The organism is Burkholderia plantarii, assembly GCF_001411805.1.
In the GTDB taxonomy this organism is placed as follows: Bacteria; Pseudomonadota; Gammaproteobacteria; order Burkholderiales; family Burkholderiaceae; genus Burkholderia; species Burkholderia plantarii.
In genome coordinates this window covers 3,310,094-3,422,161 of the sequence record NZ_CP007212.1, presented here as the reverse complement: position 1 = coordinate 3,422,161, position 112,068 = coordinate 3,310,094, and the positions used below count along the sequence as shown (strand labels likewise).

The following is a 112,068-nucleotide window of genomic DNA, read 5'->3' as shown; positions in this document are numbered from 1 at the left end:
GAACACGATGTCGGGGCGGTTCGTGATGTACATCAGCGAGTCGATCGGATATTCGTTCAGAGGCATGGCGGCGAGCTCCAGCGGGTAGCGACGGGAAAAAAGACAATAAAAAAGCCACGGAATGCCGTGGCTTGGTGGTTCGAACTGCTTGGCGTAACGAGGAGGGGGTTACGCGTGCGTCCGTGACGAGCCGGCGGCATCCGTGAGGTGCGGCGAGCGACGTCGGAGGGCGGACAGGAAGCGGTTCATGGCGCAAGCATACGGCATGACGCCGCACCAAGTAAACCGCCCGGTTGCGACAAACGGGTGTCGCCACGCAAATTTCCGCGCCGGGCGGCGCTGCCCGGGTGCCCGGCGGGCGCAACCGGCCGGGCCGCGCGGGGCGCCGCCGGAGCGGGCGCCGACGCGCTCGGACGGCGGGCTCAGACCGCGTGAGCCAGATCGGCCGCGCTGGTGAACGAATCCGCGTAGAACTCGTCCTGGGGCAGCCCGTGGTGCGCCGTGAAATCGCGCTGCGCCGATTCGACCATCACCGGCGCGCCGCACGCGTAGACCTGGAACGGCGACAGATCGGGCAGGTCCTCGGCGACGGCGCGATGCACGAAGCCGGTGCGGCCGGTCCAGGCATCGTCGGCGTCGGGCTCGGAGAGCACCGGCACGAACGTGAAGTTCGGAATCTCGCGCGCCCATTGCTCGGCCAGCTCGAACAGGTAGATGTCCTTGAGCCGGCGCGCGCCCCAGTACAGGCGCATCGGCCGCGTGAAATTGCGGTGGCGCGCGTGTTCGATGATCGCCTTGATCGGGGCGAAGCCGGTGCCCGAGGCGAGCAGCACGATCGGCTTTTCCGAATCCTCGCGCAGGAAGAACGTGCCGAGCGGGCCTTCGAAGCGCAGGATCTCGCGCTCCTTCATGGTGTTGAACACGTGGTCGGTGAACTTGCCGCCCGGCATGTGGCGGATGTGCAGTTCGAGCGGGCCTTCCTCGTGCGGCGCGCTTGCCATCGAATAGCTGCGGCGCGTGCCGTCCTTCAGGATGAACTCGATGTACTGGCCGGCCAGGTACTGCAGGCGCTCGTTGGCCGGCAGCTGCAGCTTCAGCACCGCGACGTCGTCGGCGCGGCGCTCGATCGCGTTGACGCGGCACGGCAGCTTCTTCACCTGCACGCCGTCCACGCCGGCGATCTCGCGCACGTCGATCTCGAGGTCGCATTGCGCCGTGGCGCAGCAGAGCAGCGCGAGGCCGCGCGTGCGTTCGTCGTTCGACAGCGCCGAGGCCGCGTGCGGACGCTGCTCGACCTGCCCCTGCACGACCTGTCCCTTGCACGAGCCGCAGGCGCCGTTCTTGCATCCGTAGGGCAGGTGGACGTTCTGGCGCAGTGCGGCTGCCAGCACGGTTTCGTCGGCCTCGACCTGGAATTGCCGGCCGCTTTGCTTGAGGGTTACGTTGAATGCCATAAGTCGTTGAACAAAAGTGGGGACCGTGCGAATCGGGCACGGCGGCTACAATGATTGCGCTACGAATTCCGCTTACATCCATGATTGCGACACGAATCCTGCGCCGTCCGCGCGTGCTGATCGTCGGCTGCGGCGATGTCGGCATGCGCTGCGTCGAACAGTTGCGCCGGCGGGCGTGCCCGCCGCGCATCATCGCGCTGACGAGCCAGCCGGCCCGGCGCGCCGAACTGCTTGCGGCGGGGGCCGTGCCGATTGTCGGCGACCTGGACCGGCGCGAGACGCTGGCGCGGCTCGGCGGCCTCGCGCGGCTCGTGCTGCATCTCGCGCCGCCGCGTCCGTCGGGCGACGGCGATGCGCGCACGCGCGCGCTGATCGCGGCGCTCGGCGCGCGCCCGGCGGTGCGGCGCGGGCCGGCCCGGCAGGCCACCCAGGCGGTGGGCCGGCTGCGTGCGACGGCCAGTCACTTGCCTGACGGCTTGGCCAATCGGGCAGCGCGTATTGTACCCGAGGGGCTCCGGCGGCCGATGACGCTCGTCTATGCAAGCACGAGCGGTGTCTACGGGGATTGCGGCGGCGCTTACATCGACGAAACGCGGCCGGTGCGGCCGGCCAATGCGCGCGCGGTGCGGCGCGTGTCGGCCGAACGGCAACTGCGGCGCGCCGGCGCGCGCGGGGCGCTCGACGCGCGGATCGTGCGGATTCCCGGCATCTACGCGGCCAACCGGCTGCCGATCGCGCGGCTCGAACGCGGCACGCCGGCGCTGGTCGACGCCGACGACGTCTACACCAATCACATCCACGCCGACGATCTGGCCGGCATCCTGCTCGCGGCGGCGCGGCGCGGCCGCGCCGGACGCGTGGTGCATGCCAGCGACGATACCGAGATGAAGATGGGCGAGTATTTCGAGCGCGTGGCGCGCGCGAGCGGCCGGGCGAGCCCACCGCGCATCACGCGCGAGGAGGCAGAGCAGCGCCTCGAACCGGTGCAACTGTCGTTCATGCGCGAATCGCGCCGGCTCGTCAATACGCGGCTCAAGCGCGAACTGCGCTTCGTGTTGCGCTATCCCAGCGTCGAGGATTTCCTGCGCACCGTGTCCGCCGACAGCGAACTCGGTTCGCTCAGGTGAGCGCCGGTAGCGCCTCGATCAGCAGGAAGCAGAGCAGTGCGCCGATCATCGCGCCGATCAGGTTCGGATGGTAGGTGCGCTTCATATGCATCATGGCCAGCAGCGCGCCGATCAGAACGGCGCCGACGATGGCGAACGTGAGCATTACGGGCGACAGCGCGAACGCGGTGTGGGTCATGATCCTTCCCCTAAACCATACTGACTTTTGACCTTGTTGTGATTCGAGTATAGCGGGGACGCAGCAGAGTTCCATATTGCGCCGCAACGCCGCGTGCGCGGGTGCAACGGCGGGGATTGTGCGGATCGACGCGCGCCCGACGCGGGGGTAACGCGCGTTCAGCGGGCCGGCGCGGCGGCGCGCAGCGAAGCGAGATCGGCCTCGTCGAGCCAGCGCCAGGCACCGGCCGGCAGCGCATCGGGCGGCAGCGCGAAGCTGCCGATCCGCTCGCGATGCAGCCGCTCGCAGCGGTTGCCTGCGGCGGCGATCATCCGCTTCACCTGATGGTATTTCCCTTCCTGCACGGTCATTTCGAGTTGATGCGTGCCGCGCGCCCGTGCGTCGAGCGCGGCGATCGGCTTCGGCTCGCCGTGCAGCAGTACGCCGTCGCGCAGCGCGGCCAGTTGCGTGTCGTCGAGCGGATGCTTGAGCGTGGCGAGGTAAGTCTTCGGGACCTTGCGTTTCGGCGACGTGTAGGCATGCACGAACCGGCCGTCGTCGGACAGCAGCAGCAGGCCGGTGGTGTCCTGGTCGAGCCGGCCCACGCACTGCACGCCGCGCTCGGCGAACTGCGGCGGCAGCAGCGCGAACACGCTCGGGTGGTGCTGCGGGTCGCGCGAGCATTCGTAGCCGGCCGGCTTGTTCAGCGCGAGATAGGCGTGCTCGCGATAGGGCCAGCGCGTGCCGTCCACCTCGAATTCGAGGTTGTCGGCGGGGAAGGACTGGCCGGGATCGTCGCAGATCGCGCCGCCGATCGCGACGCGACCCGCGTCGACCAGCGCGCGACACTGGCGGCGCGAGCCGAAGCCTTGGGAGAAGAGGATGGTTTCGAGGTCCATGGCGCGCGCATTGTAGCAAGGGCGGAAGACATGAAAAAACCCGCGAAGCTTGGCGCTGTCGCGGGTTTCTGAGTTTGGTGCCCAGGGCCGGAATCGAACCGGCACGCCTTGCGGCGGGGGATTTTGAGTCCCCTGCGTCTACCAGTTTCACCACCTGGGCAGAAGATATTGCAGCCCCGCGTGTTCGGTTGCGCGCGGGCGAAACGCGGATTATGTCGGAAAACGCCGGGCCGGGCAAGCCGCCCGTGCAGCGCGGCGGTGGCCAGTAGGTCGCGTCCACGGCAGCCCCTTCTATATTGAAAGGCAGGCACCGCCCTCACAGCTCGTAGGACTCAGCCTCGCCCTTCAGTGCCTGCTCGATCAGCTTGCGGTTCAGCGTCGGCGACAGCAGTTCGACGAGCGTATACACATAGCCGCGCAGGTATGCGCCTTGTTTCAGCGCCACGCGCGTCACGTTGCTGCCGAACAGGTGCCCGACCGGAATCGCGCGCAAGTTGCGGTCGCGCTCCGGATTGAACGCGATGTCGGCCAGGATGCCGACCCCGAGCCCCAGCTCCACGTAGGTCTTGATCACGTCCGCGTCGATCGCCTCCAGCACGATGTCGGGCGACAGCCCGCGCAGCGCGAACGCGTGGTTGATCTTCTTGCGGCCGGCGAACGCGTCGTCGTAGGTGATCAGCGGGTATTGCGCGAGATCGTCGAGCGAGGGCGGGCGCCGTTCCAGCAGCGGATGGTCGGCCGGCACCACGGCCGCGTGATGCCACTGGAAGCACGGCAGCGACACCAGCTCCTTGTAGTCGGCGATCGCCTCGGTCGCGATCGCGAGATCGGCCTGGTCGTGGATCACCATCTCGGCCACCTGGGTCGGGCTGCCCTGCAGGATCGACAGATGCACCTTCGGGAAACGCTTCTTGAACTCGGCGATCGCCGCGGGCAGCGAGTAGCGCGCTTGCGTATGCGTGGCCGCGATGGTCAGATTGCCCTGATCCTGCGCCGCGTAATCCTTCCCGACCCTTTTCAAGCTTTCGACTTCCTGCAGGATCCGCTCGACCGAGGCGAGGATGATCCGGCCAGGCTCGGTCAGCGAGCGCACACGCTTGCCGTGGCGCGTGAAGATCTCCACGCCCAGTTCGTCCTCGAGTTCGATGATCGCCTTCGACACGCCCGGCTGCGATGTAAACAGCGCCTTCGCGGCCTCGGTGAGGTTGAAATTCTGGCGGACGGCCTCGCGCACGAAGCGAAATTGGTGCAGGTTCATATATAACCCTTTCGCATATGGACAGAATTTTTTAGTCGTTTGAAATATAAAGCGAGTTTATTACGATTCACCTTGGTTTTTCAAATATGGATATCTGTTTTCGTCATTAGCAAGTGACGCGGCCGAGGCCCGGCCGGCTCAGCGCGTCGGGCGCGAACGAGGCAGAATTCAGGCTTGGCGTGGCTAGGACGCCAAGCCGTCAACATGAAACCTGGGGTCCCCGAATGTATCAGTACGACCAGTACGACCAGACGATCGTCGACGAACGCGTCGCGCAATACCGCGACCAGGTGCGCCGCCGGCTGTCGGGCGAATTGAGCGAAGAAGAATTCCGTCCGCTGCGCCTGCAGAACGGCCTGTACATGCAGCGCCACGCGTACATGCACCGGATCGCGATTCCCTACGGCAATCTGCGCAGCGACCAGCTCCGCATGCTGGCGCGCATCGCGCGCGAGCACGACCGCGGTTACGGCCATTTCTCGACGCGCTCGAACATCCAGTTCAACTGGATCCAGCTCGAGGAAACGCCGGACCTGCTCGCCAAGCTCGCGTCGGTGCAGATGCACGGCATCCAGACCTCGGGCAACTGCATCCGCAACATCACGGCCGACCAGTTCGCCGGCATCGCGCCCGACGAGGTGGTCGATCCGCGCCCGTGGGCCGAAATCCTGCGCCAGTGGTCGACGTTCCATCCCGAATTCGCCTGGCTGCCGCGCAAGTTCAAGATCGCCGTGTCCGGCTCGAAGGTGGACCGCGCCGCCGTGCAGATGCACGACCTCGGCGTCTACCTGTCGCACAACGCCGACGGCGAGCTCGTCGCGAGCATCCTCGCCGGCGGCGGCCTGGGCCGCACCCCGATCGTCGGCTCGATCATCCGCGAGAACCTGCCGTGGCAGCATTTGCTGACCTATTGCGAGGCGGTGCTGCGCGTCTACAACCGTTTCGGTCGCCGCGACAATCTCTATAAAGCGCGGATCAAGATCCTCGTGAAGGCGCTCTCGCCGGAGAAGTTCTCGCAGCAGGTCGAGGCGGAATGGCAGCACTTGAAGGATGGCCCCTCGACGCTGACGCAGGAAGAAGTCGAGCGCGTCTCGCGCTTCTTCGCGCCGCCGGCCTACGAGAAGCTGGCCGACACCGATGCCTCCTACGAACAGCATCTGCTCGAGAACAAGGCGTTCGCGCGCTGGGTCGAGCGCAACGTCGCGCCGCACAAGGTGTCGGGTTACGCGGCGGTCACGCTGTCGCTGAAGCCGAACGGCGTGGCGCCCGGCGACGCGACCGACGCGCAGATGGAAGCGGTGGCCGACTGGGCCGATGCCTATTCGTTCGGCGAACTGCGCGTGTCGCACGAGCAGAACCTGATCCTCGCGAACGTGAAGAAGCGCGACCTGTTCGCGCTGTGGGAAAAGGCCAGGGCGGTCGGCTTCGCGACGCCGAACATCGGCCTGTTGACCGACATCATCGCGTGCCCGGGCGGCGATTTCTGCTCGCTTGCGAACGCCAAGTCGATCCCGATCGCGCAGGCGATCCAGGAGCGTTTCGACGATCTCGACTATGTCTACGATCTCGGCGAGATGTCGCTGAACATCTCGGGCTGCATGAATTCGTGCGGCCACCACCACGTCGGCAACATCGGCATTCTCGGCGTCGACAAGGATGGTTCGGAGTGGTACCAGGTGTCGCTCGGCGGCGAGCAGGGCACGGGGCAGGACGGCCTGAAGCTGGGCCGCGTGATCGGCCCGTCGTTCTCGGCCGAGGAAGTGCCGGACGTGATCACGAAGCTGGTCGACACCTTCGTCGACACGCGCATCGACGGCGAGCGCTTCATCGACACCTACAACCGCATCGGCATCGCGCCGTTCAAGGAGCGGGTCTACGCGGCGCGCCAGCCGGCCCACGCGTAACCGAACGAGGAATTCAGCAGATGGCTTCGATTATCAAGAACCGCGCAGTGATCGACGACGCATGGCAGGTCGTGCGCGCGGGCGAGGACGGCGCGCTGCCCGAGGTGGGCGCGCTGCCGGCCGGCAAGGTGCTGGTGCCGCTCGCCTACTGGCTGGCCGGGCGCGATGCGCTGGTCGCCGCGAAGACGAAGGACGAGCTCGGCGTGTGGCTCGCGCCCGACAGCGAGCCGGCCGACGTGGTCGCCGACTTCGACGCGCTGACGGTGATCGCGGTCGAGTTCCCGCGCTTCGGCGACGGCCGCGGCTACAGCACCGCCCACCTGCTGCGCAAGCGCCATGGCTGGACCGGCGAGCTGCGCGCGATCGGCGACGTGCTGCGTGACCAGCTGAACTACATGTCGCGTTGCGGCTTCGACGCGTTCGCGGTGCGCGCGGACCGCGATCCGCATGACGCGCTGAACGCGTTCAGCGAATTCTCGGAACGCTACCAGGGCGCGGTGGACGACGCGGTGCCGCTGTTCCGCCGCCGCGCCGCGGCCGGCCAGGCGGGCGCATGAGCGCCCCCCTCACCCCCGAGCTGGCGGCCAAGGTCGAGCGGCTCGATGCGCTGCTCGCCGCGATCGCCGAGCGCCACCCGCGCGTGAAGTTCGCGAGCAGCCTCGCGGCCGAGGACATGCTGGTTACCCACGCGATCCTCTCGAAGCAGCGTGCGATCGGCATCTTCTCGCTGAACACGGGCCGCCTGCACGCGGAGACGCTCGGCATGATCGACCGCGTGCGCGAGCGCTACGGCTACGAGATCGAGCAGTTCCACCCGCGGGCCGACGCGATCGACCGGTACGTGGCCGAGCATGGCCTGAACGCGTTCTACGAAAGCGTCGAGCTGCGCAAGGCGTGCTGTCAGATCCGCAAGGTCGAGCCGCTCGATCGCGCGCTCGCCGAGGTCGACGCCTGGGTCACGGGCCAGCGCCGCGAGCAGTCGGTGACGCGCGCGGAGCTGCACGAGGAAGAGCACGACGAGGCACGCGGCATCGCCAAGTACAACCCGCTCGCCGACTGGACCGAGGCCGAGGTGTGGGCCTACCTGAAGGCGTTCGACGTGCCGGTGAACCCGCTGCACGCGCGCGGCTACCCGAGCATCGGCTGCGAGCCCTGCACGCGCGCGATCCGCCCCGGCGAGGACAGCCGCGCGGGCCGCTGGTGGTGGGAATCGCGCGACACCAAGGAATGCGGCCTGCACATCACGGTCGCGCCGGTGTCGGAACTGCCGAGCCGCGCCAACGCCTGAGGCGCCGCCGCGCGCTTCGACCACGAACGACAGCAATCGCGCTGCCCGCCACGACGGGCGGCGATCAGCAAACCAGCAAGGACTGACACCATGAGCACGACGCTCGAACAATCCGCCTTCGCCCGGCCGGCCGGCACTTCCAGCCGGATGGGCCACCTCGACTGGCTCGAGGCCGAGTCGATCCACATCCTGCGCGAACTCGTGGCCGAGTGCAGCAAGCCCGCGCTGCTGTTCTCGGGCGGCAAGGATTCGGTCGTCGTGCTGCACCTCGCGCTGAAGGCGTTCGGCCTCGGCGCGGGCCGCCAGACCTCGCTGCCGTTCCCGCTGGTCCACATCGATACGGGCCACAACTACGACGAGGTGATCGATTTCCGCGATCGCCGCGCCAAGGAGATCGGCGCCGAGCTGGTGGTCGGCCACGTCGAGGATTCGATCGCGCGCGGCACCGTGGTGCTGCGCCGCGAAACCGATTCGCGCAACGCCGCGCAGGCCGTCACGCTGCTCGAGACGATCGAGCAATACGGCTACACGGCGATGATCGGCGGGGCGCGTCGCGACGAGGAAAAGGCGCGCGCCAAGGAACGCATCTTCTCGTTCCGCGACGAGTTCGGCCAATGGGACCCGAAGGCCCAGCGCCCGGAACTGTGGAGCCTCTACAACGCACGCCTGCACAAGGGCGAGCACCTGCGCGTGTTCCCGATCTCGAACTGGACCGAACTCGACGTCTGGCAATACATCGCGCGCGAGAACCTCGAACTGCCGTCGATCTACTACGCGCACCAGCGCGAGATCGTGCGCCGCAACGGCCTCTTGGTGCCGGTCACGCCGCTCACGCCGATGCGCGAGGGCGAGACGAGCGAGAACGCGCTGGTGCGCTTCCGCACGGTGGGCGACATCAGCTGCACCTGCCCGGTGGAGAGCGACGCCGACGACGTCGAGAAGATCATCGCCGAGACCGCGGTGACCGAGATCACCGAGCGCGGCGCGACGCGGATGGACGACCAGACGTCGGAAGCCGCGATGGAACAGCGCAAGAAGCAGGGTTATTTCTGAAGCACGCGAGGACACAGACATCATGAGCATCATCGAGAACCACGAAGACCTCGGCGTGTTGCGCTTCATCACGGCGGGCAGCGTCGACGACGGCAAGAGCACGCTGATCGGCCGCCTGCTGTACGACAGCAAGGCGGTGCTGTCCGATCAGCTGTCGGCGCTGTCGCGCGCGAAGAACAAGCGCACGGTGGGCGACGAGCTCGACCTCGCGCTCCTGACCGACGGGCTCGAAGCCGAGCGCGAGCAGGGCATCACGATCGACGTGGCGTACCGCTACTTCGCCACCGCCAGGCGCAAGTTCATCATCGCCGACACGCCGGGCCACGAGCAGTACACGCGCAACATGGTGACGGGCGCCTCCACGGCGCACGCCGCGATCATCCTGGTCGACGCGACGCGCGTGACGGTCGAGGGCGGCGTCACGCAGCTGCTGCCGCAGACCAAGCGCCATAGCGCGATCGTCAAGCTGCTCGGTCTGCAGCACGTGATCGTCGCGATCAACAAGATGGATCTGGTCGAGTATTCGGAGACCACCTTCAACCTGATCCGCGACGCCTACGTCACGCTCGCAGAACAGCTCGGTCTGGCCGGCGTGCGCTTCGTGCCGGTGTCGGCGCTCAAGGGCGACAATATCGTCACGCTGTCGGACAGCATGCCGTGGTACTCGGGCGAGCCGCTGCTGGACCTGCTGGAAACGCTGCCGGTGGCGATCGACAGCGGCGACGCGCTGCGCTTCCCGGTGCAGTGGGTGGCGCGCCAGGACGGCAGTTCGGCCGACGACTTCCGCGGCTACATGGGCCGCGTCGAGGCCGGCGAAGTGCGCGTGGGCGACGAGATCGCGGTGCTGCCCTCGGGCCGCACGGCGACGGTGGCCGAGATCATCGCGCCGGTGCCGGGCGGCACGGCCGCGGTAGAATCCGCGTTCGCGGGGCAGACGGTGACGATCCGCCTCGGCGAGGACGTCGACGTCTCGCGCGGCGACGTGTTCGTGCCGAACGCGCAGCGCATCGAGCCGGCCAAAAAGCTCGAAGCGGACCTGTGCTGGTTCGACGAGACGCCGCTGTCGCCGCAACGCAAGTATCTGCTCAAGCAGACCACCAACATGGTGTTCACGAAGATCGGCGCGGTCCGGCAGGTGCTCGACGTGCATACGCTGTCGCAGGCCACCGACCGCCAGGACCTGAAGATGAACGACATTGGCCGGGTGGCGCTGACGCTGCAAAAGCCGATCGTCTGCGATACCTACGATGCGCATGCGGGGACGGGCGCGTTCGTGCTGATCGACGAGGCGACGCACCACACGGTCGCCGCCGGCATGATCCGCGCGTACTCCGCGTGATGCCAGCGCCGTCGGCGGCGCCAGCATTATCGACGGCCGCTGACGGCGACCAACCAACGAAGGGTTTATGGGCAAGGTGTATCTGATTGGCGCGGGGCCGGGCGCGGCGGACCTGATCACGGTGCGCGGCGCGCGGCTGCTCGGCCTGGCCGACGTGGTGCTGCACGACGCGCTGGTGGAGCCCGCGATGCTCGACCATGCGCCGAACGCGCGGCACGTGGCGGTGGGCAAGCGCTGCGGGCAGCGCTCGTCCGCGCAGCAGTTCATCAACAAGCAGATCGTCGACGCCGCGCGCGAGCACGCCGTGGTGGTGCGCCTGAAGGGCGGCGACCCGATGCTGTTCGGCCGCGCCGACGAGGAAATGCGCGCGCTGGAGGCGGCCGGCATCGACTACGAGGTGGTGCCCGGCATCACCGCGGCGCTGGCCGGCGCGGCCACGCTGAAGCGCTCGCTGACGCTGCGCGGCGTCGCGCGCAGCGTCGCGTTCGCCACCCGGAGCCGCGCGCCGGGCAGCGACGAGATCCGCGAGCAGGTCAACGCCGATTCGCTGGTGTTCTACATGGGCCGCGACAGCGCGCCCGGCATCGCGCAGCAACTGATCGACGCGGGGCGCGCGGCCGACACGCCGGTGGCGATCGTCGAGGCCTGCAGCACGCCGCGCGAGCGCACGCTCGAACTGACGCTGGCGCGGATGGCGGCGGGCGAGGCGCAGGCCTGGCTCGATCCCGCGCAGCCGAGCCTGCTGATGATCGGCGCCGCGTTCGGCGAACGCGGGCGGCTCGCGGACGACGGCGCACGAGCCGAAGCCGGAGCGGATGGCGACAGCATGCGCAACGCGGCCTGACGCGACGCGTTCGGCGCCCTCGATGCGGCGCCGTCAATGAAAAACGCCGGCCTTCGGGCCGGCGTTTTTTCGTTTCGGCGACACCGCGGCGGGCGGCATCGCTTCAAACAGGGCTCATGAATGCGCCGATCGGTCAGGCGCTCGCCTGCTGCAGGCAGTAGCGCGCGATCGCGTCGAGCACGGAGTCGTCCTCGCCGATCGCGGTGGCGCAGCGGATCTCGACGCCCGGATGCGCGGCGCGGCACGCTTCGAGGATCTCGGGCAGGTCGCGCCGCACGTGGCCGCCCTGGCCGACGAACACCGGCACGATCGTGATGGTCGCGCAGCCGTGCGTGACGTGCGCGGCCACCGCGTCTTCCAGTTCCGGCGGCATCAGTTCGAGGAACGCGAGCGAGACCGGGCCGCTGGCGTGGGTGGCGCGCACGCGTGCGGCGAGCCGCTCGAACGGCTCCATCCAGCGCGGGTCGCGCGAACCATGTCCGAACAGGATGATCCCGTGCTTGCTCATCGTTCCTCCGTTGTTTGCGGTAGTCGTTGATCAGTGCCGGTCGACCCACTTCAGCGCGAACAGGCCGAGCGCGAGGTAGATCAGGGCGGGGAGCGCCGCCGTGAGCGGCGCGGGCCAGGTGTTGAGCGTGCCGATGTGCGAGAACAGCGTGTTGAAGAGCTGGAAGCTCATGCCGAGCATGATGCCGCCGAACACCTTCACGCCCACCACGCCGGCGCGCGTGTGCAGGTACGCGAACGGCAGCGACAGCACCAGCATCACGAACACCGCGAACGGGTACAGCAGCTTGCGCCACAGCGCGATGTCGTAGGTCTGCGTGTCCTGCTGGTTCTCGCGCAGATGCTGGATGTAGCGGAACAGGTTGAAGATCGACATCCGCTCCGGCGACACCAGCAGCACCGAGAGGATCTGCGGCGTGAGATCCGAGCGCAGCGAATATTGCGGCATCGACACCTGCTCGGAGCGGTAGACCGGATTCAGCGCGTCGGCAGGCGCGTGGGTGTCGGGCGGGATCGGCGTGAGCTGGGTGTCGGTCACGTCGGTCAGCAGCCAGTGGCCGGGCGGCGCGTAGCGGCCCGACTTCGCGATCCGCACGTTCTGCAGCTGGAACTTCGAGTCGAATTCGTAGATCCGCACGTTGCTGATGGTCGAGTCGGGCGACAGCGTGCCGACGTTGACGAAGCGCGTGACCGGTTCGCCGTTGTCGCGCGCGGTCAGCGTGTCCTTGACCCACACGCCCGAGGCGAAGTTCGACGACACCGACGAGCCGAGCGCCTCGAGCCGCACGCGCTCGGAGAGCTGGTCGGTGTAGGGGCCGACGAATTCGCCGATCAGGTAGGTGACGATCACGAGCGGCACGCCGATCTTCAGCAGCGAGCGCAGCGCCTGGTTGGTGGCGAGGCCCGAGACGCGGAAGATCGTGAATTCCGAGTTCGCCGCCATCTGCGCGAACACGTAGATCGCGCTGATCAGCGTCGCGACCGGGATGATCTCGTAGAAGCGCGAGGGCGTCTGCAGCGCGACGCGCAGTACCGCGTAGCCGAAATTGTAGGTGCCGTGGCCGACCGAGTTCAGCTCGCTGATCAGGTCGAAGAAGAAGAACAGCCCCGAGAACGCGAACAGCACGAAGATGAACGTCAGGTAGATCTGGCGCGCGAAATACTTTTCGTAGAGCCGCATCGGTCAGGCTCCCCGGCGGAACGTGGCCCGCGAGATGAGCGGCCGGTTGCGCACGCGCAGCCAGAACAGGAACGCGACGATGCCGGCCACCACCACGTGCAGCACCACCAGCCCGACGCCGAACGGCAGCTTGCCGCGCTCGATCTGCGATTGCACCACGTTCAGCAGGTTGGAATACGTCAGATAGATCAGCACGGCCATCACGAGGTTCACGGTGCGGCCGCGCCGCGGATTCTGGTAGGCGAGCGGGATCGCCAGGATCATCAGGTTGATCGCGATCAACGGCAGGCCGGCGCGCCAGGCGAATTCGGCCAGGTTTTCCTTGGTTGGATCGCGCAACAGGTCGAGCGTGGGCGTGCTGGTGGTGGTGGGCTGCGTGACCACCTGCTTGCTCTGGATCTTCACGCCGTAGCGCTCGAACTGCATGATCTTGAAGTTCGGCTGGCCGGGCACACCGTCGTAGCGGCGGCCGTTCTCGAGCACGATGAAGCGGTCGCCGTTCTTTTCGGTTTCGGTGCGGCCGGTCTGCGAGACGACGATGTTGACCTTGCCCTGCTCGGTGGTCGTGACGAACACGTTCTGCACCCGGGCCTGGTCCGGCGACATCTTCTCGATGAAGAACACGCGGTTGGTCGAGGTGGATTCGCGGAACTGGCCCGGGGCGAGCAGCGAGACCTCGTCGCGCTGCTGGAAGCGCGCCTTGATCAGCTTGCTCTGCTGGTTCGACCACGGCCAGCCGATGAACGCGAAGAACGCGATGAGCAGCACGATCGGCGTGGAGAACACGCCGATCGGCCGGATCAGGCGCGTGAGGCTCACGCCCGAGGCGAGCCACACCACCATTTCGGAATCGCGATACCAGCGCGTGAGCACGAACAGGATCGACACGAACAGGGTGCCGACCAGGATCATCGCGAGGTAGCCGATCACGGTGAGGCCGATCAGCACGAGCACGTCCTTCGGGCTGACCTGACCGGACGCTGCGTAGCCGACGATACGGATCATCATCGACGTCAGCATGATCGTGAGCAGCACCATGAAGACAGCGCCGGCCGTATACGCAAGCTCGCGCTGGAGGGAGCGTTCAAAGATCATGTTTGATGCGAAGAGGGCGGGAGGGAAGGGGCGCGCGCCGCCACGGGAAAAATAGCGGATAATTGCGGCTTTCACCCATAGCCCAGATTTTATCCGAGGACAAGCGCGATGGACTTTAGCATAAAAGGCTTTGATTGGAGCAAAGGCGCTTCCAAGGGGTTCCTGACCGGAAAATCCGACTGCATCGTGATCGGCGTGTTCGAGTCGCAGACGCTGTCGGGCGCCGCGCTCGACACGGATGAAGCCACCAAGGGGCTGCTGTCGCGAATCATCAAGGCCGGCGACATGGACGGCAAGGCCGGCAAGACGCTCGTCCTGCACGAAGTGTCGGGCATCGGCGCGTCGCGCGTGCTGCTGGTCGGCCTCGGCAAGCAGGACGGATTCGGCCAGAAGGCCTACCAGGAAGCCGCCCGCGCCGCGTGGCGCGCGCTGCTCGGGACCAAGGTCGGGCAGGTCGCGTTCACGCTCACGCAGCTGCCGGTGGCCGAGCGCACGTCCGACTGGTGCGTGCGGGCCGCGATCCTCGCGCTGCGCAACGAAACCTACCGCTTCACGCAGATGAAGAGCAAGGCCGAGCCCGCGCCGGCCGCGCTCAAGCGCGTCGTGTTCAGCGTCGATCCGGCCGACGAGAAGGCCGCCAAGCTGGCCGCGAAGCAGGCTGTGGCGATCGCCAACGGCACCGATTTCGCGCGCGATCTGGGCAACCTGCCCGCCAACGTCTGCACCCCCACCTATCTCGCGAACGCCGCCCGGCAGATGGCCAAGGACTGGAACCTCAAGTCCGAGGTGCTCGGCCTGAAGCAGATCCAGGCGCTGAAGATGGACTCGTTCCTGGCGGTCGCGCGCGGCTCGGTCGAGCCGCCGCAGTTCATCGTGCTGCACTACCAGGGCGGGCCGGCCAAGGCCGCGCCGATCGTGCTGGTCGGCAAGGGCATCACGTTCGACACGGGCGGCATCTCGCTGAAGCCGGGCGAGGGCATGGACGAGATGAAGTACGACATGTGCGGCGCCGGTTCGGTGCTCGGTGCGATGCGCGCCGTGGCCGAGATGGGGCTCAAGCTCAACGTCGTCGCGATCGTGCCGACCTGCGAGAACATGCCGGCGGGCAACGCGCTGAAGCCGGGCGACATCGTCACGACCATGAAGGGTCTGACGGTCGAAGTGCTCAATACCGACGCCGAGGGCCGCCTGATCCTCTGCGACGCGCTCACCTATGCCGAGCGCTTCAAGCCGGCCGCCGTGATCGACGTCGCGACGCTGACGGGCGCCTGCATCATCGCGCTCGGCCACCACAACAGCGGCCTGTTCTCGAAGGACGACGCGCTGGCGGGCGAGCTGCTCGACGCCTCGCGCGAGGCTGGAGATGCGGCCTGGCGCCTGCCGCTCGACGACGAGTATCAGGACCAGCTGAAGTCGAACTTCGCCGACCTGACGAACCTCGGCGGGCGCCCGGCCGGCAGCGTGACGGCCGCGTGCTTCCTGTCGCGCTTCGCCGAGGCTTATCCGTGGGCGCACCTCGACATCGCCGGCACCGCCTGGAAGAGCGGCGCCGCGAAGGGGGCCACCGGCCGTCCGGTGCCGCTCCTGACGCAGTTCCTGATCGACCGCGCCGACGCGTGAGCGGCGCGGCAACGACGCGGCGGCGCGCGCGATGACGCGGATCGATTTCCACTCGAACGTCGGCGATTCGCTGGCGTATGCGTGCCGGCTGTTGCGCAAGGCGTATCTGGCGGGGCAATCCGTCGTCGTCTGCGCGGAGCCGGCACGGCTGCGCGCGCTTGACGAGCGGCTCTGGACCTTCTCGCCGCTCGATTTCATTCCGCACTGCTCGGTCGACAATCCGCTGGCCGGCCAGACGCCGATCGTGCTGACCGCCGATCTTTCCCGCGCGCCGCACGACGGCGTGGTGCTCAATCTCGGCGCCGAGGTGCCCGCGCAGTTCGCGCGGTTCGCGCGGCTGCTCGAGGTGGTCGGCAACGCGCCCGAGGAACTGGCGGCCGGCCGCGATCGCTACCGGTTCTACCGCGATCGCGGCTATGCGCTGAACAACTACAAGCAGGGCGGCTGACCCGCGCCCGGAGGCAACATGCCCGACGCCAACCACGAGTTCGACATTCCTGTTCTGACCGATGTGCTGGTGCCCGGCAAGCTCGTGCCGGCGCGTTCCGTGACGCAGCCGGAGGCGCCTGCGCCGCGTGCCGGCGACGTTCCCGATCTGCCGCCGGAGGTTGCGCCCGAACTGGCCGCTTCCGGGCTGCCGCCGGTCGAGGCGCGCGCGGCGCTGTCGACGGTTTACGACGCGCCGGCCGGCGCGGCCGGGGCCGATGCGCTGCCGGTGTCGAGGCTGGCGACCGGGGCGGAGGAGGCTGGGCGGGCGGAGGTGCCCGCCGCGCCGAGAGAAACGCAGGCGCGGGCGTCGAAGTCCGAGGTTTCTCCGCAGGAGCGCGCGGCGTTGCCGGAAGCCACGTTCGTGGCGCCGGAGTCGGTGCCGGCGCATACGCCCGAAGCGACGACTTCCCGTCAGGTTGAATTGGCTCCGCAGGCTGCGGCAGACGAGCCGCCTTTGCCGGAGTCGGAGGCCGCACCGGCCGGGCCGCATGTGTCGCCAACCGGGGCCCGCGAGGTTGAGCAGGACGTTCCCGATGCGCCGTTCGTCGCGCCGGAGCCGGGGGTGCCGCCGGAGTTGGCTGGCGCGCCGGAGCCGTTGCCGGAACCGCCCGTCGATACGGTGCCGAATGCATCCGAGGCGCGGTTCGTTCCGCCTGAGCCGCTGGCGCCGCAAGAACTCGCCAGGGCGCCCGGGGCGCTGGTTTCGCCTGAACCGTCGGCGCATCAGGAAGTTGCCGCAGTGCCCGAGACGCCTGTTGCTCCGCACGAGCGGGAGGCGGCACCGGCGCCCGTGGCGGACCCCGAGTCGTACATTTCACCGGAGCCGGACGCCGAGGCGCCGCCGCGTGCATTCACCGCCGCGCCCGAGCCTGCCGCAGCACGGGAATCCGTAGTCGAGCCGTCCGAGCCGACCGTCGAGGCCGCACCGAACGCCCCGGAGGCGCATTTCCCCGAACTGGCGGCGGCACGGCAGTTCGGCGTCGAGCCCGATGCGGTTTATCCACAGGAGGCGGCCGCAAAAGTAGAGCCACTCGCGGAGAACCCGCCGTTCGGGTCGGCGGAGCCGCCGGTGCCCCAGGCACTCGCCGCGGCACCCGAGCCCCTCGCTTCGTCCGCACCGCCCGCGCACGTCGAGCCGAGTGCCTCGGAGGCCGTGTTCGTCGCGTCCGAGCCCGCGGTTCCACAGGAGTTCGCGGCAAGCCCGGAACTGCTTTCTCCACTGAAGCCCGACGCGGCATCCGTGACATCGCCGCCGGCTCCCACGCCGCACGAGGCGGTCGAAACGCCGCTCGTTCGCGACGACGAGCACGACGCCCCGGACGACGCCTCGCTTGCCTACGCGCTGACCAATCCGGAGCAGGCCGCCGAGCCAGTCGACGCCGAGCGGGCCGCCGCCGGCAGCAAGCTCGGCACCGCCGATGCGCCTGTCAGCGAAGCCTCGCCGGCCGATAACGAGGTCGTGGCCCGCACCGGCTCGGCGCTGCACGCCATCGAGGCGATGCCGCCCGCCGCGTTCGCCGAACTGACGCCGTTCGCCGCCGACGAGCCGATGCCGGCGCGCTTCGCCGATCACGAAGCGCCGCCCCCCGTCGAACTGCAGCACGGCGGCCCCGAGCCGCTGCCGGCAGTGGCCCCACTCGCGCCGGCGGCGCCAGCCATCGACGCGCAGCGCGTCGCCGAGCGGCTGCACGGCCGCGTTGCCGGCTATCTGGCCGGCGAAGGCCGCGCGCTGATCGACGCGCGCTGTCGCGAGGTGGTCCAGCAGCATGCGGCGGCGCTCGCGGGAGAAGTCTCGCAGCAGGTGCTGCTGGCGCTCGCGCCGGAAATCGAACGTTGGGTGAGCGAGGCGATTGGCGAAGCGCTCGCGGATCGCGAGCCGCCGGCGGCGTGAAGATGTAACCGAGGCGGGGGGCGAGCAATGCCCTCGTGCGCGATAAATCGTGGATCTTTCCGACCGGCGCCGGCATCGGCGGCGCGGCACGCGGATGCGATGCGAGCGCCTACTTCAGCGTCATGATCCAGTGGGCGAGCGTGTGCGCCTCGTCTTCGGTCAGTTGCGTGTTGGCCGGCATCGGCACCGGCCCCCAGACGCCGACGCTGCCTTTCACGATCGATTGCGCGAGATAGTCGACCGCATCGGCGCGCGCGAGATAACGATCGGCGATGGCGTGGAACGACGGCCCCATCAGCGGAGCCGCCACGGCATGGCAGGCCATGCAATTCTTGCGTTGCGCGAGTATCGGGCCGCTCGCGGGTTGCTGGGCATGCGCAAGCGTACATGCGATCAGCAGCGCGGCAGCGGTCGCTCGCAGGAGCGTGATTCTCATACGGGGGTCTCCACCGGCTCGGCGGCCGGTCTGGCTGTCCGCGCATTATAGAAGTAAAGCCCCCGCGAGTTCCTGGCGGCCGTCCATGCGCGGCGCGCGGCCCTGCGTGGATCAATTCACCGCGCGCGGCGCACTTGCCGTTCTGTTCGGCGCGTGAAGGATCACGCAGACATGCGCGCATGATCGAAGCGCCGGTCACCGCCGCGTCATGTCCCGCGCCGGCGCCCGTTGCAACGCACCCCGCTCAGCCCGTCACCGCCCCCTTGTTCGCGGGCAGCGCGAGCGCCGCGTATTTCGCCAGCACGCCGCGCGTGTAGCGCGGCGCCGGCCGCCGCCAGGCGGCGCGCCGGCGCGCCAGCTCGACGTCGTCCACGTTCAGCTGCAGCAGCAGCCGGTGCGCGTCGATGGTGATCGAATCGCCCTCCTGCACGAGCCCGATGGTGCCGCCCGCATACGCTTCGGGCGCGACGTGGCCGACCACCATGCCCCAGGTGCCGCCCGAGAAGCGGCCGTCGGTGATGAGGCCGACCGATTCGCCGAGCCCCTTGCCGATGATGGCCGAGGTCGGCGCGAGCATCTCCGGCATGCCGGGGCCGCCCTGCGGGCCGAGATAGCGCAGCACGACCACGTCGCCGGCGCGAATCCGGTCGGCGAGGATCGCCTCGAGCGCGCTCTGCTCGTCGTCGAACACGCGCGCCGGCCCGGTGATCACGGGGTTCTTCAGGCCGCTGATCTTCGCAACCGCGCCGTCCTCGGCGAGATTGCCCTTCAGGATCGCGAGATGGCCCTCGTTGTAGAGCGCCCGGTCGATCGGGAAGATCACCTGCTGGTCCGCGCGCGGCACGCCCGGCACGTCGGCCAGCGTCTGCGCGATCGTGCGGCCGGTGATCGTGATGCAGTCGCCGTGCAGCAGCCCCGCGTCGAGCAGGATCCGCATCACCTGCGGGATGCCGCCCGCGCGGTGCAGGTCGGTGGCCACGTAGCGGCCCGACGGCTTCAGGTCGCAGATCACCGGCACGCGTTTGCGAATCCGTTCGAAGTCGTCGATCGACCAGTCGATCCCGGCGGCGTGCGCGATCGCCAGATAGTGCAGTACGGCGTTGGTCGAGCCGCCGGTGGCCATGATCACCGACACGGCGTTCTCGATCGAATGCTTCGTGATGATGTCGCGCGGTTTCAGATCGCGCTTGACCGCTTCCACCAGCACGCGCGCGGATTCGGCGGCCGACTCGACCTTCTCCTCGTCGGGGTTGGCCATCGTCGACGAATAGGGCAGCGCCATGCCGAGCGCCTCGAACGACGAACTCATGGTGTTCGCGGTGTACATCCCGCCGCACGATCCGGTGGACGGGCAGGCGTTGCGCTCGATGCCCTCGAAATCCTCCCGCGACATGCGGCCGGCCGTGAACTCGCCGACCGCCTCGAACGACGAGACGATGGTCAGGTCGTGGCCCTTCCAGTTGCCGGGGCGGATCGTGCCGCCGTAGACGTAGATGCCGGGCACGTTGAGCCGCGCGAGCGCGATCATGCCGCCCGGCATGTTCTTGTCGCAGCCGCCCACCACCACCACGCCGTCCATCCACTGGCCCTGCACGCAGGTCTCGATGCAGTCGGCGATCACCTCGCGCGAGACGAGCGAATACTTCATGCCCTCGGTGCCCATCGACATGCCGTCGGAGATGGTCGGCGTGCCGAAGATCTGAGGATTCGCGCCGGCCGCCTTCACGGCGGCCACGGCCGCGTCGGACAGGCGCTGCAGCCCGGCGTTGCAGGGCGTGATGGTGGAATGACCGTTGGCGATGCCGATCATCGGCTTGTCGAAATCGTCCTTCTCGTAGCCGAGCGCGTAGTACATCGAACGATTCGGGGAGCGGGCGACGCCTTGCGTGATGTGCTTCGAACGACGGTTGTAGGACATGGGGGACTCCATCCGGTGGTTCGGGTCACGATGCGACGTGCTGCCGCGGTGGCTTCGAATAATGGAAGGATGGTGCGTCGGCAAACCGCTGTCCAATATATTATTCATCGCTGATTGAGTCGCAGGGGATATCAACGATGGCGGAACCGACCCCGGATCTGCGGCAATGGCGGTATTTCGTGGCGGTGGCCGACGAGCGCCATTTCGGCCGCGCGGCGACGCGGCTCGCGATGACGCAGCCGCCGCTGTCGCAGGCGATCCGCGCGCTGGAGGAGGCGCTCGGCGTCGAGCTGTTCGCGCGCACGCGCCGTTCGGTCGAGTTGACGGCGGTGGGCGCGGCGCTGCTGCCCGAGGTGCGGCGCCTGCTGGCGGCCGCCGACGCGCTGCCGCCGCTGGCCGCGAGCCTCGCGCGCGGCGAGTCGGGCACGCTCGCGCTGGCGTTCGTCTCGACCGCCGACTACGGGCTGCTGCCGCAGTTGCTGCGCGAGTTCGGCACGCGCTATCCACGCGTGCGGCTGAAGCTGACCGAGGCGACCAGCGACGTCCAGCTCGAACTGCTCGCGGCCGGCCGGATCGACGCCGGGCTCGTGATTCCGCCGCTGCCGCCGCGCCACGCGTCAGGTCTCGCCTACCTGGCCGTGGCGCGCGAGCCGCTGGTGGCGGCGATGCCGCAGGAGCTGTCGGATGCGCCCGAAGCGGAGCCGGTGCGGCTTGCCGAACTGGCCGATCTGCCGCTCGTGATCTTCCCGCGCCGTTTGGCGCCCGGCTTTTATGACATCATTACGGGCTGCTACGGCGCGCTCGGCGTGACGCCGCGCATCGGCCAGGAGGCGATCCAGATGCAGACGATCGTCAGCCTCGTGTCGGCGGGCATGGGCGTCGCACTCGTGCCGCAATCGCTGCGTAACCTGCGGCGCACCGGCGTCGTCTATCGGCCGCTGGCGGACGAAGCGCCGATCGTCGAAACGGGCCTCGTCTGGCGCACGCGCGAGGTGAGCCCGGTGCTCGCAGGGTTCATCGAGATCGTGCGACACGCGGCGGCGGCCTGAGCCGCGCCGCGTGCCGAACGCGCGCGGCGAACCACCGTCAAATGGCAGGCGCGGCGCATGGACGTCGCACCGATTCAGCAACCTTCCACACCGACTCATGATCATTCACCCCAATTTCGATCCCGTCGCGATTCATCTCGGACCGCTCGCCGTGCGCTGGTACGGGCTCATGTATCTCGTCGGCTTCATCGCGGCGATCGTCGTCGGCCGGGTGCGGCTCAAGCTGCCGCACGTCGCGGCGCAAGGCTGGACCGCCAAGGACATCGACGACATGATGTTCTACGGCGTGCTCGGCGTGGTGCTGGGCGGCCGGCTCGGCTACGTGCTGTTCTACAAGGCCGGTTATTACTTCGCGCATCCGCTCGACATCTTCCGCGTCTGGGAAGGCGGGATGTCGTTCCACGGCGGCTTCCTAGGGGTGCTGGCCGCGATGGTGCTGTTCGCGTGGCAGCGCAAGCGCACCTGGCTGCAGGTGACCGACTTCATCGCGCCGATGGTGCCGTTGGGCCTGGCGGCCGGGCGCTTCGGCAACTTCATCAACGGCGAGCTGTGGGGCCGCGTGACGAGCCCCGACGCGCCGTGGGCGATGCTGTTCCCGGGCGCCTCGCGCGACGACGCGCTCTGGCTCGCCGCGCACCAGGACCTCGCCGCGAAGTGGCACCTGAACGAGGTGTTCATGCAGTACCAGATGCTGCCGCGCCACCCGTCGCAGCTCTACGAGATCGCGCTCGAGGGGATCACGCTGTTCCTCGTGCTGTTCTTCTTCTCGCGCAAGGCCCGGCCTGTCGGCGCGGTGTCGGCGCTGTTCCTGGTCGGCTACGGGCTCGCGCGCTTCACCGTCGAGTTCGCGCGCGAACCCGACGACTTCCTCGGCCTGCTCGCGCTCGGGCTGTCGATGGGGCAGTGGCTGTCGCTGCCGATGGTGGTGGCCGGCGTGCTGCTGCTGATTTGGGCCTATCGTCGGAAGCGCGCGCCGGAACCGGCGTGAGCTGGCCGACCATCGCGCCGGTGCGTCCATGATGCCGCGGCGCCCGGCATGAAAACAGCCCGGCGGGGTGACCCGGCCGGGCTGTTGGTTTTGGCGCGCCGCGTTCGTGCGCCGGAGCGCGGCGCCGCTTGCCGGTGACGCTTACTTCATCTGCACCGAGCCGTTGACGTTGACCGTGACGGTGGCCTTGCCGCCCTCGACCGCGATCGGCGCGGCGGCCTTCGCGGCCATCGGCGCCGCGTCCATCGCCATCATGCGCGGATACGGCTGCACGCTGCGCCCGCCGCCCACGTTCACCTCGCGGATCGCGAAGCCGCTATAGCCGAACGCCTTCGCGGCCTCGGCCGCGCGATCGCGAAACGACTGGATCGCCTGCGAGGTCAGCTTCTGCTCGGCCGCGCGCTGTGCTTCGGGCGACAGCGAGAACGCGACGTTGCCGACCTGCAGCGAGCTCGACAGGTCGCCGGCCAGCTTCGAGGCGGCCGCGAAGTCGCGCGATTCGAGCACGACCTCGGTGCGGCCGCGCCAGGCCGAGATCTTGCCGTCGCGGTCGGTGCTCGGGTACACCGAGAAGCCGCCGGTGTGGGCGCTCACGCCCGACACGCCGCGGGCACGCGCGAGCGCGGCGTCGGCGCGGCGGTTCAGTTCGGCCGTCAGGCTGCCGGGGTCCTTCGCTTCCTGCTCGTAGAACAGCGTGATGTCGACCACGTCCTGCGGTACGTCGGTGCTGGCCTGGGCCGACAGCGACAGCACGCCGGCGGGCGGCGGCGTGACCTGCGCGCGAGCGGCCGGGGCCACGGAGAGGGCAAGCGTGGACATCGCGAGCGCGAGTGCGGCAGCGGTTTTTTTCATCGTATGAGCTCCGGTTGGTGCGCGGCTGCCGCGAGCGTTCGAGCGTTCGCGGTGCCGTGCGTCGTGTCGAGGCAAACGGGCGGCGATGCGTTGCCGTCCGTGTTCCGCCCGTTTGCGCGAACGTTAGGCCGATGAAAGACGCGCCGAGTTCCGGCGCCGCGCCTGCAATCCGGCCGATCCCGCCAATCCGGGCCGGCGCGGCGGCGCGGGCTTCACTTCATCAGCCGTTCGGTGATGAAGCGCCATTCGGCGCGCGTGACCGGCGTGATCGAAAGCCGGTTGCCCTTGGCGAGCACGCGCATCCCGGCGAGTTCGTCATGCTCGCGCAGCGCGGCGAGCGGCACGAGCGCCGTCTTCTTCACGAAGCGCACGTCCACCAGCGTCCAGCGCGGCGCGTCCGGTTTCGATTTCGGATCGTAGTACGGACTGTCCGCGTCGAACTGGGTCGGATCGGGATACGGCGTGGACGAGACCTCGGCGAGCCCGGCGATGCCCGGCTCGGGGCAGCTCGAGTGGTAGAACAGCACGCCGTCGCCCACCTGCATCGTGTCGCGCATGAAGTTGCGTGCCTGATAGTTGCGCACGCCGGTCCACGGCAGCGTGCGGCGCGGCGCGGCGGCGAGATCGTCGATGCTCGCCTCGTCCGGTTCGGATTTCATCAGCCAGAATTGCATGGATGCTCCGCGGGGACAGAGAGACAGGGAACGGGGGAGAGGCGGGCCGCGCGCCGCGTGAAAGCGGCGGCGCCAATGAAAAACGGCACCGGACAAAGTCCGATGCCGTCGAATAGGTCCCCGCCTTGGCCGCTAGGCCGGCATCCTGAACCTGAGGTTCAGAATTGGTCGCAGTTAGCAGCACTTCGGGTACATCAGACAGAGTGACGCGCGCGCCCGTGCTACAAATTTCCGCAACCGTGCACATGGCATTGGTTCAAGGAATATATGACCTTGGCGAACCAGGCAGGGAAGCTGAGTAAATCGTTCCAGCAAAAACCATCGTACTGCAAAACCGTTCGAGCCGAACCGCCGGTGGCCGCTGCGAGCGCGCTGCTTATCGCGCTTCGTGCTGGGCCAGTACCGCGCCGAGCTGTTCGTTCATGTGGCGCATTGTACGCCGGATTTCCTCGGCGGGAAATGCTTCTCCGTGACGAACGCTCTGTTGCAGGCGAAGCAACTCCGAGGCCAGCGACAGCGCGGCCATCACGGCGATCCGGTCGGTGCCGCGCACCGAGCTGTTGGTGCGGATCTTCGACATCTCGGCGTCCACGCGCGCGACCGCCTCGAGCAGCGCCGCTTCGGTTTCCGGCGAGCACGCGAGGCGATACGCCTGGCCGAGAATCGAGACTTCGATCTGCTTGGTGGTCATGCATGTTCTCCGTGGCTGGCCGCGCCGCTGCCCGCTGCTTCGGCCGGTGCGTCGAGCAGGTCGAGCTGGCTCTCGCCATCGGCGGTCTGCTTCGTGCGCGGCAGCTTTTCGAGGATCGCGTTCAGTTTCACTTGGGCGTCGTCGATCTTCGCGGAGAGCGTGTCGCGTTCGGCCACCAGCGCGTTGCGTTCCTCGCGCAGCTGGTCGAGTTCGACGCGCACGGCTTCGGCCTGCGCACGCAGTTGCGCGACTTGCTCCTCGAGCGCGAGACGTTCCGTATGATGGCGTTGGTTCAGCGCGATCAGGCGGCCAATGTTCTGGGATAGGGTTTCGAGTTCGTTGAGCATCTGCTGCGTCCTCTAAAGACCGGGCATTTTAGCGCGGAAACTCCGGCGTTCCGACTTTTGTAACGTATCCAGACGTAACACCCCCGCTTCTTGCCGCGAAATACGTCGCAAGTGACGCGTGATGCGCGCGAGGCCGGCGGATTGTTCGCGCCGGGGCGCGGATCGACGGCGCGGCGCGCGGCCTGGCGTGTCTGCCGCAAACGCGCGCCGCGCGTTCCTTGACGCTCGCCGGACCCGCTCCTACACTGGCGCCGCTTCGGTGCATGCGTGCGAGATGACGTCGCACGCGGTTAAACGGGAAGCAGGAAGCCGCCGATACGGGCGCGCCAACCTGCGCTGCCCCCGCAACGGTAAGCGACCGCGTCGATCGTGCCTCGGTCATGACGCGAACCGCCCCTCGAGATCGGCCGTCCCCGCTCGCGCGACGACGGATGGCCGCGGCCACTGCGCGTCGTTGCGCGGGAAGGCGGGGCCGGTGGTCGCCAGCCCGGATACCGGCCGGAGCGGGGAAGCGTGTCGCCCGCGTGCGCCGTTTCCGTGAGGCGGAACCTGCGGGGAAGCGGGGGCCGCGCTGCTCCACAGGATGTTTCCAATGCGTACCCGTTTGGTTCGCGCCATGCTCGCCGCGCTCTGCGGCCTGCCCGGCCTCGCGCGGGCGCAGGCCGCCGCGCCTGTCGCCGTATCTGCAGCCCCATCCGCGCCGCTTGCGTCTTCGTCCTCGTCTGCCTCCGCGCCGACTGAGGCACCGGCTGCCGGCACGGCCGCCGCCGTGCCGGTCGCGCTCGACTCCGTCGTCGTGACCGCGAGCCGCGGCCCGCAGAAGCTCGCCGACGCGCTGCCGCAGACCACGCTGTTCACGCGCGAGGACATCGACGGCGGCAGCGCGACCGACCTGCCCGGGCTGCTCGCGCTCGCGCCCGGCGCGCAGATCGTGCGCAACGGCGGCCCCGGTGCCAGCACCGCGCTGTTCCTGCGCGGCGCGCAATCGACCCAGTCGCTGGTGCTGATCGACGGCGTGCGCGTCGATTCCGCGAGCCTGGGCGCCGCGCAGATCAGCCAGCTGCCGCTCGAGCAGATCGATCACGTCGAGGTGGTCAACGGCAACGTCTCGTCGCTGTACGGTTCGGGCGCGATCGGCGGCGTGGTGCAGGTGTTCACGCGCGACGGCGGCGATCATCCGCCGCGCTTCTGGTTCTCGGCCGGCTATGGCAGCTATCACACGCAGTCGCAGGACGCGGGCGTGTCGGGCCGGCTCGATGCCGACGGCCGCACCACGTTCTCGCTCGCGCTCTCGCGCGACAAGACCGACGGCTTCTCCGCGCTGAACCCGGCGCAGCAGCCGGGCGCGAACCCGAACGCGAACGGCAACCTCACCGAGAGCGTTTCGGCCGCGCTCAAGCATCGCTTCGCGAGCGGCTGGACGGCCGGCGTCACCTACTTCCAGTCGAACGGCGAGAACAGCTACGACAATGCGTTCGGCCTGCCCACCGACCTCAACACGCTCTATAGCCGCGTGCAGCAGGCCTCGGTGTTCGCCGACGGCAAGCTGGCCGACTGGTGGACCACGCATTTGCGCGTCTCGACCGGCAACGACCGCAGCCAGTCCTGGTTCAACGGCGCCTACACCGACCACTTCAACACCGACAACCGCCAGTACACCTGGCAGAACGATTTCCGTCCCGCGCGCGACCAGACCATCCAGGCGGGCTACGAGCGGCTCGACCAGGCGTTCGATTCGGACGAGTACTCGGCGCCGCAGCGCCACGTCAATTCGGGCTGGCTCGGCTACACGGGCCGCTTCGGCAACAGCCGGTTCCAGGCCAACGTCCGGCGCGACCAGTATTCGGATTTCGGCGGCGCGAACAGCTACTATCTCGGCTACGGCCTCGACCTGAGCGAGCACTGGACGGTCACGGCGAGCTATTCGGACGCGTTTCGCGCGCCGAGCTTCAACGACCTGTACTTCCCGGGCGCGAGCAATCCCGCGATCCAGCCGGAGCGCAGCCATTCGGTGGAGGCGGCGCTGCAGTACGCCTCGGACGCGCTCGGCGTGATGCGCCTGAGCCTGTTCCAGACGCGCTACACGAACCTGATCCAGTACGTGCCCGACGCCACCGGCTTCGTCTACACCGCGCAGAACGTCGGACGCGCCAAGGTGCAGGGCGTGGAGGGTTCGTGGCAGGGACATCTCGGCAAGACCGACCTGCGCGTGTCGGCGACGCTGCAGAATCCCGTCGACGAGAGCGCGAACCAGGATCTGGTGCGCCGCGCGCGGCACTTCGCGTCGTTCTCGGCGAACCGCGCGTTCGGGGGCTGGCGCGTGGGCGGCGAATGGCTCGCGAGCGGCGCGCGCGACGACAACGGCGAGCCGCTCGGCGGCTACGGCATCGTGAACCTGACGGCGCGCTACGACATCACCAAAGCGTGGTACGTGAGCGCGCATCTCGACAACCTGTTCAACAAGGACTACCAGCTTGCGTATGCGTACAACACGCCGCGCCGCGGCGCCTACGTCACGATCGGCTGGCGGCAGCAGTAGCGCGCCGATCGGGCCGCGCGCGCGGCGCGCATGTCCTTGCACGGCGCCATGACGCCCGGCCGGGCCGCCGCGATCTGGGCCGCGCTCGCGCTCGCGGCGGGGCTCGTGCTGGTCGCGTCGCTGGCGCTCGGCAGCGTGCCGATCGCGCCGTGGCACGCGCTTGGCGCGCTGTTCGCGCCGGGCGGCGACGCGCTCGCGGGCGAGATCGTCACCACGCTGCGCCTGCCGCGCGCGCTGGCCGGCTTCGGCTGCGGCGCGCTGCTGGCGCTGGCCGGGGCGCTGCTGCAGGTGCTGCTGCGCAATCCGCTCGCCGAGCCCTACGTGCTCGGCGTGTCGGGCGGCGCGGCCGGCTTCGCGCTGGCGGCGATGATCGCGGGCGCCGCATGGTGGCTCGTCGATGCGGCCTCGTTCGTCGGGGCGCTGCTGTCGATCGCGCTGGTGCTGGGCCTGACGTGCCGGCCATTGGCGCGCGGTGCGGGGCGCGCCACCGCGGGGGACGCGCGCGACGCGTCGCCGAGGCTGCTGCTGACCGGCGTCGTGATCGCGGCCGGCTGGGGCGCGCTCGTCACGCTGATGCTGTCGATCGCACCCGACAACCGCCTGCGCGGCATCCTGTTCTGGCTCGCGGGCGACCTCGGCAGCGCGGCGCCGCCGTGGTTCGCGCTTGGCGCGCTGGCCTGCGCCGCCGCCGCCGCGCTGCCGGTCGCGCCGCAGCTGAATGTGCTGCTGCGCGGCGACACCGCGGCTGCCGCGCTCGGCGTGCCGGTCGCGCGGCTGCGGCTGCGGATCCTGCTGATCGCCTCGCTGGCCGCCGCGGCAGCGGTCACCACGGCCGGCACCATCGGTTTCGTCGGGCTGGTCGTGCCGCATGCGCTGCGGCTCGCGTTCGGCAACGATCAGCGCATGCTGCTGCCGGCTGCGATGCTGGCCGGCGGCGCCGTCGTGACGGGCGCCGATCTGGTGGCGCGGACCGTGATCGCGCCCGCGCAGCTGCCGGTCGGCGCGATCACGGCGCTGCTCGGCGTGCCGGTGTTCCTGTGGATGCTGCTGCGCAGGCCCGCGCCATGAGCGATCAAGCGAACCTGACGGCCAACCCGGCCAACCCGGCCGATGCCGGCAGCTGGCGCGCCTGCGGGCTGCGGCTCGCGGCCGGCTCGCGCACGCTCGTCGAGGCGCTGTCGCTCGCGTTCGGCCCGGGCGAACTCTGGTGCATCGCCGGCCCGAACGGCGCCGGCAAGACCACGTTGATCTCGGTGCTGGCCGGCCTCGCCGAGCCGGCCGTGGGGCACGTCGAAGCCGACGGTCGGCCGCTCCGCGCATGGCGGCCCGAAGCGCTCGCGCGGCGGCGCGCGCTGATGGCGCAGACGCACCACGACGCGTTCGCGGCCAGCGTGTTCGACACGGTGCTGGCGCACCGCTTCCCGCATCTGGGCGGCTGGGGCTGGGAGCGTGAGGCCGATCGCGCCGCCGCGCGCGAGGCGCTGGCGAGGCTCGATCTGGCGGCGCTCGCGGCGCGCAACGTGCTGACGCTGTCGGGCGGCGAGCGCCAGCGTGTCGCGCTGGCCGGCGTGCTGTGCCAGGATGCGCCGCTGCTGCTGCTCGACGAGCCGCTCGCGCATCTGGACCTGCATCATCAGGCCGGGTGTCTCGACGTGCTCGTGCGCTGGTTGCAGGACGCGCCGCGCAGCGTGATTTTCTCGTGTCACGATCTCAATCTCGCGCGCCGTTTCGCGACCCACGCGCTGCTGCTCGACGGCCGCGGCGGCGCGCTGGCCGGCCCCGCCCGCGAGGTGCTGACGGCCGAGGCCGCGAGTGCCGCGTTCGGCTATCCGCTGCTGCTGATCGAGCGCGACGGCCACGAGGCGCTGGTGCCGGCCTGGCCGGCGCAGCCGCGACGGGGGCGGGCGGCGCCATGACGGCGACCACGCCTCCGACATGCTTACCGAGGCCGGCGCGATCCACGCGCGGGCCGCTATCCGAAACGAATCCGGCATGAACGATACCTACCCGATCCCGAACGTCGACGCGCTCGACGACACGCTGACGGCGACGCTGCAACGCCTGATCGACACCAAGACCAAGCCGCCCGGCAGCCTTGGCAAGCTCGAAGCGCTCGCGCTGCAACTGGGCCGCATCCAGCGCAGCACCGCGCCGCGCGTCGAGCGGCCCGTGACGATCGTGTTCGCGGCCGACCACGGCATCGCGGCCGAGGGCGTGAGTCCGTATCCGCAGGCCGTGACGGCGCAGATGGTGGCGAACTTCCTGGCCGGCGGCGCGGCGATCAACGCGTTCTCGAAGGTCGGCGGCTGCGAGCTGGAGATCGTCGACGCGGGCGTGGCCACGCCGCTGCCGGCGTCGCCCGCGCTGGTGTCGGTCCCGGTCGCGGCCGGCACGCGCAACTTCGCGCGCGAACGCGCGATGAGTGACGCGCAACTGCATACGGCGCTCGCGGCCGGCGCGGCGCGCGTGGCGCACCATGCCGCGCTCGGCACCAACGTGATCGGCTGCGGCGAGATGGGCATCGCCAACACCTCGGCGGCGGCCTGCCTGATGAGCCGCTTCACGGGGCTGCCGCTCGCCGAATGCGTGGGACGCGGCACCGGTCTCGACGATCGCGGGCTGGCGCACAAGCGAGCGGTGCTGGAGGCCGCGCTCGCACGGCACGCCGACGTGCAGACGCCGCTCGAGGTGCTGGCCGCGTTCGGCGGCTTCGAGATCGCGATGATGACGGGCGCGTTCCTCGCGGCCGCGCAGGCGCGCATGACGATCGTGGTGGACGGCTTCATCGCCAGCTCGGCGCTGCTGGCCGCCGTGGCGCTGGCGCCGGCGGTGCGCGACTACTGCGTCTTCTCGCACGTCTCGGACGAGACTGGCCACCGCCGCATGCTCGACCATCTCGGCGCCGCGCCGCTGCTCGCGCTCGACCTGCGGCTCGGCGAGGGCACGGGCGCCGCGCTCGCGCTGCCGCTGCTGCGCGCGGCGGCAGCGTTCGTCAACGAGATGGCCAGCTTCGATGCGGCCGGCGTCGCGAACCGCGACGACGCGTAAGCCGGGACGCACGATGCGCTGGTCCGCCGAATTCCGCTATTTCTTCGTCGCGCTCGGCTATTTCACGCGCGTGCCGGTCCCGCGGCGGATCGGCTACGCGGCCGGCGACCTCGATCATGCGGCGCGCTATTTTCCGCTGGTCGGGGTGGGCGTCGGCGCGCTCGCGGCGGCCGTCTATCTGGCCGCCGCGCGGGTCTGGCCGGCCGGCGTCGCGGTGCTGCTGTCGATGGCGGCCACGCTGGTCGCGACCGGCGCGTTCCACGAGGACGGCCTCGCCGACAGCTGCGACGGCTTCGGCGGCGGCTACACGCGCGACGACGTGCTGCGGATCATGCGCGACTCGCGGATCGGCACGTTCGGCGCGGTCGCGCTCGTGGTCTCGCTCGCGCTGAAGTGGCAGGCGCTCGCGGCGCTGCCGCCCTTGCGCGCGGCCTGGACCCTGCTGGCCGCGCATGCGGCGAGCCGCGTCGGCGCGGTGAGCCTGCTCGTCACGCTCGACTACGTGCGCGAGGAAGGCAAGGCCAGGCCGGTGGCGCGGCGCATGCCGGCGCGCGCGTTCGCGTTCGCCGCGCTGTGCGGGCTGCCGTGGTTGTTTTGCCCGGGCTGGCCGGACTGGCGCCCGGGACTCGTCGCCCTGGCCGTGCTGCTGCTGGCGCGGGCCGGCATCGCGCGTTATCTGCGGCGCCGGCTCGGCGGATACACGGGCGATTGCCTCGGCTTCGCGCAGCAGGTCTGTGAACTCGCGATCTATCTGACGGTGCTCGGATGGACGTCGTCCTGATCCGGCATCCGGCGCCGGCCGTCGCGGCGGGCGTCTGCTACGGCGCGACCGACCTGCCGCTCGCGGGCGACGCGGCGGCTGCCGCGGCCGAGTTGCTCGGGCGCCTGCGCGCCGACGGGCTCGCGGTGCCGGACGAGATCATCACGAGCCCGCTGCGGCGCTGCGCGGCCGTGGCGGAGGCGCTCGGCGCGTCGCTGCGGGTGGCGGTGCGCGGCGAGCCGCGGCTGCGCGAGATCGACTTCGGCGCGTGGGAAATGCGCAGCTGGGACGAGATCGGCCCGGCCGCGCTCGACCGCTGGCAGGCCGACCTGATGGGCGCGCGCGAGCACGGCGGCGAGAGCGCGGCGCAGTTCGTCGCGCGCGTGGTGCCGGCCGCCGCCTCGCTCGAGCGCGGTGCCGGCGCGCCGCCCGTGATCGGCGTCACGCATGCCGGCGTGATTCGCGTGCTTGCCTCGCATTGGCTCGGCGTGCCGCTCGCCAGCTTGCTGATGCGCCCGATCGCTTATGGCGGACGGGTTGGATTCGAGCGCGACGCGCGGGGCTGGCGATTGCGGTGCTGGGACGAGGCGGTGGGATGAGAGGGGATCGCTTCGGCGGTTTGTGCCGGGGCAGGGCAATGTTCACGCCGTCGATCGCGATGCCGAGCGATGGGCGGGTTCGGATCCGCGGGCGCGACCTCGACCGACGACGACCGCAGCCGCATGGCGAACCGTGACGCCCGTATCGAGCGGCGTGACGCTTCGCGCCGCGGCGACGTCGTTCATGTCCCGCTCGCCTCGCCGTCGCGACTCACGGCGCGCGGACGAGGAAGTCGTTCACGCATCCGCGGTCCCGCCTGTCACCGCGCCTCAGGGCCGCCGCGAGCGCGCCGTCTCCAGATCGCGGCACACCTGTTCGGCGCCGAGCGCGAGGCGCGGCGTCGGCCGCGTCAGCAGATCGCCGTCGATCGCGAACAGGTTGCCGCGCGCGACCGCCGTCAGCCGTGGCCAGCGCTGCCAGCGCGCGAGGCTCGGCAGCGCCGCGCCGCTGGCGGTGGCGCCCTGCGCGGTCGCGACGATCGCCTCGGGATTCGCGGCCAGCACCGCTTCGTCGTTCACGGTCGGCGCCGCCGGCTTCAGCGCCGCGAACACGTTGCGCCCGCCGCACAGGCGCAGCACGTCGCTGACGATCTCGGTGCCGTTCAGCGTCATCAGCGGCCGGTCCCAGATCTGCAGGAACACGTCGACGGGCGGCCGCGCGGCATAGCGTGCGCGCAGCGCCGCGATGCGCCGCCGGTAGGCGTCGGCCGCCGCGTCGGCCACCTCGCGCGTGCCGAGCAGCCGGCCGAGCCGGTCGAGCGACACGGCCACGTCGTCGAGCCGCCGCGGCTCGCTGACGTAGACGGGGATGCCGAGCGCCTGCAGCTGCGTGGTCTGGCGCTCGGCGTTGCCGTGGCGCCAGACCACGATCAGGTCGGGCTTCAGCGCCGCGATGCGTTCGAGATCGAGCGAGCGGTTGTCGCCGACGCGCGGCAGCGAGCGCGCGGCGGCGGGATAGTCGCTGTAGGCGACCGCGCCGACCATCGCGCCGCCGCCGCCCGCCGCGTAGAGCAGCTCGGTCGCGTGCGGCGCGACGCTGATCACGCGCCGGGCCGGCGCGGCGAGCATGACGGTGCGGCCTGCGTCGTCGATCACGGAGACGGCCGCCGCTGCCGCTGGCGCGCCGCCGCCGATACACAGCGCGAGGCCAAGCCCGAGGCCGCTCGCGAAGCGCGCCGCGCGACGCGGCCATGCCGCCGGATTCGGTTGCGCGCGCATCGTTCAGCGCGCCGGCCGGCCGCCGGCCGGTTCGGACGATTCGAGCCGTTCGGCCCAGTTTGCCGATGCGGAGGATGCGGATGATTCAGCTGACCCGGCCGCGAAGCCCGCGAGCGCGTCCGCGAGCCGCTGCCATTCGGCTTTCGTGCCGGGCAGGCCGATCCGCACGCTCGGCGCCTGCGCGAAGAAGCGCGTCCAGATGCCCTGCCGCGCGAGCGATTCGTGCAGCGAATGGGCGCGCGCGTCGTCGGTCCAGCAGAACAGCGGCGTGGCGCGCGCCGTCATGCCGAGCGCGCCGAGCAGCGCGGCGAGCCGCGCGCCGTCGTGGGCGAGCCGCACCCGCGTGGCGCGCTGCCATTCGGCATCGGCCAGCGCGGCGCTCGCCGCGTGCTGCGCGGGACCGCCGACGGTCCATGCGCCGAGTTCGGCGCGCAGCCGCGCGAGCAGCGCCGGTTCGGCCAGCACGAAACCGGCGCGCACGCCCGCCAGCCCGAAGAACTTGCCGATCGAGCGCAGCACGACGAGGCCCGGGCGGCCGACCTCGGCGGCGAGCGTCGTGGCCGCCCCGCCGGCATCGACGAACGCCTCGTCGACGATCAGCGTGCCGCCGCGCGCGGCCAGTTGCGCGTGCCAGTCGAGCAATCGCGCGCGATCGACGTGCTCGGCGGTCGGATTGTTCGGATTGCCGACGATGACGTGGCGCAGCGTGGCGGGCAGCACCGCCGTGCCGATCTCGAAGCGTTCGATCGCATGGCCGTGCCGCACGAAGGCCGGCGCGTATTCGCTGTAGGCGAGCGGCGCGACGCCGGCCGTGCCTTGCGCGAGCAGCGCCGGCAGCGCGCGGATCGCCGCCTGGCTGCCGGCCACGGGCAACACGTGCGTGGCATCGGGCGCGCCGTAATGGCGGGCGGCCAGCGCGGCGAGCGGGGCGTCGTCGCCGGGCAGCCGGCGCCACGCGTCGGCCGGCACCGGCGGCACCGGATAGCCGAGCGGGTTGATGCCGGTCGACAGATCGAGCCATTGTTCGGCCGGAATGCCGTAGCGGCGCGCCGCGTCGTGCGGATTGCCGCCGTGCGTGATCGCGGGCGGCGTGAAGACGGATTCGGTCATGAGTCGAGGCGGGCGCTGCCGGATGAAGGGCGATGAAGATGGCGAGACACGGCCGCTGCCGTGGAGGCGCGGGAAACGGTGGAAGGGACGTGGGGCGGCGTGGCGTGAGGGCTTCGGCTTCGTACCGAGGACCCGGCATCGGCGACAGCCCGGCGCCGACGCATCGAACGCGCGCCGGCCGGCAGGCATGGCGTGTCGGCGCCGACAGATGCCGGATCGCACGCTTGTGGCGACGTTGCCGCGCCACTCGGCACGCGCCGCATCTTTCGCCGTGGGATCCCCATGCGACCCGCGTCAACCATGATGCGTCGCCACCGCGAGCGCCCCGCACGCGAGCAGCAGCGCGAGCCACAGAATCGAGGTGCGCGCGACCAGCGACAGCGCGGCGCGCACGTGTTCGGGCGCGGCGGGGCGGCCGGCGCCGAGCGTCGGCCGCGGCTCGACTTCGCCGTGATAGACGGCCGGGCCGCCGAGCACGACGTTGAGGCTGCCCGCGCCGGCGGCCATCACCGGCCCGGCGTTCGGACTGTCCCAGTGGCGCGCCTGGGTGCGCCAGCAGCGCCACGCGCTGGCGGTGTCGCCGAGCAACGCGTAGCTGGCGGCGGTGAGCCGTGCCGGCGCCCAGTTCAGCGCGTCATCGATGCGCGCGGCGGCCCAGCCGAAGCGCAGCAGGCGCGGCGTGCGGTAGCCCCACATCGCGTCGAGCGTGTTGGCGAGCCGGAACATCAGCGCGCCGGGGCCGCCCGCCACGGCGAACCAGAACAGCGCGCCGAAGATCGCGTCGTTGCCGTTCTCGAGCGCCGATTCGACGGCCGCGCGCGACAGCGCCGACGCATCGGCGTCGCGCGTGTCGCGCGAGACGATCCGCGCGGTCAGCACGCGTGCGTCGGCGAGGTCGCCGCGCGTGAGCGCCGCGCCGATCGGCGCGATGTGTTCGGCCAGGCTGCGCGCGCCGAGCGCGAACCAGAGCAGCGCGACGTGCAGCGCGATCGCGAACGGCCAGGGCAGCACGGCGATGCAGAACGCCGCCAGCGCAACGGGCGGCACGACGGCCAGGCACCAGGCGGTCACGCCCACCAGCCGGCCGCGCGCGCCGGTGTTCAGGCGTGCCTCGATCCGCGCGGCGAGCTTGCCGAACCCGACCAGCGGATGGGCGCGGCGCGGCTCTCCGAGCCGCCAGTCGACGAGGAACGCGGCGACGGCGAGGATCGCGACGGCGGGCAGCGACAGCATCAGCATCGCGGGCCCGCCTGCTCGGGCATGGCCGCAGCCGTCTCGCCCGCGCCCTTGACGGCGACCGGCAGGCCGGCCACGACCAGCGTCACGCGCGTGGCCAGCGCGGCGATGCGCTGGTTGAGCCGGCCGAGTTCGTCGACGTAGCGGCGCGTTGCGGCGCCGAGCGGCACCACGCCGAGCCCGATTTCGTTGCTGACCACGATCACGCGCGCGCGCGAAGCGGCGAGCGCTGCTTCGAGCGCGCCGACGCGCGCTTCGAGCGCCGCGTCGCAGACGCTCGTGCCGTCGGGCGGGCAGAGCAGGTTCGCGAGCCACAGCGTCAGGCAGTCGACCAGCACGCAGGCGCGCGGATCGTCGAGCGCGGCGAGCGCCTCGGCGAGCGCCTCGGGCGCCTCGACGAGCGCCCACGACGCGGGCCGGCGCGCGCGATGGTGGGCGATGCGCGCGTCGAATTCCGCGTCGCCGACCCGCGCGGCGGTCGCGACATAGGTGACGGCGCGGCCGCTGTCGGCCGCGAGCCGTTCGGCGAACGCGCTCTTGCCCGAGCGCGCGCCGCCGAGGACGAAGGTGAGGTCGTGCGAAGTCATCGCGTGATTGTAACGGCGCGGGGGATAATGCGGCCTTCGCTTTCCGCCAGTTTCCGCCCGATGACCGCTCCCGATCGCCCGCCCGCCGGTTTGCCCATGCCACGCGGCACGCTGATGATCCAGGGCACCACCTCCGACGCCGGCAAGAGCACGCTGGTGGCCGGCCTGTGCCGGCTCGCGCGCCGCGCGGGCTCCCGCGTCGCGCCGTTCAAGCCGCAGAACATGGCGCTCAACAGCGCGGTCACGGCGGACGGCGGCGAGATCGGCCGCGCCCAGGCGCTGCAGGCGATCGCGGCCGGCATCGACGCCCATACCGACCTGAACCCGGTGCTGCTCAAGCCGACCAGCGACCGCGGCTCGCAGGTGATCATCCACGGCCACGCGCATGCCAACCTCGACGCGCGTGCCTATCATGCCTTCAAGCCGGTCGCGTTCGAGGCGGTGCTGGCGTCCTACGCGCGGCTGCGTGCCGGCTACGACGCGGTGATCGTCGAGGGCGCGGGCAGCCCGGCCGAGATCAACCTGCGCGAGGGCGACATCGCCAACATGGGATTCGCCGAGCACGTCGATTGCCCGGTGGTGTTGGTGGCCGACATCGATCGTGGCGGCGTGTTCGCGCATCTGCTTGGCACGCTCGCCTGCCTGTCCGACAGCGAGCGCGCGCGCGTGCGCGGCTTCGTGATCAACCGATTTCGCGGTGATCCCGCGCTGCTCGAGCCCGGCCTCGACTGGCTCGAGGCGCGCACCGGCAAGCCCGTGCTCGGCGTGGTGCCGTACCTGCACGGCCTCGCGCTCGACGCCGAGGACATGCTGCCGAGCCTCGCCCACACGCGCGCCACCGACCGCGAGGCGAGCGTGCTGCGGGTGGTCGTGCCGGCCGTGCCGCGCATCAGCAACCACACCGACTACGACGCGCTGCGCGCGCATCCGCGCGTCGATTTCTCGTACTGGAAGAGCGGCCCGATCCCGGCCGCCGATCTGGTGATCCTGCCGGGCTCGAAGAACGTGCAGCGCGATCTCGAATGGCTGCGCGCGCATGGCTGGGAAACGGCGCTCAAGCGCCACCTGCGCTATGGCGGCAAGGTGCTCGGGATCTGCGGCGGGATGCAGATGCTGGGCCGCACGCTCGACGATCCGCATGGCCTGGAGGGGCCGGCCGCGTGCATGGCCGGCTTCGGGCTGCTCGATTTCGACACGACGCTGATGCCGGACAAGACGCTCGTCAACGTGAGCGGGCGGCTCGGCTGGGGAGCGGGCGCGGCCGTGGCCGGCTACGAGATCCACATGGGGCAGACGCGCGGCCCGGCGCTCGAGGCGCCCGCGCTGCTGCTCGACGGGCCGCACGGCACGCGCCCCGACGGCGCGCGTTCGGCCGACGGGCAGATCCTCGCGACCTACGTACACGGCGTGTTCGAGCGGCCCGACGCCTGCGCGGCGCTGCTCGAATGGGCGGGGCTCGACGCGGCCGAAGCGGTGGACTGGGCCGCGCTGCGCGAGGCGTCGATCGAGCGGCTCGCCGACACGCTCGGCGCCCATCTCGACCTCGAACGAACCTTCGGCGCATTCGCCTGACGAGGACGGCGGTTCGATTCATTCTCGCTGGGAAGTAATGTAAGCCGGATCGGCGATTTATCGCGGCAACCGGCTTCGAATACAGTTCGCTCCATTCCCTTCCGAACCGGAGTCCACGATGAACCCGAACCGTTCCGCCGAACTGGGCGCCACGCTGCTGCGCGTGGTGCTCGGCCTGCTGTATCTCGTCCACGTCGCCCAGAAGGTATTCGTCTTCACGCTGCCCGGCACCGCGCAGTTCTTCGAATCGATGGGCCTGCCGGGCTGGCTCGCCTATCTGACCACCGCCGTCGAACTGGCCGGCGGGCTCGCGCTGCTGTCGGGCTTCCAGGTCCGGATCGCCGCGCTGGTGCTGCTGCCGTTCATGCTCGGCGCCGCGCATGCGCATTATCCGAACGGCTTCAGCTTCGCGTCGCCGCATGGCGGCTGGGAATATCCGGCGTTCTGGGCGGTCGCGCTGGCGGTGCAGGCGCTGATCGGCGCCGGTGCCTACGCGCTTGGCGGCCGGACCGCGGAGCCGCGGGCCGCGGCGCGCGCCGCGGCGTGACGCGGTTGGTCGGGTTTCCGGCTGCTTTCGAATCGGGCGCGCGGCGGGCGGCGCGCCGCGATTTCGGGTGCTTGCCGGGTCGCATGGGGAACATCGGCGCCCGATTCGACGGCTGACAGGCAACCGGCCGACGACGATTCGAGCGGGATCCGCAAGCGACTGGCGACCGACCGGCAACCGGCCGACGACGGGCCGACGACGGGCCGGCGATCGATCCACGACCGGCCAGCGACCGGCCAGCAACGGACCAATAATGAACCGGTAACCGGCCCCGCGACCGCCCCGAAGCCCCGTCCACCATTGATCCGCAAGGTTCGCCGCCTGCTCCGTTGCTCGGTCATCCTCGCATCACCCGGCGCGCCCCGTTCCGGTGCGATGCGTTTTGCCGATATCATCGCTCCCTGTATCCGTAATCTCGTGGCGCCGGCCGACCGGCGCCGCACGGCTTTCCGGGGGCGTACATGACGGTGATCGTGGTGGCAAATCCGAAGGGCGGCGTCGGCAAGAGCACGCTGTCCACCAATCTGGCGGGCTATTTCGCGGCGCAGGGCGCCTGGGTGGCGCTCGCCGATCTCGACCGGCAGCAATCCTCGCACGGCTGGCTGGGCCTGCGGCCCGACGCGCTGCCGCCGATCGAGGCCTGGGCGCTCGATCCGGGCAATCCCGCCAGGCCGCCGCGCGGCCTCGAATACGCCGTGATCGACACGCCGGCCGGCCTGCACGGCAACCGGCTCGACGTCGCGCTCGATCTGGCCGACAAGGTGATCGTGCCGCTCCAGCCCTCGATGTTCGACATCCTCGCGACCCAGCACTTCCTCGAACGCCTGGCGGGCGAGAGGGCGGTGCGCAAGGGCACGGTGCAGATCGGCATCGTCGGGATGCGGGTGGACGCGCGCACGCGTTCGGCCGAGCAGCTGCAGCGTTTCGTCGAGGGGCTGAAGCTGCCGGTGCTCGGCTACCTGCGCGACACGCAGAACTACGTGCAGGTGGCCGCGCACGGCCTGACGCTCTGGGACGTCGCGAAAAGCCGCGTCGAGAAGGATCTCGAGCAGTGGCAGCCGATCGTCGAGTGGGCGCAGGCGAAGCCCGCGAAAGGCGAGGGCAAGGGCGAAACCGGGCAGGGCTGAGGCCGGCCCGGCGCGCCTTGCCGCGCGGGCACCGCTTCGGCCGTGATCCAGGGCCGCCTTCAGGCGGCTGCTTTCATGGGTGGATCTCAAGGGCCAACGTCACGGCCCGATCCAACGGGCCGCCTTCGCGGCCCGGCCTCACGGCCCGACCACGCCGTCGTCCGTCAAATCCGGCCGGGTGTCGACTCAGGTCCAGCTCTGGGTCGGCACGTGATCGCGGCTGCCCTTCATCTTGTTGTGCTCGTCGACGAACACCAGATCCGGCTTCCAGCCCGCTTTCAGGTCCGCCTCGTCGACCACCGCGAACGCGGCGATGATCACCAGGTCGCCGAGCTGCGCGCGGCGCGCGGCCGAGCCGTTCAGCGAGATCATCCCGCTGCCGCGCTCTCCCTTGATCGCATAGGTCGAAAAGCGCTCGCCGTTGTTGATGTTCCAGATGTCGATCCGTTCGTTCTCGACGATGTTCGACGCTTCGAGCAGATCCTCGTCGATCGCGCAGGAGCCTTCGTAATGAAGCTCGCAGTGCGTGACCGTGGCGCGGTGGATCTTCGATTTCAGCATGTGGCGCTGCATGGTGTTTCCTGGGGCGGGTTGGCGAAAGCGCGGCCGGCGGCCGTCAGATCTCGAGATTGTCGATGAGGCGCGTGGTGCCGAGCCTGGCCGCCGCCAGCACCACCAGCGGCTCGCCGGCTTCGAGCTGTTCGGCGCTCGGCGCGACGAGGTTGGCGCGGCGGCGCACCGAGACGTAGTCGGGCTGCCAGCCGCGCGCGGCCAGCGCCTCGCGCGCGCGCGCCTCGACGGTCGAGAGATTGCGTTCGCCGCCCAGCACGCTCTCGCGCGCGCGCTGCAGCGCGCGCGCGAGCTCCGGCGCCTCGGCGCGTTCGGCCACGCTCAGGAAGCGGTTGCGCGAGGACATCGCGAGGCCGTCGTCGTCGCGCACCGTTTCGGCGGCGACGATCTCGACCGGCAGCGCGAGCTGGTGGCACATGCGGCGCACGATCATCAGCTGCTGGTAATCCTTCTTGCCGAACACGGCCACTTTGGGAGACACGCAGGCCATCAGCTTGGTGACCACGGTGCAGACGCCGGTGAAGAAGCCCGGGCGGAACTCGCCCTCAAGGATGTCGCCGAGGTCGTGCGGCGGCTGCACGCGGTATTCCTGCGGCTCCGGATAGAGGTCGCGCTCGGTGGGCGCGAACAGCACGTAGACGTTTTCCTTCTGCAGCTTTTCGATGTCCTGTTCGAGCGTGCGCGGGTACTTGTCGAAGTCCTCGTTCGGGCCGAACTGCAGCCGGTTCACGAAGATGCTCGCGACGACCGGATCGCCGTGCTGGCGCGCGAGCCGCATCAGCGACAGATGGCCGTCATGCAGGTTGCCCATCGTCGGCACGAAGGCCGTGCGGTTCTGGCCGCGCAACTGGTCGCGCAGCTCCTGGATCGTGCTGATGACTTTCATGATCGGTCAGGCGGTTCCTCGCGCGTCTCGCGCGTTGCCGCCGCGGTTGCGCGGCGTCGTGATCGGAAGTGTCGCTCGCCCGCGAGCCGGGCGCGGAAGGCGGGCAAGCGCGAGCGTCGGCGATTGTAGAGGATTTGCCGCGGTAACGCATCGATAAGCGCACGATCGTTCGCTTTTTATCGGAAGACAAACGGCGCAGGAAAGCGCCATGGGCCGGATGCGGCCGGCCGTCGAAGCGACCGGCGCGGCAAGCACGCCGCCGCCCGATGCGGGCCTCAGGCCGGCAGATAGGCGAGCCGCACGTAGATCGGCGCGAACGGCTCGGGCTGGGTGATCTCGATCAGCGATTCGCGTGCGAGTTCGAGCATCGCGATGAAGTTGACCACCACCACCGGGACGCCGCGCGAGGTGTCGAACAGCTCGGCGAACTCCATGAAGCGCACGTTCTGCAACTGGCGCAGGATCAGGCTCATGTGCTCGCGCACCGACAGCTCCTCGCGCGAGATCCGGTGATGCTGCACCAGCTTCGCGCGCTTGAGCACGTCGGCCCAGGCCGCGCGCAGGTCGTCGGCGTTCACGTCGGGAAAGCGCGGCGAGCTGCTCTGCTCGATATGGATGTCCGCGCGCAGGAAGTCGCGGCCGAGCTGCGGCAGCTGGTCGAGCCGCTGCGCGGCGAGCTTCATCTGCTCGTATTCGAGCAGGCGGCGCACGAGTTCGGCGCGAGGGTCCTCGGCTTCCTCGCCGGTGTCGGCCTTCTTGACCGGCAGCAGCATGCGCGACTTGATCTCGATGAGCATCGCGGCCATCAGCAGATACTCGGCCGCGAGTTCGAGGTTCGACTCGCGGATCTGGTCGACGTAACCGAGATACTGCACGGTCACCTCGGCCATCGGGATGTCGAGCACGTTGAAGTTCTGCTTGCGGATCAGGTACAGCAGCAGGTCGAGCGGCCCTTCGAAGGTCTCGAGGAACACCTCGAGCGCGTCGGGCGGGATGTAGAGATCCTGCGGCAGCTTGAAGAGCGGCTCGCCGTATAGACGAGCGAACGCCGCGACGCCGTCGACCGTGTCGGGCGTCGAATCGGCGCCGGCCGGCGCGGCAAGCGCGTCCTCGGGCTTGGCGGCGGCCTCGTCGGCGGCGCTCACGGGCTCAGAAGTTCTGGTAATAGACGTAGGAGGTCTGCTTCACGCGCGATTGCTGCTGCGCCGAGCGCTCGTCGAGGTCGATCGGCTGCTTGTCCCACAGCAGCGCGCGGCCCTTGCGCTGTTCTTCCTCGAGCGACGGCTTCTGTTGCTTGAGCTGGTTCAGAAATTGCGTGACTTCGGACTGATACGACATGGTCGGTTCCGTGCGAAACGGGCGCGCCGCGTGCCGGCGGGCCGCCCGGGGTGGGGATGGCAGGATTTTACCGCATCGCGGGGAACAGTCGGCGGCCGGCGACGTCGAAGCAGCGCGGCAGGTCGCGAGCGGCGCCGGATTTGATGATCTTTCAAAATTGCGCCGCGGCTGCCGGATGCCGGTGTGGTCAAATGGCGTTTTTCGTTCCGAACATTCTCCGAGGGGGCGGTATTTGACAGGGCTGGCCATTTCAGCAGACGAGCGTCGCGCCCGCAGCGCGGCAACGCACGCTCGCACGGCGGTGCTGCCGTCGCGCCTGTTCCAGTGGCTTGCCTCGCCCGCGTCGCAGCGGGCGCGGCCGCGCCTTGCGGGCATCCTGCTCGGTTGCCTCGCGGCCGGCTTCGCACTGCCGGCTCAGGCGAAATACGAGGTCGACATCGACGCGCCGCGCTCGGTGCGCAGCCTGCTCAAGCAGCATCTCGACCTGTCGCGCTTCGCCAAGCGCGACGACATCTCCGACGACCAGTTCGAGTTTCTGATCACCGCGACGCCGCAGCAGGTGCGCGACCTGACCGCCACCGCCGGCTATTTCTCGCCGGTGGTGTCGACCGACGTGCGCAACCACGACGGCAAGCGCGCCGTGACGGTCAAGGTCGATCCCGGCCCGCAGACGGCCGTGGCCGGCGTCGAGCTGACGTTTCGCGGCCCGGTCGGCAGCGAGGACCCGAAGCAGGAGACGGCCACCCGGCTCGCGTTCTCGCTGCACGAAGGCGACGCCTTCACGCAGTCGGGCTGGGACGACGCCAAGAACGGCGCGTTGAAGCAGCTGCAGTCGCGCCGCTATCTCGGCGCGAAGATCGTCGCCTCGCAGGCGCGCATCGATCCGCGCGCGCGCACCGCGAAGCTGTCGGTCACGTTCGACAGCGGGCCGACGTTTACCATCGGCGCGCTCGACGTGAGCGGCCAGCGCCGCTATCCCGAGCGCATCATCCGCAACGTCAACCCGCTCGGCGTGGGCGAGATCTACGACGTGCAGCGCATCAACGAGCTGCAGCGGCAGGTGCAGAACACGCCGTACTACGCGAGCGTGGCGATCGACGTCGGCGACGACACCGCGAAGCCCGACGACACGCCGGTCCACGTCAAGGTCAGCGAATACCCGTTCAACAGCGTGCGCGGCGGCGTCGGCTACGCGACCGATACCGGGCCGCACGTGCAGGGCTCGTACACGTATCTGGACACGTTCGGCGCCGCGTGGCCGCTGCAGGTGTCGGGCCGCATCGACCAGATCCAGCAGTACGGGCAGGTGCAGCTGTCGATGCCGCCCGGCCCGCGCGCCTGGACCAACAGCGTGCTCGCGTCGTACACCAACACCAACGTGTCGGATACGCGCATCTACAGCGCGCGGGTGGGCGTGCAGCGCGCCAAGACGAGCCAGAACATCGACTACAGCTACTCGATCATGTTCTACGAGGACCGGCTCGACCAGAACGGCGCCGGCCCGACCACCAGCCGCGCGCTGGTGCCGCAATGGTCGTGGACGCGCCGCAACGTCGACGATCCGCTGTTCCCGCGCTCGGGCAACCTGATCCACGCCGAAGCCGGCTTCGCGATCAAGGGCCTGCTGACCGACCAGACCTTCGTGCGCGGCTACGCGCGCGCCCAGCAGTACCTTCCGGTCGGCAAGCGCGACCTGGTGTTCTTCCGCGCGGAGGTGGGCGGCGTGTTCACGAGCGGCGGCTCGGCGGGCGTGCCGGCCTCGCTGCTGTTCCGCGCGGGCGGCTCGAACTCGGTGCGCGGCTACGGCTACCAGAGCATCGGCAACACCGTGGACGGCTCGGTGCTGCCGACCAAGTACCTGATGACGGGTACCGCCGAGTATCAGCACTGGTTCAACCACGACTGGGGCGCGGCAACTTTCTTCGACATCGGCACCGCCACCGATGCGTGGGGCGAGCGCGTGTTCTATCCCGGCGTCGGCGTGGGCGCACGCTGGCGCAGCCCCGTCGGGCCGGTCAACGTCGACCTGGCCTACGGGTTGCGCAACCGCAGCGTGCGGCCGTACCTGACGCTCGGCATCGCATTCTGACGATGGTTTTCCGGATTCCAGCATGACGAAGGACGATTCCCCGCCGCCGCGCGAGCCCTCCTGGGCAGGCGGCCCCCCGGACCTCCCGGGCGACGGCCCCGCGCCGAACGATGCCGCGCCGCCGCCGCCGCCGCCGCCGCGCCGGCACCGGCTCGGCCGCGCGCTCGCCTGGACGGCGGGCGTGGTGCTGCTGATCATGGTGTTGCTGGTCGGGGCGCTGGCCGGCGCGGTGTTCACCGAGCGCGGCACCAAGCTCGCCTGGGACACCGCCGTGGCGGTGCTCGGCGGCCGGCTGTCGGGCACGCTGGAAGGTGGCTCGCTGGCCGCCGGCGTGCGCCTGAAGGACGTCGCCTGGGCGCCGCCCGGCGGCAAGAGCACCGAGGTCCGGATCGACCACGTTACGTCGCGCTGGGCGCTCACGCGCGCGCCGCTGCGCTTCACCGTCGACACGCTGCGCGCGGGCACCATCGACGTCACGGTCGCGCCGGCGCCGCCGAGCACGACGCCCACCACGCTGCCGCGCAGCCTGAACCTGCCGCTGCAACTGATGCTGCGCGACCTGCGCTTCGACACGCTGCGCATCCACGAGGCCGGCGCAACCACCGAGCTGTCGAACCTGGTGTTCCACGGCGCGAGCGACGGGCGTCATCACACGGTATCGCTCGACCGGCTCGACACGCCGTTCGGCGCGCTGAGCGCGAACGCGCGGCTCGACGGCGCGCGGCCGTTCGCGATCGATGGCGCGGCGACCTATGCCGGCAAGGTGTCCAACGAGCAGGTCGATGCGCGCGCCAGGCTGTCGGGCTCGCTCGAGGCGCTCGCGGTCGACCTCGACGCCTCGGGCATGAAGCTGGCCGGGCGCGCGCACATCGAGGCCGCGCCGTTCGGCGCGGTGCCGCTCACGCGCGCCACGCTCGCGTTCGATCACGTGAATCCGCGCGCGCTCGCGCCGGGCGCGCCGCTCGCCGATCTGGCGGTACGCGCCGAACTGGCGCCGGCGGAGGGCGGGGCCGCTGCCGCTTCGGCGGGTTTGGCGGCTTCCGCGGCTTCGATGGCGGGAGCCTCCGGTCTGGCGGCTGTGAACCCGGCGTCATCCGGTTCCGCCGCGACGACCACCGCGCAAGCGGCATCCGGCGCATCACCGCTTGCCGCTGCGTCCGGCAAAGCGGCTTCGGCCCCGGCCGCCGCCGCGCATCCCGCGTCGCCCGCGTTCGTGGTGGCCGGCACCGTGTCGGTCGTCAACGCCGTGCCGGGCCTGCTGGCCGACGGCAAGCTGCCGCTCGTCGACATCCACACCCACGTCCGGCTCGACGCGCGCGAGCAGCGCCTCGACGGCTTCGTGCTGCGCACGCTGCGCGACGGCAGCGTAACGGGCGGCGGCACGCTCGCCTCGAATCACGGCCGCTTCGACCTGAAGGCCGCCAATCTCGATCCGACGCTGTTCTCGAACGCGGTGCGGCCGATGCGGCTCGGCGGCCCGATCGTGGTCGCGCTCGACGCCGGCTCGCAGCACGCGACGGTGGACCTGACCGATCCGAAGCTCGCGCTCGGCATCAGCGCCGACGTGACGACCGATGCGAACGCCACCACCATCCGGCGCGCGCGCGTGTCGGCCGGCAAGGGGCGCGTGGACCTGAGCGGCGTGCTCAGGCGCGACAAGGCGGCGAGCTACGACCTCAAGGCGACGCTGGTCGATTTCAATCCGCTGGCGTTCTCGACGCTGAACCCGGGCGCGTCGGCCGCCGCGCGCGGCAAGCCGGCGGCGAACGCGGCGAAGGCGGCGAAGGCGGCGAAGGCGGCGAAGGCGATAAGCGCAGCGGAGGCGGCAAGCGGAACGACGGCCCCGAAAGCCCCGGCCGCGGCACCCGTGCGACGCGCGGCCGGGGCCGCGCGGCCCGTCGAGGCGCGCGTGAACGGCACGCTCACGGCCACCGGCGCGCTCGCGCCCACGCTCACCGCGAAGCTGCGGTTCCAGCTCGGCGAGAGCGTCTACGACGGCGTGCCGATGACGGGGCAGGGCACGCTGCAGCTCGCCGGCATGCGGCTGCTGCCGAGCACGGCCGAACTCTCGGTGGCCGGCAACCAGGTCTCGCTGAACGGCAGCTTCGGCGCGGCCGGCGACCGCCTGCGCTTCGCCGTCGACGCGCCGCGGCTCGACCGGCTCGGCTTCGGCCTGCAGGGGCTCGTGGCCGCCCACGGCGAGCTGACCGGCAGCATCGCGCATCCGAACGTCGACGCCGATTACAAGGCCACCGGCGTGGTGGTCGGCAGCAACCGGATCGGCTCGGCCGAGGGCCACGCGCAGATCCGCGACGGTGCGAACGGCGCGCTCGCGCTGTCGGTCGACGCGAACGATCTCGCGCTCGGCTCGATCAGCCTCAGGACGCTCGACGCGAAGCTGGCCGGCACGCGCGCGAAGCACACGCTCGAGGCGTCGGCGCTCGGCAACGCCGACGGCCGCGTGATCAACCTGCATCTCGCCGCGGCGGGCGGCCTGACCGAGGGCGCGGGCGGCAGCCGCTGGGACGGCACGGTCTCGGAACTCGTCAATCGCGGCACGCCGGCGGTCTCGCTCGAGGCGCCGCTCTCGGTGTCGGCCGGCGCCGGGCACGTGGTGCTCGGCGCGACCCGGCTGACCATCGAGGGCGCGGTGCTCGCGCTGCGCGGCTTCGCGCTCGACCATGGCACGCTGCGCACGGCCGGCACGCTCACCAGCCTGTCGGTCGCCCGCGCGCTGCAGGTGCGCGAGTTCCTGACCGGCGCGCGCGCGCCGGTGCGCACCGACCTCGTGCTCGACGGCGACTGGGATCTGACGCTGGCCGGCACCGCCAGCGGCCACCTGCAGATCCGCCGCCGCGGGGGCGACGTGACGGTCGAGGCCGGGCGCGGCATCGCCTCGCTCGGCATCACCGAGCTCAGCGCGCGCGCCGAGTTCGGCGCCGGCAACCGGCTCAACACCACGCTGCATGCGAAGGCGAGCCGGATCGGCACCGCCGACGCCACCATCGGCGTGCCGTTCGCGTTGCGCGACGGCGTGCTCGGCGTGGCCGACGACGGCCCGCTGTCGGGCAACGTCGACGTGGACATCCCGGCGCTGCGCACCACCGGCGGCCTGCTCGGGCCGAGCTACCTGTTCGACGGACGCGCCGCGCTGAAGCTCAGCGTGGCCGGCACGCCGGCCAGGCCCGACCTGTCCGGCACCCTGAGCGGCGACAAGCTGTCGGCGACGATGGTCGACCAGGGCGTGCAGTTGAAGGACGGCATCGTGCGGATTCGCCTCACCGACAATCTCGTCGAGTTCCAGCAGGTCGAGTTCCACGGCGCCGAAGGCACGCTGCGAGCGCTCGGCCGCGTGCGGCTCGACGGCGACGCGCCCGACCTCACGGCCAGCATCGTGGCCGACAAGCTCGAGCTGTTCGCCTCGCCGGACCGCAAGCTCTCGCTGTCGGGCAACGCGAGCGTGCAGAACGACGGGCCGCGCGGCCAGCTCGCGATCAACGGCAAGTTCACCGTGGACCGGGCGCTGTTCGACCTGCCCGAATCGTCGGCGCCGCAGCTCTCCGACGACGTCGTGATCGTGCGTCCCGACGGCACCGTGCCGGGCGAGACCAAGACCGCCTCCGGCGTGCCGAAGGCGATCGCCGAGAAGCCGGCGCCGTCGCTCGGGCCGCGCGCGAACATCGACATCGATCTCGGCGACCATTTCCGCTTCCAGGGACACGGCGCCGATCTCGGCCTGCGCGGCACGATCACGGTGATGAGCGCGCCGGGCCTGCCGCTGCGCGCGGTCGGCAACGTCCGCGTGACGGAAGGCTCGACCTACTCGACGTTCGGCCGCAAGCTCGCGATCGAGAACGGCTTCTTCACCTTCAACGGGCCGATCGCGAACCCCGGCATCAATATCCTCGCGATGCGCCGCAACCAGGAGGTGGAGGCGGGCGTGCAGGTGACGGGCACGGTGCAATCGCCGACCGCGAAGCTGGTCTCGGAGCCGAACGTGACCGACAACGAGAAGCTCTCGTGGCTGCTGTTCGGCCACGGCACCGACCAGGGCAACAACCTCGGCCAGCAGAACACCATGACGACGGCGCTCGCGCTGCTCGGCAGCGCGAGCGGCAAGCGTATCGCGCAGACGGTCGGCCTCGACGAGTTCACCATCGGCCGCAGCGACGTCGGGCTCACCGACCCGCAGGTGGTGCAGCTCTCGAAGGCGATCAACGAGCGCTTCGTGCTCGGCTACGAGCAGGGCCTGCAATCGGCCAGCAACGCGTTCAAGATGACCATCAACCTGTCGCGGTTCTGGGCCGTGTCGGCCTACGGCGGCACGTTCCAGGGGATCGACCTGAACTACACGCGGCGCTTCGACAAATGGTGGTGGGCGCGGAGCAGGTAACAAACGGCGCGCATGAAAAAACCCGCTCGACGAGCGGGTTTTTTTCGGGTGACGCCGCTTGCTACGATCAGCTCACGCGCATGCCGGGCTTCGCGCCGCTGTGCGGTTCGAGGATGTAGAGGCCCGGTTCCGACTTCTCGTCCTTCGCCGAGGCGGCCAGCACCATGCCCTCCGACATGCCGAACTTCATCTTGCGCGGCGCGAGGTTGGCGACCATCACGGTCAGCTTGCCGACCAGATCCTCGGGCCGGTAGGCCGACTTGATCCCCGAGAACACGTTGCGGGTCGTTTCCTCGCCGATGTCGAGCGTGAGCTGCAGCAGCTTGTCCGAGCCTTCCACGGCCTGGCACGCGACGATCCTGGCGATCCGCAGGTCGACCTTCGTGAAGTCGTCGATCGAGATCGTGCCGTCGCCGGCGTCCTTCGCCTCCTTGCCCGGCTTCGCGTCCCTGGCGCCCTTCGCCTTCGGATCGGCGCTCGCGGCCGTGGCCGCCGCGTCGGCCGGCGCGAGCGAGCCGCGGTTCGCCTCGAGCAGCGCGGCGATCTGCTTCGGGTCGACGCGCGTCATCAGGTGCTGGTACGCGTTGACGGGCTGCGTCGACGACAGCGGCGTCGTGGCGCTCGCCCAGGTCAGCGGCGCGATGCCGAGGAACGCCTCGACCGATTCGACCACGCGCGGCAGCACCGGCTTGAGCGCCAGCGACAGCAGGCGGAACGCCTCCAGGCTCACGCTGCAGGTCTCGTGCAGCGCCACCGCGTTGGCCGGGTCCTTGGCCTGCTCCCACGGCTTGGCGGTATCGACGTAGCCGTTCACCGCATCGGCCAGCTCCATGGTCTGGCGCAGCGCGCGGCCGTACTCGCGCGCCTCGTAGTGCGCGGCGATCTGCGGGATCGCGCCGCGCAGCGAGGCGAGCAGCGGATGGTTCATCGCGCTGTCCTGCACGCGGCCCTCGAAGCGCTTGATCAGGAAGCCCGCCGCGCGGCTCGCGATGTTCACGTACTTGCCGACCAGATCGCTGTTCACGCGTGCCTGAAAGTCTTCGAGGTTCAGGTCGAGGTCTTCCATCGTCGCGTTCAGCTTCGCGGCGAAGTAGTAGCGCAGCCATTCCGGGTTCAGGCCCGTGTCGATGTAGCTCTGCGCCGTGATGAACGTGCCGCGCGACTTCGACATCTTCGCGCCGTCCACGGTCAGGAAGCCGTGCGCGAACACGTTGGTCGGCGTGCGGTGGCCCGAGAATTCGAGCATCGCGGGCCAGAACAGCGTGTGGAAGTAGAGGATGTCCTTGCCGATGAAGTGGTACTGCTCGGCCGTCGAGCCGGGACGCGTCCAGGCGTCGAAGTCGAGCCCGAGCTTCTCGCAGTGGTTCTTGAAGCTCGCGTAGTAGCCCACCGGCGCGTCGAGCCAGACGTAGAAGTACTTGCCGGGCGCGCCCGGGATCTCGAAGCCGAAATACGGCGCGTCGCGCGAGATGTCCCAGTCGGCCAGCTTCGCGTCGCCGGCCTCGCCGAGCCATTCGCGCATCTTGTTGGTGGCCTCGGGCTGCGCGAGGCCACCCACCCAGCCGCGCAGGAAGTTCTCGCAGCGCGGATCGGACAGCTTGAAGAAGTGGTGCGTCGACGTCTTGCGGATCGGCGTGGCGCCCGACACCACCGAGTACGGGTTCAGCAGCTCGGTGGGCTGGTAGGTCGAGCCGCACACCTCGCAGCTGTCGCCGTACTGGTCCTTCGCGTGGCACTTCGGGCACTCGCCCTTGATGAAGCGGTCCGGCAGGAACATTTCCTTGACGGGGTCGTAAGCCTGTTCGATGTCGCGCTCGGCGATCAGGCCGGCGTCCTTCAGCGCCAGGTAGATGTTCTCGCTCAGCACGCGGTTCTCGTCGGAGTCCGTCGTGTAGAAGTTGTCGAACGAGATCGCGTAGCTGTCGAAGTCGCGCTTGTGCTCGCGCCAGACGCGCTCGATCAGCTGCTTCGGCGTGATGCCTTCCTGTTCGGCGCGCAGCATGATCGGCGTGCCGTGCGTGTCGTCGGCGCCAATGTAGTAGACCTCGTGGCCGTGCATTCGCAGCGTCCGCACCCAGATGTCGGTCTGGATGTACTCGACCAGGTGGCCGATGTGGATTTGCCCGTTCGCGTAGGGCAGTGCGGAGGTGACGAAGATCTGGCGGCGGCTCGAGGGCGCGCCGGCCTGCACGGTATTGAGATCGGATGCGGACATAGGGTCGTCAGGGAAGGCCGCGCAAGTCGCGGCTCGGGTCGGGGGGAGTGCGTCGGAATTCGAGATTCTAGCAGGCGGTGCGCGAGTGCTCCCGGCGTCGCGGCAAGCGAGGCGTTTGCGGGCCGTTTCGGCGGTTTTTCAGGCAGATTCGGGTCGCTTCGCGGTGATTGCGGCGAAACGGCATCGCGCTTCGCAACAATCTTTCAATGTGCTTTCGATATGCGCTCGCGAGGCATCGAGGCGCGCCGCCGTTGCGGCCTTTCGCGGTAAAAGCGGGAGAGAGGGGCGTCGTGCGGCGGGGACGGACGGATTGCTGCGATGCAGCAGGACGAATCCGGGTAAAAAAAACCGGGGCGACTGGTGCCCCGGAGCAACAACGACAAGAGGAGAATGGTGCCGCGGCGGCGTTCATTCCACCGCGTACCGTAAGGAAAGACCCAGGCCTGCTCAATAAGTTCGAAAAAATTTTCGAATCTGGTGCCGATACCCGGGAAAGCTTGCCTGGCGGGCCTGCGCGCGATCGACGCGAGCCCGCCCTCCGGTCGCGTCGCGTTACTGCTGCGGCTGCTGCGGCGCGCGCAGGTAGATCTCGACGCGGCGGTTCTGGGCGCGGCCGGCGTCGGTGGCGTTGTCGGCCACCGGGTTCGAGGCGCCCATGCCCTGCGCCGACAGACGGCCGCCCGCTACGCCGCGCTGCACCAGCGCGGTGACCACGCTCTGCGCGCGGTTCTGCGAGAGCGTCTGGTTGTGCGCGGCCGAGCCGGTGCTGTCGGTATAGCCGACCACCGAGGCGGTGATCTGCGGGTTCTGGTTCAGCGACGCGGACAGATCGTTGAGCAGCGGGGCGAACGCCGGCGTGATCGCGTACTGGTCGGTCGCGAACGTCACCGAGCTCGGCACGTTCAGCTTCAGCGAGCCGTCCGGCTGCTCGGTCACCTGCGTGCCGGTGCGCTGCGCCGACGGCGCGATGCGGTTCTTGATCGCCTGCCAGTTGTAGCCGGTCACGCCGCCGGCCAGCGCGCCGATCCCGGCGCCGATCGCCGCGCCCTTGCCGCCGCCGGCCAGCGCACCGATGCCCGCGCCGAGCGCGGCGCCTGCGCCGGTGCCCACGGCGGCGTTGTTGCCCTGTTGCGTGGCGCAGCCGGCGAGCAGGGTGCCGGCGATGGCGAAGACGGAGAGACGCGTCGCGATTTTGGTATTCATGTCGAGTTCCTTTCTGAAGTGAACGAATCGGTCACTACGCTGATGCAAGGTCCGCGGGCGGGGCCGCGCAGGCGGGCCGCATGCCCCGTCCGGGACCAAGGCTGTTCGGACGAAGCCGCATCCAGCCTCTACAATATAGGCGTTGCGGGGGCGATATGTCCCCGAGGGACGCCGCAGGCGATCATTGCGCCACGGGCGGTTTCGCGCAATGACTGCAATAAATTCTTTCACTTTTCCCGCCTGCCGGGCCGTTTCCCTGACGATTCTTCACGTTTCGTTGCACCGATGCGGCCACGCGCCATGCGCGGGCGAATCCATGTCTTCACGGAGTTTCGATGAGTATTGACCGGGCCACAGTCGACGCCGCGCTTGCGGCGCTCGTCGACCCCAACACGGGCCGCCCGTATGCGGCGAACAAGGGCTTGCGCGAGGTCGCGATCGACGGCGACACGGTTTCGGTGTCGGTCATGCTCGGCTATCCGGCGCGCAGCCAGCACGAGGAGGTGCGCCAGCGCATCGCCGCCGCGCTGGCAGCGGTGCCGGGCGTGCGCGCCGCGCGCGTGGCGGTGCAGCAGGAGATCGTCGCGCATACGGTGCAGCGCGGCGTGAAGCTGCTGCCGAACGTGAAGAACATCGTCGCGGTGGCCTCGGGCAAGGGCGGCGTCGGCAAGAGCACGACCGCCGTCAACCTCGCGCTCGCGCTGGCCGCCGAGGGTGCCTCGGTCGGCATCCTCGACGCCGACATCTACGGCCCGTCGCTGCCGACCATGCTCGGCATCCACGGCCGCCCCGACTCGCCCGACAACCAGTCGATGAACCCGATGGTCGGCCACGGCCTGCAGGCCAACTCGATCGGCTTCCTGATCGACGAGGACAACCCGATGGTTTGGCGCGGCCCGATGGCCACCTCGGCGCTGGAGCAGTTGCTGCGCCAGACCATCTGGCGCGACCTCGACTACCTGATCGTGGACATGCCGCCCGGCACCGGCGACATCCAGCTCACGCTCGCGCAGCGCGTGCCGGTGACGGGCGCCGTGATCGTGACGACGCCGCAGGACATCGCGCTGCTCGACGCGAAGAAGGGGCTCAAGATGTTCGAGAAGGTCGGCATCCCGATCATCGGCATCGTCGAGAACATGAGCCTGCACGTCTGCTCGAACTGCGGCCACGAGGAACATATCTTCGGCGCCGGCGGCGCGGCGCGCATGGCGGCCGACTACGGCGTGCCGGTGCTCGGCAGCCTGCCGCTCGACATCGCGATCCGCGAGCAGGCCGACAGCGGCACGCCGACCGTGGCCGCCGCGCCCGATTCGACGGTGGCCGCGCGCTATCGCGAGATCGCGCGGCAGGTCGCGATCACGATCGCCGAGCGCGCCAAGGACATGACCTCGAAGTTCCCGTCCATCGTGGTGCAAAATACCTGAAACGGGGGCCGAAACGGTGTTTCGCGCGCGGCGAGCCGGGGTATCATGGCGACTTTCCCCTGGTCCACTTTCCTGTCCTGCCCGCGGGTCGGCCTGTCCGGCAGGCGCGCTGGCGTGAGGATCGCATGAAACAACGAATCGACCGGACGACCTGCGTCACCGCGTGTATCGTCCTGGCCGCCATGGTCCCGCTGAACGGCTGCACGTCGTTCGCGTCCACCCACGAGAAACGCGCCGACGCGCTGCTGCAGCCCACCTTCGGCAGCCAGGCGCGCGGCACGCTGACGTTCGTCGAGCGCCCCGACGGCGTGCAGGTCACCTACAACGTCGCCGGCCTGCCGCCGAACACCGATCATGCGCTGCAGGTCCACGACCGCGGCGACTGCAACGCGGTGGACGGCGCGAGCGCCGGCCCCGTGTTCGCGCCGGGCGCCGACCGGCTGCGCGCCGGGGCGCGCGTGGCGGGTGATCTCGGCAACATCCACGCCGACTCGAACGGCGTGGCCGCCGGCTTCATCGTCGCGCCCGACGTGGCCCTCGACGGCGTGCGCTCGGTGCTCGGCCGCTCGGTGCTGATCCACCGCGATGCGGGCGACCCCGCCTTCCCGCAGCACGTCGCCGGCCCGGGCCTGGCCTGTGGCGTGGTGCGCTGACGAGGCGGCGCCGCGTGCCGGCCGCGATCGCGTAAAATGTGCGCCTTTCCCCGCCGTCCGGCGCGACCGGCGGCGCGATCCTGATCTGTAGCGTTATCTGGCGCCTTTTTATGAGCATCAAGTCCGACAAGTGGATCCGGCGCATGGCCGAGCAACACAACATGATCGAGCCGTTCGTGCCCGATCAGGTCCGTGCGTCCGAGGACGGCCGCAGGATCGTCAGCTACGGCACGTCGAGCTACGGCTACGACATCCGGTGCGCGGACGAATTCAAGATCTTCACCAACATCAATTCGACCATCGTCGATCCGAAGAACTTCGACGAGGGTTCGTTCGTCGACTTCAAGGGCGACGTCTGCATCATCCCGCCGAACTCGTTCGCGCTCGCGCGCACGGTCGAGTATTTCCGCATTCCGCGCACGGTGCTGACGGTCTGCCTCGGCAAATCCACCTACGCGCGCTGCGGGATCATCGTCAACGTCACGCCGTTCGAGCCCGAGTGGGAAGGCTACGTGACGCTCGAATTCTCGAACACCACGCCGCTGCCGGCCAAGATCTACGCGAACGAGGGCGTCGCGCAGGTGCTGTTCTTCGAGAGCGACGAAGTCTGCGAGGTGTCGTATGCCGATCGCGGCGGCAAGTACCAGGGCCAGCGCGGTGTCACGCTGCCGAAAACCTGATCTGGTTGTTTACCGTTACACGCCAACCAGTGACCGGGTGACCGCCGCGCTTTGAGGCGCCGCGGTCGTTCTTTTTGGAGATTCGCCCATGAAGTTTCGTTTTCCCGTCGTCATCATCGACGAAGATTTCCGCTCCGAGAACATCTCGGGCTCCGGCATCCGGGCGCTTGCCGAAGCGATCGAGAAGGAGGGCGTGGAAGTTCTCGGCCTGACGAGCTACGGCGATCTGACCTCGTTCGCGCAGCAGTCGAGCCGCGCGTCGTGCTTCATCCTGTCGATCGACGACGACGAACTGATGCTGGGCGAAACCGGCCCGGACGGCGAGCTGCCCGAACTCGCCACGGCGATCCTCGAGCTGCGCGCGTTCGTGACCGAAGTGCGCCGCCGCAATGCCGACATCCCGATCTTCCTGTACGGCGAGACGCGCACCTCGCGCCACATCCCGAACGACGTGCTGCGCGAGTTGCACGGCTTCATCCACATGTTCGAGGACACCCCGGAGTTCGTGGCGCGCCACATCATCCGCGAAACCAAGGTCTACCTCGATTCGCTCGCGCCGCCGTTCTTCAAGGAACTCGTCAAGTACGCCGACGAGGGGTCGTACTCGTGGCACTGCCCGGGCCACTCGGGCGGCGTGGCGTTCCTGAAGAACCCGCTCGGCCAGATGTTCCACCAGTTCTTCGGCGAGAACATGCTGCGCGCCGACGTCTGCAACGCCGTCGACGAACTCGGCCAGCTGCTCGATCACACCGGCCCGGTGGCGGCTTCGGAGCGCAACGCCGCGCGGATCTTCAGCGCCGACCACCTGTTCTTCGTGACCAACGGCACCTCGACCTCGAACAAGATCGTCTGGCACGCCACCGTGGCGCCGGGCGACATCGTGCTGGTGGACCGCAACTGCCACAAGTCGATCCTGCACGCGATCACGATGACGCACGCGATTCCGGTGTTCCTGACGCCGACGCGCAACCACTTCGGCATCATCGGCCCGATCCCGCGCGACGAGTTCAAGCCCGAGAACATCCGCAAGAAGATCGAGGCGAATCCGTTCGCGCGCGAGGCGCTGAAGAAGAACCCGAACGCCAAGCCGCGGATCCTGACGATCACGCAGAGCACCTACGACGGCGTGATCTACAACGTCGAACAGATCAAGGACCTGCTCGGCGACCTGCTCGACACGCTGCACTTCGACGAAGCCTGGCTGCCGCACGCCGAGTTCCACGCGTTCTACCAGGACATGCACGCGATCGGCGCGGGCCGGGCGCGCACCGGCGCGCTGGTGTTCGCGACGCACTCCACGCACAAGCTGCTGGCCGGCATCTCGCAGGCCTCGCAGATCGTGGTGCAGGACTCGGAGAACCGCACGTTCGACAAGCACCGCTTCAACGAGGCCTACCTGATGCATACCTCGACGAGCCCGCAGTACGCGATCATCGCCTCGTGCGACGTGGCCGCCGCGATGATGGAGCCGCCGGGCGGCACCGCGCTGGTCGAGGAATCGATCGCCGAGGCGATCGACTTCCGCCGCGCGATGCGCAAGGTCGACGCCGAGTACGGCGACGACTGGTTCTTCTCGGTCTGGGGGCCGGACACGCTGCCCGACGAGGGCATCGGCTCGCGCGAGGACTGGATGCTGCGCCCGAACGACCGCTGGCACGGCTTCGGCCCGCTCGCGGAAGGCTTCAACATGCTCGACCCGATCAAGGCCACGATCATCACGCCGGGCCTGGACGTGGACGGCGAGTTCGGCGAGACCGGGATCCCGGCCGCGATCGTCACGAAGTACCTGGCCGAGCACGGCATCATCGTCGAGAAGACCGGGCTCTACTCGTTCTTCATCATGTTCACGATCGGCATCACCAAGGGCCGCTGGAACTCGATGGTCACCGAGCTGCAGCAGTTCAAGGACGACTACGACAACAACCAGCCGCTCTGGCGCGTGCTGCCCGAGTTCGTCGCGCAGTATCCGATCTACGAGCGCGTCGGCCTGCGCGATCTCTGCACGCAGATCCACGACGTCTACCGCGCCAACGACATCGCGCGCCTGACCACCGAGATGTACCTGTCGGACATGGAGCCGGCGATGAAGGCGTCCGACGCGTTCGCCAAGCTCGCGCACCGCGAGATCGACCGCGTGCCGCTCGACGAGCTGGAAGGCCGCGTGACCAGCATCCTGCTCACGCCGTACCCGCCGGGCATTCCGCTGCTGATTCCGGGCGAGCGCTTCAACGCCACCATCGTCAGCTACCTGCGGTTCGCGCGCGACTTCAACGAGCGCTTCCCGGGCTTCCACACCGATGTCCACGGCCTCGTCGCCGAGGAAGTGAACGGGCGCGTCGAGTACTACGTCGACTGCGTGCGCGGCTGACGATGGCACGGTTCGGGACGATGCGCACCGCCGGCGCGCGCCGCGCGCGCGCGCTGGCCGCGGCGGTGCTGGCGCTGGCCGGCTGGCTCGGCGCGGCCGCGCCGGCGCGGGCTGAGGTGGCCGCGGCCGATCCGATCGACGTCGGCATGCGGCAGTGCCTCGCGCGGCGCGACCGGTCTTCGACGGTGGGCCAGATCCAGTGCATGGACGAGGCGCGCGCGAAATGGCTGACGGCCGTGGACGACGCGTTCGCGCAGCTGAACACGGTCGCGCCGGCGAGCGCGAAGCGCGGCTGGCAGGAGAGCCAGCGGCGCTGGCAGCTGTGGCGCAAGGACGAGACGCTGCTCGCGCAGGCCGTCTACGCGACCACCAGCGGCACGATGTACGCGATGGCGAGCGCCGACATGCGGATCCAGCCGGTGCGCGACCGCGCGCTGTCGCTGCGCGACGCCGCCGATCGCTACGCCGGGCCGAACGGCGCGGCCGACGCCGTGCATCGCGTGCGGGCCTGCTCGGACGATGCCGCCTGCGAACACGCGCTGTTCGATCTGAACCGCTATTACGTGAAGCTGCAAAAGCGCATGCCGTCGCGCTCGCGGCCGATGCTGGTGCGTGCCCAGCGCGCCTGGGCGGGATTCCGCGACGCGACCACGCCGCTGATCAGCGAGCAGCAGCGCGTCGACCTGATCGGCGCGCGCGTGGCCACGCTGAAGCGGTTCTCGGAGACGGTGAACAACAAGTAGCGCCGGTGAAGGGTGGTGCAAACGAAAAACGGACGCCCTGGCGTCCGTTTTTCGTTGCCGGAGCCGGCCGGCTCCGTGCGGTTCGGCGATCGCGTCAGCGGAGCGCCTGGCGCGCCGCGGCGATCGCCGCGCGCACCTGGTCCGGTGCCGTGCCGCCCGGGTGGTTGCGGCTCGCCACCGAGCCTTCGAGCGTCAGGTACGAGAACACGTCGTCGCCGATCAGGTGCGCCACGTTCGGCAGGTCGCGCTTCATTTCGTCGAGCGTGAGGTCGGCCAGATCGATGCCGCGATCGTCGCAGATCTTCACGGCGTGCGCGACGGCTTCGTGCGCGTCGCGGAACGGCAGGCCGCGCTTGACGAGGTAGTCGGCCAGATCGGTCGCGGTCGAGAAGCCCTGCAGCGCCGCGGCGCGCATCGGCTCGGCCTTCACCGTGATGCCGGCCACCATTTCGGCGAAGATCCGCAGCGTGTCGGCGACGGTGTCGACCGTGTCGAACAGCGGTTCCTTGTCTTCCTGGTTGTCCTTGTTGTAGGCGAGCGGTTGGCCCTTCATCAGCGTCAGCAGCGCCATCAGGTGGCCGTTGACACGGCCGGTCTTGCCGCGCGCGAGCTCGGGCACGTCCGGGTTCTTCTTCTGCGGCATGATCGACGAACCGGTGCAGAAGCGGTCGGCGATGTCGATGAAGCCCACGCGCGGGCTCATCCACAGCACCAGCTCCTCCGAGAAGCGCGAGACGTGCGTCATCACGAGCGCGGCGGCGGCCGTGAATTCGATCGCGAAGTCGCGATCCGACACGGCGTCGAGCGAGTTTGCGCAGATCCCGTCGAAGCCGAGCGTGGCGGCCACTGCGTGGCGGTCGATCGGGTAGCTGGTGCCGGCCAGCGCGGCCGCGCCGAGCGGCAGGCGGTTCACGCGCGCCCGGCAGTCGCGCAGGCGCCCCGCGTCGCGCGTGAACATCTCCACGTAGGCGAGCAGGTGGTGGCCGAACGTGACGGGCTGCGCGACCTGCAGGTGCGTGAAGCCGGGCAGGATCGTGCCGGCGTGCTGCTCGGCGAGGTCGAGCAGGGCGCCGCGCAGGTCGCCGAGCAGCTCGCCGATGCGGTCGATCTCGCCGCGCAGCCACAGCCGGATGTCGGTGGCGACCTGGTCGTTGCGCGAGCGGCCGGTGTGCAGGCGCTTGCCGGCGTCGCCGATCAGCGCGGTCAGGCGCGCCTCGATGTTGAGGTGGACGTCCTCGAGGTCGAGCTGCCATTCGAATTCGCCGCGCTCGATCTCGCCCTGGATCTGCGCCATGCCGCGCTCGATCGCGGCGAGGTCGTCGGCGCTGATGATCTTCTGCGCGGCGAGCATCTTCGCGTGTGCGAGCGAGCCGGCGATGTCGACGAGCGCAAGGCGCTTGTCGAAGAACACCGACGAGGTGTAGCGCTTGACCAGATCCGACATCGGTTCCGAGAAGCGGGCCGACCAGGCCTCGCCCTTTTTGTGCAATTGGGATGTCATGGCGATGAGTAATGGGAGTGACGCGGCGAGCGCCGCGGGGCAGGTGGGGATTCTAGCATTCGGCGGCGCGCGGGCCGCCCGGCTGCGGGCGCCGGGCGCGCGCGCCGGCGATCAAAATGAGCGTGAGCCGACGCCCGCAGACACGCAGGCGGGCGAGCGCGTTCGCGCCGGGCCTCAGCGCGGTTCCGCGCTCGTGGTGCTGGTGCCGGCCGCGCCGTTCGGCACCAGCACCACGAACTTCAGGTCCTCGCGATGGGCCGGCTTCAGCGTGGTCTGCTGGTAGATCACGCGGCCGTCGCGCGGATGGTCGAAGGCGCGCTCGCCGCCCTCGCGCTCGACCACGTCCTGCGAGGCCCAGTAATGCGCGAACGCCTCGCTGTCGGCGATCAGCGCGTCGATCAGCGCGCGGGTCGGCGCGTCGTTCAGGTGGCGGATCGAGTCGGCGCGAAATTCGGCCACGAGCCGGCGCGCGCGCGCGTCCCAGTCGACGATCAGCGTGCGCGCGGCGGACGAGGTGAACGTGAAGCGCAGCAGGTTGCGGTCGTGGCCGGCATCGAGCCAGCCGGTGAAGAGCGCCGCGGCCGGCGCGTTCCAGGCGAGCGCGTTCCACTGGCGGTCGAGCACGTAGGCGGGCGCGGCCACCAGCCCGACGGCCGCAACCAGCGTGTCGGGCAGGTCGGCGGTGGCCAGTTCCGGCTCGGCCGGGTCGCGCTGCGCGGCCAGCTCGAACAGATAGGCCCGCTCGGCGCGCGAGAGCCGCAGCGCGACGGCGATCCGCGCCAGCGCATCAGCTGAAGCCGACACCTGCCGGCCCTGCTCGATCCAGGTGTACCAGGTCGGGCTCACGCCGCAGAGCTGGGCGACTTCCTCGCGGCGCAGGCCCGGCGTGCGGCGGCGCGGCCCGGGCGGCAGCCCGATCGCGTCGGGCGTGAGGCGTTCGCGGTGGGCGCGGATGAAATCGCCGAGCGAACGCGCCGGCGTGGCGTCGAGCGGGGGCGGAGCGGGGCGGGAAGAACTCATCGGAATGGCGGTGCGACCGGGAAAAGCGGGACGGCGAAACGGGAAACGAATCGGGAAACGAACCGGGGAAAACCCACCCCGACACATCGCGCGGCGAGGTAGCGCCGATACCGGGATAAGACGTCGGCCGGTACTGGTACCGCGATGATTTTGTTATTGTACCGGCTCGCTTCGCTCAGCGCGCGCCGTTCGCTTTCCGGCCCGCCCGCGCCGGAAAGCGAACGGCGCGGGCACCGTCGCCGATGCCCGCGCCGTTTCGTGGTCTCGCCGTTTCGCGGCGAGGCGGCTTGCGGTGGCGGCCCCGCGCGGCGGCGCCGTTCGCCGGCGTCAGCCGGTGTTGCGCAGGCCGGCGGCGATCCCGTTGATGGTCAGATGGATCCCGCGCCGCACGCGCGCGTTGGTGTCGCCGGCGCGGTGGCGCTTGATCAGCTCGACCTGCAGGTGGTTCAGCGGATCGAGGTACGGGAAGCGGTTCTTGATCGAACGCGCGAGCAGCGGGTTGGTGGCGAGCCGCGCCTCGTGGCCGGTGATCGCGGCGAGCGCGGCCGTGGTGCGTTCCCATTCGGCGACGATGCGGCCGAACACCTGCTTGCGCAGCTTCTTGTCGGCGACGAGTTCCGCGTAGCGCGAGGCCATCGCCAGGTCGACCTTCGAGAGCACCATGTCCATGTTCGAGAGCAGGTGCGAGAAGAACGGCCAGGTGCGGTTCATCTTCTGCAGCAGCGCGAGGCGTTTGGCGCGCTCGGCGTCGTTGGCGGCACCGTCGAGGTAGGCCGCGAACGCGCTGCCGAAGCCGTACCAGCCCGTCAGCAGCAGCCGGCACTGGCCCCACGAGAAGCCCCACGGAATCGCGCGCAGATCCTCGATCCGGCGGTGCTTCGGATCTTGCAGCTTGCGCGAGGCGGGCCGGCTGCCGATGTTCAGCTCGGCGATCTCGCTGATCGGCGTCGACGAGAAGAAGTAGTCGGTGAAGCCGGGCGTCTCGTAGACGAGCGCGCGATAGGTGGCGATCGCCGCGTCCGACAGCGTCTGCACGGCGGCCTCGAACGCGGGCAACTGCGCGGGCGCGTTGTTGCGCGGCAGCAGCGAGGCTTCGAGCGTCGCGGCGACCACCGTTTCGAGGTTGCGGCGGCCGATCTCGGGATTCGAGAACTTGCTCGCGATCACCTCGCCCTGCTCGGTCAGGCGGATCTGGCCGTTCACGGTGCCGGGCGGCTGCGAGAGGATCGCCTCGTAGGTCGGACCGCCGCCGCGGCCGACCGTGCCGCCGCGGCCGTGGAACAGGCGCAGCTTGGTGCCGTGCGAGCGGAACAGCTCGACCAGCGCGAGCTCGGCGCGGTACAGCTCCCAGTTCGAGGTCAGGAAGCCGCCGTCCTTGTTGCTGTCCGAATAGCCGAGCATCACCTCCTGCTCGCCGCCCTGGCGCGCGACGAGCGCCGCGGCGCCCGGCAGCGCGAAGTACTCGCCCATGATCTCGGGCGCGTTGCGCAGGTCGGCGATCGTCTCGAACAGCGGGATCACCATCAGCGAATGCTTCGCGTCGGCCGGGCCGGCACCGAACGTGCCGTCGAGCAGGCCGGTTTCCTTCTGCAGCAGCAGCACCTCGACCAGATCGGAGACCGTCTCGGTATGCGAGATGATGTAGTTGCGCACCGCGCGCGGACCGAAGCGCGCGCGCACCTCGCGGGCCTTCTCGAGCACGCCGAGTTCGCTGTTCGCGAGTTCGGAGTAGTCGACGTAGGGAATCCGCAGCGGGCGCGGATCGGCCAGCGCGGCGAGCAGCACGCGCAGCTTGCCGGCTTCGGGCAGCGCCGCGTAGTCGGCCTCGACGCCGGCGCGCGCGAACAGCTCGGCGATCACGGCCTCGTGGATGTCCGAACTCTGGCGCAGGTCGATGCTGGCGAGATGGAAGCCGAACGTCTCGGCCGCGCGCACCAGCGGCGCGAGGCGCGGCGTCGCGAGCAGCGCGCCGTGATGGGCGACGAGCGACTCGTGCAGCACGCGCAGGTCGCGCGCGAACGCCTCGGCATCCGGATACGGCGTCGCGCGCACCGGCGGCGCGCCGCGCCCGGCGCTGCGCACCGCCACCACGCCCTCGCCGAGCCGCACGCGCGCGCTCGCGGCGATGCGCGTGTAGATGCCGATCAGCGCGCGGCGGTACGGCTCGTCGACGCGATGCGGCGACTGGTCCGGCGAGGCCGCCGCGAGCGCCTTGACCTCGTCGCTCGCGCCCACCAGCAGGTCCGACACCGACAGCTCGGCGCCGAGCTTGTGGACCTGCTCCAGATAGTGTTCGAGGATCACGGTGCCCTGGCGGTGGATCGCTTCCTCGAGCGTGGCGGCCGTGACGTTCGGATTGCCGTCGCGGTCGCCGCCGATCCAGCTGCCCATCTGGAAGAAGGCCGGCACGCGCGTGTCCAGGCCGTGTTCGGCGAGCGCTTCCTCGATGTCGGCGTAGAGCGCCGGCAGCTCGTCGAGAAAGGTCGCGCGATAGTAGGACAGCGCGTTGTCGATCTCGTCGCCCACCGTGAGGCGCGCATCGCGCAGCATGCGGGTCTGCCACAGCGAGGCCACCCGCGCGCGCAGCAGCGCGTCATTGTGTGAGCGTTCGCGCGTGGTCAGCTCCTGGTCGCGCTCGGCGAGCAGCCGCGCGATGTCGTGCTGGGCATCGAGGATGCTCTTGCGCTGCACTTCGGTGGGGTGCGCGGTCAGCACCGGCACGATCAGCGCTTCGTCGAAGAAGCGGCGGATCACCTCGGCCGACGCGTCGCCGGCCGCCTTGAGCGTCTGCAGCGCGTAGGCCACGGTGCCGGCCTGCGGCGTCGAGCCGGCCAGCGCGTGGATCCGGCGGCGGCGGTTGTGATGGCGGTCCTCGGCGATGTTGGCCAGATGCGAGAAGTAGCTGAACGCGCGCACCACGCTCACGGTCTGCTCGGGCGTGAGCTTGCGCAGCATCTTGTCGAGCGCCTGCGCGGCCTCGCGATCGTCCTCGCGGCGGAATTTCACGGCGTGCTGGCGGATCGTCTCGACCACCTCGAACACGGCGTCGCCTTCCTGCTCGCGCACCACGTCGCCGAGCAGGCGTCCCAGATAGCGGATGTCCTCGAACAGCGGCTGGTCCTTGTCGTCGCGCGTGCGGCCGTTCGCTTTCGGCTTGAGCCGGTCGGCCGGGTCCGCGCCGCCGCTTCGCGCCGGCGTCTTCGCGGGCTTGGCGGGCTTGCCGGCCGGCGTGGCCGTGCCGTTGGCGATGGTCGTCGCGGCGCCGTTGGCGGCCGGTTTTGCCGGTTTCTTCGTCGTTGCCGTCTTGGCGGCGGGTTGGGCGGCCGTGGTCGTGCCGCGCTGGCGCGCGGGGGCGTCGGTCGTGGCCGGCGCGGTGACGTTGGACGAGGCAGCATTGCGGCGCGCAGCGCGCGCCGATCCGGAGGACTTCACGATGGGTTTCCTTGGGAAAGCACGAGTGAACGGGAGACTGCGGTACTGTCGACTTGCCGGCGGAAGACCGCCGCGCGCCACGCCGGTCGCCGGCGGGCGACCCCGGCGCGTGCGCCCGGACCGCCTGAAAAGGGGGACGGGCGTGCGTGCTACCATTGTTCGTTCCTGATTCCCGTCCTTCGATGCCGCTGCAATGAATTCCGAGACTCTTACGGCCGACGTTCCGGCGACGCTCACGATCGCTTCGCGGGAGAGCCGCCTCGCGATGTGGCAGGCTGAACATGTGCGTGACGCGCTGCGCAAATTATATCCAGCTTGCGACGTGAAAATCCTCGGAATGACGACCCGAGGTGACCAGATCCTCGATCGCACGCTCTCGAAGGTCGGCGGCAAGGGCCTGTTCGTGAAGGAGCTCGAGGCCGCGCTGGCCGACGGCCGCGCCGATCTCGCCGTCCATTCGCTGAAGGACGTGCCGATGTCGCTGCCCGAGGGCTTCGCGCTCACGGCCGTGATGAGCCGCGAGGACCCGCGCGACGCGTTCGTGTCGAACGATTACGCGTCGCTCGACGAGCTGCCCACCGGCTCGATCGTCGGCACTTCCAGCCTGCGTCGCGAGGCGATGTTGCGCGCGCGCTATCTCGATATCGACGTGCGGCCGCTGCGCGGCAACCTCGACACGCGTCTGGCCAAGCTCGACCGCGGCGACTACGCGGCCATCATCCTCGCCGCGGCGGGGCTCAAGCGGCTCGGGCTCGATGCACGGATCCGCTCGCTGATCGAGGTCGAGACGAGCCCGCCGGCGGCCGGGCAGGGCGCGCTCGGCATCGAGATCGCGGCGGCGCGCGTCGACGTCGCGCGCTGGCTCGCGCCGCTGCACGACCCGGCCACGGCGCTCGCCTGCGAGGCCGAGCGGATGGTCTCGCGCACGCTCGGTGGCAGCTGCGAGGTGCCGCTCGCCGCGCACGCGGTGTGGGACGGCGACGAACTGCAGCTGACGGGCCGCGTGTCGAATCCGAGCGGCACGCGCGTGCTGAACGCGCGCGCGCGCGCGGCCGTCGCGACGCCCGACGCGGCGCTCGCGCTGGGCCGGCAGGTGGCCGACGAGCTGGCGCGGCAAGGGGCCTTCGAGATCGTCGAGGCGCTGCTCGGAGGCCGGACCTGATGGCCGCCGCCCGCGCGTTCACGGCGGTGCTGACGAAGCCCGAAGGGCAATCGGCGGCGCTCGCCGCGCAACTCGCGGCGGCCGGCATCGACAGCCTCGACTTCCCGCTGATCGACATCGCGCCCGCGGCGGACTTCGGCCCGCTCGACGCGGCGCTCGCGCGCCTCGATGCCTATGCGCTGGTGGTGTTCGTCTCGCCGAACGCGATCGACCGCGCGCTCGCGCGCTTCGGCGCGATCTGGCCGCACTCGCTGCCGGTGGGCGTGGTCGGGCCGGGCAGCGTGGCGGCGCTGGCGCGGCACGGCATCGCGGCGCCCGCGCATCGCGTGATCGCGCCGGGCGGCGCGGATGCGGCCGACGGCTTGCCGGAGACGGGCACGGGCGCCGGGCCGGACGGCGGCGAGCCTCGCTACGATTCCGAAAGCCTTTACGCACAGATCGAGCGCGCGTTCGGTGCGAGCCACCCGGTCGATCCGGGCACGCGGCCGGCCGATCAGGTGGCTGATGACGCGGCCGGCGCCAGGGCGAGCGACGGCGTGGCCCTCGATCGCCGCGACGACGGCGCCACGCGGGAAGCGGGCGTCGATTCGGACGCGGCGCAGCATTTCTCCGCTTCCTCCGCCGCACCGGGTTCGCCCGGGTCGCGCGAGCCCGAGTCCGCGGCGCATCCGGCCCCCGATTCTGATCCCGCTTCCGGCCGTCCCGACGCCGCCGCGCCGCCGCCCGCCGTGGCCGCCGGCCCGCTCGCCGGCAAACGCGTGCTGATCGTGCGCGGCGACGGCGGCCGCGAATGGCTCGCCACGCGGCTGCGCGAGGCCGGCGCCGAGGTCGAGCTGGTGGCTGCCTATCGCCGGATCGTGCCGGAACCGTCGATCGGCGCCTGGGAGCGCGTCCACGCGCTGCTGGGCGGCGCGCCGCATGCGTGGCTGGTGACGAGTTCGGAGGGCGTGCGCAACCTGCACGAACTCGCGATCGACCACCTGACCGCGGTCGAGATCGAGGCGCTGCAGCACGCGCCGCTGGTCGCGCCCCATCCGCGCATCGCCGATACGGCGCGGGCATTGGGTTTTGATACGATTACGCAGTCCGGCGCGGGCGACGAACGGATCGTCCGCGCATTCAGAACGTTGGCCGACACGGCCGCTCACGCGGCGCAAGCCGCCTCGGTACCCTCTCGCATGACAGACACCAACGATTCCAGCAAGGCGACTTCCGCGGGCACCGGCAGTGCGCCCGCGCGGCCCGCGGCGCCGCCGCCCAATCCCCCGTTCACGCCGTTCGAGGCACAGGGCCCGAAACGCCGCGGCGGCGCGGCCGGCGTGCTGCTCTGGTGCGTGGTGGTGGTGCTCGCCTGTGGCGCGGGCGCCGGCGGCTACGTGCTGAACCGCAAGATCGAAGAGCTCGACCGGATCACGGCGCAGCGCCAGAAGACGCTCGACGCGGCCGCCGCCGCGGCGCGGCGCCAGGCCGAACAGGCGCTCGTCTACAGCCATCAGGTGGACGGCCAGATCTCGCAGTTCGCCGGCAAGCTCGCCGACGCGCAGGCGCAGCAGCAGGCGTTGCAGCAGCAATACCAGGACCTGTCGCGCAACCGCGACGCCTGGCTGCTCGACCAGGTCGAGCAGACGCTGTCGGGCGCGAGCCAGCAGCTGCAGCTCACGGGCGACACGCAGCTCGCGCTGGTCGCGCTGCAGAACGCCGACGCGCAGCTCGCCACCTCGCAAGGCGCGCAGGCGATCGCGGTACGCAAGGCGCTCGCGCAGGACATCGACAAGCTCAAGGCCGCGCCGCCGGTCGACCTGACCGGTCTGGCCATCAAGCTCGACGACGCGATCGGCCGCATCGACGCGCTGCCGCTCGCGGGCGAGGCGCCGATCGGCCGCGCGGTGCCGCGCGCCGCCCATCCGGCCGACGCCGCGCAGCAGGCTGCCGCCACCGGCCAGCCGCGCTGGAAGATCTGGTGGCACGACCTGTCCACCGGTGTCGCCGCGCAGCTCACGAGCCTCGTGCAGGTACGCCGCATCGATAACGCGGATGCGATGCTGACCTCGCCCGAGCAGGGCTACTTCGTGCGCGAGAACGTCAAGCTGCGCCTGCTCACGGCGCGGCTCTCGCTGCTCGCGCGCAACGACGCGGCGATGAAGTCCGATCTGCACGCGGCGCAGGCCGCGCTCGGCCGCTATTTCGACGCCTCGTCGAAGGACACGCGCACGGTGCAGGACCTGCTGAAGCAGGTCGATGCGGCGTCGCTGTCGGTCGCGGTGCCGAATCTGAACACGAGCCTCTCCGCGATCCAACAGTTCAAGAGCCGGGGGTGACGATGACGCTGCGAGGAATCCTCTGGCTGGCCGTGCTGTTCGCCGTCGCCGTGGCGCTCGCCACGGTCGGCCGCTTCGACGGCGGCCAGGTGCTGATCGTCTATCCGCCGTATCGAGTGGACGTGTCGCTGAACCTGTTCATCGTCGCGATCGTGGTGCTGTTCATCGTGATCTACGCGCTGCTGCGCATCGTGCGCAACGTCTGGCGCATGCCGCAGCGGGTGGCCGCCTATCGCGCGCGGATGCGCCACGAGAAGGCGCATGCCTCGCTGCGCGACGCGATCGCGAACCTCTACGCGGGCCGCTTCTCGCGTGCCGAGAAGGCCGCGCGCGACGCGCTCGCGGTCGATGCGAACCAGGGCGCGGCGGGCCTCGTCGGCGCGGTGGCCGCGCATCGCATGCACGAATACGCGCGCCGCGACGAGTGGCTCGCGAAGGTCGATGCCAACGAGTGGCAGGAAGCGCGGCTGCTCGCGACGGCCGACATGCGCGCCGAGGCGCGCGACGCCGAGGGTGCGCTGGCCGCGCTCGCCGAGATGCAGCAGTCGGGCGGCAAGCGCATCCACGCGCAGCAGGTCGCGCTGCGCGCGCAGCAGCAGTTGAAGAACTGGGCCGAGGTGCTGAAGCTCGCCAAGGCGCTCGAAAAGCGCGAGGCGCTGCATCCGGCCGCGGCGGTGCGCATGCGCCAGCAGGCGGCCGAGCATCTGCTGCGCGACCGCCGCCACGACGCGGACGCGCTGCTGGAGGTGTGGCAGTCGCTGTCGGCGACCGAGCGGCAGTCGCCGCGCCTGGCCGACCTGGCCGCCGAGCTGCTGGTCGCGCTCGATCGCCAGCCCGAGGCGCGCCGCATCGTCGAGGACGCGCTCGCGCACCACTGGGACGCGCGCCTGCTGCGCCGCTATCCCGACACCGCGAGCGCCGATGCGCTGCCGCTGATCCAGAAGGCCGAGGGCTGGCGGCGCGATCACGCCGACGACGCCGACCTGCTGGTGGCGCTCGGCCGGCTTTGCGAGAAGCAGCAGCTGTGGGGCAAGGCGCAGTCGTTCCTGGAAGCGGCGCTGAAGCTCTCCGACAACGATGCGCTGAAGGTGCGCGCGCATCGCGCGCTGGCGAGCCTGTTCGAGCATCTCGGCGAACCGGACAAGGCGGCGCGCCACTACCGCGAAAGCGCGCTGGCGACGCACCTCGCCTAGCCGCTCGCGCTGGCGCAGGCGTTTCCGTGAAACGGCAGCCTTCGGGCTGCCGTTTCGCTTTCTAGCGGTTGACGAGCGCCTTCGGCACCGACAGCGCGAGCAGGCCGCCCAGCACGCAGAATGCGGCCAGCATCAGCATCCCGGGTGCGTTCGAGCCGGTCACGGTCTTGAGCCAGCCGATCATGTAGGGGCTCAGGAAGCCGGCCAGGTTGCCGATCGAGTTGACCAGCGCGATGCCGGCCGCGGCCGCGGTGCCGCCGAGGAACGCGGTGGGCAGGCTCCAGAACAGCGGCAGCGTGGTCAGGATGCCGATCGTCGCGAGCGTGAGGCCCACCATCGCGAGCGCGGTCTGGTCCGCCCACATCACCGACAGCAGCAGCCCGAGCGCGCCGAGCGCGGCGGGGAACGCGAGGTGCCAGCGACGCTCGCGATGGCGGTCGGCGCTGCGCGCGATCAGGATCATGCCGATCACGGCCGCCGCATAGGGAATCGCCGAGAGCAGGCCGATCGTGAACGCGTCGGTCACGCCGGTCGACTTGATGATGGTGGGCAGCCAGAAGCCCACGCCGTACAGGCCCATCACGAACGAGAAATAGATCAGCGCCATCAGCCAGACGCGCGGGCTCGCCAGCACGCGCGCTACCGACGGGTCGTCCTTGAGCGCTTCCTCGTCGGCCACGTTGCGCATCAGCAGCGCCTTCTCGTCGTCGCTGAGCCAGGCCGCGCGGGCGATGCGATCCTCGAGCCGGAGCAGCACCAGCAGCCCGACCAGGATCGACGGAATCCCTTCCAGCAGGAACAGCCACTGCCAGCCGTGCCAGCCGTTCGCGCCGTGGAAGTGCTTCAGGATGTAGCCCGACACCGGCCCGCCCACCACGCCCGAGATCGCGATCGCGGTCATGAAGAAGGTGGTCATGCGCCCGCGCCGGTGCGCCGGATACCAGTAGGTCAGGTAGAGGATCACGCCGGGAAAGAAGCCGGCCTCGGCCACCCCCAGCAGGAAGCGCATCACGTAGAACATCGCCGGCGTGGTGACGAACATCATCAGCGCCGAGATCAAACCCCAGGTGATCATGATCCGCGCGATCCAGACTCGCGCGCCCACGCGGTGCAGGATGATGTTGCTCGGCACCTCGAACAGGAAATAGCCGAAGAAGAAGATGCCGGCGCCGAGCCCGTAGACGGTGTCGGACAGGTTCAGGTCGGCGGCCATCTGCAGCTTCGCGAAGCCGACGTTGACGCGGTCGAGATAGGCCACCACGTAGCAGAGCATCAGCAGCGGCGCGAGCCGCCAGGTGACCTTGCGGTAGGTGGCCGCCTCGAACGCGGACGGCTGGCCGGGATCGGCCGTTACGGTGCTCGCCATGTGTCGTCTCCTGGTGTGATGATTTTGTCGTATTGGTATCGGTGCCGCGATGCCGCGATGCCGCGGTTGCGCGGCGCGCCTGCTGCTTCAGATGCAGCGTCCGCCGTCCACCTCGATGCAGACGCCGGTGATGAATTCGGCCTCGTCGGAGGCCAGGTAGAGCGCCGCGTTGGCGATGTCCTGCGGCGTCGAGAGCCGGCCGAGCGGGATCGTGGCGAGGAAGCGCTGGCGATTCTCGGGTGTGTCGTCGACGCCCATGAACTCGGTCATGAGGCCGGTCTCGCCGAGCACCGGGTTGATGCAGTTGACGCGGATCCGGTCGGCGCCGAGCTCGGCCGCGAGCGCCTTGCTGGCGGTGATCATCGCGCCCTTCGTGCTGTTGTACCAGACGAGGCCGGGGCGCGGCCGGATCCCGGCGGTGGACGCGATGTTGACGAACACGCCGCCGCCGACCTCGCGGAAATACGGCACCAGCGTCTGCACGCTCCAGAACAGGCTTTTCATGTTGACGGCGTAGACGCGGTCGTATTCGGCCTCGCTCACGTCGAGCACGGGCTTGTTGCGGTGCGTGGTGCCGGCGTTGTTGACGATCACGTGGATCTGGTGGAAATCGTCGAGCGCGGCGGCGAGCAGCGCGCGCCAGTCCTCGCCCTTCGAGACGTCGCCGGCGATCGCGATCGCGCGGCCGCCCGCCACCGCTATCTCGCTGGCCACACGCTCGGCGGCCGCGCCGTTCAGGTCGTTGATGATCACGTTCGCGCCCTCGCGCGCGTAGGTTCTGGCGATGCCCTCGCCGAAGCCCGAGCCGCCGCCCGTGACGATCGCCGTCTTGCCCGCAAGCCGCATGGATGTCTCCTTGTCCGTTTCAGGTCGGGTAGTCGTTGCGCTGCCGTTGAGTTTGCCGCCGCGTTGCCGGATCGTGCCGGGCCGGCGCGTCGCGCTGGCGCCCGACGCGGGACGCGTAATCCGGAACCGGAGAAAAGGCGGCGGGCCGCCTGCCCGCGCGGGTCAGCCGTGTTTCAGCGCGACGGTCTTCAGCACCGTGAAGCCGTAGAGCGCCTCGAAGCCCTTCTCGCGGCCGTGCCCCGAGCGCCCGCTGCCGCCGAACGGCAGCTCGACGCCGCCGCCCGCGCCGTAGTTGTTGACGAACACCTGGCCGGCCCGCACGCGTCGCGCGAGCCGCATCTGGCGCGCGCCGTCGCGGGTCCAGATGCCGGCGACGAGCCCGTAGGCGGTGCCGTTGGCGAGCGCGACGGCTTCCTCCTCGTCATGGAACGGCAGCGCGGCCAGCACCGGGCCGAACACTTCCTCCTGCGCGAGCCGGTGCGGGGGCGGCACGTCGCGCAGCAGCGTCGGCGCCTGATAGAAGCCGCTCTCGGGCGCCTCGGGCACGATCTCGCCCTGCGCGGCCATCGCGATGCCGTCGTGCTGCGCGTCGGACAGGAAATCCCGGACGCGCTGCTGCTGCTTCGCGTTGATGAGCGGGCCGCAGTCGAGATCGGCGAGGCCGGGGCCGACGCGCAGCGCGCCGAACGCGGTGGCGAGCCGATCGAGCAGCGGCTCGTAGACGGCGCGCTCGATCAGCACGCGGCTGCCTGCCGAGCAGGTCTGGCCGCCGTTCTGCACGATCGCCGAGACCAGCACCGGCAGCGCGGCGTCGAGATCGGCGTCGGCGAACACGAGCTGCGGGGACTTGCCGCCCAGTTCGAGCGTGACCGGCAGGTGCCGCTCGGCGGCGGCCAGCGCGACCAGTCGGCCGGTCTCGGGCGAGCCCGTAAACGAGATGTGGTCGATGCCGGGATGGGCGGTGAGCGCTGCGCCGGCCTCGTGGCCGGTGCCGGTGACGATGTTCAGCGCGCCCGGCGGCAGGCCGGCCTCGGCCGCGAGTCGCGCGACGTGCAGCAGCGACAGGCACGCGTCCTCGGCCGGCTTCACGACGCAGGCGTTGCCGGTGGCGAGCGCCGCGCCGACGCTGCGCCCGAAGATCTGCATCGGGTAGTTCCACGGCACGATGTGGCCGGTCACGCCGTGCGGCTCGCGCAGCGTCAGCACCGTGTAGCCGGCCTGGTAGGGCAGCGTCTCGCCGTGCAGCTTGTCGGCCGCGCCGGCGTAGAACTCGAAGTAGCGCGCGAGCGCGTCGGCGTCGGCGCGCGCCTGCTTGAGCGGCTTGCCGGTGTCGCGGCATTCGAGCCGCGCGAGCGCGTCCCGCTGCTCGGCCACGCGCTGCGACAGCCGGTACAGCAGCCGGCCGCGCTCGGCGGCGCTGGTCGCGCCCCAGGCGCCCTCGAAGGCCGCGCGCGCGGCGCGTACCGCGGCGTCGATGTCGGCGGCGTTGCCGCGTGCGAGGCGCGCGAACGGCGCGCCGTCGGACGGGTCGATGACGGCGAGCGTCTCGCCGCTCGCGGGCGCGACCCATTCGCCCGCGATGAAGTGCCTTGCCTCTTCCATGCCTGCTCCCGGATCGTGGGTGTCGATGCGCGTTTCAGGTTTTGTCGGGTTCGGTACACATGCGGCGCGGAGCCCGCTCCGCACGGGCCGGTGCCCGCATGCCGGCCAAGTGTGCGCCTAACTTCGGCCGAGCGCCATCGGGTGATTGGCTATAATGGCGGCTCTTCGCGGGCCGCGCTGGTTGGCGCCCCGTGCCGTTTTCCATCGTCATGCAGAGAGTGCTCATGAGCTTCAGCAATGTTCCGGCCGGCAAGGATCTGCCGCACGATTTCAACGTCATCATCGAAATTCCGGCGCAAAGCGATCCGGTCAAGTATGAAGCGGACAAGGACCTCGGCTTGCTGGTGGTCGACCGTTTCGTCGGCACCGGCATGCGCTACCCGGTCAACTACGGCTTCATCCCGCAGACGCTGTCGGGCGACGGCGATCCGGTCGACGTGCTGGTGATCACGCCGTTCCCGCTGCTGGCCGGCTCGGTGGTGCGCTCGCGCGCGCTCGGCATGCTGCAGATGACCGACGAGTCGGGCGTCGACGCGAAGCTGGTCGCCGTGCCGCACGACAAGGTCTGCCCGATGACGGCCAACCTCAAGTCGATCGACGACGTACCCGAGTACCTGAAGGACCAGATCAAGCACTTCTTCGAGCAATACAAGGCGCTCGAGAAGGGCAAGTGGGTGAAGGTCGAGGGCTGGGCCGGCATCGACGCTGCGCACAAGGAAATCACCGAAGGCCTCGCGAACGCGAAGAAGTAAGGCTGCGCGAGGCGAGCAGCCGCCGGCAAGGCCGCGCTCGTGACGAGGTATCAGACCGCGTGTGTCCCGTTCCGGGGCCGCGCGGTTTTGTTTTTGGCGGTGCCGGCTGCGAGGCGGCGGCTACGAGGCGGCGGTTACGAGGCGGCGCAGATGCGGTGGCCGGATCGGCCGGTGGCCGGGCGCGCGGCGTTCGGCTTGCCGGCCCGGGCGCGGCGGCCCGCGATGATGGATCCCTCCGGATGCGGGTCCGGCGCGACGGCGTCGAGGCTCTCGATGGTCCAAGGCGCGCTGCCGGCATGGAACGAACGGAAGCCGGGCGGTGCATCGAGCGCATCGAGCGGCTCAGGCGCCGCCACCACACCGGCCGGCAGCACCGAATCGAGCGTGCGCAGCCCGCTCGCGAGTTCGCGCTTGCGCGCCGGCGTCAGGCGCTTGACCCAGTATTCGGCGCGCGAGGCGATCGAGCGGTCGGCCAGCGGGAACGCCGCGAGCACCGCGCGCGGCTTGCGCGAGCGCGTGTAGCGCGCGCCGGTGCCGTTCGCGTGCCGCGCGAAACGCGCGTCCACGTCGGTGGTGATGCCGGTGTAGACGCTGCCGTCGTCGCATTCGATCAGATACAGGAACCAGGACATGGCGGGGCGGCGCAAAGCGGAGCCGTCAGGGTTTCGGAAAAGCCGCGCGCGGCCGGCGCGCGTTCACTGCGCACCGTCCTTCGGCGCGCCGTCCTTGAACGGATTGTGCTCGCGCAACTCGTCCACGTAGGCGTGGATCTGCCCCGTCTCGCGCTTGAGGAAATCGCCGACCGCGTCCGAGAAGGCCGGATGCGCGAGCCAGTGCGCCGAGCGCGTGACGGTGGGCATGAAGCCGCGCGTGAGCTTGTGCTCGCCCTGCGCGCCGCCCTCGAACGCGCCGAGCTTCTCCTCGATGCAGAATTCCAGCAGCTGATAGTAGGCGGCCTCGAAATGCAGGCAGGGGACGTGTTCGAGCGCGCCCCAGTAGCGGCCGTAGAGCGTGCCGCCGCCGGCCGGATCGCGCCGGTATACGGCCAGCGCGCTCGCGATCGGCTTGCCCCCGGCCTCGGCGATCACGAGCAGCAGGTTCTCCGGCATGGTCTCGCCGATTTGCCGGAAGAAGTCGAGGTTCAGATATGGGCTCGAATAGTGTTCGCGGTAGGTCTGCCGGTAGCAGCGCGAGAAGAAGCGCCAGTCGGCGTCGGTGGCGTCCTCGCCGCGCACGCGGCGGAACGTGACGCCGGCCTCGGCCACCTTGCGCCGCTCGGCGCGGATGTTCTTGCGTTTTTTCTGCTCGAGCGTCGAGAGGAAATCGTCGAAGTGCCGGTAGCCGTCGTTGAGCCAGTGGAACTGCACGCCTTCGCGCAGCATCATGCCCATCTCGTCGAGCAGCGCGGCTTCGTCGGCGGTCGGAAACAGCACGTGCAGCGACGATACCTCGCTCTGCTCGGCCAGCGCGACCAGCGTGGCCGCCAGCTGACGGCGTGCCCGCGGGTTGTCGGCGATCAGGCGTGTGCCCTGCACCGGCGTGAACGGCACCGCGCAGAGCAGCTTCGGATAGTACGGCACGCCGTTGCGCTGGTAGGCGTCGGCCCAGGCCCAGTCGAACACGTATTCGCCATACGAGTGCTGCTTGGCGTAGAGCGGCGCGGCGGCCACCAGCGCGTCGGTGGCCGGGTCGGTTAGCGTGACGAAGTTCGGCGACCAGCCGGTCTCGCCGGTCGCGCAGCCGGTGGCGTGCAGCGCGGCGAGGAATTCGTGGCGCAGGAACGGCGTGGGATGCGCCTGCCGTTCGACGAGGGCGTTCCATTCGTCGGCGCTCGTTTCGAGCGGAGACGACAGGAGCCCCATGCGATAATCGTTGCGTTCGTGTTTCAACCGTCAGAGACCCGTTTCGTTCGGCGCGCGCGACGCGGCGCGCACCGGTGATGCGCCCGGAGGCGCCCGTCACGCGACCCGCGAGGCCGCGCAGATTCCGTCATGAAAACCCGTATCGCTCTCGCCCAACTCAACGTCACCGTCGGCGATTTCGCCGGTAACGTCACCCGCATCGTCGAGGCCGCGCGTGCCGCGCACAACGATGGTGCGCAGCTGCTCGTCGCGCCGGAGCTCGCGTTGTCGGGCTATCCGCCCGAGGACCTGCTGCTGCGCCCGGCGTTCTACAGCGAGGCGGCCGAGGCGCTGGCGACGCTGGCCGAGCGCCTGAAGCCGTTCGAGGGGCTCGCGGTGCTGGTCGGCCATCCGCTGCGCACGCCCAGCGCCGATGGTAATGCAAACCGCCCGATCGGGCGCGGCGCGACGCCGGTGGACACCTACAACGCGGCGTCGCTGATCGTCGGCGGCGCGATCGCGGCCACCTACCGCAAGCAGGACCTGCCGAACACCGAGGTGTTCGACGAGAAGCGCTACTTCGCGACCGATCCGCAGCCGTGCGTGTTCGAGCTGAACGGCACGCGCTTCGGCGTGATCATCTGCGAGGACGCCTGGCATGCCTCGGCCGCCCAGCTCGCGAAGGCGGCCGGCGCCGAGGTGCTGCTGGTGCCGAACGGCTCGCCGTATCACATGAACAAGGACGCGGTGCGCGTCGGGATCGTGCGTGCGCGAATCCGCGAGACGGGCCTGCCGGTGGTCTACGTGAACCTGGTGGGCGGCCAGGACGAACTCGTGTTCGACGGCGGCTCGTTCGTGCTCGACGGCGCGGGCGAACTGGTCGCGCGCATGCCGCAGTTCGAGGCGGGCCACGCAATCGTCGAGTTCGACGGCGCGCGCCCGCTGCCGGCCGCGATCGCGGCGCCGCTGTCGGTCGAGGCGCAGGTCTACCGCGCGCTGGTGCTCGGCGTGCGCGACTACATCGACAAGAACGGGTTTCCCGGCGCGCTGATCGGCCTGTCGGGCGGCGTCGATTCGGCGCTGGTGCTGGCGGTGGCCTGCGACGCGCTCGGCCCCGAGCGTGTGCGCGCCGTGATGATGCCGTCGCGCTACACGGCCGACATCTCCACCACCGACGCGGCCGAGATGGCGCGCCGGGTGGGCGTGCGCTACGACGAGATCGCGATCGCGCCGATGTTCGACGCGTTCCGCGGCGCGCTCGCCGACGAGTTCGCGGGCCGTGACGAGGACGCCACCGAGGAGAACATCCAGGCGCGGATTCGCGGCACGCTGCTGATGGCGCTGTCGAACAAGTTCGGCTCGATCGTGCTGACCACCGGCAACAAGAGCGAGATGGCGGTGGGCTACTGCACGCTCTACGGCGACATGGCGGGCGGCTTCGCCGTGATCAAGGACATCGCGAAGACGCTGGTCTACCGGCTCTGCCATTACCGCAACGCGGCCGGCGAGTTCGGCGCGACCGACGTGATCCCGGAGCGGATCCTCACGCGCGCGCCGTCGGCCGAACTGCGCGAGAACCAGACCGACCAGGACAGCCTGCCGCCCTACGACGCGCTCGACGCGATCATGCGCATGTACATGGAAGAGGACCAGCCGCTCGCGGCGATCGTCGCGGCGGGCTACGACGAAGCCGACGTGACGCGCGTCACGCGGCTCATCAAGATCAACGAATACAAGCGGCGCCAGGCGCCGATCGGGATCCGCGTCACGCATCGCGCGTTCGGCCGCGACTGGCGCTACCCGATCACGTCGCGCTTCACCGAGCGTATCGACTGACGGGGCGCCGCGCGTAGAATCCGTTCCAGTCATCCCTTTACCGGAGCATCATCATGAAACGCATTACCGCCATCATCAAACCGTTCAAGCTCGACGAAGTCCGCGAGGCGCTCGCCGAGGTCGGCCTGACCGGCCTCACCGTGACGGAAGTGAAGGGCTTCGGCCGCCAGAAGGGCCACACCGAACTCTATCGCGGCGCCGAATACGTCGTCGATTTCCTGCCGAAAATGAAGATCGAGGTGGTGGTCGCGGCCGCCCAGGTCGACCAGGTGATCGACGCCGTGATCGGCGCCGCGCGTACCGGCAAGATCGGCGACGGCAAGATCTTCGTGTCCGATGTCGAGCGCGTGATCCGGATCCGCACCGGCGAGGAGAACGAAGCGGCGGTCTGAGCCCGCGCGGCGGCGTGGTGTCCGCCGTTCATGCAGGACGGGCGGGGCGCGGCCTGCCGCGTCCGGTGCGGCCCGGTTCTCCGGGCCGTTTTCATTTGAAGCGGCTCGGCTTCGGGTGGTTCGATTCGCGCCGCCAATAAAAAACGGTGCGATACCCGTTGGGATATCGCACCGATACGCGCCTCTCGCAGCAGCGTGAAACTTTCAGTTCTAGGTCTGGGTTCCGGTTCGTCGCGGACGATCAGAACAGATGCTGGATGCCGGCGTAGACGCCCGTTTGCGAGCCGCCGGCCTTCGGGTTGCCCGAAGCGACCGAGGTGCCCGCGCCGTTCGCGTTCAGGCTGAAGTTCGCGGTCTTGCTGTTGCGAACCGTGGCTGCCTGCAGGTCGAGCAGCGTGCGCTTGGACAGGTTGTACGAGCCGCCGATCGTGTAGATCGTCGCGTTGCCGCCGCCGTTGTTCGCGTTCACGTGGTAGACCGCCGCGATCAGTGCCGCCGCCGGCGTTGCCTGCCAGGTCACGCCGCCCCACACCTGCTGCGTCGTCGTGATGCCGTTGTTGACGGCCGGGCCGCCGCTGTCGGCGTGCGAGCTTTGGTACGACACTTGCAGCTTGAACTGGCCGAGGAACACGTTCGCGCCGGCGAAGTATTCGCGCGAGAAGTTGAACACGTCGTCGAACTTGCCGGTCGCGCCGTCACGCGTTTCGTCGAATAGGCCGCGAACCTGGAACAGCGAGTTCGTGTAGGTCAGTTGCAGACCGTCGCTGCGGCCTTGGCTGCCCGCGGCGCCGGTGCCGCCGTTGTAGGTCGTCTGGTTCGACAGCGAGTACTGGCCGTACGCGTCGAAGCCGTAGAACGACGGCGACTGGTACGAAATGTTGTTGCTGGTCTTGTTCCAGTTGCGGCCGCGCACGAGCGAGGCGGTCGACCAGTTCGACTGGCCGAACGGATCGAAGTCCCACACGCCGTTGGCGATCGCGAGTTCGCGACCGAGCAGCAGCGTACCGTAGGCGTCGTTCGAGATCCCGACCGTCGCGAAACGATCCCAGATCGTGCCGGTCGAGCCGAGGCTGCCGTTCATCGTGTTGAAGGCGCCCTCGAGGTGGAACAGGACCTTGTAGCCGCCGCCGATGTCCTCGGTGCCCTTGATGCCCCACAGGCTCGTGCCCCAGTCACCGCTTTCCGCGCGGATGCTGTGACCGTTCTGCAGGCCGTTCATGTACTCGAGCCCGGCGTCCAGGCGGCCGTACAGCGTCACGCTGCTTTGTGCCTGCGCTGCCACTCCGGCAGTCATCAGTGCTGCCGCCAGCAATGCTTTCTTCATCATCTCCTCCATACCCTGTCAAAAAGTCAACCCACCAACTGCGCAAGATGCCGGACGCTGAATGCGTCCGGTCAACATGGGATAACCAGGGAGACCGCGTGCGGCTGCCGGATAGGCGGACGCGATACATGCGGACTGAACCGTTTTGCAGGCCGTTTTGCCGGGCAGGCAAGCCGGGGTCTCCTGTTGTCATGAAGTCAAACTACATTTCATGACTTTCGTTTTGCTACTTTGGTTACTAATTTAGCAAAAATACACTTTGATGGCGACGAAAATCGTTGTTTGACTAGCTGGTGTCTCCAAATTGCCATAAGGACAGGGCTCGATCGTTGCTACGGCTGGCTGCGACCGCAGGGAATGCCTTGTCCGACAAGGCATCCACGACTTACGACAAAGTGGGTCAAGGATTGCCACTATTGACGCAGTCGCGTGAGGCGCGTACCGAAAAATCGGTGAAATCGTTAGTTTTCCGTAAAGAAATGAGGGGCTGCCGCTCTAAACAAAAAGAAATGTTTACTTCGTTTTGCTAAACGGCTGGCGGCGATGCCGGACGTGGGCGCGAGGGGTTCGCAAACGCGTGGTGAGATCGCAACGACGCGGCGATGCGTGACGATGCGGGGAAACCCGACAACGGTCGCTGCCGATATCGATGAAGCGTGCGAGGGTGATGCGGGAGAGGGTGGCGGAAGACGGCGGAAGACGGCGGAAACGCGGGGGAGGCAGGCACTGGAGCACCGTGCCGGCAGCGGGCCGGCACGGCGTTGGCCCTGGCTTATTTGAGGCTGCCCGAGAGGAACTGCTTCAGGCGTTCGCTGCGCGTGTTGCCGAATACTTCGGCGGGCGCGCCTTCTTCCTCGACGCGGCCCTGGTGCAGGAACATGACGTGGTTCGAGACGTTGCGCGCGAAGCCCATCTCGTGCGTGACCACGATCATGGTGCGGCCTTCCTCGGCCAGCTTCTGCATCACCTTCAGCACTTCGCCCACCAGCTCCGGGTCGAGCGCCGAGGTCGGCTCGTCGAACAGCATCACGTCCGGGTGCATCGCCAGCGCGCGCGCGATCGCCACGCGCTGCTGCTGGCCGCCCGACAGATGCGACGGGTATTGCTTCTCGACGCGCGGCGGCAGGCCGACCTTCTCCAGGTACTCGCGCGCGCGTTCCTCGGCCTCGCGCTTCGACAGGCCGAGCACGTGGACCGGTGCCTCGACCACGTTCTCGATCACGTTCATGTGCGACCAGAGATTGAAGTGCTGGAACACCATCGCGAGCTTGGTGCGCACGCGCTGCAACTGCTTCGTGTCGGCCGCCTTCAGCGCGCCGGTCTTGTCCTTCGCGGTGCGCACTTCCTCGCCGTCCACGAAGATGCGGCCGGCGTTCGGCTGCTCAAGGAAGTTGATGCAGCGCAGCATCGTGCTCTTGCCCGAGCCGGACGAGCCGATCACGCTGATCACGTCGCCGGCGTGCGCCTTCAGCGACACGCCCTTCAGGACTTCGTTGCTGCCGTACTGCTTGTGGAGATCGTCGACGAAAAGCTTGTGCATCTTGGAATTCATCAGGAGTCCTCGCGCCGTTTATTTGCCTTGCGGGCGCAGGTAGGCGAGCCAGCGCCGCTCGGCCTGGCGGAACAGCCACACGAGCGTGAACGAGATCGCGAGATAGAGGAGCGCGGCGATGCCGAACGCGTGGAACGACATGTAGGTGGCCGAGTTGACGTCGCGCGCGATCTTCAGGATGTCGGGCACGGTGGCCGTGAACGCCACCGTGGTGGCGTGCAGCATCAGGATCACCTCGTTGCTGTAGAGCGGCAGCGCGCGGCGCAGCGCCGACGGCAGGATCACGCGGCGGTAGAGCGTGAAGGTGGACATTCCGTAGGCGCGCGCGGCCTCGATCTCGCCATAGGCGGTCGCCTTGATCGCGCCGGCGAAGATCTCGGTGGTGTAGGCGCAGGTGTTGAGCGTGAACGCGAGCAGCGTGCAGTGCATGCCGTCGCGGAAGAACTCGTTCAAGAGCGGCGTGCCGCGCACCGCCTGCAGGCTGTAGAGGCCCGTGTAGCAGAGCAGCAGTTGCACGTAGAGCGGCGTGCCGCGGAACACGTAGGTATAGAGCCACACCGCGCCGGCCAGCCACTTGCGCTTCGACACGCGCGCGCAGGCGAGCGGCACCGACAGGCAGAAGCCGAGGCCGATCGACACCACCAGCAGCCACAGCGTGATCGCCACGCCGGTGATGTGATAGCCGTCGGTGTAGAGGTAGTTGCGCCAGTATTCCTGAATCAGTTCGATCATAGGTCAGCCTTGCGGACGCCCGTGGAGTAGCGCTTTTCCAGCCACATCAGCACGAAGTTCGAGATCGTCGTGATCGCGAGGTAGATGGCCCCCGCGAGCAGCGTGAAGAAGAAGAAACGCAGCGTGCCCTTGCCGGCGTCCTGCGAGGCCTTGACCACGTCGGCCAGGCCGATGATCGAGACCAGCGCGGTGGATTTGACGAGCACCTGCCAGTTGTTGCCGATGCCCGGCAGCGCGAAGCGCATCATCTGCGGGAACATCACGCGCGTGAATACCTGCCAGTTCGACATGCCGTAGGCGGCGCCGGCCTCGAGCTGGCCGCGCGGCACCGACAGGAACGCGCCGCGGAACGTCTCGGTGAAGTAGGCGCCGTAGATGAAGCCGAGCACCAGCACGCCGGCCGCGAACGGGTCGATGTCGATCTGATCCCAGTTCATCAGGTCGGTGAACTGGTTGAGCCAGATCTGCAGGCTATAGAACAGCAGCAGCATCAGCACCAGGTCGGGCACGCCGCGGATCAGCGTGGTGTAGAGCGTGCCGATGCCGCTCGAGATCCGGTTGCGCGAGAGTTTGGCGGCCGCGCCGACGAGGCCGAGCACGAACGCGAAGACGAGCGACAGCACGGCGAGCTTGATGGTCTGCCAGGTGCCGGAAAGTATCAGCGGGCCGTAGCCTTGAAGAAACATATGAAGTCCTTGACGGCGCAACGCGCGCGCCGAGAAAGACGCGTGCCGCGGGTCGGGCGGCACGCCCCGTGCATGTGGGTCGGGCCGTCCGGTGATTCCGCCGGGCGGCTGGCGACTTCCTCGTGCCGGGCTCGCCGCCGCGCGCGGTGACGCGCGGCGGCAGGCCCGGCCGAAACGTGGTTACTTCGCCGAATACACGCTGAACGAGAAGTACTTATGCGACAACCTGTCGTAAGTCCCGTCCTTGTGCATCGCGGCGAGGGCGGCGTTGATCTTCGCCTTCAGATCCGTGTCCTCCTTGCGCACGCCGATCGCGGTGCCGTCGCCGATCGTCTTCGGATCCGTCACTGCCGGGCCGGCCCATGCGAAACCCTTGCCGCGCGGCGTGCGCAGGAATCCGTAGTCGGCCTGCAATTCGTCCTGCAGCGCGGCGTCGAGCCGACCGGTCCCGAGATCGGCGTAGACCTGATCCTGGTTCTGGTACGGCACGATCGTCACGCCGTGGGGTTCCCAATACGTCTTCGCGTAGGTTTCCTGCGTCGAACCCTGCTCGACGCCGACGCGCCTGCCCTTGAGCGAGGCGAGCGTGGGCAGCAGCGGCGAGCCGGCCGGCGCGATCATCCGCGCCGGCGCGTCGTACAGCTTGTCCGAGAAGTCGATCTGCTCGCGGCGCTTGTCGGTGACGGTCAGCGACGACACGATCACGTCGAACTTGCGCGCCTTCAGTGCCGGGATGATCCCGTCGAGATCCTGCGCGACCCAGGTGCAGCGCACGGCGATGCGCGTGCAGATTTCTTTCGTCAGGTCGACGTCGAAGCCGACGATATCGCCGTTCTTCGCGACCGATTCGAACGGCGGGTAACTGGCGTCGACGCCGATCCGGACCGTCTTCCACTCCTTCGCGACGGCGCCGCTCGCCGCCACGGCGAGCGCTGCGCACAGGGCGAGCTTCTTCATCTGATTCCTCTTGCGACTGCCGCGCGCCGGCCTTCGCCCGCATCGCGCCGGCCGTATTCTAGTCAGTCAAAATTCGGTGTCGGCAGCTTCGGCGATCGGGCGGGCGGGGGCCGGCCGGCCAAAAGGGCGGTATTTTACCCGAGCCGGCGGCGCGCAAGGTCGAATCTCGATTCGGGGTCTGCGCTAACCGGTGCCGGGCGCGGGTGGAGCGGCATGCCGCGTGGCGCGGGCCGGCGCCGCGGATCGTAACGCGGGGCGCGGGCGGGTGGAGCGGCGGGATTGTCAACAATGATGGCGGCGGGCGGCGGGCGGCGGGCGGCGGGCGGCGGGCGGCGAGGCGCGGTGCCGCCGCGGACGGGGCGTCATGGACGAACGAGGGCGGGCGGACGCGGCGCCATTGTCGGCGGAAGGCCACGGGCCGGGCCGGCGCCGAGCGATCCCAAGGCAGGCAACGCGCCGCCCCGGGGGATGCGGTTGCGGCAGAGGATGCTGCCGTCGCCGCCCAAGCCGGCCGCTTGCTGCGCGCAGCAGGGTCGTGGCGGATTCACCACGCCGCCGGCACCGCGCGGCGCGAAAACGAAACCGGCCGGCGCCGCTGCCGCGGGCCGGCCGGTGCGCCGAGGCGCGGCGGCGCTTATTGCGAGGCCGCCGGCGCCTGTGCCGCGTGGCGCTGCTGCCAGTGCGCCTTCATCTGCTCGTGGCGCGCCTTCATGTTCGCGAACTGCTGCTTGAGCGCGGCGCTCACGGTCGTCTTCTGCTGGTCGTTCAAGCCGTCGTAGAACGCGAGCCAGGCGCGCTCGGTCTGCTCGCGAAGCAGCGTGTTCTGCTGTTCCGCCTGCTGGCGCGCGCTGTGCAGCGCGTCGAGGTCGAGGATCGGCTGGTTCTGCGCGGCCTGGAACTGCGAGCGCGCCTGCTCGAAGCTCTGGCGCATCGCCTGGTGATTCTGCTTCGAGGTGGCTTCGGCGGCCTGGTACTGCTGTTCCTGCTGCGCGTTCAGCCTCAGCTGGTCGTGCAGGCGCTTGAACACGGCGTAGGGGCCGCCGTGGTGGTGCCAGTGGTGGTCCGGGCCGCCATGCGCGCCGGCAGGCGGCGTGGGGGCGCTGGCGGTCTGGGCCCGGGCGGCGGCGCCGAACGAGAGGGCCAGTACGGCGGCGGCTGCGATAGCCATGCGAGACGTCTTCTTATACATTGCGGTGACTCCTGATCGAATGGGTGAGTCGACGTGGCGGTGCGGTATTCGAAGCTGCCGGCGCCGTCCGCATCGGTAAGACGCAGCCTAGCCAAGCGCCCCGAGGTCCGTGTTACCTCGACGCTGTCCCCGGTTACCGCGCATTACATCCGGCTTGCGCGGTAATTCCCAGTAACCCATTCCTCCGGATGTTTCAGCCGGCCCCGCCAACCCGCACGGTAAACTTCACGCCATGACTACCCAGATCCTCATCGTCGACGACGACCAAGAACTGCGCGACCTGTTGCGCGACTATCTCGTGCGCCAGGGCATGGAAGTGTCGGTGCTGCACGACGCCGCCTCGCTCGAGAAGCGCCTCGAGCGCGAACGCCCCGACCTGATCGTGCTCGACCTGATGATGCCGGGCGTCGACGGCCTGACCGCGCTGCGCCAGCTGCGCGCGGCCGGCGACGATATCCCGGTGATCATGCTGACCGCGCGCGCCGACGACGTCGACCGCATCGTCGGCCTCGAACTCGGCGCCGACGACTACCTCGGCAAGCCGTTCAACCCGCGCGAGCTGCTCGCCCGCGCCCAGGCGGTGCTGCGCCGGCGCCGCGCGACGCCGTCGGCCGCCGCGCCCGAGCAGCGCGAGCCTTATGCGTTCGGCCGCTTCGTGCTCGATTTCCAGGCCCGCACGCTGTCGGTGGACGGCCGGCCCGCCACGCTGTCGAGCAGCGAATTCGCGCTGCTGAAGATCTTCGTCAACAACGCGCTGCGCACGCTCACGCGCGAGCGCCTGCTCGAACTGCTGCACGGCCCCGAATACGACGGCACCGACCGCGGCATCGACGTGCAGGTCTGGCGCCTGCGGCGGATCCTGGAAAGCGATCCGTCCACGCCGCGCTTCATCCAGACGGTGCGTGGCCGCGGCTACGTGTTCGTGCCCAACGGCGAGGCCCATGCGCAGACCCATTGATTCGCTGTTTGGCCGGCTCGCGCTGCTGGTGGTGGGCGTGCTGCTGCTGTCGCACTTCGCGTGGTACTTGGCGATCCGGCTCGACCGCAACGAATCGCAGATGCGCTACGCGGTGGAGGAGGCCGCGTTCCTGGTCGACGCCGTGCGCCAGCACGAGCAGCGCACGCCGGACCAGCCGCTGCCCTCGCGCGTGCGGATCGTGCCGCCCGACAGCGCCGACGTGCCGCGCGAAGACCCTGACATGCCGCCGCCGCCGAAGCGTTTCCTCGAGGATCTGCGCGATCGGATGCCGCCCGGCACCGAAGTGCGCTTCGGCCAGCCGGGCAAGCCGCCCGTGCTGTGGGTGAAGGAGCCGAACGACCGCGACTGGATCGTGGTGCCGGCGCAGCCGCTGCGCCCGCGCCGCTCGCGCGACCGCATGCTGCTCTGGCTCGGGACGATCTTCTCGGCCGCGGTGATGGCGGCGCTGTTCGCCGCGTGGCAGCTGCAGCAGCCGCTGCGTTCGCTCGCGCGCGCGGTGGGCCGCTTCGGCCGCGGCATGACGGTGCCGCCGGTGCGCGAGGCCGGCCCGCGCGAGCTGCGCCAGCTCACGCGCGGCTTCAACCAGATGGTCGAGCAGGTCTCGCGCGCCGAGAACGATCGCGCCGTGATGCTGGCCGGCGTCGCGCACGACCTGCGCACGCCGCTCGCGCGGATGCGGCTGCGCGCCGAGATGATGGACGACATGCGGCTGCGCGACGGCGTGGTCCGCGACGTCGATTCCATGTCGCACATCGTCGACCAGTTTCTCGTGTTCGCGCATGGCGGCGCCGATCGCAGCGAGGTGGTGGAGGTCGATCAGGCCTGCGAGCGGATCGCGCGCACCTATCGCGCGGTCGCGCCGAACGCGCCGCCGGTGGAGATCGCGCTTGCGGCCGGCAGCGGGTTCCGGCTGCCCGCCGCGACGCTCGACCGGATCCTCTCCAACCTGCTCGACAACGCGCACGCCTACGGGGCGCCGCCGGTGCGGATCGACACCGAGCGGACCGGCGAGGGCTACCTGCTGAGCGTCAGCGACCATGGCAAGGGCATCGCGCAGCGCGACCTGGCCGACGCGACGCGGCCGTTCGTGCGGCTCGATCCGGCGCGCGGCGGCAACGGCCACAGCGGGCTCGGGCTCGCGATCGTCGAGCGGCTCGTGCAGCGCGTCGGCGGGGCGTGCCGGATCGGCAATCAGGAGCAGGGGGGATTGCGGGTCGCGATGGTGTTCCCGTTCGACGTGGTGCCGAAACCCGGACGCGAATCCGTGGGAGCTTGAGCCGGCCGGCTCGGGGCGGGAGCGGCGTGTCCCGTTGCGCGGCGGTGCGGTCCGGTGTCCGCCGGTGCCAGCGGGTGCCAGCGTGGTTGCACGGCGCGGCAGCGCGCCGTGCCGGCTTGTCGAATTACTCGCCGAACAGCGACCCGAGCGTTTCCGCCGCGTGGCTGTCGATTGTGTTGTAGGTGACGCTCGTTGTCTCGAAGATGTACAGCGTCGTGTACTTGCCGAGCCGCTCGAGAATCTCGTCCTGCAGCGATTCCGGCACGATGTTCATGTTCAGATACCACGCGGTAGACGACAGCCGCGCCTGGAACGCACCGTACTCCTGCATCAGCGTGTAGAACGCGTCCGCGTCCTGATCCCGGCACACGATAACCAGATTTCCTGCCATTCAGCCCTCCTGCATGTAGACGTTCGTTCTTGCGAAGCAAACCCGATCATACCTGCTTCGCTGCGGCTGTTTGCCCGCGTTTCGCGGGACACGCGCGCCGCCGCTGTTGCATCCGCGCCCGGGCGGGTTTCGCCGCGTGCCGGATCGCGGCATAATTCGCCCTTGCACGGCCGCGCTCATGTTGCAGCCCGCTTGCGAGTTCTTTCAAAATCCCCGCGATCCACCCGTTTTTGGGTCGATTTCTCCACGATTCGCGGTGGATATCAGCACGTTGCGCACCGGAAGCTTGTGCCTGAAACAGGGGTTGTAGTAGTGTCGTGCCGTCGTCGCGTCGGGCGGGTTCACCGACGACGGGGAGGTGGGGCGGACGGGGCAGCGGTGGCCTCGATTCGCGATTGCCAGTCATAACGAAACGCCGCGCTTCGCGCCTTACCATGAGTCGTGTGTGCATGATGCCCTTAATCTTTGACTCGAACGGCCGTACCGGGGAGGGCGCCTGATGGACTTTGGTTTCAATCCGAACCGGATCGCGAACGCCTCGGCGTGGCGCGTGCTGCCGAACCGCTGGGACTTCATCGCCTTTCCGCTGATCCTCTGCGTGATCGCGATGGCGGCGGTGGGCTTCCACGAGACGATGGCGCCGATCGCCACGCTCTCCACCCAGAAGATCTCGCTCGATCCCGCGAACCTGCCCGAATATGCGCTGCGCACCACGCTGCGCATGCTGGCCGCGATGGTCGCCTCGCTCGTATTCACGCTCGTTTACGGCACGCTGGCGGCCAAGAGCCGCCGCGCGGGCATGGTGCTGGTGCCGATCCTCGACATCCTGCAGTCGGTGCCGGTGCTCGGCTACATCTCGTTTACGGTCACGTTCTTCCTCGCCCTGATCCCGAGCCGCGTGGCGGGCGCCGAGCTGGCCGCGATCTTCGCGATCTTCACGAGCCAGGCCTGGAACATGACGTTCAGCTTCTACCAGTCGCTGCGCACGGTGCCGCGCGACCTGGACGAGGTCTCGCGCGGCTTCCACCTCACGTCCTGGCAGCGCTTCTGGAAGCTCGAGGTGCCGTTCTCGATGCCGGGCCTGGTCTGGAACATGATGATGTCGATGTCGGGCGGCTGGTTCTTCGTGGTGGCCTCCGAGGCGATCACGGTCGGCAACCACACCATCACGCTGCCCGGCATCGGTTCGTACCTGGCGCAGGCCATCACCGAGCAGAACCTGCATGCGATCGGCTGGGTGATCCTGACCATGACGGTGGTGATCCTCGCCTACGACCAGCTGCTGTTCCGCCCGCTGGTGGCCTGGGCCGACAAGTTCCGCATGGAGAACACCAGCTCGGGCGACGCGCCCGAATCCTGGCTGCTCGACCTGGTGCGCCGCACGCGCCTGATCCACCAGCTGCTGGTGCCGGCCGGCTGGCTGTTCGCGAAGATGGCTCGGCTGCCGTTCCGGCTGCCGAGCTTCGACGCCGCGCGCTTCGCGCTGCCGCGCGTCGAGAAGCGGGCCTCGCGCGCGGCCGACATCGGCTGGGCGATCCTGGTGCTGCTCGGCACCGCCTACGTGGTCTGGCGCGTGGTGGCGTTCGTCGGCACCGGCGTGACGCTCGACGAGGTCGGCCACGTGTTCCTGCTCGGCCTCGCCACGCTGCTGCGCGTGGTGCTGCTGATCGCGATCGCCTCGGTGATCTGGGTGCCGATCGGCGTCTGGATCGGCCTGCGTCCCGCGATCGCCGAGAAGGCCCAGCCGATCGCGCAGTTCCTCGCGGCGTTCCCGGCCAACCTGCTGTTCCCGGTGTTCGTGATCGTGATCGCGCGCTACAAGCTGAACCCGGACATCTGGCTGTCGCCGCTGATCGTGCTCGGCACGCAGTGGTACATCCTGTTCAACGTGATCGCGGGCGCGACGTCCTACCCGAACGACTACCGCGAGGCCGCCACCAACTTCCGCATCCGCGGCTGGCAATGGTGGCGCCAGGCGATCCTGCCCGGCATCATGCCGTACTACATCACGGGCGCGATCACCGCCTCGGGCGGCGCGTGGAACGCGAGCATCGTCTCGGAGTTCGTCCAGTGGGGCGACACGAGGTTCGAGGCGCACGGGCTCGGCGCCTATATCGCGCAGATGACGGCGGCCGGCGACTACCCGAAGATCATCATGGGGATCACCGTCATGTCGCTGTTCGTGACGCTGTTCAACCGCCTGTTGTGGCGCCCGCTGTACGCCTACGCCGAAGCCAAGCTGCGGCTCGACTAAGACTCATTGAGAGCGAAACGCGATGCAAAACCAGAATGCTGGCCCGACGCCGGCGCCGCTGCGCCTGGGTGACGTGATCCTGAACGTCGAGGACGTCAGCCGTGGCTTCAACAAGACCCAGGGCGAGCTGCTCGTGCTGGACGGCGTGAACCTGTCGCTGCGCGAGGGCGAGATCGTCGGCCTGCTCGGCCGTTCGGGCTCGGGCAAGTCGACGCTGCTACGCATCATCGCCGGGCTGATCGAACCGACGGGCGGTGACGTCACCTACCTCGGCAAGCCGCTGAACGGCCCGGCCGAGGGCGTCGCGATGGTGTTCCAGACCTTCGCGCTGTTCCCGTGGCTGACCGTGCTGCAGAACGTCGAGGCCGGCCTCGAGGCGCTCGGCGTGGCCGCGCGCGAGCGGCGCGAACGCGCGCTCGCGGCGATCGACCTGATCGGCCTGGACGGCTTCGAGAACGCCTATCCGCGCGAGCTGTCGGGCGGCATGCGCCAGCGCGTCGGCTTTGCGCGCGCGCTGGTGGTCGATCCGACCATCCTGCTGATGGACGAGCCGTTCTCGGCGCTCGACGTGCTGACCGCCGAAACGCTGCGTACCGACCTGCTCGACCTGTGGACGCAGGGCCGCATGCCGATCAAGTCGGTGCTGATCGTCACGCACAACATCGAGGAAGCGGTGTTCATGTGCGACCGGATCCTCGTGCTGTCGTCGAACCCGGGCCGCGTGATCGCCGAGATCAAGGTGCCGTTCAAGCATCCGCGCAACCGTCTGGACCCGGCGTTCCGCCGCCTCGTCGACGACATCTACGCGAAGATGACGGCGCGCCAGACGGGCGAGGCGACCAAGAAGGGGCTGGAACTCGGCAGCTGGCTGCCGCAGGTGTCGACCAACCTGATGGCCGGCCTGATCGAGACGCTGGCCGCGGCGCCGTACCATGGCCGCGCCGACATGCCGGAAATCGCGCGCTCGCTGCATCTGGAAGTGGACGATCTGTTCCCGATCGCCGAAGTGCTGCAGTATCTCGGCTTCGCCGACGTGCGCGAGGGCGACGTGTTCCTGACGCCGCCGGCGCGCGTGTTCGCCGAGTTCGGCACGCAGGAGCGCAAGCTGATGTTCGCCGATCATTTGCTGCGGCACGTGCCGCTCGCGGCGCGGATCAAGAAGGTGCTCAACGAGCGGCCCGGCCATCGCGCGCCGCGCGTGCGCTTCGAGCAGGAACTCGAGGATTTCCTGTCAGACAGCGCGGCCGAGGAAACGCTCGACTCGGTGATCGACTGGGGACGTTACGGCGAGATCTTCTCGTACAACGACCAGACCGAGATCTTCAGCCTCGAGGACGTCGAGTCCTGATCGACGGTGGGGCGGCGGCGCGCGACGGCGTGCGCCTGTCCGCCTCCTGCCTGCCTCATTCCGCCTTACTGCAAACTCCCCCAGCGCGCCACGGCCGGCTCGGCCGAGGCCCAGCTCCATCGACCTTGCGGCGCCTGACACGCGCTCGCGATGAACCAGTCGGCCTTCTCGCCGTCCTTCACCGAGAACGCGAACTCCTTGCACAGCGCGAGCGGCGTCGAGAACGCGCGCGTCACGCGCACCTCGCCTTCGCCGTTGTCGACCGGCAGCCGGTTCTTCACTTTCCACGCCGCCGTCTCGCCCACCGCCAGGTCACCCGCGGTGGCCGCGATTACGTCCTGCTGATGGGCCTGGAAATGCTTCATGGTGCGGTTGACCGCTTCGTCGGTGGCCGCCTGTACGGCGATGCCCACGCCGATGCCGACCGCCGGGTTGGCCGTGACGAGCCCGGTCGCCGCGCCGGCCAGCGCGCCGCTCGCCGCGCCCACCGAGCCGCAGCCGGGCAGCGTGGCGACCGCCGCCGCGAGCATGCAGGCGGCGGCCGCGCAGCGCCACGCGCTCATTGCAGTGCTCCCCAGCGTGCCGTGGCCGGTTCGGCCGAGGCCCATTTCCACTTCGGCCCGTCGCGGCAGATGGTGGCGACGTAGAACGACGAACCCAACTGCGCGGGCGGCGTGGCGGGCGCCGCCGTTGCCCCCGGCGCGGACGCCGCCGTTGCCCCCGAGGCCGCGCCGGCCGCCGCCGCGTGTTTCGCGTCGCTGTCCACCGAGAACACGATCTCCTTGCAGTCGAGCGGCCCGACGCTGATCAGGCGGCTGACCGTCACGCGGCCGAACTCGTCGTCCTCGATCGGCACCGTGTGGTGCGTGGCCCAGCGCGCGACGCCGCCCACCTCGAGCGGACCGGCCGCGTCGGCGATCTGGCCTTGCGAATAGGTGTGCGCGACGCGCTGCGTGTACTGCACGCCGGCGCGCGCCGCGGCCACCGCGCCGAGGCCGATGCCGGTGGCCACCGCCGCGTTGTTGGTGACCTTCGCGGCCACCGCCGCGCCGGCGATACCGGCGCCGGCAGTCGCGCCTTCGCCGTAGAGGGAGTTGCAGCCGGAGAGCAGCAGCGACAGCGCGGCGCCGGCGAGCGCGAGGCTCGCGACGCGGGGCCGCCGCCGGGGCGAAGCGGTGCGTGAGTTCATGCTGGATGCGGTCCTGTCGGGAATGCGCCGCGTCCGGATTGCTCACGCGGCACCGGCACTCATTGTTCCGCAATGTTCCGATCCGAATTGCAAAGGATGGCAAAAAACGTTTGCGGCGCCGATCGGCGCACAGTGTCATACAAAACGTTGGGGCAGGGTCGCATCGTTACAAATTGAAGGTAATTGTTACCTTCGCATCGATCGGGCCAGCCTACACTGGCTCGTCACTGTTTCAACGGCGATGCGCCGCACAGCTCGATGAGACATCCTGCAATGCGCCGTGCCCGGCGCAACCCGCGCCCCGAAGGCGGCAGCGATCCGCGCCGCCCGCTTCCCGCCGGCCCCGCCGCGTCCGCGCCCGAGCGGTCCGATGCTCCCGCGGACGGCGAACATAACCAAGGCGGCGCGCGCCCCGAAGGGATCGACTACCAGCGCGATCTCGGTTCCGAGCAGGACGCGTGAGGCGGCCGTCCGCGCCGTCTCCCCGCTCCATCCGCCTCGCGGTGCCGGCCGTTCGCGCCGGTTGCCGTCGCCGTCAAGTCCACCGTTATATCCGCGCCGTCTCGCCGGGCATATCGCATGCTCGTGACGGAGGGACCCGGCTGCGTCACGCGCCGGGGTATCCAGCACAGGAGGTCAGGCCGTATGAGCAGATTGATCGTGGTTTCGAATCGTGTGGCAGCCGGGCAGGACACGCGTCCGTCGGCGGGCGGGCTCGCCGTGGGCGTACTCGACGCGCTGCAGCAGTCGGGCGGGATCTGGTTCGGGTGGAACGGCGAGATCGTCGGCGAGCCCGGCGAACCGGTGATCGTGCGCGAGGGCAACGTCACCTATGCGACGGTGGGGCTCACGCGGCGTGATTACGACCAGTACTACCGCGGCTTCTCGAACGCCACGCTGTGGCCGGTGTTCCACTACCGCATGGATCTCGCGCGCTTCGACCGGCAGGAGTACGAAGGCTATCAGCGCGTGAACGCGACGCTCGCCCGGCAACTGCGCGCGCTGATCCGGCCCGACGACATCATCTGGGTCCACGACTATCACCTGCTGCCGTTCGCGCACGCGCTGCGCGCGCTCGGCGTACAGAATCCGATCGGCTTCTTCCTGCACATCCCGTTCCCCTCGCCGGAGGTGTTGCGCACCGTGCCGCCGCATGAGGAACTGATCCGCTGCATGTGCGCCTACGACGTGGTGGGTTTCCAGACCGAATCGGACCAGCAGGCGTTCGTCGACTACATCGAACGGCGCGGCATCGGCACCTCGAGCGAGGACGGGATGCTGCATGTCCACGGCCGCGTCGTGAAGGTCGGCGCCTATCCGATCGGCGTCTATCCGGAAGCGATTGCCGAGGCCGCGGTCCAGCACGCGCAGCGCAAGCCGGTGGCTTCGCTGCGCGACGCGATCCGCGACCGCAAGCTGGTGATGAGCGTGGACCGGCTCGATTACTCGAAGGGGCTGGTCGAGCGCTTCCAGGCGTTCGAGCGGATGCTGGCCAATGCTTCGGGCTGGCAGGGCCGCGTCTCGTTCGTGCAGGTCGCGCCGCCGACGCGCTCCGACGTGCAGACCTACCAGCGAATTCGCCAGACCCTCGAGCAGGAGGCGGGCCGCATCAACGGCCGCTTCGCGCAACTCGACTGGACGCCGATCCAGTACCTGAACCGCAAGTACGAGCGCAACCTGCTGATGGCGCTGTTCCGGCACGCGCACGTCGGCTACGTGACGCCGCTGCGCGACGGCATGAATCTGGTCGCGAAGGAATACGTCGCCTCGCAGAACCCTGACGATCCCGGCGTGCTGGTGCTGTCCGAGTTCGCGGGCGCCGCGGCCGAGCTGCCGGGCGCGCTGATCGTCAATCCGGCGGATCTCTCGCAGATGGCCGAAGCGCTCGAGCGCGCGCTGTCGATGCCGCTCGGCGAGCGGCGCGAGCGGCACGGCAGCAACTTTGCCGCGCTCAAGCGCAACGATCTCTCGGTGTGGCGCGATTCGTTCGTCTCGGACCTGCGCAGCGTGGCGACGGCCGCGTCGGTCACCCAGCGCGCGGGACGGCGCACCGCGGATGCGTGACGGCGGACAGGCCATCGAGGCCGATGAAACAGGAACAGGCGGCGCCGGGGCGCCGCCTTTTTTCGTCGTGACGGGCGGGCCGGGTTCGGGCAAGAGCACGCTCGTCGACGCGCTGGCCGCGCGTGGGCTGGCCCGCACCGACGAGGCGGGGCGCGGCGTGATCGTCGACCAGGTCGCGATCGACGGGCCGGCGCTGCCGTGGCGCGATCGCGCGGCGTTCGCGGAACTGATGCTCGGCTGGGAAATGCGCTCCTATGCGCTGGCCCGGCGCGGGATGGCGCCCGGCGCCGGGCCGGTGTTCTTCGATCGCGGCGTGCCGGACGTGATCGGCTATCTGACGCTGTGCGGGCTGCCCGTGCCCCCGCACGCGCTGGCGGCGGCGCGGCGCTATCGCTATCGAAGCCTGGTGTTTCTCGCGCCGCCATGGCCCGCGATCTATGCGCGCGACGCCGAGCGCAAGCAGGATTACGCCGAGGCGGTACGCACCGCGGAGGTGATGAGGCAGGTCTATGGCGAGCTCGGCTACCGGCTCGTCGAGCTGCCGTGCGTGGAGGTCGAGGCGCGCTGCCGGTTCGTGCTCGGCGCGCTCGCGGCCGACGGCGTCGCGGTCGCGCGCTGAGCCGGCCGCCTGGAAGGCTCAGGCCGCGGTGTCCGGCGCGCGCGCGCCGAGTCGCAGCAGGCTCACGCAGGCGGCGAGCGCCGCGAACGCGGTGGCCGCGTACAGCGCGACGGTCGGCCCGCGCGCGGGCACGACGCCGAAGATCAGCGCGACCAGCGCGGCGCCGAGCGTCTGCCCGGTGAGCCGCGCGGTGCCGAGCATGCCGCTCGCGCCGCCGCTGCGATGGCGCGGCGCCGACGACAGGATCGTGCGGTTGTTCGGCGACTGGAACAGGCCGAAGCCGGCGCCGCAGAGCGCCATGCGCCAGATGATGTCGCCGGCGGCCGGATGCGCGTCGAGCATCGCCAACGCGAGCAGGCCGGCCGCGAACAGCGCGAGCCCGATCCCGCCCAGCACGCCGGCCGAGTAGCGGTCGGACAGCACGCCCGCGAGCGGCGCGGCCACCACGATCACGAGCGGCCACGGCGTCATGTAGAGCCCGGTCTCGACCTGCGACAGGCCGAGCGTGTGCTGAAGCCAGAACGGCAGCGCGACGAACGCCAGCATCTGCGAGGTGAACGAGGCGACCGAGGTGCCGATCGACAGCGCGAACACCGGGATGCGCAGCAGGTCGACGGGCAGCAGCGGCGCGGGCTGCGTCAGCTGCCGGCGCACGAGCACGTAGCCGAGCCCGAGCGCGCCGAGCGCGCCCGCGGCCACCAGCGCATAGTTCACGCCGTGCCCCAGGCTGTCGACGGTGACGATCACGAGGCCGAACACGCAGGCGTTCAGCAGCGCGCTCAGGTAGTCATAGGGCGCGTCGTGGCCGCGAGTGACGGGCAGCGCGCGCAGGCCGAGCGTGATCGCGACGATGCCGATCGGCACGTTGATCGCGAACAGCCACGGCCACGGCGCGAACGCGAGCACGGCGGAGGCCACCGTCGGCCCGATCGCCGAGGCAAGCGCGACCACCATCGCGTTCAGAGCGACGCCGCGGCCGAGCAGGCGCGACGGATAGATGGTCCGCACCAGCGCGGTGTTGACGCTCATGATGCCGGCCGCGCCGAAGCCCTGGATCACGCGCATCGTCGCGAGCGAGACGAGCGACCCGGCGAGCGAGCAGCCCAGCGACGAGACGGTGAACAGCATCAGCCCCGCCACGTAGACGCGCCGGTAGCCGATCCGGTCGCCGAGCGCGGCGAGCGGCAGCAGCGAGATCGTGACGGCGAGCTGGTAGGCATTGACGATCCAGATCGAGGCCGCGTCGCTGGCCTGCAGGTCGCGGGCGATGGTCGGCAGCGCGACGTTCGCGATCGCGCCGTCGAGCACGGCGAGCAGCACGCCGAACGCGACGCAGAGGATCGCCCAGTAGCGTTGTGGAAGGGGCAGGCCGTTGTCGTCGGCGTTCATGGCGGCTGGTCGGGCGGGGCGGGCGTGCATGGCGGCGCCGCTGTTCGGTTGGTGCGCGCGCAACCGGTTGGGCGGCTGCGGCGGCGCGGGGGCGCGCGGCCCGGGAGCCGCGCGTCGTCGGTGAGCGCGACGGGTTCGGTTACTTCAGTTCGTAGAGGCCGGTGTAGCTGGCCGACGCGATCTGGTTCAGGTGGATCATGAAGCGTGCCACCGCGTTTGTCGTGTCCGGCGTGATGGGCAGGCTGTCCACCTTCAGCGCGTGGACGCGGAAGATGTAGCGATGCGGCTTGTCGCCTCGCGGCGGGGCCGCGCCGCCGAAACCGTCGTCGCCGTAGTCGTTGCGCACCTGCGCCGCGCCGGCCGGCAGCGCCGCGCCGCCCGCCTTGCCCGCGCCTTCCGGCAGGCTGGTGGTGCCGACCGGCAGGTTCACGGCGACCCAGTGCCAGAAACCGCTGCCGGTGGGCGCGTCGGGATCGTAGACGGTGACGGCGAGGCTCTTCGCATCGGCCGGCACGCCTTCCCAGCGCAGCGCGGGCGAGGTGTTGCCGCCGTCCACGCCGAATCCGGCGTGGTGGTATTCCTGCGTTTTCGGCATCAGTGCGCCTTCGGCGAAAGCATCGATGTGCAGCCGGAATTCAGCCATGGTGATCGGTCTCCTGAGTTCGGTGGGAAGCCGCCGCGAACCGGGCCTGCCGGCCGCGCCGACGCGGACCGGGCGAGTGTATCACCGGCATCCCGATCGCGACGGCGGCCGCTGCGCGCGTGGTCGGGCCGGGCCGGCGCCGCCGCCTGCGTGCCATCCACGAGCCGTGTTTCGCGTCCGTCGTGCGGCTGCGCGCAGGCGCCTTACGCTTCGAAATCGAGGCCGCCGAGCAGCACGTGCGGCGTGGTCTGCGTGCGCGAGCCGAAGTCGAAGCCGCGCGCGCCTTCCCAGCCCGGCAGCTTGCACGACAGCGCGTCGAGATAGCGCGCGAAGCGGGCGTCGTCGTGTTCCGCGACGAGCCGCTCGATCTCGTCGGTGTCCCAGGTCAGCGTGATGTCGAGCGGATGGTCGAAGCCGCGCACGTGTTCGGGCGTCGTGCTGGAGACGTTGATCTGGCTGGGGTGCCCGTGGCCGCCGTAGGGGACGGCGACGACGCGCACGCGCGGGCCGAGCATCGTCGCGATCCGTTCGGCGATGCGGGGGGCGAGTTCGGTGTCGAACCGGTGCGCGGTGTCGGGATTCATGGTGATGGCGTGGCGGTGCGGGGTCGGGGTGTCGCCGCTGCGTTCCGGCGTTCGAAAATCCTAGCATGCGACCCCGCGATGCCGCTCGTGTCGCCCGTGCCGCGTGTCAGGCGCGCGTAATCCGGCGTTACCACTTGCTGCACCTGTTACGGCGGGCCCGTCCCACAATGGGTCTCATCACGTACCACTTCGAGTGGAGAGCATCATGATCAACAAGAAAATCGTCGCAGTGCTGGTTACCGCCGGGGCACTCGTGGCCGCCGGCCCGGCTTCCGCTCACGGGCGCTGGCATGGTCACGGCGGTGGTGGCGGCGGCGCCGTGGTCGGCGCGCTGATCGGCGGCGCCGTGCTCGGCGCGATCGTCTCGTCGGCGCTGACGCCCGCGCCGGTCTACGCGGCGCCGGCCTATCAGCCGGTCTACCAGCAGCCCGCGCAGTACCAGTACCAGCAGGCCTATGCCGGCCCGCCGCCGGGCACCTGCTATGACGGTTATCGCAACGCTTATGTTGCCTGCGGCCCGCAGCCGGCGCCCGGTTACTACCAGCAGCAGGGATGGTGAGCAAGCGCCGTAAGCCGCCGCAGTTGCGGCGGCCTGCGGCGCGGTGGATGCGGATAAGGCAGGCCATGAAAAGCGCCCGCACCGGCATGACCGGGCGGGCGCTTTTTTTGCGTGATGCGGAACGTGGAGAGGGGCGCCGGACGTGCGATCGGTGCGATCCGTGAACCGGTCGCCGACACAACCGGTTGCAAATCAGAGGGCGTTATTGCGTGAAGCCCGGAGACTTCACGCGCGATTGCCGGTCTCGTCGGTGGGGTCACGCGGGTTCAGCGCCCGTGCCCCCCACCGCCACCGCCATGACCGCCGCCGCCGCGTCCTCCACCGCCGCCGTGGCCGCCGGGCCAGCTGCCGGTGCTGCCGGCGCGCCAACCGCCGCCGCCGTTGCCACCCCCACCGTTACCGCCCCCTCCGTGCCAGCCGCCGCCGCCGCCACCACCGCCGCCGCCGTGCCAGCCGCCACCGCCGCCGCCACGATCGTGCCAGTCGCCGCCTCGGCCATGCCAGCCACCGCGATCACGATAGCCCCCACCGCCGCCCCAGACGTTCACGGTGCCGTAGACCGGCGCGTAACCTCCGCCGCCATAGCCGTCTGCATAACCATCCGTGTAGTAGGGTTGCGAATAGCCGTAGCCGCCGTCGGGCACGGCGACACAGCCGGCCAGCGCGGCGGCGATTCCGAGTGTTCCGATCAGTCTCAGCATGATGAGTCTCCAGAGTGCTGATGATAGGAAAGGTGCGACTTCGGCGAGTTCGGGAGCAATTGTGTCGGGAGATTACAATCGCGTAAGTCGCCGAGCACCGATCCGGTCCCGCTGGCAGGCCGGACCGGCATGCCGGCCGCGCTTCGCTGTCGTGACGATGCGTGCCGGCCCGGATTCCGCGCCCGCCTGCTCGTTTCAACCGGTTTCAACCGATTCGATCCGCTTGTTCGATCCGTCAATCAGGAGATTCGCATGCGTTGTCCGTTCCGGCTGTCCCTCATGTTCACCGCGGCCGTCGTGTCGCTTGGCGGCGCGCGCCTCGCCGTCGCGCAGGCCGTTGCGCCGGGCGCCGCCTCGTCGGCGACGGCCGCGGCGGCCGCCGTCGATCTGAAGATGTTCCCGGCTCCGCAGCCCGGCACGCAGCGCGCGGTGATCTCGCTGCCGCCGGCCGACCTCGAGGACGACCTGCGCGTGCAGGTGATCGTCGGCAAGACGATGCCGGTCGACTGCAACGTCCACACCTTTCCGGCGCGCCTGCAGCATGACACCGTGCAGGGCTGGGGTTATCCGTACTATCGCGTGACCGACGTCGGCCCGGTGGCGGCCACCAGGATGGCCTGCGCGTCGCCGGCCGCGCCGCAGACGGCGTTCGTGATCGCCAGCGGCGAAGGTTTCCTGCTGCGCTACAACAGCCGCCTGCCGGTGGTCGTCTACGTGCCCGACGGCTACGAGGTGCGCTATCGGCTCTGGCAGGGCTCCAACGAGGTCGGGCGCGCGGTCGTGCGTTGAAGGCGCCAAAACCACCGAGCCCGCCGAATCCACGGGATACGCGGCGCGCTAGTGCAGCGAGCAGGCCAGCCAGTTGCGGATGCGGATCGCGTCGGCGACATGGTCGTGCGGCCCCGGCGCGTCGAGCAGCACCACGTCCACCGGCCGCGTGCCGATCCGGTAGCGGATCACGAGGCAGTGGCCGGCCTCGTTGATGAAGCCGGTCTTCTGCAGCTGGATCCGCGTGTCGCCGCCGCGGACCAGCGCGTTCGAATTCACATAGCTCAGCTGGCCGTGGCCGGGATGCACGACCTGCGCATGGTCAGTCGAGAACGCGCGGATCGTCGGGTAGCGGTCCGCGGCCGACACGAGACGGGCCAGGTCACGGGCCGTCGAGACGTTGTGCGGCGAGAGCCCCGTCGCGTTGACGAAATGCGTGTTCGTCATGCCGAGCACGCGCGCCTTGCGGTTCATCGCGGCGATGAAGGCCGCCCGGCCGCCCGGATAGTCGCGCGAGAGCGCCGCGGCCGCGCGGTTCTCCGACGACATCAGCGCGATGTGCAGCATGTCGCGTCGCGACAGCACCGAGCCGACCTTCAGGCGCGAGCCGGTGAACTTGATCGTGTCGCGATCGCTGACGGAGACGCGCAGCCGATGCGCGAGCGGCACGCGCCGATCGAGCGAGACCACCGCCGTCATCAGCTTCGAGACCGATGCGATCGGCTTGATCTGGTTCGCGTGGCGTTCGAGCAGCACGGTGCCGCTGCGCTCGTCGACCACGTAGATTGCCTGTGAGTGCAGCAGGCGCCGGGTGGCCGGCGTATAGCCACAGCTCGCGAGCAACTGCGGTTTCGCGCCGCCGACGGTGCGCGCGGCAAGCGGTGCCTGCGGCGCGCGTGCATGCCGTGGAGCGCGCCGCGCGCGGCCGGCCGGCGGATGCGGCTTGCGCCTCGCGGTTCTGGCGCGCGTCGTGCGCGGGCGGTGCTGCCGCTCGTGCGAGACGGCGCCGTGCTTCGGCGCCACGCGGCGGCGGGGCTTGCGGCGGGCCTTCGCATGCCGTGCCGGCTTGACGTGCCTGGCGGGGCGCACCGTGCAGCGCGCGCCGTGCGCCGCGTGGGCTTTCGCACAGGCGCGCGCGGTTTGCGCGGCCGCCGCGGTGCCGGGCAGCAGGGCGGCCATGGCCGCCGCGAACGCGATCAGCAGCAGCGCGAGGCGGCGCCGCGACTGCAGGGGAAGAGGGAACAGGCGGGCGATCGGGTGATGGGTCATTCGGAATACGGCGAGGGAGCGGGTTGAACTGGTCGCGTCGCGCGTATGACCGGACGGGTGCGAAAAGATTCGCGCGCGGCCGCCCGTGCGGGCGTCAGTCCCAGATGCTGCGGATGGCGATGGCGACGATCACGGGCACCGAGAACACCAGCGGAATCGCGAAGTAGGGCGCCTCGCGGTCGACGATATAGCTGTAGATCACCCAGCCGGCGCCGATCGCGAACGTGATGATGCCGGCGAGCACGGCGATGAGGTTGAGCGTGCGGGTCGACAGGCGGCGCGGTTTGTCGGATTCGGTGGGCATCGTCGGCGACAGCGAAAAGAAAGGGCGCGCGGAAACTGCGGCGGCCGGACGCGCGGCGCGCGACCGCGTCCATGATCGCAGCAAAGCGGCGCATCGCGCAAGGCGCGGCGCCCGCGCTCGACACCGGCGTCAGGCGCTGCCGTCGTCCTGTCGTTCGACGCCGGCCGCGCCTTCGAGCAGGCGGCGCGTGGCTTCATACGAGTGCAGCATCTGGTCCGGCCACGGCGATTGCAGCATCACCGCCTGGTGGTTCTCGAAGGCCGACGACAGCAATTGCGCGAGCTGCGGCGAACGCAGATGGCGCAGCAGCACCGTCAGCGCGATCGCGGTGGCCTGGCCGGCGCCGGCCGTCTGCAGTTCGGCGGCGGTCAGCGCGGCGATTTGTTCGTTGACGTTCATGAAGAAGCTCCTGAGGCTGATAACCGAATGGCGTGGGCCGCGCCGGGCGCGGCAAAAGCGTGATTTTCGCATGAGCCGGCACCGTGGGCCGCCGGGCGCGGCGCGGCGGCATTCGTTTCGGGAGGCAGGCGATGAGGCATCCGAACTATCTGTTGATCGCGATCGGCGTGATCCTGGCGATCGCGGCGGCATCGAGCGTCTACCGGACCCTCGAGTTCTCGGCGTCGTCGGTCGTCGCGACCGGCACGGTGGTGCGCCGGCTCGCGGGCGGCCACCATCCCGAGATCGTGTTCGAGGGAGCGGACGGCCGGCGTTATCGGCGCGCGATCGGCACCTGGCGCTCGCTCGCGGCCGGCGAGCGCGTGCCGGTCCGTTATCGCGCGGACGATCCCGAAGGCAGCGCGGAGATCGACTTCGACGCCGACATCTGGTCGCTACCGGTGTTTCTGTGTTTGATGGCGGGGCTGTTCCTCTGGAACGGCGTGACCGGGGCGCCGCTGCGCGGGCGCTGAGCACAGGCGCCCGCGTCCGCGTCCCTGTGCATAAGCCGGCGCGGCGGGCTGTGCGCCTGTCGAATCGGACAAATCAGGCGAATCAGGCAGATTCGGATTTCGGTTGTCGGCTTCGCCAGACGGATGCTGCTGTCGGCCGATTGTTATGTAATCGGACGAGCCCTTCCGATCCGACGAGTTTATCCCTATGGTGATCCCCGTTCGCCCGTCCGCCGCGCCGTCCGGCGCCACGGCGCCCGCCGAAACCGGCCCGGCTTCGGCCGCCTCGCCAACAGGCGGCCTGGCCGCGCCGCGGCGCAACGGCCATGCCGGCCCGCCGGAGCGCATGCCGGGCAGCTTCGCCGCGCGCCGCCCGGGCAGCCGGCAGGCTGAGACGAATGCGCAGGAACACGCGGACGGCGGCATGGGCTCCGTGACCCGTCATTTCGCGACGCTCGAGGATCAGGCGTCGATGGACCGGCTGAGCCTGATGCCGACCGGCGACAATCCGATGCCGCGGCTCAACGGCGCCGTGATGCAGTTCCCGACGCCGGAACATGGCGGCGAACTCGACGACGCGACCAGTCTGGCACTTGGCGAGCGGATGATGGAGCGGCACATGATGAAGTACATCGAGGACACCGAGCAGAAGATGCTGAACACGATCAAGGACGGCAAGGTGAAGGACGAGGACGAGGATTCGTGAGCGACCCCGCGCGGCTTCAACGGCCGGCCGCGCGCTCCGTCCGTGGCGGCCGGTCCCGAACGAGCCGGCCATGCGCCGCCGCATGGCCGTGGCCGCGCTAGTGCAGCGAGACGCCGTCGAACCGGTGGCTGCCGAGCGGCGAGAACACCAGCCCCTCGACGCGCTTCGAGGCCGGTAGCGAGACGATCGAATGCGCGATCGGCGTGAACGGCACCTGCTGCTTGAAGATCACCTGCGCCTGCTCGTAGAGCGCCGTGCGCGCCTTCACGTCGGCCTCGGCGCGCGCCTTCGCGATCAGCGCGTCGAACGCCGGATCGCACCACTTCGAGACGTTGCCGCCGTGGACGGCGTCGCAGCCGAGCAGCGCGCCGAGCCAGTTGTCGGGGTCGCCGTTGTCGCCCGACCAGCCGTAGAGCAGCGCGTCGTGCTCGCCGCCCTGCTTGGCACGGCGGTTGTATTCGCCCCATTCGTAGCTGACGATCCGCGCGCGCACGCCGATCTTCGCCCAGTCCTGCTGGATCATCTGCGCCATCAACTGCGCGTTCGGGTTGTAGGGACGCTGCACCGGCATGGCCCATAGCGTGAGGTCGAAGCCGTTCGCGAGGCCCGCCTTCGCGAGCAGGGCGCGTGCGGCGGCCGGGTCGTGCGGCGCATCCTTCAGCGTCGGGTTGTACGACCATTGCGCCGGCGGCATCGGATTCGTCGCGACGCGCGCGTTGCCCCCGAACACTGCCGCGATGATCGCCGGCTTGTCGATCGCCATGTCGAGCGCGCGGCGCACCTCGACGCGGTCGAGCGGCGCATGCTGCGTGTTGTAGGCGAGAAAGCCGACGTTGAAGCCGACGCCCGAGACGAGCTTCAGCGCGGGATTGCGCTTGACGACCTCGAGGTCCGCCGGGCGCGGAAACACCGAGACCTGGCATTCGCCGCTCGCGAGCTTCTGGATCCGCACGCCCGGATCGGGCGTGATCGCGAACACCAGATGCGCGAGCCCGACGTCCTGGGGCCGCCAGTAATCGGGATTCGCGTCGTAGCGGATCAGCGCGTCCTTCTGGTACGAGCGGAACACGAAGGGCCCGGTGCCCACCGGCAGCTGGTTGATGTCGGCCTCGCGGTGGCGCGCGCTCAACTGCGCGGCGTACTCGGCCGACAGGATCGACGCGAAGCTCATCGCGAGATTGCGCGCGAAGATCACGTCGGGCGTCCTGAGGTCGAAGCGCACCGTGTTGTCGTCGAGCTTCTCGATGCGCGCGATGTTGCGGTCGAAGCCGAGGTCGCTGAAATACGGGAAACTCGTCGGGTAGGCCTTGCGAAACGGCAGCTGCGGATCGAGCATGCGGTTGAACGTGAACAGCACGTCGTCGGCGTTGAAGTCGCGCGTCGGGTGGAACCACGCCGTGGTCTGGAATTTCACGCCGCGGCGCAGGTGGAACGTGTAGACGCGCTGGTCCGCCGAACTCTCCCAACTCGTCGCGAGCCCCGGCTCGAGATCGAGCGTGCCGTTGCGAAACTGCACGAGTTCGTTGTAGACGGTGTTCGTGCTGGCGTCGAAATCGGTGCTGGTGGTGTGCTGGCCCGGATCGAAGCCGGCCGGGCTGCCTTCGCTGCAGAACACGAGCGTGCCGTGCGGTGCGGCTTCGGCGGTGGGTGGCAGGGCCGTGGCGAGCGCGATGGCGGTGAGGAGATGCGTCAGCAGGGCGAAGGCGCGGCTTCGCGCTGGCGCGAGGCGGGCGCGGAAGGAACGGAGTGGCATGGCGTCGTGTCGATGGGGGAAGCGGCGCCCGGCTGCCGTTCGGCGCACGGCCGGGCCGGCGGTTGTCGATCGCATCGATTCTGGGCGCAGGCGGCGCCTCGGCACCACCAATTTATCCGCACAAGGATAGCTGGCTGCGCCATATGGGCGGGGCCGGCCGGCGGGCCGCCCGATGACGCCGCCGGCGTGACGTACTTCCGCGATATGGTCGCTCGCCGCGCGGCCTGCGGGGTGGCGTCGGCCACACCCTCTATCCGGTCACGCGTCACGATGAAATCGCCAACGGCCGGAGTGCCGCGCCGGGTAGCCTGTCCATACCAACAGAATGGACACGATTCGCGACAGGGTCGTGAAGACCGATTTTTCGCATTGCCAGATCCTCGTGACCGACCGGCTCGGCGAGCCCGCATCGGGTGCCACCGAGTTGAAGCAGGAAACGCTGGATGACATCAGGATGCCGATTGCCACGGTCCAGTTCGACGGCGGGAAAGGCATCGGCGATTTTGCCCTGACGCTCGATGACGGGGAGTTTGGTTTCTGGAAAGTTCGGAAATCGGAAAGGCGCAATTCGGCACGAACCGGAAATCCACGACGATCGTCGCCTGGAAGCCGCGCGGCCTGATGCGTTACCTCCATGCGCCTGTGCAGGCACCGATTTCGCCGGGCGATCGGCAGATTGACGACATCAGGCTTTCGCACAGTGTCGATCCGCTGCAGGTGCCCTGACGGGGCGTTGTTCTGCATGTCCCCCTCATCGACGGCACTCCCGGATTGCAGGGGCTGAAGACTTTCGACATCGCCGTCGACAACCGGTGCGGCGCGACGCGGCTGACGCCGCGTGCGCAATCCTCGCCGGGATGCGCGGCGCACCCGCGGCGCAAGCTGACGACCGGATTGACTCCATGGGTATTCGAGGGCAAGGAGAAGATCGGATCCGTCGTGTTGGGTTCGGCGGCCGACAAGGCGGGCGTCCGCCCCGGCGACGATATCGTGTCGATCGATGGCGGGACGGTGCAGGTCTATTACGAGAAGCTGTATGAAAACCAGTTGCACTGCGTCGATTCGCAGCCCGTCACGCTGATCCTGCAGCGCGGCAGTGCGCGATGACAGGGGACGATTTTACCGAGCTGACGGGACCACGCACGAGGCGATCGCCGGGCGGTTGCCGGCGGCCCTGATCTACACGGCTTCTGGTTTGGGTTCTGGTTTGGGTTCAGGTTCAGGTTCGGCTTCAGGTTCGGCTTCGGCGGGCGCGATCTTCTGCAGCGTGAGGTATCGCATCCCGAGTCCGAACGCGCGCGTGTCGTTCGGGGCACCGCCCACGTCGCATGGCCGCAGCGCCCCGCGCACGTCGGCGGTAATGAGCAGCAGGCGGCGCCCGAGGGTGTCGGCGTCGAGCTGAAGCGCCCATTCCATGCCGCTTTCCTGGCTGGAGCGGAGCTGGCACTCGCGGCCGTTGACCACGAGGCGTATGGCGGGCGGCGTGGCGCCGGCCGGCACCCACGGATGGCCATAGAGCGACAGTTCATAGCCGACGCCCGGTTCGAGGTCTTCCAGCAGCACGGCCAGGCAGGCGCGCGGCTCGGCACTCCAGACGCCCCAGGGTTCGGGCGCGTGCCAGCCGTGCGCGAACGCGGCGCTGGCCGCGCCGGGCGCATCGGCGGCGATGCTCAGCGACGCGCCCGGCGCGAGCGTGGGAAGCTCGGGCAGGCCGTTCGCTGACGGATCGAAGCCCCAGCGGTAGCCAAAGATGGTGTTGAGCATGTCGTCGGGGAACGCCGCGGGCCGACCGGCCGGTGCAGGCGGGACCGGGCTGCCTTGCCGCGCTTTCGAGAGCGCGTCCAGCGAGCCACGGCTGGCAACTTCGAGCCGGACCGGAATCCACGGCGAGCAGGTGGCCGGCAGCAGGCTGGCGATATTGCGATCGTCGACGGCCAGCTGGCGGATGTCGTTGCAGCCGAGGTAGGCCGCCTCCTTGAGCACGCCCGACGAGATCGCGCCGACGAACGCGAGATTCTCCGCGCAGAGCAGGTTGTAGGTGTTGCGGCTGATGAGCGTGGCGTTGGGGATTCGGTCCAGCAGCGCGTGCAGCAGGCTCGTATCCTTCTGGGCGGGGTGCGGGCAGATGGCCAGCAGATCGACCTGCTGCGCCCATTGCGCGATGGGTTCGATAAAGTCGGCCGGCCCGATCAGGCGGCCGTCGCGGACCAAGGCCAGGTCGATGTCCATCTGCCCGACGAACACGCCCACGCTCAGATCGGGGCGCGCGACGAAGGTTTTCGCGCGCCGCGCGAAGTGGCCGCGCAGGCCGGCCGCGGCGGCCCAGAATAGCTCGTCGTCGATGCGCAACTGCTCGAGTTCGTGGCGGATGCCGGCGTCGTTGGTGCGCATCGCCAGATGCAGGTCGCGGGTGAAGCGGATCGAGTGGATTTCCACGTCGATGAACGCCGCACCCTGGCGGTCGATGTACTGCAGCACGGATGGCGGCATGCCCCAGCCGATCACGAGGCTGGCCGGTGTCAGCGCGAGGTGGTGCAGGTGGTTGGCTGCCCGGCCCAGGTCGGCTGTGCATGCGGCGGCCCAGCCGTCCGGGCTGCGCGGCAGGTTCAGGGCCGCCATGATGTCGGCCAGCGGGATTTCGCCGCCTTGCGATTGTGGGCTGATTTCCCGCACACGCCAGCCCAGCCGCGCAGCGGCGGTACCGAAGAAGGCGCGCAGGAATTGGCGGTTCCCTCGGGAAGCCGCGGGCAGACCGTTTTCGTCCGCACGCAGGAAATCATCGGCGAAGATCACTTCGTCGATGGGTGGGAGTTGTTTCGGGTCCTGCATGGCGGCTTGTTCCATCCGGCGGTTCGTGGTGGTGATTGGCGGCGTGACGGTAGCGTTCGTTGCTCGGGATGCGTTCGCGGGCTTTCTTCGCTTGCCTGGTGGTCGATGCGAGATGCCCGAGGCAGCGGGCGTGGCGGGAGTTTGCAGTAAAAAAACCGGCGCGGCTAGGTGATCGGTGGAGCCGTGGGCGAGGGCGTCGGGGGGATGGCGGCCGACGAGGCGACGGGCGGGTCCGTGCCGTTCCTTTCCTGCTCGACTCATCGAAGCATTGGCCGGTTTGCGGCGTCGCGATAACAGGGCATCGCGCTGATCGTGCCATCGGCGGCATTGCGCCGATGACACCACTTCCGGCGGCTGCAAACCCTCTCGACGCTTTACGGCCGATGCACGCGTCGCTTTCTGATTTTGAGCTGTTCCATTTTTTCCAGCGAGCGGCTGATTGCGTCCTCACTGTTCCGGTTACGCCTTCCCAGACGGGATTGGTCTTGGCCAGTTTCAGACGCGTACCGAACGCTTCGAGGCTCGCGTGACCTGCCTGGCCCTGATTGAGGACAAAGCCGCTTGCCGTCTGCCAGACGGCGAAACTTGGTTTTGCAGGCTGACAGCAGGGTGAGCGGTGCGGGGCGTGATGTAGAAGCCAACTGCACGGGGCATCGAATTTGACGGCATTCGCCTACCTACCGGAAAGTGCTCTACCGAACTTGGCTAGTAATAAATAGGTAGGTCGACAGCAAAAAACCCCGCACAGCAAGGCTCTGCGGGGTTTTTTAGGCAATCTTGGGAGGCTTTGGGAACCTGACTGGTCCCCCCGACAGGAATCGAACCTGTATCTAGCGCTTAGGAGGCGCTTGTTCTATCCATTGAACTACGGGGAGTGGATAGTCGCGAAGCGGGCCGTTTGCCGGCGGCAAGGCCAAGGCGCCGCGGCTGGCATGGAAGCTGGCGTAACGCTTTGTGCCAATGCCTCGCTTCACCACGCCAAAACGGCCCGACTCACCATGCAACGCGTGTCTCTGGCGGCCGTTCAGCGGGGGAGAGTATAGCAAAGACCGCCGCAGCCGGAAGCCGTACTCGATCCCCACTCACGATCGCTCACGGCGTCCCGCAGCAAGCCCGACCCGCCTTCGGGGCCGGCCGCTCAAAACTCCACGGCGACAAAATCGTCCTTGCCCACATCGCAAAGCGGGCAGCGCCAGTCGGCCGGCAGGTCCGCGAACCGCGTGCCGGCCGGGATGCCGTCATCGGGCAGCCCTTCCGCCTCGTTATAGATCCAGCCGCAGATCAGGCAGACCCAGCTCTTGTACTCGACCACTTCGCTCATGACGGTAATCCCGACAACCATACTGAATACTTGAAAAACGTGAAAAAGGACCGCGACGGCGCCGTTCAATCACCCACCGTCAACTGCAGCCGACCCCAAGCGCGAAGCGCGCCCCGAGCCAGCAAACCGCGCAATATACCCGAAACACCGCCCCCGACCGCCCGACACTCGCTCAACCCCGCCCCCGTCCCTCACGGTGTATGCTTGCCGCGCGTCACCCCTTCCCCCCGATCTGCCCGACCCGCCTGACAGCAGGCTCACCGGGCAACAGGAAACAGGAGAGAACGATGATCAGCAAACGATGGATGGCCGCCACGCTTTGCGCAACCGCGCTTGCCGCGTCCGCCGGCGTTGCGCATGCCGCGCAGCCGCGCGTGTATTTCGTCGCGCCGAAGGACGGCGCCACGGTATCGAACCCGGTTCACGTCGTGTTCGGCGTCGACGGCATGGCGATCAAGCCGGCCGGCGACCTGACGCCGAACACGGGGCATCATCACCTCGAGATCGACGGCGGCCCGGTGCCGAAGGATCAGGTGATCCCCGCCACGGAGCGCTCGCTGCACTTCGGCAAAGGCCAGACCGAAACCGACCTGAAGCTGCCGCCCGGTCCGCACACGCTCACGCTGCAGTTCGGTGACGGCGCGCATCGCTCCTATGGCCCCGACATGAGCCAGACGATCCACATCGACGTCAAGTAAGCCGCCGCCGCATTTCGCCCGCATTTCGCCCCGCATTTCACCCGTCTCGCGCCGTCCGCCCGCTCGCGGGCCGGCGCCGGGCGGCCCCGCACTCGAGCACCGAGGCATTTTCCCGCCACCCTCCACGCTTTTCACCGGCTTCCTCCCCGCCTCCGTCACGCTGGCCGACCGGCCGGTACGGCGCCCGGCCCGATGCCCGTTACAATGGGCGTTTCCGAATCCTTCTCTTCGCCGTCTTCCCCATGTCGCTCTATTCCATTACCGGCGCGCAGCTTGCGTTCGGTCACGTCGCGTTGCTGGATCACGCGGATTTCTCGCTCGAAGCCGGCGAGCGCGTCGGTCTGATCGGCCGCAACGGCGCGGGCAAGTCGTCGTTGCTGAAGATCGTCGCGGAGCTCGCGCGCCCCGACGACGGCCTGGTCACGCGCCAGCAGGATCTGGTGACGGTCTATGTGTCCCAGGAGCCCGAATTCGAGCCGGGGCAGTCGGTGTTCGACGCGGTGGCCTCGGGCCTCGCGCACACGCAGGCGCTGCTCGACGAGTTCGACACGATCGCGCACCGCCTCGCGGATACGCCGGAAGGCGCCGAGCACGACGCGCTGCTGGCGCGCATGAACACGCTGCAGTCGGCGCTCGACACGGCCGACGCCTGGAACTGGCGCACCCGCGTCGCCACCACGCTCGCGCAGATCGGCCTGGACGGCGCGAACCAGGTGGAAGCGCTCTCGGGCGGGATGAAGAAGCGCGTCGCGCTGGCCCGCGCGCTGGTGCTGCAGCCGGACGTGCTGCTGCTCGACGAGCCGACCAACCACCTCGATTTCGAAGGCATCCGCTGGCTGGAAGAACTGCTGATCTCGCAGCGCTCCAGCGTGCTGTTCATCACCCACGATCGCGCGTTCCTCGACCGCGTCGCCACGCGCATCGTCGAACTCGACCGCGGCCGCCTGCTGTCCTATCCGGGCAACTTCTCGGGCTACCAGACGCGCAAGGCGCAGCAGCTCGAAGTCGAGCGCGTGGAAAACGAGAAGTTCGACAAGCTGCTCGCGCAGGAAGAAGTCTGGATCCGCAAGGGCGTGGAGGCGCGCCGCACGCGCAGCGTGGGCCGCATCGCGCGGCTCGTGCAGATGCGCGAGGAGCGCTCGGAGCGCCGCTCGACGCAGGGCAACGTGCGGCTCGACGTGGCGCAGGGCGAGAAGTCGGGCAAGATCGTCGCGGAACTGACCGACGTGACGATCCGCTACGACGGCCGCACCTACATCGACCGCTTCACGGCCACGGTGATGCGCGGCGACAAGATCGGCCTGATCGGCCCGAACGGCGTCGGCAAGACCACCATGCTGAAGCTGATCCTCGGCGAACTGACGCCGGACGAGGGCAAGGTGCGCACCGGCACGAACCTGCAGGTGGCCTACTTCGACCAGATGCGCGCGCAGCTCGACCTCGACAGGAGCCTGGCCGACACGATCAGCCCGGGCAGCGAGTGGGTGGAGATCGGCGGCGTGAAGAAGCACGTGATGAGCTACCTCGGCGATTTCCTGTTCGCGCCGGAGCGCGCGCGCTCGCCGGTGCGTTCGCTGTCGGGCGGCGAACGCAACCGCCTGCTGCTGGCGCGCCTGTTCGCGCGGCCGGCCAACGTGCTGGTGCTCGACGAACCGACCAACGATCTCGACATCCCGACGCTCGAACTGCTCGAAGAACTGCTGGCCGACTACGACGGCACGGTGCTGCTGGTCAGCCACGATCGCGCGTTCCTCGACAACGTGGTCACCTCGGTGATCGCCTCGGAAGGCAACGGCCGCTGGCGCGAGTACGTGGGCGGCTTCTCGGACTGGCAGGTGCAGCGCACGCGCGCCGACGAACTCACGCAGGACGCGGCCCGACGCGAGCCGGCGGCGAAGGACGAGGCGGGCAAGGGCGCGGCGAGCGCGGCCGGCGCCGGTGCGGCAGCCGCCGGCGGGCGCAACGCGCAGCGCACGGTCAAGCTCTCGTTCAACGAGCAGCGCGAGCTCGACGCGCTGCCGGAAAAGATCGCGGCGCTCGAAGCCGAGCAGAAGGCGATCAACGAAAAACTCGAGGACGGCTCGATCTTCGCGCGCGACGCGAAGGAGGGCACGCGGCTGACGGAACGGTTCGCGGCGCTCGACGACGCGTTGCTTGCGGCGCTGGAGCGCTGGGAAGAACTCGAGGCCAAGCGCAAGCCGTCATGAGCGCTCACGCAAGGAACCAGTAAAATACGCCGCGTTCCGGCCCCCGGCGCCTCTCGCGGCGCCGGCGTGCCGCCCGCTTTCGGAGCAGTCGCGTAACCGCATTGTTTCGATCGGCTCGTTTATCGAATTCAACGTTTTGTCCGCGCGCTTGTCGGCCCCGGCGGCCGGCAAGCACCCGGACGATTGACGAAACTGGCGCCTATGTCCACGAAAAAGCCCGCAGCGGCCTACAGCGAAGCATCGATCAAGGTGCTGAAGGGCCTCGAGCCCGTCAAGCAGCGGCCCGGTATGTACACGCGTACCGAAAACCCGCTGCACATCATTCAGGAAGTGATCGACAACGCCTCGGACGAGGCGCTCGGCGGTCACGGCAAGCAGATCACGGTCACCCTGCACGCGGACCAGTCGGTCTCGGTCGAGGACGACGGCCGCGGCATCCCGTTCGGCCTGCATCCGGACGAAGGCGTGCCGGTGGTCGAGATCGTGTTCACGCGGCTGCACGCGGGCGGCAAGTTCGACAAGGCCGCGGGCGGCGCCTACACGTTCTCGGGCGGCCTGCACGGGGTGGGCGTGTCGGTCACGAATGCGCTCGCCACGCGGCTCGACGTCACGGTCTGGCGCGAGGGCAAGTGCGCCGAGCTCGGCTTCGCGCACGGCGACGTGGTCAAGCCGCTCGTCACGCAGGCGGCCGGCCGCGGCGAGAAGAAGTCGGGCACGCGCGTGCGCGTCTGGCCCGACGGCAAGTATTTCGATTCGCCGAACCTGCCGCTCGGCGAGCTGCAGCGGCTGCTGCGCTCGAAGGCGGTGCTGCTGCCGGGCGTCGAGGTGGTGCTGGTCAACGAGAAGTCGGGCGAACGGCAGAGCTGGAAGTACGAGGACGGCCTGCGCGGCTACCTGCTCGACGAGATGAACGGCAGCGAGCTGTTGATCCCGCTGTTCGAGGGCGAGCGCTTCGCCGATGCGAAGTCGGGCGACGACAGCTTCGCCGACGGCGAGGGCGCCTCGTGGGTGGTGGCCTGGAGCGAGGAAGGCTCGCTCACGCGCGAATCCTACGTGAACCTGATCCCGACGCCGGCCGGCGGCACCCACGAGTCGGGCCTGCGCGACGGGCTCTATCAGGCGGTCAAGAGCTTCGTCGAGCTGCACAACCTGCAGCCGAAGGGCGTCAAGCTGCTGGCCGAGGACGTGTTCGCGCGCGTGTCGTTCGTGCTGTCGGCGAAGGTGCTGGACCCGCAGTTCCAGGGGCAGATCAAGGAGCGGCTCAACAGCCGCGACGCGGTGAAGCTGGTCTCGTCGTTCGCGCGTCCGGCGCTCGAACTGTGGCTGAACCAGCACGTCGAGCACGGCAAGAAGCTGGCCGAACTGGTGATCAAGCAGGCCCAGGCGCGCACGCGCGCCGGCCAGAAGGTGGAGAAGCGCAAGAGCTCGGGCGTCGCGGTGCTGCCGGGCAAGCTGACCGACTGCGAGACGCAGGACATCGCGCGCAACGAGCTGTTCCTGGTCGAGGGCGATTCGGCGGGCGGCTCGGCGAAGATGGGCCGCGACAAGGAATACCAGGCGATCCTGCCGCTGCGCGGCAAGGTGCTCAACACCTGGGAGACCGAGCGCGACCGCCTGTTCGCGAACAACGAGGTCCACGACATCTCGGTGGCGATCGGCGT

101 protein-coding genes, 2 tRNA genes, 1 other RNA gene, 3 pseudogenes and 1 riboswitch (2 of these 108 only partly in view) are annotated in these 112,068 nt (G+C 69.5%); of the genes and pseudogenes, 52 read left to right on the top strand and 55 right to left on the bottom strand.

What is annotated here, in order from left to right:
- Both bpln_RS14645 and bpln_RS14640 read right to left on the bottom strand, forming a co-directional pair.
- On the bottom strand, positions 1-66 hold the 5' end (the start) of the coding sequence (locus tag bpln_RS14645) for an acetylornithine transaminase (protein WP_055139151.1). 1,119 nt of this gene lie to the left of the window's left edge; the window shows 66 of its 1,185 coding nt (coding positions 1-66); the start codon lies at positions 64-66; its stop codon lies off the left edge, out of view.
- 356 nt (positions 67-422) lie between these two features.
- A complete protein-coding gene (locus tag bpln_RS14640; protein WP_055139150.1) occupies positions 423-1,454 on the bottom strand; it encodes a CDP-6-deoxy-delta-3,4-glucoseen reductase in 1,032 nt (343 codons plus the stop codon).
- 25 nt (positions 1,455-1,479) lie between these two features.
- Between bpln_RS14640 and bpln_RS14635 the strand changes: the two are divergent.
- Positions 1,480-2,581 (top strand): annotated as a pseudogene (locus bpln_RS14635) (NAD-dependent epimerase/dehydratase family protein).
- Here the strand turns inward: bpln_RS14635 and bpln_RS14630 are convergent.
- The 4 genes from bpln_RS14630 to bpln_RS14615 form a co-directional block, all read right to left on the bottom strand.
- Positions 2,574-2,759 carry a hypothetical protein gene (locus bpln_RS14630; RefSeq protein WP_042625783.1) on the bottom strand — a complete coding sequence of 62 codons (186 nt, stop codon included), beginning with the start codon at positions 2,757-2,759 and terminating at the stop codon, positions 2,574-2,576. The pseudogene bpln_RS14635 and the gene bpln_RS14630 sit on opposite strands and share 8 nt — an antisense overlap.
- A 158-nt stretch (positions 2,760-2,917) precedes the next feature.
- On the bottom strand, positions 2,918-3,637 hold the full coding sequence (locus bpln_RS14625) for a pseudouridine synthase (RefSeq protein WP_055139148.1): 720 nt from the start codon (positions 3,635-3,637) through the stop codon (positions 2,918-2,920).
- A 75-nt stretch (positions 3,638-3,712) separates the two neighbouring features.
- Positions 3,713-3,797: transfer RNA gene (locus tag bpln_RS14620), tRNA-Leu, on the bottom strand.
- A 156-nt stretch (positions 3,798-3,953) separates the two neighbouring features.
- On the bottom strand, positions 3,954-4,895 hold the full coding sequence (locus tag bpln_RS14615; protein ID WP_042625781.1) for a CysB family HTH-type transcriptional regulator: 942 nt from the start codon (positions 4,893-4,895) through the stop codon (positions 3,954-3,956).
- 224 nt (positions 4,896-5,119) lie between these two features.
- Between bpln_RS14615 and bpln_RS14610 the strand changes: the two genes are divergently transcribed.
- From bpln_RS14610 to cobA, 6 genes are all read left to right on the top strand, one after another.
- Complete coding sequence (locus bpln_RS14610; protein WP_055139147.1) at positions 5,120-6,799, top strand: nitrite/sulfite reductase; 1,680 nt, start codon at positions 5,120-5,122, stop codon at positions 6,797-6,799.
- 20 nt (positions 6,800-6,819) lie between these two features.
- Positions 6,820-7,356 carry a DUF934 domain-containing protein gene (locus bpln_RS14605; protein ID WP_042625779.1) on the top strand — a complete coding sequence of 179 codons (537 nt, stop codon included), beginning with the start codon at positions 6,820-6,822 and terminating at the stop codon, positions 7,354-7,356.
- Entirely contained in the window at positions 7,353-8,087 is a 735-nt protein-coding gene (locus tag bpln_RS14600; protein WP_055139146.1) for a phosphoadenylyl-sulfate reductase, read from the top strand. Before bpln_RS14605 ends, bpln_RS14600 begins: the two co-directional genes overlap by 4 nt.
- Positions 8,088-8,177: 90 nt before the next feature.
- Positions 8,178-9,140: a sulfate adenylyltransferase subunit CysD gene (gene cysD / locus bpln_RS14595; RefSeq protein WP_042625777.1), complete on the top strand. Its 963-nt coding sequence runs from the start codon at positions 8,178-8,180 to the stop codon at positions 9,138-9,140.
- Between the two features lie 22 nt (positions 9,141-9,162).
- On the top strand, positions 9,163-10,479 hold the full coding sequence (locus tag bpln_RS14590; protein ID WP_055139145.1) for a sulfate adenylyltransferase subunit 1: 1,317 nt from the start codon (positions 9,163-9,165) through the stop codon (positions 10,477-10,479).
- Between the two features lie 67 nt (positions 10,480-10,546).
- Positions 10,547-11,323, top strand: coding sequence for a uroporphyrinogen-III C-methyltransferase (gene cobA / locus bpln_RS14585; protein ID WP_042625775.1), 777 nt, complete (start codon positions 10,547-10,549; stop codon positions 11,321-11,323).
- A gap of 133 nt (positions 11,324-11,456) precedes the next feature.
- Here the strand turns inward: cobA and bpln_RS14580 are convergent, their stop codons facing one another.
- Genes bpln_RS14580 through lptF form a run of 3 tightly spaced genes read right to left on the bottom strand, consistent with a single transcriptional unit; the run spans position 11,457 to position 14,105 of the window.
- Entirely contained in the window at positions 11,457-11,831 is a 375-nt protein-coding gene (locus bpln_RS14580; protein WP_042625774.1) for a sirohydrochlorin chelatase, read from the bottom strand.
- Positions 11,832-11,861: 30 nt separating this feature from the next.
- Positions 11,862-13,010, bottom strand: coding sequence for an LPS export ABC transporter permease LptG (lptG, locus tag bpln_RS14575; RefSeq protein ID WP_042625773.1), 1,149 nt, complete (start codon positions 13,008-13,010; stop codon positions 11,862-11,864).
- A 3-nt stretch (positions 13,011-13,013) separates the two neighbouring features.
- A complete protein-coding gene (lptF, locus tag bpln_RS14570; RefSeq protein ID WP_042625772.1) occupies positions 13,014-14,105 on the bottom strand; it encodes an LPS export ABC transporter permease LptF in 1,092 nt (363 codons plus the stop codon).
- A gap of 108 nt (positions 14,106-14,213) precedes the next feature.
- Between lptF and bpln_RS14565 the strand changes: the two genes are divergently transcribed.
- From bpln_RS14565 to bpln_RS14555, 3 genes are read left to right on the top strand one after another with little or no spacing between them, the layout of a single operon-like run.
- On the top strand, positions 14,214-15,725 hold the full coding sequence (locus bpln_RS14565; protein WP_055139144.1) for a leucyl aminopeptidase: 1,512 nt from the start codon (positions 14,214-14,216) through the stop codon (positions 15,723-15,725).
- 31 nt (positions 15,726-15,756) lie between these two features.
- A complete protein-coding gene (locus bpln_RS14560) occupies positions 15,757-16,173 on the top strand; it encodes a DNA polymerase III subunit chi (RefSeq protein ID WP_042625770.1) in 417 nt (138 codons plus the stop codon).
- An 18-nt stretch (positions 16,174-16,191) separates the two neighbouring features.
- Positions 16,192-18,105 (top strand): DUF2486 family protein, encoded by a 1,914-nt coding sequence (locus tag bpln_RS14555; protein WP_055139143.1) that lies wholly within the window; start codon positions 16,192-16,194, stop codon positions 18,103-18,105.
- Positions 18,106-18,214: 109 nt separating this feature from the next.
- Here bpln_RS14555 and bpln_RS14550 read toward each other — a convergent pair whose 3' ends face one another.
- Together bpln_RS14550 and ilvD are read right to left on the bottom strand one after the other, a co-directional pair.
- The gene (locus bpln_RS14550; RefSeq protein WP_055139142.1) at positions 18,215-18,541 is read right to left on the bottom strand and encodes a c-type cytochrome; all 327 of its coding nucleotides are present in this window, start codon (positions 18,539-18,541) and stop codon (positions 18,215-18,217) included.
- Between the two features lie 244 nt (positions 18,542-18,785).
- A complete protein-coding gene (ilvD, locus tag bpln_RS14545) occupies positions 18,786-20,459 on the bottom strand; it encodes a dihydroxy-acid dehydratase (protein ID WP_055139141.1) in 1,674 nt (557 codons plus the stop codon).
- A 137-nt stretch (positions 20,460-20,596) separates the two neighbouring features.
- On the opposite strand from ilvD, the gene bpln_RS14540 reads away from it, so the two are divergent.
- A complete protein-coding gene (locus bpln_RS14540) occupies positions 20,597-21,508 on the top strand; it encodes a LysR family transcriptional regulator (RefSeq protein WP_042625767.1) in 912 nt (303 codons plus the stop codon).
- 97 nt (positions 21,509-21,605) lie between these two features.
- The gene (lgt, locus tag bpln_RS14535; RefSeq protein WP_042625766.1) at positions 21,606-22,496 is read left to right on the top strand and encodes a prolipoprotein diacylglyceryl transferase; all 891 of its coding nucleotides are present in this window, start codon (positions 21,606-21,608) and stop codon (positions 22,494-22,496) included.
- 141 nt (positions 22,497-22,637) lie between these two features.
- Here the strand turns inward: lgt and bpln_RS14530 are convergent, their stop codons facing one another.
- The 5 genes from bpln_RS14530 to bpln_RS14515 form a co-directional block, all read right to left on the bottom strand.
- On the bottom strand, positions 22,638-23,348 hold the full coding sequence (locus bpln_RS14530) for an SIMPL domain-containing protein (RefSeq protein WP_042625765.1): 711 nt from the start codon (positions 23,346-23,348) through the stop codon (positions 22,638-22,640).
- Between the two features lie 212 nt (positions 23,349-23,560).
- Positions 23,561-24,022: an EVE domain-containing protein gene (locus bpln_RS14525; protein WP_055139140.1), complete on the bottom strand. Its 462-nt coding sequence runs from the start codon at positions 24,020-24,022 to the stop codon at positions 23,561-23,563.
- Between the two features lie 113 nt (positions 24,023-24,135).
- A non-coding RNA gene (ssrS, locus tag bpln_RS33360) (6S RNA) lies at positions 24,136-24,317 on the bottom strand.
- An 81-nt stretch (positions 24,318-24,398) separates the two neighbouring features.
- Positions 24,399-24,713: a cell division protein ZapA gene (locus tag bpln_RS14520; protein WP_015876748.1), complete on the bottom strand. Its 315-nt coding sequence runs from the start codon at positions 24,711-24,713 to the stop codon at positions 24,399-24,401.
- Complete coding sequence (locus bpln_RS14515; RefSeq protein WP_042625763.1) at positions 24,710-25,060, bottom strand: coiled-coil domain-containing protein; 351 nt, start codon at positions 25,058-25,060, stop codon at positions 24,710-24,712. The genes bpln_RS14520 and bpln_RS14515 overlap by 4 nt, the downstream gene beginning before the upstream one ends.
- A gap of 240 nt (positions 25,061-25,300) precedes the next feature.
- A riboswitch (cobalamin riboswitch) is annotated at positions 25,301-25,577 on the top strand.
- 75 nt (positions 25,578-25,652) lie between these two features.
- On the opposite strand from bpln_RS14515, the gene bpln_RS14510 reads away from it, so the two are divergent.
- From bpln_RS14510 to cobC, 6 genes are all read left to right on the top strand, one after another.
- The gene (locus bpln_RS14510) at positions 25,653-27,599 is read left to right on the top strand and encodes a TonB-dependent receptor plug domain-containing protein (RefSeq protein WP_055139139.1); all 1,947 of its coding nucleotides are present in this window, start codon (positions 25,653-25,655) and stop codon (positions 27,597-27,599) included.
- A 48-nt stretch (positions 27,600-27,647) separates the two neighbouring features.
- Positions 27,648-28,667 carry a FecCD family ABC transporter permease gene (locus bpln_RS14505; protein ID WP_055139545.1) on the top strand — a complete coding sequence of 340 codons (1,020 nt, stop codon included), beginning with the start codon at positions 27,648-27,650 and terminating at the stop codon, positions 28,665-28,667.
- Positions 28,664-29,515 carry an ABC transporter ATP-binding protein gene (locus bpln_RS14500; protein WP_082465294.1) on the top strand — a complete coding sequence of 284 codons (852 nt, stop codon included), beginning with the start codon at positions 28,664-28,666 and terminating at the stop codon, positions 29,513-29,515. The genes bpln_RS14505 and bpln_RS14500 overlap by 4 nt, the downstream gene beginning before the upstream one ends.
- A gap of 76 nt (positions 29,516-29,591) precedes the next feature.
- A complete protein-coding gene (cobT, locus tag bpln_RS14495; RefSeq protein ID WP_055139138.1) occupies positions 29,592-30,647 on the top strand; it encodes a nicotinate-nucleotide--dimethylbenzimidazole phosphoribosyltransferase in 1,056 nt (351 codons plus the stop codon).
- A 13-nt stretch (positions 30,648-30,660) separates the two neighbouring features.
- Positions 30,661-31,428, top strand: coding sequence for an adenosylcobinamide-GDP ribazoletransferase (locus tag bpln_RS14490; protein ID WP_042626728.1), 768 nt, complete (start codon positions 30,661-30,663; stop codon positions 31,426-31,428).
- Complete coding sequence (gene cobC, locus bpln_RS14485; protein ID WP_055139137.1) at positions 31,413-32,006, top strand: alpha-ribazole phosphatase; 594 nt, start codon at positions 31,413-31,415, stop codon at positions 32,004-32,006. Before bpln_RS14490 ends, cobC begins: the two co-directional genes overlap by 16 nt.
- Before the next feature lie 42 nt (positions 32,007-32,048).
- Here cobC and bpln_RS36710 read toward each other — a convergent pair whose 3' ends face one another.
- The 5 genes from bpln_RS36710 to cobU form a co-directional block, all read right to left on the bottom strand.
- Entirely contained in the window at positions 32,049-32,192 is a 144-nt protein-coding gene (locus bpln_RS36710; RefSeq protein WP_158512035.1) for a hypothetical protein, read from the bottom strand.
- A gap of 84 nt (positions 32,193-32,276) precedes the next feature.
- Positions 32,277-33,224 (bottom strand): cobalamin-binding protein, encoded by a 948-nt coding sequence (locus bpln_RS14480; RefSeq protein WP_082465293.1) that lies wholly within the window; start codon positions 33,222-33,224, stop codon positions 32,277-32,279.
- Positions 33,225-33,227: 3 nt separating this feature from the next.
- The gene (gene cobD / locus bpln_RS14475; RefSeq protein ID WP_055139136.1) at positions 33,228-34,334 is read right to left on the bottom strand and encodes a threonine-phosphate decarboxylase CobD; all 1,107 of its coding nucleotides are present in this window, start codon (positions 34,332-34,334) and stop codon (positions 33,228-33,230) included.
- Between the two features lie 294 nt (positions 34,335-34,628).
- Positions 34,629-35,573, bottom strand: a complete 945-nt coding sequence (gene cbiB / locus bpln_RS14470; protein ID WP_042625758.1) for an adenosylcobinamide-phosphate synthase CbiB — start codon at positions 35,571-35,573, stop codon at positions 34,629-34,631.
- The gene (gene cobU / locus bpln_RS14465; protein WP_055139135.1) at positions 35,567-36,157 is read right to left on the bottom strand and encodes a bifunctional adenosylcobinamide kinase/adenosylcobinamide-phosphate guanylyltransferase; all 591 of its coding nucleotides are present in this window, start codon (positions 36,155-36,157) and stop codon (positions 35,567-35,569) included. The genes cbiB and cobU overlap by 7 nt, the downstream gene beginning before the upstream one ends.
- A 60-nt stretch (positions 36,158-36,217) precedes the next feature.
- Between cobU and bpln_RS14460 the strand changes: the two genes are divergently transcribed.
- The 3 genes from bpln_RS14460 (at position 36,218) to bpln_RS14450 (ending at position 39,403) form a co-directional block, all read left to right on the top strand.
- Complete coding sequence (locus bpln_RS14460) at positions 36,218-37,729, top strand: cobyric acid synthase (RefSeq protein ID WP_055139134.1); 1,512 nt, start codon at positions 36,218-36,220, stop codon at positions 37,727-37,729.
- Between the two features lie 118 nt (positions 37,730-37,847).
- Complete coding sequence (locus tag bpln_RS14455) at positions 37,848-38,276, top strand: DoxX family protein (protein WP_042625755.1); 429 nt, start codon at positions 37,848-37,850, stop codon at positions 38,274-38,276.
- Positions 38,277-38,737: 461 nt separating this feature from the next.
- Positions 38,738-39,403 carry a ParA family protein gene (locus bpln_RS14450; RefSeq protein ID WP_055139133.1) on the top strand — a complete coding sequence of 222 codons (666 nt, stop codon included), beginning with the start codon at positions 38,738-38,740 and terminating at the stop codon, positions 39,401-39,403.
- A gap of 186 nt (positions 39,404-39,589) precedes the next feature.
- Here bpln_RS14450 and panD read toward each other — a convergent pair whose 3' ends face one another.
- From panD to bpln_RS14430, 4 genes are all read right to left on the bottom strand, one after another.
- Complete coding sequence (panD, locus tag bpln_RS14445; protein ID WP_042625753.1) at positions 39,590-39,976, bottom strand: aspartate 1-decarboxylase; 387 nt, start codon at positions 39,974-39,976, stop codon at positions 39,590-39,592.
- 43 nt (positions 39,977-40,019) lie between these two features.
- On the bottom strand, positions 40,020-40,859 hold the full coding sequence (panC, locus tag bpln_RS14440) for a pantoate--beta-alanine ligase (protein ID WP_055139132.1): 840 nt from the start codon (positions 40,857-40,859) through the stop codon (positions 40,020-40,022).
- A gap of 275 nt (positions 40,860-41,134) precedes the next feature.
- The gene (locus bpln_RS14435; protein WP_055139131.1) at positions 41,135-42,004 is read right to left on the bottom strand and encodes a segregation and condensation protein A; all 870 of its coding nucleotides are present in this window, start codon (positions 42,002-42,004) and stop codon (positions 41,135-41,137) included.
- 4 nt (positions 42,005-42,008) lie between these two features.
- The gene (locus bpln_RS14430) at positions 42,009-42,197 is read right to left on the bottom strand and encodes a DUF3460 family protein (RefSeq protein ID WP_042625750.1); all 189 of its coding nucleotides are present in this window, start codon (positions 42,195-42,197) and stop codon (positions 42,009-42,011) included.
- Between the two features lie 232 nt (positions 42,198-42,429).
- Here bpln_RS14430 and bpln_RS14425 point away from each other — a divergent pair, with 232 nt between their 5' ends.
- Both bpln_RS14425 and bpln_RS14420 read left to right on the top strand, forming a co-directional pair.
- Positions 42,430-44,286, top strand: coding sequence for an autotransporter assembly complex protein TamA (locus bpln_RS14425; protein WP_080937231.1), 1,857 nt, complete (start codon positions 42,430-42,432; stop codon positions 44,284-44,286).
- 22 nt (positions 44,287-44,308) lie between these two features.
- Complete coding sequence (locus bpln_RS14420) at positions 44,309-48,679, top strand: translocation/assembly module TamB domain-containing protein (protein WP_055139130.1); 4,371 nt, start codon at positions 44,309-44,311, stop codon at positions 48,677-48,679.
- Between the two features lie 67 nt (positions 48,680-48,746).
- On the opposite strand, the gene metG is transcribed toward bpln_RS14420, so the two are convergent.
- Entirely contained in the window at positions 48,747-50,894 is a 2,148-nt protein-coding gene (gene metG, locus bpln_RS14415) for a methionine--tRNA ligase (protein WP_055139129.1), read from the bottom strand.
- A 552-nt stretch (positions 50,895-51,446) separates the two neighbouring features.
- Positions 51,447-52,097: a YiaD family glycine zipper/OmpA-like lipoprotein gene (locus tag bpln_RS14410; RefSeq protein WP_042625747.1), complete on the bottom strand. Its 651-nt coding sequence runs from the start codon at positions 52,095-52,097 to the stop codon at positions 51,447-51,449.
- Positions 52,098-52,432: 335 nt separating this feature from the next.
- Between bpln_RS14410 and apbC the strand changes: the two genes are divergently transcribed.
- From apbC to bpln_RS14385, 5 genes are all read left to right on the top strand, one after another.
- Entirely contained in the window at positions 52,433-53,521 is a 1,089-nt protein-coding gene (gene apbC / locus bpln_RS14405) for an iron-sulfur cluster carrier protein ApbC (RefSeq protein WP_055139128.1), read from the top strand.
- 125 nt (positions 53,522-53,646) lie between these two features.
- Positions 53,647-54,174 carry a superoxide dismutase family protein gene (locus bpln_RS14400; RefSeq protein ID WP_042625745.1) on the top strand — a complete coding sequence of 176 codons (528 nt, stop codon included), beginning with the start codon at positions 53,647-53,649 and terminating at the stop codon, positions 54,172-54,174.
- Positions 54,175-54,284: 110 nt separating this feature from the next.
- Positions 54,285-54,854 carry a dCTP deaminase gene (dcd, locus tag bpln_RS14395; RefSeq protein ID WP_042625744.1) on the top strand — a complete coding sequence of 190 codons (570 nt, stop codon included), beginning with the start codon at positions 54,285-54,287 and terminating at the stop codon, positions 54,852-54,854.
- 88 nt (positions 54,855-54,942) lie between these two features.
- Positions 54,943-57,222, top strand: a complete 2,280-nt coding sequence (locus tag bpln_RS14390) for an arginine/lysine/ornithine decarboxylase (RefSeq protein WP_042625743.1) — start codon at positions 54,943-54,945, stop codon at positions 57,220-57,222.
- A gap of 20 nt (positions 57,223-57,242) precedes the next feature.
- Positions 57,243-57,965: a lysozyme inhibitor LprI family protein gene (locus bpln_RS14385; RefSeq protein WP_055139542.1), complete on the top strand. Its 723-nt coding sequence runs from the start codon at positions 57,243-57,245 to the stop codon at positions 57,963-57,965.
- A gap of 94 nt (positions 57,966-58,059) precedes the next feature.
- On the opposite strand, the gene argH is transcribed toward bpln_RS14385, so the two are convergent.
- From argH to ppc, 3 genes are all read right to left on the bottom strand, one after another.
- A complete protein-coding gene (gene argH / locus bpln_RS14380) occupies positions 58,060-59,466 on the bottom strand; it encodes an argininosuccinate lyase (protein WP_042625742.1) in 1,407 nt (468 codons plus the stop codon).
- 174 nt (positions 59,467-59,640) lie between these two features.
- Positions 59,641-60,486, bottom strand: coding sequence for a helix-turn-helix transcriptional regulator (locus bpln_RS14375; protein WP_042625741.1), 846 nt, complete (start codon positions 60,484-60,486; stop codon positions 59,641-59,643).
- Positions 60,487-60,813: 327 nt separating this feature from the next.
- The gene (gene ppc, locus bpln_RS14370) at positions 60,814-63,918 is read right to left on the bottom strand and encodes a phosphoenolpyruvate carboxylase (protein WP_055139127.1); all 3,105 of its coding nucleotides are present in this window, start codon (positions 63,916-63,918) and stop codon (positions 60,814-60,816) included.
- A 193-nt stretch (positions 63,919-64,111) separates the two neighbouring features.
- Here ppc and hemC point away from each other — a divergent pair, with 193 nt between their 5' ends.
- From hemC to bpln_RS14355, 3 genes are read left to right on the top strand one after another with little or no spacing between them, the layout of a single operon-like run.
- On the top strand, positions 64,112-65,080 hold the full coding sequence (hemC, locus tag bpln_RS14365; protein ID WP_042625739.1) for a hydroxymethylbilane synthase: 969 nt from the start codon (positions 64,112-64,114) through the stop codon (positions 65,078-65,080).
- Positions 65,080-67,398, top strand: a complete 2,319-nt coding sequence (hemDX, locus tag bpln_RS14360; protein ID WP_055139126.1) for a fused uroporphyrinogen-III synthase HemD/membrane protein HemX — start codon at positions 65,080-65,082, stop codon at positions 67,396-67,398. The genes hemC and hemDX overlap by 1 nt, the downstream gene beginning before the upstream one ends.
- Before the next feature lie 2 nt (positions 67,399-67,400).
- A complete protein-coding gene (locus bpln_RS14355) occupies positions 67,401-68,591 on the top strand; it encodes a heme biosynthesis protein HemY (protein ID WP_042625737.1) in 1,191 nt (396 codons plus the stop codon).
- A 61-nt stretch (positions 68,592-68,652) separates the two neighbouring features.
- On the opposite strand, the gene bpln_RS14350 is transcribed toward bpln_RS14355, so the two are convergent.
- The 3 genes from bpln_RS14350 to bpln_RS14340 all read right to left on the bottom strand — a co-directional run bounded on the left by bpln_RS14350 (position 68,653) and on the right by bpln_RS14340 (position 72,405).
- Positions 68,653-69,957 (bottom strand): MFS transporter, encoded by a 1,305-nt coding sequence (locus bpln_RS14350; protein ID WP_042625736.1) that lies wholly within the window; start codon positions 69,955-69,957, stop codon positions 68,653-68,655.
- A gap of 87 nt (positions 69,958-70,044) precedes the next feature.
- Positions 70,045-70,803, bottom strand: a complete 759-nt coding sequence (locus tag bpln_RS14345) for an SDR family oxidoreductase (protein ID WP_055139125.1) — start codon at positions 70,801-70,803, stop codon at positions 70,045-70,047.
- A 162-nt stretch (positions 70,804-70,965) separates the two neighbouring features.
- Positions 70,966-72,405 (bottom strand): aldehyde dehydrogenase family protein, encoded by a 1,440-nt coding sequence (locus tag bpln_RS14340; RefSeq protein ID WP_055139124.1) that lies wholly within the window; start codon positions 72,403-72,405, stop codon positions 70,966-70,968.
- Positions 72,406-72,629: 224 nt separating this feature from the next.
- Here bpln_RS14340 and ppa point away from each other — a divergent pair, with 224 nt between their 5' ends.
- A complete protein-coding gene (ppa, locus tag bpln_RS14335; protein WP_042625733.1) occupies positions 72,630-73,157 on the top strand; it encodes an inorganic diphosphatase in 528 nt (175 codons plus the stop codon).
- Between the two features lie 134 nt (positions 73,158-73,291).
- On the opposite strand, the gene bpln_RS38425 is transcribed toward ppa, so the two are convergent.
- Together bpln_RS38425 and bpln_RS14325 are read right to left on the bottom strand one after the other, a co-directional pair.
- Positions 73,292-73,789: a GIY-YIG nuclease family protein gene (locus bpln_RS38425; RefSeq protein ID WP_055139123.1), complete on the bottom strand. Its 498-nt coding sequence runs from the start codon at positions 73,787-73,789 to the stop codon at positions 73,292-73,294.
- 63 nt (positions 73,790-73,852) lie between these two features.
- Complete coding sequence (locus bpln_RS14325; protein ID WP_055139122.1) at positions 73,853-75,046, bottom strand: GNAT family N-acetyltransferase; 1,194 nt, start codon at positions 75,044-75,046, stop codon at positions 73,853-73,855.
- 102 nt (positions 75,047-75,148) lie between these two features.
- On the opposite strand from bpln_RS14325, the gene bpln_RS14320 reads away from it, so the two are divergent.
- Both bpln_RS14320 and bpln_RS14315 read left to right on the top strand, forming a co-directional pair.
- A complete protein-coding gene (locus bpln_RS14320; protein WP_055139121.1) occupies positions 75,149-76,834 on the top strand; it encodes an NAD+ synthase in 1,686 nt (561 codons plus the stop codon).
- Positions 76,835-76,887: 53 nt separating this feature from the next.
- A complete protein-coding gene (locus tag bpln_RS14315) occupies positions 76,888-77,226 on the top strand; it encodes a P-II family nitrogen regulator (protein WP_042625729.1) in 339 nt (112 codons plus the stop codon).
- Between the two features lie 241 nt (positions 77,227-77,467).
- Here the strand turns inward: bpln_RS14315 and bpln_RS14310 are convergent, their stop codons facing one another.
- From bpln_RS14310 to bpln_RS14285, 6 genes are all read right to left on the bottom strand, one after another.
- A complete protein-coding gene (locus bpln_RS14310; RefSeq protein WP_042626724.1) occupies positions 77,468-78,553 on the bottom strand; it encodes a porin in 1,086 nt (361 codons plus the stop codon).
- 769 nt (positions 78,554-79,322) lie between these two features.
- Entirely contained in the window at positions 79,323-80,102 is a 780-nt protein-coding gene (locus tag bpln_RS14305; protein ID WP_042625728.1) for an ABC transporter ATP-binding protein, read from the bottom strand.
- A gap of 18 nt (positions 80,103-80,120) precedes the next feature.
- A complete protein-coding gene (locus tag bpln_RS14300; RefSeq protein WP_015876706.1) occupies positions 80,121-80,834 on the bottom strand; it encodes an ABC transporter permease in 714 nt (237 codons plus the stop codon).
- Positions 80,831-81,520, bottom strand: a complete 690-nt coding sequence (locus bpln_RS14295; protein WP_042625727.1) for an ABC transporter permease — start codon at positions 81,518-81,520, stop codon at positions 80,831-80,833. The genes bpln_RS14300 and bpln_RS14295 overlap by 4 nt, the downstream gene beginning before the upstream one ends.
- 180 nt (positions 81,521-81,700) lie before the next feature.
- Complete coding sequence (locus bpln_RS14290) at positions 81,701-82,477, bottom strand: ABC transporter substrate-binding protein (protein WP_042625726.1); 777 nt, start codon at positions 82,475-82,477, stop codon at positions 81,701-81,703.
- Between the two features lie 634 nt (positions 82,478-83,111).
- Positions 83,112-83,666 (bottom strand): periplasmic heavy metal sensor, encoded by a 555-nt coding sequence (locus bpln_RS14285; protein ID WP_042625725.1) that lies wholly within the window; start codon positions 83,664-83,666, stop codon positions 83,112-83,114.
- A 232-nt stretch (positions 83,667-83,898) separates the two neighbouring features.
- Here bpln_RS14285 and bpln_RS14280 point away from each other — a divergent pair, with 232 nt between their 5' ends.
- The gene (locus bpln_RS14280) at positions 83,899-84,624 is read left to right on the top strand and encodes a response regulator (RefSeq protein ID WP_042625724.1); all 726 of its coding nucleotides are present in this window, start codon (positions 83,899-83,901) and stop codon (positions 84,622-84,624) included.
- On the top strand, positions 84,608-85,921 hold the full coding sequence (locus bpln_RS14275) for an ATP-binding protein (RefSeq protein WP_055139120.1): 1,314 nt from the start codon (positions 84,608-84,610) through the stop codon (positions 85,919-85,921). The genes bpln_RS14280 and bpln_RS14275 overlap by 17 nt, the downstream gene beginning before the upstream one ends.
- Positions 85,922-86,045: 124 nt before the next feature.
- On the opposite strand, the gene bpln_RS14270 is transcribed toward bpln_RS14275, so the two are convergent.
- Positions 86,046-86,312, bottom strand: a complete 267-nt coding sequence (locus bpln_RS14270; RefSeq protein ID WP_042625722.1) for a double-stranded DNA-specific endonuclease — start codon at positions 86,310-86,312, stop codon at positions 86,046-86,048.
- A 499-nt stretch (positions 86,313-86,811) separates the two neighbouring features.
- On the opposite strand from bpln_RS14270, the gene bpln_RS14265 reads away from it, so the two are divergent.
- Together bpln_RS14265 and bpln_RS14260 are read left to right on the top strand one after the other, a co-directional pair.
- Positions 86,812-88,566, top strand: coding sequence for an ABC transporter permease (locus bpln_RS14265; RefSeq protein WP_042625721.1), 1,755 nt, complete (start codon positions 86,812-86,814; stop codon positions 88,564-88,566).
- Between the two features lie 22 nt (positions 88,567-88,588).
- The gene (locus tag bpln_RS14260) at positions 88,589-89,914 is read left to right on the top strand and encodes an ABC transporter ATP-binding protein (protein ID WP_055139119.1); all 1,326 of its coding nucleotides are present in this window, start codon (positions 88,589-88,591) and stop codon (positions 89,912-89,914) included.
- A 65-nt stretch (positions 89,915-89,979) separates the two neighbouring features.
- On the opposite strand, the gene bpln_RS14255 is transcribed toward bpln_RS14260, so the two are convergent.
- The gene (locus bpln_RS14255) at positions 89,980-90,477 is read right to left on the bottom strand and encodes a hypothetical protein (RefSeq protein WP_042625719.1); all 498 of its coding nucleotides are present in this window, start codon (positions 90,475-90,477) and stop codon (positions 89,980-89,982) included.
- Positions 90,474-91,103 carry a hypothetical protein gene (locus tag bpln_RS14250; protein ID WP_055139118.1) on the bottom strand — a complete coding sequence of 210 codons (630 nt, stop codon included), beginning with the start codon at positions 91,101-91,103 and terminating at the stop codon, positions 90,474-90,476. The genes bpln_RS14255 and bpln_RS14250 overlap by 4 nt, the downstream gene beginning before the upstream one ends.
- 258 nt (positions 91,104-91,361) lie before the next feature.
- Here bpln_RS14250 and bpln_RS37775 point away from each other — a divergent pair, with 258 nt between their 5' ends.
- From bpln_RS37775 to bpln_RS14235, 3 genes are all read left to right on the top strand, one after another.
- A complete protein-coding gene (locus bpln_RS37775; RefSeq protein WP_042625717.1) occupies positions 91,362-91,565 on the top strand; it encodes a hypothetical protein in 204 nt (67 codons plus the stop codon).
- A gap of 183 nt (positions 91,566-91,748) precedes the next feature.
- Positions 91,749-93,167 carry an alpha,alpha-trehalose-phosphate synthase (UDP-forming) gene (otsA, locus tag bpln_RS14240; RefSeq protein WP_055139117.1) on the top strand — a complete coding sequence of 473 codons (1,419 nt, stop codon included), beginning with the start codon at positions 91,749-91,751 and terminating at the stop codon, positions 93,165-93,167.
- Complete coding sequence (locus tag bpln_RS14235; protein ID WP_082465291.1) at positions 93,160-93,786, top strand: AAA family ATPase; 627 nt, start codon at positions 93,160-93,162, stop codon at positions 93,784-93,786. The genes otsA and bpln_RS14235 overlap by 8 nt, the downstream gene beginning before the upstream one ends.
- An 18-nt stretch (positions 93,787-93,804) precedes the next feature.
- On the opposite strand, the gene bpln_RS14230 is transcribed toward bpln_RS14235, so the two are convergent.
- From bpln_RS14230 to bpln_RS14220, 3 genes are all read right to left on the bottom strand, one after another.
- On the bottom strand, positions 93,805-95,175 hold the full coding sequence (locus bpln_RS14230; protein WP_042625715.1) for an MFS transporter: 1,371 nt from the start codon (positions 95,173-95,175) through the stop codon (positions 93,805-93,807).
- A 139-nt stretch (positions 95,176-95,314) separates the two neighbouring features.
- A complete protein-coding gene (locus tag bpln_RS14225; protein WP_055139116.1) occupies positions 95,315-95,818 on the bottom strand; it encodes a YbhB/YbcL family Raf kinase inhibitor-like protein in 504 nt (167 codons plus the stop codon).
- A gap of 203 nt (positions 95,819-96,021) precedes the next feature.
- Positions 96,022-96,402: a DUF5594 family protein gene (locus bpln_RS14220; protein WP_042625713.1), complete on the bottom strand. Its 381-nt coding sequence runs from the start codon at positions 96,400-96,402 to the stop codon at positions 96,022-96,024.
- 205 nt (positions 96,403-96,607) lie between these two features.
- On the opposite strand from bpln_RS14220, the gene bpln_RS14215 reads away from it, so the two are divergent.
- Positions 96,608-96,961, top strand: a complete 354-nt coding sequence (locus tag bpln_RS14215) for a hypothetical protein (protein WP_055139115.1) — start codon at positions 96,608-96,610, stop codon at positions 96,959-96,961.
- 266 nt (positions 96,962-97,227) lie between these two features.
- On the opposite strand, the gene bpln_RS36705 is transcribed toward bpln_RS14215, so the two are convergent.
- Positions 97,228-97,662 carry a hypothetical protein gene (locus bpln_RS36705; RefSeq protein ID WP_082465289.1) on the bottom strand — a complete coding sequence of 145 codons (435 nt, stop codon included), beginning with the start codon at positions 97,660-97,662 and terminating at the stop codon, positions 97,228-97,230.
- A gap of 252 nt (positions 97,663-97,914) precedes the next feature.
- Here bpln_RS36705 and eco point away from each other — a divergent pair, with 252 nt between their 5' ends.
- Entirely contained in the window at positions 97,915-98,451 is a 537-nt protein-coding gene (gene eco, locus bpln_RS14205; RefSeq protein WP_055139113.1) for a serine protease inhibitor ecotin, read from the top strand.
- 48 nt (positions 98,452-98,499) lie between these two features.
- On the opposite strand, the gene pbpG is transcribed toward eco, so the two are convergent.
- The 3 genes from pbpG to bpln_RS14190 all read right to left on the bottom strand — a co-directional run bounded on the left by pbpG (position 98,500) and on the right by bpln_RS14190 (position 100,402).
- Positions 98,500-99,699: a D-alanyl-D-alanine endopeptidase gene (gene pbpG, locus bpln_RS14200; protein ID WP_063891228.1), complete on the bottom strand. Its 1,200-nt coding sequence runs from the start codon at positions 99,697-99,699 to the stop codon at positions 98,500-98,502.
- Between the two features lie 94 nt (positions 99,700-99,793).
- Positions 99,794-100,003, bottom strand: coding sequence for a hypothetical protein (locus bpln_RS14195; RefSeq protein ID WP_042625711.1), 210 nt, complete (start codon positions 100,001-100,003; stop codon positions 99,794-99,796).
- Between the two features lie 129 nt (positions 100,004-100,132).
- Positions 100,133-100,402 carry a hypothetical protein gene (locus tag bpln_RS14190; RefSeq protein WP_042625710.1) on the bottom strand — a complete coding sequence of 90 codons (270 nt, stop codon included), beginning with the start codon at positions 100,400-100,402 and terminating at the stop codon, positions 100,133-100,135.
- Positions 100,403-100,533: 131 nt separating this feature from the next.
- On the opposite strand from bpln_RS14190, the gene bpln_RS14185 reads away from it, so the two are divergent.
- Positions 100,534-100,914: a DUF3592 domain-containing protein gene (locus bpln_RS14185; RefSeq protein ID WP_052498347.1), complete on the top strand. Its 381-nt coding sequence runs from the start codon at positions 100,534-100,536 to the stop codon at positions 100,912-100,914.
- Positions 100,915-101,101: 187 nt separating this feature from the next.
- Complete coding sequence (locus tag bpln_RS14180; protein ID WP_244131958.1) at positions 101,102-101,599, top strand: hypothetical protein; 498 nt, start codon at positions 101,102-101,104, stop codon at positions 101,597-101,599.
- 97 nt (positions 101,600-101,696) lie between these two features.
- Here bpln_RS14180 and bpln_RS14175 read toward each other — a convergent pair whose 3' ends face one another.
- Positions 101,697-103,352 (bottom strand): ABC transporter substrate-binding protein, encoded by a 1,656-nt coding sequence (locus bpln_RS14175; protein WP_055139112.1) that lies wholly within the window; start codon positions 103,350-103,352, stop codon positions 101,697-101,699.
- Between the two features lie 325 nt (positions 103,353-103,677).
- On the opposite strand from bpln_RS14175, the gene bpln_RS14170 reads away from it, so the two are divergent.
- Together bpln_RS14170 and bpln_RS14165 are read left to right on the top strand one after the other, a co-directional pair.
- Complete coding sequence (locus tag bpln_RS14170; protein WP_055139111.1) at positions 103,678-103,974, top strand: hypothetical protein; 297 nt, start codon at positions 103,678-103,680, stop codon at positions 103,972-103,974.
- Positions 103,975-104,123: 149 nt separating this feature from the next.
- Positions 104,124-104,459, top strand: a complete 336-nt coding sequence (locus bpln_RS14165) for a PDZ domain-containing protein (RefSeq protein WP_055139110.1) — start codon at positions 104,124-104,126, stop codon at positions 104,457-104,459.
- Between the two features lie 72 nt (positions 104,460-104,531).
- Here bpln_RS14165 and bpln_RS14160 read toward each other — a convergent pair whose 3' ends face one another.
- The 3 genes from bpln_RS14160 to bpln_RS14150 all read right to left on the bottom strand — a co-directional run bounded on the left by bpln_RS14160 (position 104,532) and on the right by bpln_RS14150 (position 107,502).
- Entirely contained in the window at positions 104,532-106,196 is a 1,665-nt protein-coding gene (locus bpln_RS14160) for a hypothetical protein (protein WP_055139109.1), read from the bottom strand.
- Positions 106,197-106,981: 785 nt separating this feature from the next.
- Positions 106,982-107,056, bottom strand: a tRNA-Arg gene (locus bpln_RS14155).
- 263 nt (positions 107,057-107,319) lie between these two features.
- Positions 107,320-107,502 (bottom strand): rubredoxin, encoded by a 183-nt coding sequence (locus bpln_RS14150; protein ID WP_042625698.1) that lies wholly within the window; start codon positions 107,500-107,502, stop codon positions 107,320-107,322.
- 287 nt (positions 107,503-107,789) lie between these two features.
- Here bpln_RS14150 and bpln_RS14145 point away from each other — a divergent pair, with 287 nt between their 5' ends.
- The 5 genes and pseudogenes from bpln_RS14145 to bpln_RS14135 form a co-directional block, all read left to right on the top strand.
- A complete protein-coding gene (locus bpln_RS14145) occupies positions 107,790-108,200 on the top strand; it encodes a DUF4399 domain-containing protein (protein WP_042625697.1) in 411 nt (136 codons plus the stop codon).
- A 242-nt stretch (positions 108,201-108,442) separates the two neighbouring features.
- Positions 108,443-109,285: pseudogene (locus bpln_RS38420) on the top strand (ABC-F family ATP-binding cassette domain-containing protein); the annotation flags it as partial.
- Positions 109,286-109,486: 201 nt separating this feature from the next.
- Positions 109,487-109,801: pseudogene (locus bpln_RS38415) on the top strand (ATP-binding cassette domain-containing protein); the annotation flags it as partial.
- 33 nt (positions 109,802-109,834) lie between these two features.
- Positions 109,835-110,407 (top strand): ATP-binding cassette domain-containing protein, encoded by a 573-nt coding sequence (locus bpln_RS38410; protein ID WP_420807362.1) that lies wholly within the window; start codon positions 109,835-109,837, stop codon positions 110,405-110,407.
- A gap of 201 nt (positions 110,408-110,608) precedes the next feature.
- A protein-coding gene (locus tag bpln_RS14135) for a DNA topoisomerase IV subunit B (protein ID WP_042625695.1) crosses the window boundary here: on the top strand, positions 110,609-112,068 show its 5' portion. The gene runs 523 nt beyond the window's last position; 1,460 of the gene's 1,983 nt are visible here — the first part of the coding sequence; it begins with the start codon at positions 110,609-110,611; its stop codon lies beyond the right edge, outside the window.

Coding starts and splice junctions, on each gene's coding strand:
- bpln_RS14640 (WP_055139150.1), bottom strand. CDS start 1,454: ATGGCATTCAACGTAACCCTCAAGCAAAGCGGCCGGCAATTCCAGGTC.
- bpln_RS14630 (WP_042625783.1), bottom strand. CDS start 2,759: ATGACCCACACCGCGTTCGCGCTGTCGCCCGTAATGCTCACGTTCGCC.
- bpln_RS14625 (WP_055139148.1), bottom strand. CDS start 3,637: ATGGACCTCGAAACCATCCTCTTCTCCCAAGGCTTCGGCTCGCGCCGC.
- bpln_RS14615 (WP_042625781.1), bottom strand. CDS start 4,895: ATGAACCTGCACCAATTTCGCTTCGTGCGCGAGGCCGTCCGCCAGAAT.
- bpln_RS14610 (WP_055139147.1), top strand. CDS start 5,120: ATGTATCAGTACGACCAGTACGACCAGACGATCGTCGACGAACGCGTC.
- bpln_RS14605 (WP_042625779.1), top strand. CDS start 6,820: ATGGCTTCGATTATCAAGAACCGCGCAGTGATCGACGACGCATGGCAG.
- bpln_RS14600 (WP_055139146.1), top strand. CDS start 7,353: ATGAGCGCCCCCCTCACCCCCGAGCTGGCGGCCAAGGTCGAGCGGCTC.
- cysD (WP_042625777.1), top strand. CDS start 8,178: ATGAGCACGACGCTCGAACAATCCGCCTTCGCCCGGCCGGCCGGCACT.
- bpln_RS14590 (WP_055139145.1), top strand. CDS start 9,163: ATGAGCATCATCGAGAACCACGAAGACCTCGGCGTGTTGCGCTTCATC.
- cobA (WP_042625775.1), top strand. CDS start 10,547: ATGGGCAAGGTGTATCTGATTGGCGCGGGGCCGGGCGCGGCGGACCTG.
- bpln_RS14580 (WP_042625774.1), bottom strand. CDS start 11,831: ATGAGCAAGCACGGGATCATCCTGTTCGGACATGGTTCGCGCGACCCG.
- lptG (WP_042625773.1), bottom strand. CDS start 13,010: ATGCGGCTCTACGAAAAGTATTTCGCGCGCCAGATCTACCTGACGTTC.
- lptF (WP_042625772.1), bottom strand. CDS start 14,105: ATGATCTTTGAACGCTCCCTCCAGCGCGAGCTTGCGTATACGGCCGGC.
- bpln_RS14565 (WP_055139144.1), top strand. CDS start 14,214: ATGGACTTTAGCATAAAAGGCTTTGATTGGAGCAAAGGCGCTTCCAAG.
- bpln_RS14560 (WP_042625770.1), top strand. CDS start 15,757: ATGACGCGGATCGATTTCCACTCGAACGTCGGCGATTCGCTGGCGTAT.
- bpln_RS14555 (WP_055139143.1), top strand. CDS start 16,192: ATGCCCGACGCCAACCACGAGTTCGACATTCCTGTTCTGACCGATGTG.
- bpln_RS14550 (WP_055139142.1), bottom strand. CDS start 18,541: ATGAGAATCACGCTCCTGCGAGCGACCGCTGCCGCGCTGCTGATCGCA.
- ilvD (WP_055139141.1), bottom strand. CDS start 20,459: ATGTCCTACAACCGTCGTTCGAAGCACATCACGCAAGGCGTCGCCCGC.
- bpln_RS14540 (WP_042625767.1), top strand. CDS start 20,597: ATGGCGGAACCGACCCCGGATCTGCGGCAATGGCGGTATTTCGTGGCG.
- lgt (WP_042625766.1), top strand. CDS start 21,606: ATGATCATTCACCCCAATTTCGATCCCGTCGCGATTCATCTCGGACCG.
- bpln_RS14530 (WP_042625765.1), bottom strand. CDS start 23,348: ATGAAAAAAACCGCTGCCGCACTCGCGCTCGCGATGTCCACGCTTGCC.
- bpln_RS14525 (WP_055139140.1), bottom strand. CDS start 24,022: ATGCAATTCTGGCTGATGAAATCCGAACCGGACGAGGCGAGCATCGAC.
- bpln_RS14520 (WP_015876748.1), bottom strand. CDS start 24,713: ATGACCACCAAGCAGATCGAAGTCTCGATTCTCGGCCAGGCGTATCGC.
- bpln_RS14515 (WP_042625763.1), bottom strand. CDS start 25,060: ATGCTCAACGAACTCGAAACCCTATCCCAGAACATTGGCCGCCTGATC.
- bpln_RS14510 (WP_055139139.1), top strand. CDS start 25,653: ATGCGTACCCGTTTGGTTCGCGCCATGCTCGCCGCGCTCTGCGGCCTG.
- bpln_RS14505 (WP_055139545.1), top strand. CDS start 27,648: ATGACGCCCGGCCGGGCCGCCGCGATCTGGGCCGCGCTCGCGCTCGCG.
- bpln_RS14500 (WP_082465294.1), top strand. CDS start 28,664: ATGAGCGATCAAGCGAACCTGACGGCCAACCCGGCCAACCCGGCCGAT.
- cobT (WP_055139138.1), top strand. CDS start 29,592: ATGAACGATACCTACCCGATCCCGAACGTCGACGCGCTCGACGACACG.
- bpln_RS14490 (WP_042626728.1), top strand. CDS start 30,661: ATGCGCTGGTCCGCCGAATTCCGCTATTTCTTCGTCGCGCTCGGCTAT.
- cobC (WP_055139137.1), top strand. CDS start 31,413: ATGGACGTCGTCCTGATCCGGCATCCGGCGCCGGCCGTCGCGGCGGGC.
- bpln_RS36710 (WP_158512035.1), bottom strand. CDS start 32,192: ATGAACGACGTCGCCGCGGCGCGAAGCGTCACGCCGCTCGATACGGGC.
- bpln_RS14480 (WP_082465293.1), bottom strand. CDS start 33,224: ATGCGCGCGCAACCGAATCCGGCGGCATGGCCGCGTCGCGCGGCGCGC.
- cobD (WP_055139136.1), bottom strand. CDS start 34,334: ATGACCGAATCCGTCTTCACGCCGCCCGCGATCACGCACGGCGGCAAT.
- cbiB (WP_042625758.1), bottom strand. CDS start 35,573: ATGCTGATGCTGTCGCTGCCCGCCGTCGCGATCCTCGCCGTCGCCGCG.
- cobU (WP_055139135.1), bottom strand. CDS start 36,157: ATGACTTCGCACGACCTCACCTTCGTCCTCGGCGGCGCGCGCTCGGGC.
- bpln_RS14460 (WP_055139134.1), top strand. CDS start 36,218: ATGACCGCTCCCGATCGCCCGCCCGCCGGTTTGCCCATGCCACGCGGC.
- bpln_RS14455 (WP_042625755.1), top strand. CDS start 37,848: ATGAACCCGAACCGTTCCGCCGAACTGGGCGCCACGCTGCTGCGCGTG.
- bpln_RS14450 (WP_055139133.1), top strand. CDS start 38,738: ATGACGGTGATCGTGGTGGCAAATCCGAAGGGCGGCGTCGGCAAGAGC.
- panD (WP_042625753.1), bottom strand. CDS start 39,976: ATGCAGCGCCACATGCTGAAATCGAAGATCCACCGCGCCACGGTCACG.
- panC (WP_055139132.1), bottom strand. CDS start 40,859: ATGAAAGTCATCAGCACGATCCAGGAGCTGCGCGACCAGTTGCGCGGC.
- bpln_RS14430 (WP_042625750.1), bottom strand. CDS start 42,197: ATGTCGTATCAGTCCGAAGTCACGCAATTTCTGAACCAGCTCAAGCAA.
- bpln_RS14420 (WP_055139130.1), top strand. CDS start 44,309: ATGACGAAGGACGATTCCCCGCCGCCGCGCGAGCCCTCCTGGGCAGGC.
- metG (WP_055139129.1), bottom strand. CDS start 50,894: ATGTCCGCATCCGATCTCAATACCGTGCAGGCCGGCGCGCCCTCGAGC.
- bpln_RS14410 (WP_042625747.1), bottom strand. CDS start 52,097: ATGAATACCAAAATCGCGACGCGTCTCTCCGTCTTCGCCATCGCCGGC.
- apbC (WP_055139128.1), top strand. CDS start 52,433: ATGAGTATTGACCGGGCCACAGTCGACGCCGCGCTTGCGGCGCTCGTC.
- bpln_RS14400 (WP_042625745.1), top strand. CDS start 53,647: ATGAAACAACGAATCGACCGGACGACCTGCGTCACCGCGTGTATCGTC.
- dcd (WP_042625744.1), top strand. CDS start 54,285: ATGAGCATCAAGTCCGACAAGTGGATCCGGCGCATGGCCGAGCAACAC.
- bpln_RS14390 (WP_042625743.1), top strand. CDS start 54,943: ATGAAGTTTCGTTTTCCCGTCGTCATCATCGACGAAGATTTCCGCTCC.
- bpln_RS14385 (WP_055139542.1), top strand. CDS start 57,243: ATGCGCACCGCCGGCGCGCGCCGCGCGCGCGCGCTGGCCGCGGCGGTG.
- argH (WP_042625742.1), bottom strand. CDS start 59,466: ATGACATCCCAATTGCACAAAAAGGGCGAGGCCTGGTCGGCCCGCTTC.
- bpln_RS14375 (WP_042625741.1), bottom strand. CDS start 60,486: ATGAGTTCTTCCCGCCCCGCTCCGCCCCCGCTCGACGCCACGCCGGCG.
- hemC (WP_042625739.1), top strand. CDS start 64,112: ATGAATTCCGAGACTCTTACGGCCGACGTTCCGGCGACGCTCACGATC.
- hemDX (WP_055139126.1), top strand. CDS start 65,080: ATGGCCGCCGCCCGCGCGTTCACGGCGGTGCTGACGAAGCCCGAAGGG.
- bpln_RS14355 (WP_042625737.1), top strand. CDS start 67,401: ATGACGCTGCGAGGAATCCTCTGGCTGGCCGTGCTGTTCGCCGTCGCC.
- bpln_RS14350 (WP_042625736.1), bottom strand. CDS start 69,957: ATGGCGAGCACCGTAACGGCCGATCCCGGCCAGCCGTCCGCGTTCGAG.
- bpln_RS14345 (WP_055139125.1), bottom strand. CDS start 70,803: ATGCGGCTTGCGGGCAAGACGGCGATCGTCACGGGCGGCGGCTCGGGC.
- bpln_RS14340 (WP_055139124.1), bottom strand. CDS start 72,405: ATGGAAGAGGCAAGGCACTTCATCGCGGGCGAATGGGTCGCGCCCGCG.
- ppa (WP_042625733.1), top strand. CDS start 72,630: ATGAGCTTCAGCAATGTTCCGGCCGGCAAGGATCTGCCGCACGATTTC.
- bpln_RS38425 (WP_055139123.1), bottom strand. CDS start 73,789: ATGTCCTGGTTCCTGTATCTGATCGAATGCGACGACGGCAGCGTCTAC.
- bpln_RS14320 (WP_055139121.1), top strand. CDS start 75,149: ATGAAAACCCGTATCGCTCTCGCCCAACTCAACGTCACCGTCGGCGAT.
- bpln_RS14315 (WP_042625729.1), top strand. CDS start 76,888: ATGAAACGCATTACCGCCATCATCAAACCGTTCAAGCTCGACGAAGTC.
- bpln_RS14310 (WP_042626724.1), bottom strand. CDS start 78,553: ATGATGAAGAAAGCATTGCTGGCGGCAGCACTGATGACTGCCGGAGTG.
- bpln_RS14305 (WP_042625728.1), bottom strand. CDS start 80,102: ATGAATTCCAAGATGCACAAGCTTTTCGTCGACGATCTCCACAAGCAG.
- bpln_RS14300 (WP_015876706.1), bottom strand. CDS start 80,834: ATGATCGAACTGATTCAGGAATACTGGCGCAACTACCTCTACACCGAC.
- bpln_RS14295 (WP_042625727.1), bottom strand. CDS start 81,520: ATGTTTCTTCAAGGCTACGGCCCGCTGATACTTTCCGGCACCTGGCAG.
- bpln_RS14290 (WP_042625726.1), bottom strand. CDS start 82,477: ATGAAGAAGCTCGCCCTGTGCGCAGCGCTCGCCGTGGCGGCGAGCGGC.
- bpln_RS14285 (WP_042625725.1), bottom strand. CDS start 83,666: ATGTATAAGAAGACGTCTCGCATGGCTATCGCAGCCGCCGCCGTACTG.
- bpln_RS14280 (WP_042625724.1), top strand. CDS start 83,899: ATGACTACCCAGATCCTCATCGTCGACGACGACCAAGAACTGCGCGAC.
- bpln_RS14275 (WP_055139120.1), top strand. CDS start 84,608: ATGCGCAGACCCATTGATTCGCTGTTTGGCCGGCTCGCGCTGCTGGTG.
- bpln_RS14270 (WP_042625722.1), bottom strand. CDS start 86,312: ATGGCAGGAAATCTGGTTATCGTGTGCCGGGATCAGGACGCGGACGCG.
- bpln_RS14265 (WP_042625721.1), top strand. CDS start 86,812: ATGGACTTTGGTTTCAATCCGAACCGGATCGCGAACGCCTCGGCGTGG.
- bpln_RS14260 (WP_055139119.1), top strand. CDS start 88,589: ATGCAAAACCAGAATGCTGGCCCGACGCCGGCGCCGCTGCGCCTGGGT.
- bpln_RS14255 (WP_042625719.1), bottom strand. CDS start 90,477: ATGAGCGCGTGGCGCTGCGCGGCCGCCGCCTGCATGCTCGCGGCGGCG.
- bpln_RS14250 (WP_055139118.1), bottom strand. CDS start 91,103: ATGAACTCACGCACCGCTTCGCCCCGGCGGCGGCCCCGCGTCGCGAGC.
- bpln_RS37775 (WP_042625717.1), top strand. CDS start 91,362: ATGAGACATCCTGCAATGCGCCGTGCCCGGCGCAACCCGCGCCCCGAA.
- otsA (WP_055139117.1), top strand. CDS start 91,749: ATGAGCAGATTGATCGTGGTTTCGAATCGTGTGGCAGCCGGGCAGGAC.
- bpln_RS14235 (WP_082465291.1), top strand. CDS start 93,160: ATGCGTGACGGCGGACAGGCCATCGAGGCCGATGAAACAGGAACAGGC.
- bpln_RS14230 (WP_042625715.1), bottom strand. CDS start 95,175: ATGAACGCCGACGACAACGGCCTGCCCCTTCCACAACGCTACTGGGCG.
- bpln_RS14225 (WP_055139116.1), bottom strand. CDS start 95,818: ATGGCTGAATTCCGGCTGCACATCGATGCTTTCGCCGAAGGCGCACTG.
- bpln_RS14220 (WP_042625713.1), bottom strand. CDS start 96,402: ATGAATCCCGACACCGCGCACCGGTTCGACACCGAACTCGCCCCCCGC.
- bpln_RS14215 (WP_055139115.1), top strand. CDS start 96,608: ATGATCAACAAGAAAATCGTCGCAGTGCTGGTTACCGCCGGGGCACTC.
- bpln_RS36705 (WP_082465289.1), bottom strand. CDS start 97,662: ATGCTGAGACTGATCGGAACACTCGGAATCGCCGCCGCGCTGGCCGGC.
- eco (WP_055139113.1), top strand. CDS start 97,915: ATGCGTTGTCCGTTCCGGCTGTCCCTCATGTTCACCGCGGCCGTCGTG.
- pbpG (WP_063891228.1), bottom strand. CDS start 99,699: ATGACCCATCACCCGATCGCCCGCCTGTTCCCTCTTCCCCTGCAGTCG.
- bpln_RS14195 (WP_042625711.1), bottom strand. CDS start 100,003: ATGCCCACCGAATCCGACAAACCGCGCCGCCTGTCGACCCGCACGCTC.
- bpln_RS14190 (WP_042625710.1), bottom strand. CDS start 100,402: ATGAACGTCAACGAACAAATCGCCGCGCTGACCGCCGCCGAACTGCAG.
- bpln_RS14185 (WP_052498347.1), top strand. CDS start 100,534: ATGAGGCATCCGAACTATCTGTTGATCGCGATCGGCGTGATCCTGGCG.
- bpln_RS14180 (WP_244131958.1), top strand. CDS start 101,102: ATGGTGATCCCCGTTCGCCCGTCCGCCGCGCCGTCCGGCGCCACGGCG.
- bpln_RS14175 (WP_055139112.1), bottom strand. CDS start 103,352: ATGCCACTCCGTTCCTTCCGCGCCCGCCTCGCGCCAGCGCGAAGCCGC.
- bpln_RS14170 (WP_055139111.1), top strand. CDS start 103,678: ATGGACACGATTCGCGACAGGGTCGTGAAGACCGATTTTTCGCATTGC.
- bpln_RS14160 (WP_055139109.1), bottom strand. CDS start 106,196: ATGGAACAAGCCGCCATGCAGGACCCGAAACAACTCCCACCCATCGAC.
- bpln_RS14150 (WP_042625698.1), bottom strand. CDS start 107,502: ATGAGCGAAGTGGTCGAGTACAAGAGCTGGGTCTGCCTGATCTGCGGC.
- bpln_RS14145 (WP_042625697.1), top strand. CDS start 107,790: ATGATCAGCAAACGATGGATGGCCGCCACGCTTTGCGCAACCGCGCTT.